94 protein-coding genes, 2 pseudogenes, 1 CRISPR repeat array and 2 riboswitches are annotated in these 115343 nt (G+C 41.3%); of the genes and pseudogenes, 44 read left to right on the top strand and 52 right to left on the bottom strand.

Annotated elements, in window-relative coordinates:
* Positions 1-604 precede the first annotated feature (604 nt).
* The 3 genes from UYK_RS0118750 to eno are packed head-to-tail and all read right to left on the bottom strand — an operon-like array spanning position 605 to position 2898.
* Positions 605-721, bottom strand: a complete 117-nt coding sequence (locus tag UYK_RS0118750; RefSeq protein ID WP_009453938.1) for a CrcB family protein — start codon at positions 719-721, stop codon at positions 605-607.
* The gene (locus tag UYK_RS0118745; RefSeq protein WP_009453936.1) at positions 718-1596 is read right to left on the bottom strand and encodes a prenyltransferase/squalene oxidase repeat-containing protein; all 879 of its coding nucleotides are present in this window, start codon (positions 1594-1596) and stop codon (positions 718-720) included. The genes UYK_RS0118750 and UYK_RS0118745 overlap by 4 nt, the downstream gene beginning before the upstream one ends.
* A 15-nt stretch (positions 1597-1611) precedes the next feature.
* Positions 1612-2898: a phosphopyruvate hydratase gene (eno, locus tag UYK_RS0118740; RefSeq protein WP_009453935.1), complete on the bottom strand. Its 1287-nt coding sequence runs from the start codon at positions 2896-2898 to the stop codon at positions 1612-1614.
* A 50-nt stretch (positions 2899-2948) separates the two neighbouring features.
* Positions 2949-3023: riboswitch (Fluoride riboswitch) on the top strand.
* 69 nt (positions 3024-3092) lie between these two features.
* Here eno and UYK_RS24370 point away from each other — a divergent pair.
* The gene (locus tag UYK_RS24370; protein WP_016871942.1) at positions 3093-3347 is read left to right on the top strand and encodes a universal stress protein; all 255 of its coding nucleotides are present in this window, start codon (positions 3093-3095) and stop codon (positions 3345-3347) included.
* A gap of 275 nt (positions 3348-3622) precedes the next feature.
* On the opposite strand, the gene UYK_RS0118725 is transcribed toward UYK_RS24370, so the two are convergent.
* The 4 genes from UYK_RS0118725 to UYK_RS0118710 all read right to left on the bottom strand — a co-directional run bounded on the left by UYK_RS0118725 (position 3623) and on the right by UYK_RS0118710 (position 6130).
* Complete coding sequence (locus tag UYK_RS0118725; protein ID WP_009453933.1) at positions 3623-4123, bottom strand: pentapeptide repeat-containing protein; 501 nt, start codon at positions 4121-4123, stop codon at positions 3623-3625.
* A gap of 162 nt (positions 4124-4285) precedes the next feature.
* Entirely contained in the window at positions 4286-4684 is a 399-nt protein-coding gene (locus UYK_RS0118720) for a HEAT repeat domain-containing protein (RefSeq protein WP_009453932.1), read from the bottom strand.
* 163 nt (positions 4685-4847) lie between these two features.
* A riboswitch (Fluoride riboswitch) is annotated at positions 4848-4922 on the bottom strand.
* A 24-nt stretch (positions 4923-4946) separates the two neighbouring features.
* Positions 4947-5915, bottom strand: coding sequence for a sodium:calcium antiporter (locus UYK_RS0118715; protein ID WP_016871940.1), 969 nt, complete (start codon positions 5913-5915; stop codon positions 4947-4949).
* A complete protein-coding gene (locus UYK_RS0118710; protein ID WP_157221839.1) occupies positions 5912-6130 on the bottom strand; it encodes a hypothetical protein in 219 nt (72 codons plus the stop codon). Before UYK_RS0118710 ends, UYK_RS0118715 begins: the two co-directional genes overlap by 4 nt.
* A gap of 191 nt (positions 6131-6321) precedes the next feature.
* On the opposite strand from UYK_RS0118710, the gene UYK_RS0118705 reads away from it, so the two are divergent.
* On the top strand, positions 6322-6885 hold the full coding sequence (locus UYK_RS0118705; RefSeq protein ID WP_040469443.1) for a Chromate resistance protein ChrB: 564 nt from the start codon (positions 6322-6324) through the stop codon (positions 6883-6885).
* A gap of 32 nt (positions 6886-6917) precedes the next feature.
* On the opposite strand, the pseudogene UYK_RS0118700 reads toward UYK_RS0118705, so the two are convergent.
* Positions 6918-7109 (bottom strand): annotated as a pseudogene (locus UYK_RS0118700) (undecaprenyl-diphosphatase); the annotation flags it as partial.
* Between the two features lie 438 nt (positions 7110-7547).
* On the opposite strand from UYK_RS0118700, the gene modA (UYK_RS0118695) reads away from it, so the two are divergent.
* The 5 genes from modA (UYK_RS0118695) to UYK_RS0118675 all read left to right on the top strand — a co-directional run bounded on the left by modA (UYK_RS0118695) (position 7548) and on the right by UYK_RS0118675 (position 12297).
* Positions 7548-8360 carry a molybdate ABC transporter substrate-binding protein gene (gene modA / locus UYK_RS0118695; protein WP_016871936.1) on the top strand — a complete coding sequence of 271 codons (813 nt, stop codon included), beginning with the start codon at positions 7548-7550 and terminating at the stop codon, positions 8358-8360.
* Entirely contained in the window at positions 8360-9016 is a 657-nt protein-coding gene (gene modB, locus UYK_RS0118690; RefSeq protein ID WP_016871935.1) for a molybdate ABC transporter permease subunit, read from the top strand. The genes modA (UYK_RS0118695) and modB overlap by 1 nt, the downstream gene beginning before the upstream one ends.
* 179 nt (positions 9017-9195) lie before the next feature.
* Positions 9196-10263, top strand: coding sequence for a sulfate/molybdate ABC transporter ATP-binding protein (locus UYK_RS0118685; RefSeq protein ID WP_016871934.1), 1068 nt, complete (start codon positions 9196-9198; stop codon positions 10261-10263).
* Between the two features lie 4 nt (positions 10264-10267).
* Complete coding sequence (gene modA / locus UYK_RS0118680) at positions 10268-11074, top strand: molybdate ABC transporter substrate-binding protein (RefSeq protein WP_016871933.1); 807 nt, start codon at positions 10268-10270, stop codon at positions 11072-11074.
* Positions 11075-11124: 50 nt separating this feature from the next.
* The gene (locus UYK_RS0118675) at positions 11125-12297 is read left to right on the top strand and encodes an MFS transporter (protein WP_016871932.1); all 1173 of its coding nucleotides are present in this window, start codon (positions 11125-11127) and stop codon (positions 12295-12297) included.
* Between the two features lie 175 nt (positions 12298-12472).
* Here UYK_RS0118675 and UYK_RS0118670 read toward each other — a convergent pair whose 3' ends face one another.
* Positions 12473-12682: a TOBE domain-containing protein gene (locus tag UYK_RS0118670; RefSeq protein WP_016871931.1), complete on the bottom strand. Its 210-nt coding sequence runs from the start codon at positions 12680-12682 to the stop codon at positions 12473-12475.
* A 188-nt stretch (positions 12683-12870) separates the two neighbouring features.
* Between UYK_RS0118670 and UYK_RS0118665 the strand changes: the two genes are divergently transcribed.
* Positions 12871-14022, top strand: coding sequence for a substrate-binding domain-containing protein (locus UYK_RS0118665; RefSeq protein WP_016871930.1), 1152 nt, complete (start codon positions 12871-12873; stop codon positions 14020-14022).
* A gap of 90 nt (positions 14023-14112) precedes the next feature.
* Here UYK_RS0118665 and UYK_RS0118660 read toward each other — a convergent pair whose 3' ends face one another.
* From UYK_RS0118660 to UYK_RS25815, 12 genes are all read right to left on the bottom strand, one after another.
* Positions 14113-16794: a cation-translocating P-type ATPase gene (locus UYK_RS0118660; protein WP_016871929.1), complete on the bottom strand. Its 2682-nt coding sequence runs from the start codon at positions 16792-16794 to the stop codon at positions 14113-14115.
* A gap of 90 nt (positions 16795-16884) precedes the next feature.
* Positions 16885-18093, bottom strand: coding sequence for an RNA-guided endonuclease InsQ/TnpB family protein (locus tag UYK_RS0118650; protein ID WP_009453922.1), 1209 nt, complete (start codon positions 18091-18093; stop codon positions 16885-16887).
* A gap of 270 nt (positions 18094-18363) precedes the next feature.
* Positions 18364-19527: an MFS transporter gene (locus tag UYK_RS0118645; protein WP_016871928.1), complete on the bottom strand. Its 1164-nt coding sequence runs from the start codon at positions 19525-19527 to the stop codon at positions 18364-18366.
* 742 nt (positions 19528-20269) lie between these two features.
* Positions 20270-21574 carry a CmpA/NrtA family ABC transporter substrate-binding protein gene (locus tag UYK_RS0118640; RefSeq protein WP_009453919.1) on the bottom strand — a complete coding sequence of 435 codons (1305 nt, stop codon included), beginning with the start codon at positions 21572-21574 and terminating at the stop codon, positions 20270-20272.
* A 270-nt stretch (positions 21575-21844) separates the two neighbouring features.
* Positions 21845-22648, bottom strand: coding sequence for an ABC transporter ATP-binding protein (locus tag UYK_RS0118635; RefSeq protein ID WP_009453918.1), 804 nt, complete (start codon positions 22646-22648; stop codon positions 21845-21847).
* Positions 22649-22786: 138 nt separating this feature from the next.
* The gene (gene ntrB / locus UYK_RS0118630; protein WP_009453917.1) at positions 22787-23584 is read right to left on the bottom strand and encodes a nitrate ABC transporter permease; all 798 of its coding nucleotides are present in this window, start codon (positions 23582-23584) and stop codon (positions 22787-22789) included.
* Between the two features lie 462 nt (positions 23585-24046).
* Complete coding sequence (gene purF, locus UYK_RS0118625) at positions 24047-25549, bottom strand: amidophosphoribosyltransferase (RefSeq protein ID WP_009453916.1); 1503 nt, start codon at positions 25547-25549, stop codon at positions 24047-24049.
* Positions 25550-25732: 183 nt separating this feature from the next.
* Positions 25733-28102, bottom strand: a complete 2370-nt coding sequence (purL, locus tag UYK_RS0118620; RefSeq protein ID WP_009453915.1) for a phosphoribosylformylglycinamidine synthase subunit PurL — start codon at positions 28100-28102, stop codon at positions 25733-25735.
* A gap of 951 nt (positions 28103-29053) precedes the next feature.
* Positions 29054-29557, bottom strand: coding sequence for a 2TM domain-containing protein (locus UYK_RS0118610; protein ID WP_009453914.1), 504 nt, complete (start codon positions 29555-29557; stop codon positions 29054-29056).
* Between the two features lie 159 nt (positions 29558-29716).
* A complete protein-coding gene (locus tag UYK_RS0118605; RefSeq protein ID WP_016871925.1) occupies positions 29717-30799 on the bottom strand; it encodes a WD40 repeat domain-containing protein in 1083 nt (360 codons plus the stop codon).
* 147 nt (positions 30800-30946) lie between these two features.
* Positions 30947-31243, bottom strand: coding sequence for a hypothetical protein (locus UYK_RS0118600; protein WP_009453907.1), 297 nt, complete (start codon positions 31241-31243; stop codon positions 30947-30949).
* Positions 31244-31708: 465 nt separating this feature from the next.
* The gene (locus UYK_RS25815; RefSeq protein ID WP_009453905.1) at positions 31709-31882 is read right to left on the bottom strand and encodes a CAB/ELIP/HLIP-related protein; all 174 of its coding nucleotides are present in this window, start codon (positions 31880-31882) and stop codon (positions 31709-31711) included.
* 343 nt (positions 31883-32225) lie between these two features.
* Between UYK_RS25815 and ald the strand changes: the two genes are divergently transcribed.
* The 7 genes and pseudogenes from ald (at position 32226) to UYK_RS0118555 (ending at position 37581) form a co-directional block, all read left to right on the top strand.
* A complete protein-coding gene (ald, locus tag UYK_RS0118585) occupies positions 32226-33314 on the top strand; it encodes an alanine dehydrogenase (protein ID WP_009453899.1) in 1089 nt (362 codons plus the stop codon).
* A 375-nt stretch (positions 33315-33689) separates the two neighbouring features.
* Positions 33690-33992, top strand: a pseudogene (locus UYK_RS27370) (class I tRNA ligase family protein); the annotation flags it as partial.
* A gap of 90 nt (positions 33993-34082) precedes the next feature.
* Entirely contained in the window at positions 34083-34433 is a 351-nt protein-coding gene (locus UYK_RS0118575; protein WP_016871920.1) for a class I tRNA ligase family protein, read from the top strand.
* 194 nt (positions 34434-34627) lie between these two features.
* Positions 34628-34822: a cytochrome b6f subunit PetP gene (petP, locus tag UYK_RS0118570; protein WP_009453891.1), complete on the top strand. Its 195-nt coding sequence runs from the start codon at positions 34628-34630 to the stop codon at positions 34820-34822.
* 110 nt (positions 34823-34932) lie between these two features.
* Complete coding sequence (locus UYK_RS0118565; protein ID WP_009453889.1) at positions 34933-36033, top strand: Get3/ArsA fold putative tail anchor-mediating ATPase NosAFP; 1101 nt, start codon at positions 34933-34935, stop codon at positions 36031-36033.
* Between the two features lie 99 nt (positions 36034-36132).
* On the top strand, positions 36133-37149 hold the full coding sequence (gene chlG / locus UYK_RS0118560; RefSeq protein WP_026086513.1) for a chlorophyll synthase ChlG: 1017 nt from the start codon (positions 36133-36135) through the stop codon (positions 37147-37149).
* Between the two features lie 156 nt (positions 37150-37305).
* Entirely contained in the window at positions 37306-37581 is a 276-nt protein-coding gene (locus UYK_RS0118555; RefSeq protein WP_009453882.1) for a hypothetical protein, read from the top strand.
* 86 nt (positions 37582-37667) lie between these two features.
* Here UYK_RS0118555 and UYK_RS0118550 read toward each other — a convergent pair whose 3' ends face one another.
* Complete coding sequence (locus tag UYK_RS0118550) at positions 37668-38627, bottom strand: MDR/zinc-dependent alcohol dehydrogenase-like family protein (RefSeq protein ID WP_009453881.1); 960 nt, start codon at positions 38625-38627, stop codon at positions 37668-37670.
* Between the two features lie 37 nt (positions 38628-38664).
* On the opposite strand from UYK_RS0118550, the gene UYK_RS0118545 reads away from it, so the two are divergent.
* Positions 38665-39690, top strand: coding sequence for a ChaN family lipoprotein (locus tag UYK_RS0118545; protein ID WP_009453880.1), 1026 nt, complete (start codon positions 38665-38667; stop codon positions 39688-39690).
* 76 nt (positions 39691-39766) lie between these two features.
* Positions 39767-43041: a CRISPR direct-repeat array (repeat unit 37 nt; unit sequence GTTTCAATCCCTGATAGGGATTTTAGTTGATTTCAAC).
* 287 nt (positions 43042-43328) lie between these two features.
* On the opposite strand, the gene UYK_RS0118540 is transcribed toward UYK_RS0118545, so the two are convergent.
* Positions 43329-44135 (bottom strand): inositol monophosphatase family protein, encoded by an 807-nt coding sequence (locus UYK_RS0118540; RefSeq protein WP_009453873.1) that lies wholly within the window; start codon positions 44133-44135, stop codon positions 43329-43331.
* A gap of 127 nt (positions 44136-44262) precedes the next feature.
* Positions 44263-45699, bottom strand: a complete 1437-nt coding sequence (locus tag UYK_RS0118535; protein ID WP_026086511.1) for a BCD family MFS transporter — start codon at positions 45697-45699, stop codon at positions 44263-44265.
* Positions 45700-45766: 67 nt separating this feature from the next.
* Between UYK_RS0118535 and UYK_RS0118530 the strand changes: the two genes are divergently transcribed.
* The 4 genes from UYK_RS0118530 to UYK_RS0118510 all read left to right on the top strand — a co-directional run bounded on the left by UYK_RS0118530 (position 45767) and on the right by UYK_RS0118510 (position 49522).
* The gene (locus tag UYK_RS0118530) at positions 45767-46510 is read left to right on the top strand and encodes a TonB-dependent receptor plug domain-containing protein (RefSeq protein ID WP_083893693.1); all 744 of its coding nucleotides are present in this window, start codon (positions 45767-45769) and stop codon (positions 46508-46510) included.
* Positions 46511-46674: 164 nt separating this feature from the next.
* On the top strand, positions 46675-47571 hold the full coding sequence (locus UYK_RS0118525; protein ID WP_016871916.1) for a hypothetical protein: 897 nt from the start codon (positions 46675-46677) through the stop codon (positions 47569-47571).
* 88 nt (positions 47572-47659) lie between these two features.
* A complete protein-coding gene (locus UYK_RS0118520) occupies positions 47660-48550 on the top strand; it encodes a 6TM ABC transporter family protein (RefSeq protein ID WP_235182353.1) in 891 nt (296 codons plus the stop codon).
* 681 nt (positions 48551-49231) lie between these two features.
* Positions 49232-49522: an ABC transporter related protein gene (locus tag UYK_RS0118510; RefSeq protein ID WP_009453864.1), complete on the top strand. Its 291-nt coding sequence runs from the start codon at positions 49232-49234 to the stop codon at positions 49520-49522.
* A gap of 139 nt (positions 49523-49661) precedes the next feature.
* On the opposite strand, the gene UYK_RS0118505 is transcribed toward UYK_RS0118510, so the two are convergent.
* The 3 genes from UYK_RS0118505 to UYK_RS26310 form a co-directional block, all read right to left on the bottom strand.
* The gene (locus UYK_RS0118505; RefSeq protein WP_009453863.1) at positions 49662-51212 is read right to left on the bottom strand and encodes a DEAD/DEAH box helicase; all 1551 of its coding nucleotides are present in this window, start codon (positions 51210-51212) and stop codon (positions 49662-49664) included.
* An 82-nt stretch (positions 51213-51294) separates the two neighbouring features.
* Entirely contained in the window at positions 51295-52614 is a 1320-nt protein-coding gene (gene rimO, locus UYK_RS0118500) for a 30S ribosomal protein S12 methylthiotransferase RimO (RefSeq protein WP_009453862.1), read from the bottom strand.
* 300 nt (positions 52615-52914) lie between these two features.
* On the bottom strand, positions 52915-53064 hold the full coding sequence (locus UYK_RS26310; RefSeq protein ID WP_009453861.1) for a hypothetical protein: 150 nt from the start codon (positions 53062-53064) through the stop codon (positions 52915-52917).
* Between the two features lie 516 nt (positions 53065-53580).
* Between UYK_RS26310 and btpA the strand changes: the two genes are divergently transcribed.
* From btpA to UYK_RS0118465, 5 genes are all read left to right on the top strand, one after another.
* Entirely contained in the window at positions 53581-54429 is an 849-nt protein-coding gene (gene btpA / locus UYK_RS0118490; RefSeq protein ID WP_026086509.1) for a photosystem I biogenesis protein BtpA, read from the top strand.
* Positions 54430-54561: 132 nt separating this feature from the next.
* Positions 54562-55551 carry a vitamin K epoxide reductase family protein gene (locus UYK_RS0118485; RefSeq protein ID WP_016871914.1) on the top strand — a complete coding sequence of 330 codons (990 nt, stop codon included), beginning with the start codon at positions 54562-54564 and terminating at the stop codon, positions 55549-55551.
* Positions 55552-55711: 160 nt separating this feature from the next.
* Positions 55712-57913 (top strand): CHASE2 domain-containing protein, encoded by a 2202-nt coding sequence (locus UYK_RS0118480; RefSeq protein WP_016871913.1) that lies wholly within the window; start codon positions 55712-55714, stop codon positions 57911-57913.
* Positions 57914-58571: 658 nt separating this feature from the next.
* On the top strand, positions 58572-58841 hold the full coding sequence (locus UYK_RS0118470; protein WP_009453857.1) for a hypothetical protein: 270 nt from the start codon (positions 58572-58574) through the stop codon (positions 58839-58841).
* A gap of 74 nt (positions 58842-58915) precedes the next feature.
* On the top strand, positions 58916-59368 hold the full coding sequence (locus UYK_RS0118465; RefSeq protein WP_009453856.1) for an SRPBCC family protein: 453 nt from the start codon (positions 58916-58918) through the stop codon (positions 59366-59368).
* A gap of 93 nt (positions 59369-59461) precedes the next feature.
* On the opposite strand, the gene UYK_RS0118460 is transcribed toward UYK_RS0118465, so the two are convergent.
* A complete protein-coding gene (locus UYK_RS0118460) occupies positions 59462-60283 on the bottom strand; it encodes a SirB1 family protein (RefSeq protein WP_009453855.1) in 822 nt (273 codons plus the stop codon).
* Positions 60284-60716: 433 nt separating this feature from the next.
* On the opposite strand from UYK_RS0118460, the gene UYK_RS0118455 reads away from it, so the two are divergent.
* The 10 genes from UYK_RS0118455 to atpC all read left to right on the top strand — a co-directional run bounded on the left by UYK_RS0118455 (position 60717) and on the right by atpC (position 74253).
* The gene (locus UYK_RS0118455) at positions 60717-62243 is read left to right on the top strand and encodes a sensor histidine kinase (RefSeq protein WP_083893692.1); all 1527 of its coding nucleotides are present in this window, start codon (positions 60717-60719) and stop codon (positions 62241-62243) included.
* 11 nt (positions 62244-62254) lie between these two features.
* Complete coding sequence (locus UYK_RS0118450) at positions 62255-62935, top strand: response regulator transcription factor (RefSeq protein ID WP_009453852.1); 681 nt, start codon at positions 62255-62257, stop codon at positions 62933-62935.
* 608 nt (positions 62936-63543) lie between these two features.
* A complete protein-coding gene (locus UYK_RS0118445; protein WP_009453851.1) occupies positions 63544-64947 on the top strand; it encodes a UDP-glucose dehydrogenase family protein in 1404 nt (467 codons plus the stop codon).
* Between the two features lie 35 nt (positions 64948-64982).
* Positions 64983-66230, top strand: a complete 1248-nt coding sequence (locus UYK_RS0118440; protein WP_009453850.1) for a glycosyltransferase family protein — start codon at positions 64983-64985, stop codon at positions 66228-66230.
* Positions 66231-66411: 181 nt separating this feature from the next.
* On the top strand, positions 66412-67596 hold the full coding sequence (locus UYK_RS0118435) for a glycosyltransferase family protein (protein WP_016871911.1): 1185 nt from the start codon (positions 66412-66414) through the stop codon (positions 67594-67596).
* Positions 67597-67682: 86 nt separating this feature from the next.
* Complete coding sequence (locus tag UYK_RS0118430) at positions 67683-68951, top strand: glycosyltransferase (RefSeq protein ID WP_235182356.1); 1269 nt, start codon at positions 67683-67685, stop codon at positions 68949-68951.
* Entirely contained in the window at positions 68948-69997 is a 1050-nt protein-coding gene (locus UYK_RS0118425) for a glycosyltransferase family 2 protein (protein WP_016871909.1), read from the top strand. Before UYK_RS0118430 ends, UYK_RS0118425 begins: the two co-directional genes overlap by 4 nt.
* Positions 69998-70176: 179 nt before the next feature.
* Positions 70177-72015 carry an ABC transporter ATP-binding protein gene (locus tag UYK_RS0118420; protein ID WP_009453846.1) on the top strand — a complete coding sequence of 613 codons (1839 nt, stop codon included), beginning with the start codon at positions 70177-70179 and terminating at the stop codon, positions 72013-72015.
* A 285-nt stretch (positions 72016-72300) separates the two neighbouring features.
* Positions 72301-73749: a F0F1 ATP synthase subunit beta gene (gene atpD, locus UYK_RS0118415; protein WP_009453845.1), complete on the top strand. Its 1449-nt coding sequence runs from the start codon at positions 72301-72303 to the stop codon at positions 73747-73749.
* A 90-nt stretch (positions 73750-73839) separates the two neighbouring features.
* Complete coding sequence (atpC, locus tag UYK_RS0118410; protein ID WP_016871908.1) at positions 73840-74253, top strand: ATP synthase F1 subunit epsilon; 414 nt, start codon at positions 73840-73842, stop codon at positions 74251-74253.
* A 250-nt stretch (positions 74254-74503) separates the two neighbouring features.
* Here the strand turns inward: atpC and UYK_RS0118405 are convergent, their stop codons facing one another.
* The 4 genes from UYK_RS0118405 to UYK_RS0118385 form a co-directional block, all read right to left on the bottom strand.
* Positions 74504-74809, bottom strand: a complete 306-nt coding sequence (locus UYK_RS0118405) for a 30S ribosomal protein PSRP-3 (RefSeq protein WP_308409903.1) — start codon at positions 74807-74809, stop codon at positions 74504-74506.
* 287 nt (positions 74810-75096) lie between these two features.
* Positions 75097-77715, bottom strand: a complete 2619-nt coding sequence (gene clpB, locus UYK_RS0118400) for an ATP-dependent chaperone ClpB (RefSeq protein ID WP_009453842.1) — start codon at positions 77713-77715, stop codon at positions 75097-75099.
* A gap of 191 nt (positions 77716-77906) precedes the next feature.
* Positions 77907-79724 carry an autotransporter domain-containing protein gene (locus tag UYK_RS0118390; protein ID WP_016871906.1) on the bottom strand — a complete coding sequence of 606 codons (1818 nt, stop codon included), beginning with the start codon at positions 79722-79724 and terminating at the stop codon, positions 77907-77909.
* 167 nt (positions 79725-79891) lie between these two features.
* On the bottom strand, positions 79892-80719 hold the full coding sequence (locus tag UYK_RS0118385) for an ABC transporter permease (protein ID WP_009453839.1): 828 nt from the start codon (positions 80717-80719) through the stop codon (positions 79892-79894).
* Between the two features lie 302 nt (positions 80720-81021).
* Between UYK_RS0118385 and UYK_RS0118380 the strand changes: the two genes are divergently transcribed.
* Positions 81022-81558 (top strand): DUF3172 domain-containing protein, encoded by a 537-nt coding sequence (locus UYK_RS0118380; RefSeq protein ID WP_009453838.1) that lies wholly within the window; start codon positions 81022-81024, stop codon positions 81556-81558.
* Between the two features lie 81 nt (positions 81559-81639).
* Here the strand turns inward: UYK_RS0118380 and UYK_RS0118375 are convergent, their stop codons facing one another.
* From UYK_RS0118375 to nfi, 10 genes are all read right to left on the bottom strand, one after another.
* A complete protein-coding gene (locus UYK_RS0118375; protein WP_009453837.1) occupies positions 81640-82428 on the bottom strand; it encodes an AMIN domain-containing protein in 789 nt (262 codons plus the stop codon).
* 98 nt (positions 82429-82526) lie between these two features.
* Positions 82527-83051: a hypothetical protein gene (locus tag UYK_RS0118370; protein WP_009453836.1), complete on the bottom strand. Its 525-nt coding sequence runs from the start codon at positions 83049-83051 to the stop codon at positions 82527-82529.
* A 92-nt stretch (positions 83052-83143) separates the two neighbouring features.
* Positions 83144-85321, bottom strand: a complete 2178-nt coding sequence (locus UYK_RS0118365; protein WP_009453835.1) for a cation:proton antiporter — start codon at positions 85319-85321, stop codon at positions 83144-83146.
* A gap of 191 nt (positions 85322-85512) precedes the next feature.
* Positions 85513-86073 carry an adenylyl-sulfate kinase gene (gene cysC / locus UYK_RS0118360; protein WP_051023759.1) on the bottom strand — a complete coding sequence of 187 codons (561 nt, stop codon included), beginning with the start codon at positions 86071-86073 and terminating at the stop codon, positions 85513-85515.
* Positions 86074-86383: 310 nt separating this feature from the next.
* The gene (locus UYK_RS0118355) at positions 86384-86818 is read right to left on the bottom strand and encodes a hypothetical protein (protein WP_009453832.1); all 435 of its coding nucleotides are present in this window, start codon (positions 86816-86818) and stop codon (positions 86384-86386) included.
* Between the two features lie 66 nt (positions 86819-86884).
* Positions 86885-87088 (bottom strand): hypothetical protein, encoded by a 204-nt coding sequence (locus UYK_RS0118350; RefSeq protein WP_009453831.1) that lies wholly within the window; start codon positions 87086-87088, stop codon positions 86885-86887.
* Positions 87089-87125: 37 nt separating this feature from the next.
* Entirely contained in the window at positions 87126-87860 is a 735-nt protein-coding gene (locus tag UYK_RS0118345; protein ID WP_009453830.1) for a GDSL-type esterase/lipase family protein, read from the bottom strand.
* Between the two features lie 305 nt (positions 87861-88165).
* Positions 88166-90181, bottom strand: coding sequence for an FHA domain-containing protein (locus UYK_RS0118340; protein WP_016871902.1), 2016 nt, complete (start codon positions 90179-90181; stop codon positions 88166-88168).
* A gap of 129 nt (positions 90182-90310) precedes the next feature.
* Complete coding sequence (locus UYK_RS0118335; RefSeq protein WP_009453827.1) at positions 90311-90961, bottom strand: FHA domain-containing protein; 651 nt, start codon at positions 90959-90961, stop codon at positions 90311-90313.
* 314 nt (positions 90962-91275) lie between these two features.
* Complete coding sequence (gene nfi, locus UYK_RS0118330; protein ID WP_009453826.1) at positions 91276-91941, bottom strand: deoxyribonuclease V; 666 nt, start codon at positions 91939-91941, stop codon at positions 91276-91278.
* Between the two features lie 330 nt (positions 91942-92271).
* Between nfi and UYK_RS0118325 the strand changes: the two genes are divergently transcribed.
* Both UYK_RS0118325 and UYK_RS0118320 read left to right on the top strand, forming a co-directional pair.
* Entirely contained in the window at positions 92272-93051 is a 780-nt protein-coding gene (locus UYK_RS0118325) for a prohibitin family protein (RefSeq protein WP_009453825.1), read from the top strand.
* A 12-nt stretch (positions 93052-93063) separates the two neighbouring features.
* Positions 93064-93666, top strand: coding sequence for a site-2 protease family protein (locus UYK_RS0118320; RefSeq protein WP_009453824.1), 603 nt, complete (start codon positions 93064-93066; stop codon positions 93664-93666).
* A gap of 208 nt (positions 93667-93874) precedes the next feature.
* Here UYK_RS0118320 and UYK_RS0118315 read toward each other — a convergent pair whose 3' ends face one another.
* From UYK_RS0118315 to UYK_RS0118300, 4 genes are all read right to left on the bottom strand, one after another.
* On the bottom strand, positions 93875-94804 hold the full coding sequence (locus UYK_RS0118315; protein WP_009453823.1) for a glycosyltransferase family 2 protein: 930 nt from the start codon (positions 94802-94804) through the stop codon (positions 93875-93877).
* Between the two features lie 85 nt (positions 94805-94889).
* Complete coding sequence (locus tag UYK_RS0118310) at positions 94890-96164, bottom strand: glycosyltransferase family 2 protein (RefSeq protein WP_009453822.1); 1275 nt, start codon at positions 96162-96164, stop codon at positions 94890-94892.
* Positions 96165-96172: 8 nt separating this feature from the next.
* Positions 96173-97249, bottom strand: coding sequence for a methyltransferase domain-containing protein (locus tag UYK_RS0118305; protein ID WP_016871900.1), 1077 nt, complete (start codon positions 97247-97249; stop codon positions 96173-96175).
* A gap of 13 nt (positions 97250-97262) precedes the next feature.
* A complete protein-coding gene (locus UYK_RS0118300; RefSeq protein ID WP_016871899.1) occupies positions 97263-98549 on the bottom strand; it encodes an ABC transporter ATP-binding protein in 1287 nt (428 codons plus the stop codon).
* An 880-nt stretch (positions 98550-99429) separates the two neighbouring features.
* Between UYK_RS0118300 and UYK_RS0118295 the strand changes: the two genes are divergently transcribed.
* A complete protein-coding gene (locus UYK_RS0118295; RefSeq protein WP_009453819.1) occupies positions 99430-99666 on the top strand; it encodes a hypothetical protein in 237 nt (78 codons plus the stop codon).
* Between the two features lie 718 nt (positions 99667-100384).
* The gene (locus tag UYK_RS0118290; protein ID WP_016871898.1) at positions 100385-101479 is read left to right on the top strand and encodes an AI-2E family transporter; all 1095 of its coding nucleotides are present in this window, start codon (positions 100385-100387) and stop codon (positions 101477-101479) included.
* Positions 101480-101575: 96 nt separating this feature from the next.
* Here the strand turns inward: UYK_RS0118290 and UYK_RS0118285 are convergent, their stop codons facing one another.
* The 3 genes from UYK_RS0118285 to UYK_RS0118275 form a co-directional block, all read right to left on the bottom strand.
* Positions 101576-101893 (bottom strand): Txe/YoeB family addiction module toxin, encoded by a 318-nt coding sequence (locus tag UYK_RS0118285; RefSeq protein WP_009453817.1) that lies wholly within the window; start codon positions 101891-101893, stop codon positions 101576-101578.
* Positions 101865-102170: a type II toxin-antitoxin system Phd/YefM family antitoxin gene (locus tag UYK_RS0118280; RefSeq protein WP_009453816.1), complete on the bottom strand. Its 306-nt coding sequence runs from the start codon at positions 102168-102170 to the stop codon at positions 101865-101867. Before UYK_RS0118280 ends, UYK_RS0118285 begins: the two co-directional genes overlap by 29 nt.
* A gap of 308 nt (positions 102171-102478) precedes the next feature.
* Positions 102479-104941: an ATP-dependent Clp protease ATP-binding subunit gene (locus UYK_RS0118275; RefSeq protein WP_009453815.1), complete on the bottom strand. Its 2463-nt coding sequence runs from the start codon at positions 104939-104941 to the stop codon at positions 102479-102481.
* A gap of 347 nt (positions 104942-105288) precedes the next feature.
* Between UYK_RS0118275 and UYK_RS0118270 the strand changes: the two genes are divergently transcribed.
* Positions 105289-105570, top strand: a complete 282-nt coding sequence (locus UYK_RS0118270) for a DUF3288 family protein (protein WP_009453814.1) — start codon at positions 105289-105291, stop codon at positions 105568-105570.
* A 48-nt stretch (positions 105571-105618) separates the two neighbouring features.
* Here UYK_RS0118270 and UYK_RS0118265 read toward each other — a convergent pair whose 3' ends face one another.
* A complete protein-coding gene (locus UYK_RS0118265) occupies positions 105619-107076 on the bottom strand; it encodes a GTP-binding protein (RefSeq protein ID WP_009453813.1) in 1458 nt (485 codons plus the stop codon).
* Positions 107077-107419: 343 nt separating this feature from the next.
* Positions 107420-109000, bottom strand: coding sequence for a M48 family metallopeptidase (locus tag UYK_RS0118260; protein WP_026086507.1), 1581 nt, complete (start codon positions 108998-109000; stop codon positions 107420-107422).
* Between the two features lie 212 nt (positions 109001-109212).
* Here UYK_RS0118260 and holB point away from each other — a divergent pair, with 212 nt between their 5' ends.
* Together holB and UYK_RS0118250 are read left to right on the top strand one after the other, a co-directional pair.
* Positions 109213-110148: a DNA polymerase III subunit delta' gene (holB, locus tag UYK_RS0118255; RefSeq protein ID WP_009453811.1), complete on the top strand. Its 936-nt coding sequence runs from the start codon at positions 109213-109215 to the stop codon at positions 110146-110148.
* A gap of 501 nt (positions 110149-110649) precedes the next feature.
* Positions 110650-111753, top strand: a complete 1104-nt coding sequence (locus UYK_RS0118250; RefSeq protein ID WP_016871896.1) for a glycosyltransferase — start codon at positions 110650-110652, stop codon at positions 111751-111753.
* Between the two features lie 242 nt (positions 111754-111995).
* Here UYK_RS0118250 and UYK_RS0118245 read toward each other — a convergent pair whose 3' ends face one another.
* On the bottom strand, positions 111996-112988 hold the full coding sequence (locus tag UYK_RS0118245; protein ID WP_009453809.1) for a glycosyltransferase family 2 protein: 993 nt from the start codon (positions 112986-112988) through the stop codon (positions 111996-111998).
* 507 nt (positions 112989-113495) lie between these two features.
* On the opposite strand from UYK_RS0118245, the gene UYK_RS0118235 reads away from it, so the two are divergent.
* Entirely contained in the window at positions 113496-115142 is a 1647-nt protein-coding gene (locus UYK_RS0118235; RefSeq protein ID WP_016871894.1) for a cyclic peptide export ABC transporter, read from the top strand.
* Positions 115143-115343: the final 201 nt, after the last annotated feature.

The raw sequence follows: 115343 nt of genomic DNA, 5'->3' as shown, positions 1-115343 counted from the left end.
TTCTACAAGTATCTGCTTATTTACTAGATGTATGATATTTTTTTGAATAAGTAAGCTCCAAAAAATTGAGCTTATTTTTTATTACTAGTACGTCAGGATAAAAACAAAGTTACAATTTAGAATAATTAGAAATCTGAATAGGTAAATATTTTTATTTTGATATTTTCCTGGATTGACTGCAAGATTTTTCAGCCTGATACCCCTATTGACTTGCACCAATTTGTACGGAAATAGCCTCAAATCATTGATAAATCAACGTTTTACCATTATTCAGGAGACCCTATATTATTTTTCCTAAAAAAATTCCTATTTCTATACTAATAAACCCCAACAATGGAGTACCTAACCAGTACAATAAGCTGATGTGCGGCTAAATTATATAAGCCAAAAATGCAAAATTATTGTAGTGCGGGATCTTGCCCGCGTCTTATATACAAATTAGATGCGTCGCAGCTTAATGCAGTTTTATATAGGAATCCGGTTTGATTAATGAACATACTTGTCTAGGGAGGGAACAGGGAACAGGGAACAGGGAACACATGAGTGTACTGAGATTTGTTCAGAAATCAAATATGAGTCCTATAGTCTCTAGTGTGTAAGAGATTCAAGGAAATGCTGTCCCGAACCAACGCCCAAACCATAAAGTTAGGTAATAGCGACTCAGCGCACCGGGAACTGCTCCCAAGCTAATCACGATGGGAATATAAATAGCAGAGTTCATGCTTTGGCTAATTCCTGTAATTGCAGAATCTTCAAAGCGCGGTAGGTTGTCTCAATGTCGGGTAAGGCGACAGGCGCACGAGCAAAGCCTCCCTTTGCCATCTGGCACATGAGTACGAATTGCATGGCCGATTCGAGATAAAAAATTTCCAAGTTTAATAACATACTGGCAAATATACCAGCGTAGACTACATCCATGTTTGTGGATAGACTATCAATTGTGTTACTAAAACCGGTTTCCTGCACCTGGAGTTGCTGAATGAAGTTGCGAGTCTCATGCAATTGTGCCAGGTCATAGTCTAGTTCTCGTAGAACAGCCAGACTCCAATAGGTTTCAATTAAATTGGGTGGGATACCAAAGCCACCGCTATCATGCTGAAGTCTGAAAACAAACTCTAGGATAGGTTGCTTTTGTGGTAAATCTTTGCAAATCTTCTTTGTGCGAATTTTACGCAATAACCATTGTTGAGTGATGTCCGTTGTGTTTGGGTTGGTTGCCTTTGGTAATGTCATCTTAAATTGGGCGATCGCCTGTTGCCACTCGTTCACTGAGTCGGTTACACCTAGTCGATACAGAGTATAAAGGGGAAAATACAAATAATTGAAGGCTGCTTGAGAAATGCTACCATGAGGCGAAATGTCAAAGTTTTTCTGGACTTGATTCAACACAGAGTGCAGGTAATCGCATATCTGGTGGCGATTAGGGGGTTCTAATCCTAAAGTTTGCAATGCGGCAACGGCAAAAAAAGTGTCGCTAGGATTAGGTTCTTCTAGGTATTCCATTTTGTAAGCACAGAAACCACCGTTAGCACACTGCTTACTATGTATATATGCTACGGCACTAGCAATCGCTGATTTGATTTGTTGTGTTTTCATCAGATGCGGGAAGTGTCAAGGCTTTTTAAAGTTCTGCCAACCTGCGTAGACTGCTTTGTTGCCCAGTTCTTCTTCAATCCGAAGCAACTGATTATATTTTGCTACCCGTTCACCCCGACAGGGCGCACCAGTTTTGAGTTGCCCAGCCATCGTTGCCACAGCCAGATCGGCAATGAAATCATCGGTGGTTTCACCAGAACGGTGGCTAATGTAGACTGTATAACCACCAGAACGAGCCGTGTTAATTGCTGCCAGTGTTTCAGTAATACTACCAATTTGATTGACTTTAATCAAAGAGGCATTACCTACACCTTTGTCAATCGCTTCTTGAATGATTTTCGGGTTGGTACAAAAAATATCATCTCCCACCAATTGAATGCGATCGCCCAATCGTTTGGTTAATTCTTGCCAGCCTTGCCAATCTTGTTCTCCCAAACCATCCTCTAGGGAAATAATCGGGTACTGGTTGACCCAACTTTCCCATAAATCAATCATCTGTGATGAATTTTTCTGGCTTTGATCTGACTTAAAGAATTCGTAATATCCTCCTTCTCGCCAAAGTTCACTGGTTGCCGGATCGAGGGCGATCGCTAATTCCTCGCCGGATTTGTATCCAGCTTTTTCAATGCCCTCTAGAATCAGTTCCACCGCTTCTACATTTGCCTTGAGATCGGGAGCAAAGCCGCCTTCATCGCCTATGCCAGTGCTGTACCCCTTCTGTTTGAGGATTGATTTCAGTGCATGATAGACTTCAGTTCCCATTTGCAATGCTTGGGCAAAGCTAGTAGCACCAACGGGAACTAGCTTATATTCTTGAAAATCAACGCTATTGTCAGCGTGCGCTCCACCATTGAGAATATTAAAGCAGGGAGTGGGCAGTAAGGTTGCTGCTTCACCACCGAGATAACGAAAGACAGATAAATTTTCAGAAGTAGCCGCAGCACGGGCAACGGCCATAGAAACGCCCAGAATCGCGTTTGCACCTAGCTGGGATTTGTTTTCCGTGCCGTCTAATTCCAGCATTGTTTGGTCGATGGCTGCTTGATTGGTGGCATCTGCACCTTTCAAGGCTGTGGCGATCGCACCTTTGACATTGGCAACTGCTTTTTTTACCCCTTTGCCACCGTAACGTTTGGGGTCTGCATCTCTCAACTCTACCGCCTCACGAATTCCCGTCGATGCCCCAGAAGGAACAGCCGCCCTACCTTTGCTACCATCTGTCAATACAACATCAACTTCCACAGTAGGATTACCGCGAGAGTCTAGAATTTCTCTGGCTGTGATGGATGCGATCGCTGTCATATCTAATCTCCCCAAATTTTTCGCTCTCCAAATAAATGCTATGTCATAATAAGAGTATCGGTGATGAAACTCACCATTTGGTTTTTCCAGAGAACCACCTCCGGGCTGATAGTTTCTAGCTCTCACTTCAATCAACAATCTGTGCAAAGCAGATTATTAAAGCTAGAAATTTCTGTGCCGTACCAGGAGGAAAAATGTTTCACAAAATTTTAGTTGCATTAGATCATTCCAGCCTGAGCAATCAAGTGTTTAAGCAAGCTTTAGCGAAGACCAATAATGCTTCTCTCATGCTACTACATCTACTGTCCCCAACAGCAGAAGGGTATCCAGTGCCAACCGCACCCGATAAATATACGGAGGAACTGGGCAACTTGATGAGTCTTTACCTGCATCAATGGGAAGTCTATCACAAAGAAGGACTAGATTTTTTGCGATCGCACGCTGTCTAAGCCACCTCTAGTGGCATCAGCACCGAGTATATTCAGGGTCAAGGAAGTTCTGGTAAGCGAATTTGTGAACTAGCCCGTACCTGTCAAATCTGATGCTTTTATATTGCTTTTCGCAGAAACAGAAAAACTTAAAAGTGATTTATCTACAGTCAAATACTGCCTGCTGATCGAGGAAAATTGTATTCAAATCCAAGCTACAAGTATTGGTAATAAAGATTATTTGGGAGCTTTTTATTAAACTTGTAACAGTCTCTCTTTTCACAATGAATCACATCTTACCGTCTCAAACCAATTACACCCTCTAAGTCAGCACCTTGGAAGTTTGCGCCTGTGACATCTGCATTAGTTAGGTTAGCATCTTCTAAATCAGCTCTTTGAAAATTTGCTCCCCTGAGATTTGCCCCTGTCAAGTTTGCTTCTTCTAAATCAGCGTTGGTTAAGTTAGCTCCACTCAAATTAGCATTGCTGAGGTTAGCTTTTTCCAAGTCAGCGTTCGTTAAATTAGCGTTGCTTAAATTCACACCGTTTAAGTCAGCCCTTTCCAATTTTACACCTTGAAGATCGCAACCTGAGCATTCGCGGGTGGAAAGCAAACGATTTACGGCATCATTGTTAGTTGTATTTTGAGCAAACGTTTGAGTTGCTGTTTGTTCAGAGTTAGTTGGAGGAAGAACTGTTGCTTGGGGTTGCTCTGCTCTAGCGCATCCGAATATTAAGCTGGAAGATAGTAGAGCGATCGCACTTGCAAATCTGCTTCCTTGTAGTTTCAAAATCATGAGTATACAAGCAATATTTTTTACTGTTTTTTTCTACGTAATGAACCATCTTAACAGACCTAAGCTTGTAAATCTTCTTCCTGAAGGATGATGGGCAGGATTGGTCTTTTGGATGAGTATTTATTAGTACAACTGATTCTGGCACAAATTTCTGAGAGAGAATCATGTCTGCATTATTCTGTCTATCTCAGCTTGAGCTTCCTCACGAATTACCACAGCAGGATGTTCTAACAATAGTTTGAGAGCCGTTTCTTTTTCAGAACTGTTTGAGATTTTTCTCAGGCTTCTAATAATTTCCATCGCTTGCCAAACATCGATGGAATGTGCAAAAGCACACTCGGCTAGAGGTATAGCAGCCTTGGGATTACGTTGATTTCCCAGTGTGAGAATACACCCCATCCGCGCCTCCGGATTAGGATGCTTGAGGGAATGGACTAGACGCTCAAAATAATCATGGTTTTTCTCCCATTCTTCAATATTGATGCCACAAGCTGGACAAACCTTTACCTCTTGCTCAATTTCAACGAAGCAAGCCGGACAATAATAAGCGTGGTCTACCATAATTTCACCCTACTTATTTTTTCTCAATTACTCTGGAGCAGAGAAACCTGAAATTGCTCCCGATAATCTCTTAGTTGTAGAAATGCTTTTATGCCACCTCCATCAGCTTTTCAATAATTTTTAGCTTTGAAGACTTTTGCGATCGCCAAAAGTCATCTGAAGAGTTGAGCTAGAAACTATTAGCCGAGTGGCGGTTCTCTGGAAATGCCAGAAGGTGAGTTTCATCACCTTTAACATCTTACTATATTTTGGTTGCCCAGGATTACAACCAGAACATGGCAAGCAGAAAGACTGGGTAAGCTCCCACCAAGAACCAGCCAGCCTTTTGAGTGATTTGCTTGGTTGGTGTTGCTAACACAATCACTAAAACCAGAGCCAGAAGCATAGCAATCGCTGGTTTATGCAACAGCGTGGCATCAGTAATATTGAGAGGACGAATCACGGCCGCCGCACCCAAAGTCATCGTGACGTTATAGGCAAATGAACCCACCACTCCCGCAATCACAACCTCTGTGGCTCCTTTACGTGCTGCCGACCAGCAGAGGATCACTAACTCAAATGCCGTAGCAAAGCCGACCACAGTTAGCGATAGAGTAGTTTGGGTGGCTTCCACATTGGTAATCTGGCGTACTGCCTCCACCAACATCAACGAGCCAATCGTCATGGCTGCTAAACCTGCCACCACCAGTAGCAATTCTTTGCCAACTCGACCTCTATTCTTGCTGATTTCTTCCTGTGCCAGTCCTGCGGCAGCTTCCTCAATCACTTCTGTTTCTCCCATTGCAGGAGGCTGTCGTTCTACTATCCAAATCATACCGAGATAGAGAATATAGAGTGCCAGTAGAATCGCGCCTTCAATCCTTGTCACCTGTCCATCCCAAATAAACCCAACGGCTGCAACCCCTATAGGGAAGCCAAACAGGGCATAGCGCATCACTTGTTTGCCAAACGGTAGGGGAGCAATGATCGCCCCAACACCCAATGCCACTAAACACACGGCAATATTCGCCCCAATCACATCTCCAAAAGCGATCGCCGGGGCATCTTTTAAGGTGGCTGCGATGGTAGTTGCCAGTTCTTCCGGTTCTGCTCCTGCCAGCAACAATGCCAGTGCAAAACTACTTATCTGCAACCGCACGGCGGCTTCTCCTAAATGCTTGGCAAAGGTTTCTGCACCCCAGACGATGGCAGCCACTCCCGCAATAATCGCCAATATCCACAAGGCAATCACAGACTCTCCTCCTCGCAATTATCCATCAATGAAATCAGCCGAGAGAACCAGTAGACAATTTCTGGGTCACAGTACGTTGTCAGTCGGGCAATTTCTCTAGCAAGCTGGAATGCCTTCTCACCTTTAGGATGATTCAATAATCCTGCATGGTTGAGCAGGGCAGTTTTCAAATCACCGCAGTAAGACGGTAGACGCTGACCTTCACTGCGGCACATGGAATTGAGAACAGGACTCCAATCAATCCCGCTCGCGGTAAAACTCGAATTCATAAAGTTCCTCGTAATTCTCTACTGTTAAGGTTGAATTACTAACGCAACACTTGTTACATTTAAACCATAGTAACATACTTTTATAAATGCAACATCTGTTGCATTTAATTCTGCAAATCAGAACTATGAGAATTCTTATGAACCAAAAATTTTGGAACTTGCTGATATATCGTGTACCAGCTCAACCTTCAACAAAACGAGTCTATATATGGCGTAAGCTCAAAGGATGGGGAGGACTTTACCTGCAACAGTCAGTCTGTGTTCTGCCTCAGAGGGAAGATTTACAGCATCAGATGGAAGAGTTAAAGGCAGACATTTTAGAAAGTGGAGGTGAAGCGGACTTACTAACTGTGGCAATTGACAATACTGAGCAAAACGCCATGCTGATTGAGCGATTTCAGCAGCAAGCAGCCCAAGAATACCAGGAGTTTTTAGGGCGTTGCCAAGATTTTCACAAGGAATTGAGCCATGAACGGGAAATAAAGAATCTTACCTTTGCAGAATTGGATGAAAATGAAGTGGAATTGGCAAAGCTCCGCTCCTGGCTGCCTAAGATTCGGGAACGCGATTTATTTGAGGCTCCGGGGAAATATACGCAAGCAATGGAGGCTCTAAGCGCCTGTGAGCAAGACTTCCAGGTTTTCAGCCAGCAGGTTTATGAGACTCAGCCAACAGACTTTGATAATTTTCTCGAAATCTGAAATTATATTATGTGAATCACCCTATTTTGCAATTTAATTTCCACCTCTGCAAACCCACGCTTGCGGGAGCCAAATTTCTCTGCCAAACCCAACAACGCCGCCATCACAATTGACATTCCTGCAATCATCAAGGGGCTTTCTAACTCTACATTAAAAGTCTTGAGTAATAAACCCGCTAGTAATGCGGGAAATACCCCAATCCCAATCCCCACAAATATTTTCCACCTTCTCAAGCAGGCTGGATTCACTCACAACAGCATTAGAGGCTGTTTGCATCACATAATTTACAAACAATAAAAAATCTCCACCTGTGACAAACATTATCCTCATTCACCAAACTCCAAAAACGATTGCGTCAGTTGATTAATTTTTAATTAGAGCAAGATCAAGGATCAAGTATAGATGTTCTGTCGATGTAGTAGGGGAGGCGATCGCCTCCGGCACTGGCGTAGCCAATCGCCTAATTAGGCAATCAACGTCTATTCTTGCTCCGACGACGAATCACCCATTTCTTAAGTTCAAGTCTCTAGAGTTGCTTCCTTTGTGCAAGCATTCTGTCATAATGTCAGTTATCCCTGCTACAGAATCTCAAACTACATTCGTGTATCAATATCAACTAACAACTTGTTGCACAAGTATTCACTGTTAGTTTCCAAAAACACATGAAAATCAAAAGACGATACTTTGTCTTGTCCAGCCTCATAGCAGTTCTAGTGGCATCGTGGGGATTGCTCCTCAATACAGCACCAGCAACTCAAACGCTAATAGCTCAAAGACCAGTCACACTAACTGTATCTGCTGCGGCTGACCTCAACTATGTGTTTAAAGAAATCGGTGCTTTATGGGAAAAAGAAACAGGAAACAAAGTTACCTTTAACTTTGGTTCTACAGGACAACTAGCGCAACAAATTGAACGAGGCGCACCAGTAGATTTATTTGCGGCTGCTAATAAGTCATTTGTGGAAGACCTTGACAAAAAAGGGTTAATAGTATCCAATACTAAAGCTTTGTATGGACGGGGACGGATTACTGTCTGGACAAGAGAAGACAGTAAACTTAACCCCAAAGATATTAGAGAGTTAACCAAACCGGAATATAAGAGAGTAGCGATCGCTAATCCGGATCATGCTCCCTACGGTATCGCTGCTAAAGAAGCATTTCAGTCAGTAGGTATCTGGGATGCAATCAAGCCAAAACTGGTACTGGGTGAGAATATCCGCCAAACTCAACAGTATGTAGAAACTGGTAACGTTGATGTCGGTATCGTGGCTTTATCTTTAAGCGTCAACAAGCCAGGAAAATGGGAGCTAATTCCGGAAAACCTACACAAACCCATTGACCAAATGTTGGCTGTAGTTGAGAAAAGTCGCCATCAACAACAAGCCAAACAGTTTGCCCAATTTATTAACGGTTTCAAAGGAAGACCGTTGATGAAGAAATATGGCTTCGTCTTACCAGGAGAAACAGCAAATTAATGGATTGGTTTCCTTATATATTGTCATTGCAAGTCACAGCACTAGCTACAGTGTTGCTGTTAATTCTTGGTCTGGGACTGGCAATTTTTTTAGCTCGTGTTCGTTTTCCAGGGGAATTAGTCATCTCTACAGTGCTGAACTTACCCTTGGTACTACCTCCTAGCGTCGTTGGTTTTTACCTATTGTTAGCATTAGGTCGTGGTAGTCCGATACGAGAATGGTTCGATATAGATATTTTATTCACATGGCAAGCAGCTGCGATCGCTAGTGCCATAGTTGCATTACCTCTAATTGTGGAAGCAGCTAGAGCCGCAATTTTAGATGTCAACCCCGAACTAGAAGCAGCAGCACGCACCCTGGGAGACTCAGAAATCAAGGTATTATGGCGAATTACCCTACCTTTAGCTCGTTCGGGAATTTTGGCAGGCTTTATTTTAGCAGTCGCCAGAGCTTTAGGTGAATTTGGTGCCACATTAATGGTTGCAGGGAACATCCCCGAACGCACCCAAACCTTACCTTTGGCTATTTATGATGCCGTGCAGAACCAAGAGTATGGCAAAGCCAACTTAATGGTGCTAGTAATGACCTTTTGGGCATTTTTGCTGCTGTTATGGGCGCGTCGTCTGGAAGAACGTAGGCGAAACAAAGCCTTCTAGTAGTTCACCACATCAACTTTGGTGAGTGAATAAGTTCGTAGTAAGGACTTTAGTCCTTGGCTTGAGGATTGTTAGCTCTGACTACGAACTCCGCATAGTTGTCTTAGCAGAATACTAGTGAACAAATAATCACAACGAACTTTCTTCAATTACGAATTACAAATTACGAATTAATTCTGATGCAGCTTTCAGTAGACATTCACAAACAACTAGCCAGTTATCCCCTAGAAGTGAAGTTTAACCTAGAGGGGCGAGTCCTGGGAATATTGGGAAGTTCTGGTTCTGGCAAAAGCATGACTTTACGTTGTATCGCTGGATTAGAAACTCCTAAGCGGGGTCGCATTGTCGTTAATGGAAGGGTTTTGTTTGACTCGAACAAACGAATTAACCTACCAATTCGCTTACGCCGTGTGGGGATTGTCTTTCAAAATTACGCTTTGTTTCCCCATTTGACAGTTGCCCAAAACATTACCTACGGGTTACAAGATTTATCTATTGCAGAACGTCAGCACCGTTTGAATGAACAAATTACCAAATTACAACTTTTTGGACTAGAGAATCGCTATCCACAGCAACTATCTGGCGGACAACAGCAGCGCGTAGCTTTAGCCAGGGCTTTAGCAGTAGAACCAGAAGTGTTGTTGTTAGATGAACCTTTTTCGGCTCTTGATACCTACCTGCGACACCAGTTGCAAGAACAAATGATTGAGACGTTGAGCAGTTATCAAGGGGTAACGTTATTTGTCACCCACAATTTAGAAGAAGCCTATGAGATTTGTGAACAACTGTTAGTTATGTCCCAAGGACAAGCGATCGCTTACGATCAAAAACAAGCTATTTTCGAGCGTCCAGCTACTTACACAGTCGCCCAACTAACTGGTTGTAAGAACTTTTCTAAGACAAGAGCAATTTCCCCCACACAAGTAGAAGCTATAGATTGGGGTTGTACTCTCAATGTGATTGAGCCAATTCCTGAATCTTTCGCTTATGTGGGAATCCGCGCCCATCATCTCACCTTTACCAGTGACTCCAATGCTGAAAACACCTTTCCCTGTTGGTTAGCTCACACACGGGAAACACCCCACAGGATGACGCTTTATCTCAAGCTAAATAGTCCGCCAACTCAATCAAACGATTACCATATCCAAGCGGAAGTATTCAAAGAAAAATGGTCAACTATCAAAGACCGTCCTTTCCCTTGGTATGTCAAATTAGATCCGCTTAATCTGTTTTTAATGGAAGCATAACACAATGGATATGACATCGAATCACAAACGCTTGTTTGCGGGGATGGCTTTATTTGCCGTCACTTTAGTCATCACAATTCTAACAGCAATTTATACATCCCCCACCCTAGCACAACAACAATTATCTCTGACTGTTTCATCAGCGATCGCACTTTCTGAACCATTACAGGAAATCAAACAAATCTACCAACGTCAACAACCCAATGTTAAACTTATCTACAATTTAGGTGCTTCTGGTGCTTTACAACAGCAAATTGAAAGTGGCGCGTCTGTAGATGTTTTTATCTCCGCAGCCCCAAAACAAATGGATGCTCTAGAAACCAAAGGACTTTTACTGGATAATACTCGTCGCAACTTGGTAACTAACCGCATTGTACTGATCGTACCAAAAGCCTCTAAAGGGATTTCTAGCCTCCAAGACTTGACAAAATCCCAAGTCAAAAGAATTGCCATTGGTAATCCGAAAAGTGTACCCATCGGCCAATATTCCGAAGAAATCTTTAAAAATGTCGGCATTACAGAGAAAATCAAATCTAGGCTTGTATTTGGTAACACTGTGCGTCAAGTCTTAGGTTATGTCTCATCGGGCAACGTCGATGCTGGCATAGTCTGGGTTACTGATGCCAGAACATCAAAACAAGTCAAAGTAGTGCAGACAATACCAGAAAACTTGCACTCACCAGCTATTTTTCCTGTAGCAGTTATAAAAAATAGTCAAAATACTAATGCGGCTATTACTTACGTGCAGTTTTTATTTAGCAATACAGCCAAAAACATATTTACAAAATATGGATTTCGTATAGCTTCTTGATCACCTACGGTAAGCAAAAATCAACACAATTAGCAAGATAGAATTGAATTATGGCACAGGGTAAATCCGATAAATCTGCTCTCAAATTTATAGTGATCTTGGGTATAGTTAGCCTCTGTGCCGATGCTACCTACGAAGGTGCAAGAAGCATTACAGGCGCGTATTTAGGAGTTTTAGGGGCTAGTGGTTTTGTAGTTGGGTTAGTAGCAGGTTTAGGAGAATTAATTGGCTATTGTTTTCGTCTTTTCATTGGCTATCTCAGCGACCAAACCCGTAAATATTGGCGAATTACTACCATTGGTTATGCACTCAATACCGCAGTTGTACCACTCTTAGCCTTAGCGGGAACTTGGCAAATTGCGGCTTTGTTGATGATTGGTGAACGCACAGGCAAAGCAATTCGTACTCCGCCTAGAGATGTGCTACTGTCCCATGCTGCTTTGAGACTGGGAGGGGGTTTCGGATTTGGGCTACACGAAGCACTTGACCAAATCGGTGCAGTGATGGGGCCACTGGCTGTAGCGGCGGTAGTTTATTATCAAGGCGGGTATCAAGGCGGTTTTGCAATTCTAATCGTACCTGCGATAGTTGGGATGATTGTGCTGTTGATAGGACAGAGAATTTATCCAAATCCTCGTGATTTTGAACACCAAACTTCTGAACTAACTGGAAAGGGACTACCGCGAAAATTCTGGATTTATTTAGGGGCTGTAGGACTTATGGCTGCGGGTTTTGCAGATTTCCCCTTGATTGCCTATCATTTTCAAACTAAAGCCGTTGCCACAGGCAATACAATTCCCTTATTATATGCTTTAGCAATGGGAGTTGATGGAATTGCCGCACTGGTGTTTGGGCGTTTATTTGACCACTTTGGTATATCTATCTTAATTGTGGCAGCTGTTGTATCTTCCCTTTTTGCACCGTTAGTATTTTTGAGCAACATCAATCTTGCCTTGTTGGGAATTGTGTTGTGGGGTATAGGGATGGGAGCGCAAGAATCAATTTTAAAAGCCGCAGTTGCCGCAATGGTTCCCATTGAAAAACGTGGCTTTGCTTTTGGCATATTTAACACTGGCTATGGCTTGTCCTGGTTTTTGGGTAGTGCTTTGATGGGAATTTTGTACGATAGGTCAATCAACGCCCTGGTTGTATTTTCAATTATCATTCAGCTTGTTGCTGTACCGATTCTGGTGCTTGTTAATCGCCATGTATCTAGACCTTGAAAGCATTCAAAGCATCTAAATCAGCTATCCTTTGAAAATCTAGTAGTATTTTATTGTGGTCTCAAAACTTTTTTCTCTACGAGACACTCTGTGTTTGCAAAGCCTCTCGTAGAGAATAATATTAATTTCTCCTTTTGTGAAAAGAGCTAGCTCATTCAGGAAAAATTGCTAATTATTAATCAACACCAATCAACACATCAGTTGCCTTGACAATCGCATAGACTTCTTTACCTACTTCTAAACCCAGATTTTCGCAAGAAGACTTGGTAATAATCGAGGTAACTTCAACTCCAGGGGCAATCTCAATTACAATTTCTGCATTGACAGATCCAGGTGTAATTTGCTTCACCTTGCCCTTGAGAGAATTACGCGCACTAACTTTCATGTCTTACTCCTAAGTAATGAGGAAAGTACTATGTGTACTGACAGACAATATTTTACCCAAATTGAGCAAGTATATTAGCACAATGTAATGTATACCTGATTGAATCGGCTCTGAGATTGATTGCGGCAAGAACTGTTAGGCTAAGTTAAGTAAGGACATCACAGTAGAAAAACAATAATTAAGATTTAGTGAAACAGGAAGTTCTTCGTAATAACTTAAAACAAATCAGAACCCGCTTGGGTATGAACCAACAGGATTTGGCTAACTTAGCTGGGGTGACTCGTCAGACTATTAGTGGCGTAGAGTCAGGACAGTATGCTCCCTCGACCACAATTTCCTTACGTTTGGCGAAAGCTCTTGGTTGCCAAGTAGAAGACTTGTTTTGGCTAGAGGAAGATTTACCAGAAATTGAGGCTTTACCTGCTCAAAATTTACCAGTGGGGCAGGAATTGCGAGTAATTTTGGCACGGGTAGGGGGACGATGGGTGGCACATCCTCTAATTGGTACAGATGCCTTTCGCACTGAGATGATTCCTGCTGATGGTGCGGCAAATCACTTGTCTTTAATGGATACTGTTCTGGTCAAACTTTTAGATGACCCCAAAAAATTGTACAACACCGTAGTTTTGGCTGGTTGTTCGCCCGCACTTTCTCTATGGGCAAGAGCCGCCGAACGCTGGCACCCAGAATTACGGGTACACCTAACTTTCGCTAACAGTATGGCGGCCTTAGAACGCTTATGTCGGGGTGAAGTTCACATCGCGGGGATGCACCTATACTGTCCAGAAACAAGGGAGCATAATACGCCCTTTGTGTATCGTGTACTAAAAGATCGAGCAGCAGTGCTGATTAACCTTGGTGTTTGGGAAGAAGGACTTTTAGTACAACCGGGAAATCCCAAGCAATTAAAAACCATTGCTGACTTAGCACAACCTGGGGTGAGGATAGTTAACCGCGAACAGGGTTCTGGTAGTCGGGAGTTACTAGACAGGAAACTTCAAGAGGAAAAAATATCTTTTACTGCCGTACAAGGATTTAATCAAGTTGTTAGCGGACATCAAGATGTAGCATTGGCTGTAGCTACTGGAAAAGCCGATGCAGGCGTGAGTTCAGCATCCATCGCTACTGCTTTTGGACTAGAATTTATTCCCTTACATCAGTCACGATATGACTTAGTAATTCTCAAGCAATATTTAGAAGAAGCACCTGTACAACAATTACTCGGTACTTTGGGACATCGACAGGTGATTTCACAACTGCAAGCACTTGGTGGTTATGATACCAACTTGACGGGGGAGGTAGTAGCGACAGTAGAGGCTGGTAGAAATCGCGATCGCTGACCGAAGAAAGGCAGAAGGCAGAAATACAATTTTCGCCCCTGGCGAACGTCGAATGCGTGAGACAAATTCATTTCTAAATCAGCAATGTCATTACCCAAGCCTACTCTTAGCACGACGACGAATCACCCATTTCTCAAGTTCAATTGCCCAAAAACCAACGGTACTAATCGCCAAAGAGAGAACCAAGTCTCTAGTAGACAATGGCTGAGTTTGGAAAAGCGATCGCAGCCAAGGAATATACACAACTGCAAGTTGCAAAATAAAAGTCAACGCCACTGCCCCTAAAATGGGTTTGTTACTCCCAAGGCCAATGTTAAATAGCGAGTCGAGATTAGATCGCATCCCCAAAGCCAAGCTCATCCGAGAAAAAGCCAAGGTTACAAATACCATTGTTTGCCAATTAGCTTGGGCAGTTGACCAATACTCGTAGCCCAGCAGCAAAAACACAACCCCCATCAGTAGTCCTACCCAGATGATATCTCTCCCTACACCCCGACCAAAGATATTCTCATTGGGACGGTAGGGCGGGCGTTGCATGGTGTTACGTTCCGCAGGCTCAACGCTGAGTGCTAGTGCTAAAAGTCCATCTGCCAACAAGTTAATCCAGAGAATTTGCAAAGGTAGCAGAGGTAAGGGCATTGCCAATAGGGGAGCTAATAACATGATCCAGACACCACTGGCATTACCTGTCATGCTGTATTTAAGAAACTTGCGGATATTGTCGTAGATTACCCGTCCTTCTTCCACTGCCGCGACAATGGTAGCAAAGTTATCATCCAGTAGCACCATATCAGCCGCTTCTTTAGCAACATCAGTACCCGTAATCCCCATTGCCACACCAATGTCCGCTTTCTTCAGGGCTGGAGCATCATTGACACCATCGCCCGTCATGGAAACGATGTGTCCCCGGTCTTGCAGTGCCTCAATAATCTTCAATTTTTGCTGGGGAGACACACGAGCATACACTGAAACCGATTCTACACGGCTTTCCAATTCTGAAAGCGTCAACTGGTTTAACTGTTGACCTGTGAGGACTTGACCGTTGGAAATTCCCAGTTCTTCAGCAATGTGCTTTGCCGTTAGCGGATGATCGCCTGTAATCATTACCGGGCGAATTCCTGCTTGCTGACAAGTCTGCACAGCCATTCTCGCTTCGGGACGGATGGGGTCAATCATCCCGACGATGCCAATGAAAATCAAATTCTGTTCTATCTCTGCGGCAGCAATAGTCTCTGGTAATATTTCTAACAAACGACAGGCAACAACTAATACCCGTGTGCCTGTTGCGGCTAACTGATGATGAGCTGTTTCAATTCGTTCGCGCCATGTTGCATCAAGTAATTGGGTCTGTCCATTCACCCAAACTTCGTGACAAAGTTCTATGAGAATTGTGAAAGCTCCTTTGGTAAAGGCGATATAAGGATAATCTGCTAACCCCCAAAGGTCTGGATTCCTAGACTCATGAATTGTGGTCATACATTTGCGGTCTGAGTCGAAGGGAAGTTCCGCAATTCGGGGAAATTCCTGCTCTCGTTGGGCTTTTTGCATCCCAAAATGGGTAGCAGCAACTAAAAGGGCAATTTCTGTGGGATCTCCAAAAGAGTTGGCAGTATCTACTGCATCACGGCTAGACAGCATGGCATTGTTGCACAAGGTAACGGCTGTGAGGAGTAGATCCAGTGCAGGCTGTAAAGGTATAGGTTGCTGTGGGTTGGCTGGCAAATCAATATGCTGATCTGCTACATCTAGGACAACAACAGTCATGCGGTTCTGGGTCAGTGTGCCTGTTTTATCTGAGCAAATCGTGGTGACTGAACCAAGGGTTTCCACCGCAGGCAGTTTGCGAATCAGGGCGTGTCGTTTCAACATTCGCCGCGAGCCAATGGCTAGGGCTATCGTGACCACAGCAGGCAGCCCCTCTGGAATCACTGCTACTGCTAAACTAACCGCAGTCAGAATTAATACATTAATTGTCTCACCTCGTAGCCAGCCCAAGACTAAAATGATAGCGACTAGTCCCAGAGATGCGATCGCCAATTTCCGACCTAATTGATCTAGCCGCCGTTGTAAGGGAGTGGATTCTTGCTCTACGGTTTGCATGGCGTGGGCAATCTTACCCAACTCCGTGTTCATCCCCGTTTCTGTGACCACTGCCCGTCCTCGCCCGGAGGTGATGACTGTACCCATGTAAACCATATTATGGCGATCGCCTAATGCCAAATCAGCACCTTCTACAGGCAGGCTGTTCTTCTCAACAGATTCTGATTCTCCAGTAAAAGCAGATTCCTGCACTCTCAAATTAATGCTCTCCAGCAAACGGCAGTCCGCAGGTACTAAATCTCCAGCTTCTAACAGTATTAAATCCCCAGGCACTAATTTCCGGGCGATGATTTGTTCCCAATGCCCTTGACGACACACTCTAACTGTAGGCACAGCTAACTTTTTCAATGCTGCAAAGGCCATGCCGGCGCGATATTCTTGATTGAATCCTAAAAGGGCATTGAATACTACAATTGCTAAGATGGCGATCGTGTCTTTGTAGTCGCCCAAAATTCCGGAAATCACTGCTGCCACTATCAAGACAAGAACGGTTGTGGCAGTAAATTGCTCCCAAAGAATCTGCCAGGAAGTTTTACCAGGGCGTTCTGCTAACTCATTTACCCCAAACTGTGCCAGACGACGGTTGACTTCTTCTTGACTCAAACCGTAGAAGTCAATCGTGCCTAAGTTTTGTGCAACTTGTATTGCATCGATTTGGTGCCAGTTACTCATAAGCCTGGAAGATTAGTTATGGGTGCATGATGAACTACATTCACTGTTTCTTGAATGACAATGCCACCTACAACCATTTCCTGAAGTGAACTACCTACACTGACCTTGCGGTACAGTGTAGGCTTCCTGCCCAACAGAAAGCGCAGTAGTGGATTTCTTTCGTCCTCCCTTACTTCGACTTACATCTGGGCGACAGGCTTTATCCCCCGTTCCAGAGGTCAAAATTCGTAGTCCCTCATCTCTGAGGTTAATGCTTGCGTTGATATCCCTGTCATGCCTAGTTTGGCAGTTTTCACAAGTCCAGAATCTTACATCTAGCGGCAAACTACCAACTTGGTTCAAGCACACATGGCAGGTTTTTGAACTGGGAAAAAATCTATCAACTTCAAGATAAATTTTCCCTTCCATTTCTGCCTTGTATTTAAGCATTGTACAGAACATACCCCAACCAACTTGATGTATAGACTTGGCTAGTTTATGGTTCTGCATCATGCCTTTAACGTTGAGATTTTCAAGCACAATTACTTGGTTTTCGTTAACTATCCTACGCGATAGCTTGTGCAGAAAATCCTCACGACAGTTAGTTATTTTTCTATGGACTCTAGCAACTTTTTTTCTAGTTTTGATACGGTTATTAGAACCTTTCTGTTTTCTAGATAATTGTTGCTGTTTAAGTTTTAAATTCTTCTCATGCTTGTTCAGTATTCTAGGATTATCAAACTTTGACCCATCACTGGTAACAGCGAAGTGAGTTAGCCCCAAATCAATACCTATTGCCTTGCCGTCTGTATTTGCAGAAGGTTTGTCTTTGCCATCATCAAACAAAATAGCCGCAAAGTATTGATTGGAACAGTTTTTAGATATGGTTACAGTTTTAACTTTTCCCTCAATGGGTTTATGAATTGTTGCTGATACGTCGCCTATTTTGGGCAGACTTAAATAATTATCAGCAACTTTAACATTTTGAGGGTATTGTATTGACTGCTTACCATGCTTTGATTTGAATCTAGGATATTTAGCTCTTTTTTCAAAGAAGTTATTGAAAGCCACGCCAAGATTCAAGCACACCTGCTGTAAACATTGCGAATAGGTTGCTGTCAGCCATTCATGTTCTTTCTTTAACTGAAGGATTATCTTTTTAACTTCATATCCAGATAACCCCTTACCAGTCTCCTTATATGTTTGGTTCATCAAGTTCAGACAATAATTCCAAAGCCAACGACAACTGCCAAAAGCTTGCGCTAGTGACTGCTGTTGTTGGACATCTGGATATAACCTGACTTTGACGACTCTTAACATATTAGAGTGAACTACGTTTGCTATAAAAGATAACATAAGATTTGTACCCTTCCCTCCGGGACGCTGCGCGAACGGGAAGCAAGCTACGTTTCCTCCATGTTCTGCTCCCTGTTCTTCCTGCGGAAGAATTTGGTCGCATAACTGTCGTCAACTCACGCGCAATTCATCTCAACACTTCCGCTATCGCGGTAAGTGTGAGGCTTCTTGCTGTTCAATCTAAGAAAGAACCTTGAGAATTTACAGAGCTTAACAGGTATCGGTTTTTGAATTTCAAACCCGATGAATCTGCCTTTGAACTAGCAGCAAGATAGGAATAGCAACGAGTTGAATGACGACTGAAAACAGAACCAATGTGTTAACCGATTGGTCGTATAAAATTCCCATCAAAGCACTGCCACCAAACCAAGCCAAGCCATAACCTGTGTTGAAGATACCAAACGCAGATCCGCGTTTGTCTGCTGGTACCATACCAGTTACCGCAGCCTTCATAATCGATTCTTGCGCCCCCATACCAATTCCCCATAACACCATACCCACCAATGCCATCACGGAATTTCCCAAAAAGACAAGGGGAGCAAACACAGAGGATAAAAGCACTGCTAAGGTCAAACTCGTAAACCCAATCCGGTCGAACCAACGTCCAAATGCTAAAGCAGCGATCGCATCTACGCCCATCGCCAAGGCGTAAAACAGAGGAATTTGGTCTTGGCTACCAATACTCGCCTGTTGAAAGTGAAAGGCGATCAAAGGAAAGTCTGCATAGCCAGCTGCCACCAAAGCGATCGCCGCCAGATAAATCCAGAAGATTTGCGGTAGCCCTTCTGTTTTCAAATCCAATGCTTTAGGTTCAAATTCACGCGGATTCTGATAAATCCTTTGTCCGACAAGCAGAATAACCAATCCCAAAACTGCTGGGATCACGAGAATAGCAAAGCCCCCTTGATATCCTTTCTGTAAATACAGCATTGCTGCAACCATCAGTGGCCCCAGCACTGCACCAATTTGATCCATTGCTTCATGCAAGCCGAAGCCTAAGCCTCTACCCACCCGCATAGCAGCATGAGACAGGAGCACATCTCGCGGTGGTGTGCGAATCGCTTTGCCTGTACGCTCCGTAATCATCAGCCCTGCTGCAACTTCCCAACGTCCCGCCAGAGCTAAAAGTGGCACTGCTGCGGTATTGATAAAGTATCCCAGCGTAGTCATTCCCCAGTATTTACGTGTCTGGTCGCTCAGATATCCCGTGACTAGGCGTAACCCATAACCAATTAATTCACCCAAGCCAGCAACTAGCCCCACAACTGTACCACTAGCTCCCAGTGTTCCTAAAAATGCTCCTGTAATACTACGCGCCCCTTCATAAGTGGCATCGGCACAAAGACTAACTACCCCTAGTAAAATTACAAACTTCAGCGCCGCATTTTTCTGTGCCATTGTTTTTGCCTAGTATGGATTTTAGTAATATCAATTCTTTACCATTCGGCAACAGATTCAAAGGGTAGAAATCCTTGGGAAATGAATTTATAATCATTATCAATCAATTTACTTTAATCCTTCGGCCAGGATTTACAATATTTTGGGCTATTTTTATCACAGATTTCTTAACATTCAACTCTGCAACTCAAGTAATAAGTGTATATCCAGAAGGCTAACATCAATATATTTGTGTTGTAATTACTTGGTTTTAAGCTACATTTATTCATCTATAAAATCAGGTAATGTTTTTATCGGTACAACAAACCAGTCACATAGCCATCTGTATTGAGTCAGCTTTTAACTAAAAGTAAATGCCAAAACAGTTTGTAGAGTATACAAACCACACATAGATTACAACCTGAATTAATGTATGTAAATTATTGGCATAAACTTTAGCAATATAGTGGTGGATTAAAGAGTGATTCAGGGGTTTTAAACCCTTGACACTATCTGATTGCATTTGTGAATTGTCATGCTTCTAATCCTCAACTAATCCACCGAGTGTAAGAGTTGGCTAATAGGCTGTATACCTAAATTTCACCACTAAATCACAGAGGACAACTTGAACACAACAGTTTTGAAGCGAGAATGGTTCTCCAATACTAAAGCAGATATCCTAGCTGGTACTGTAGTAGCCCTAGCACTGATTCCAGAAGCGATCGCATTTTCTATTATATACTAGATTGTACTCACGTTAGTCTTAAAATCTTTGTTGGATTGTTGGTGCATTCAGATATACTTGGGGATTCTCTGGATCGAACTCTAAACCATTAAAGAATTTTTCTATTCCTCGTGATGTACTTGCTGGAATCGCTGCTGCTTGACCGATAAATTTAGCTGTTTCCCGCCATAAATCCTCCCGGTTGACAGCATTGATCAGAGGTTTGGTTTCAAAGTCTGGTGAACGGTTTCCCCAACGCATATCCTCGATTAAAAACCATAAATCATGGCTTTTGTAGGGGTAAGATGCGTTTTCTTGCCAAAACTTGATCCTGTGGGGACTATTTTCAACAACACGTCCATTCCCATAATCAAATTTGCCTATCAACCGATCACGAATGACATCACTACTTACTCCTATCCATTCTCGTTTGGAGAGAATTTGAAACATCTCCTCCTTATTTTCAGGGCGATCGCACCACATTTGCGCCTCCATCACAGCAGCTAAGAGTGCTTTTGCAGCTTTAGGATGTTTATCTACCCAGTCAGCACGCATAGCAAAGGCTTTTTCTGGATGATTGTTCCACAACTCTCCACTGGTTAATGTGGAGTAGCCTATTCCTTGTTTTACTAGGCGCTGATGCCAAGGATCTACCACACAAAAAGCTTCCATTGTACCACCACGCATATTAGCAACCATTTGCGGAGGCGGTACAACAATAATCGAAACATCCTTATCAGGATCAATACCACCATACGCCAGCCACCAACGCATAAAAAAGTCCCCAGTCACCCGTCGAAAGGGAACTGCACAGCGCATCGTATCTCCTTTCAAACTCTTTTGAGCAAATACTGATTTGAGAGGAGAACTATCCAAACTCAGATTCAAGGCTTTGTAACTATTGGCAACAGAAATACCCTGTCCATTCACATTCAACCGAGCTAGGATGTACATGGGAATTTTGCGACCGTAGCTAATCTCACCAGTAGCCATAAGATAGACCATCGGGAACAGCAAATGAGCGCCGTCTACTCCTTCATCGGCTGAACCAAGCATGAGTTTATCCCGTATAACTGCCCAAGAAGGTTGTTTGATAACTTGCACATCTGGCATTCCGTACTTGGCAAAAAAGCCCTTTGCTTTAGCAATAACCAAAGGACAACAGCTAGTTACAGGGATAAACCCTAGTTTTACAGATGTCACTTCTGGGGTGTCGCTGTAACCGATATGAACACTGGGAGCAGAATGGGTAGCAATCGTAGTAGAAGAACGATTAATTAAAGTGTGAGTCAAAACAGCTGCGCCACCAGCTGCAATAAATCGGCGTCTAGAAAACTTTGCCATAGAAAATTACTTTAATATTTCAACTTTAGAGAACAAAACACCAACATATGACATCAACACAGCGATTTATCTATCCGTACCCATCGGTGTCCATCGGTGTACCCTGCGGGAAGCCTATGAGCGCATCTACGATTTCTAAAACATAACTTTTATCACCGTTTTATCTAATATCAAGTATAATTTAGTACTAAATAGGACTTACGCAAGCTCTATAAATCCTTGGCGTTCTTGGCATCTTGGCGGTTAAAAAATTAAGCTTTTTGGCAATTTTTACGTAAGTCCTGCTAAATACCTAGCTTGATGTTGTTGATGTAGAAATTGCAAGAGTTCGTGACGTAGTGCAGAATAATCAGGACTATCAATCATCTCTGCGGCAATACGGGGACGAGCAAAAGGTACGTGTAAAATTTGCCCTACCGAAACACTAGCAGCAGTATTTAACATCACTACCCGATCAGAGAGTAGCAATGCTTCATCAACATCATGAGTAACCATAATTGCCGTAATATGATTTTGCTCGCAAATTTGCATTAACTCTATTTGTAGAGAACTGCGAGTCAGTGCATCCAAGGCTCCAAATGGCTCATCTAATAGCAACAGCTTTGGTTTAATTGCTAAGGCCCGTGCTAGTGCTACTCGTTGTTTCATCCCACCAGAAAGTTGTCTGGGTTTCTTGCGCGCTGCATCCTTTAAACCGACCATTTCCAGGTAGGTTGCAACTATGCGATGGCGTTCGGCTTTGGATTTGTGGGACATTGCTTTATCTACTGCGATCGCCACATTTTCCCAAGCCGTTAACCAAGGAAGCAGAGAATAGTTTTGGAACATCATCATGCGATCGCGTCCCGGTCGTTTGACTAATTGACCGTCAACTAATACCTGACCCCGTGAAGCTTTTTCTAAACCAGCGACGATATTCAACAAGGTGGATTTGCCACAACCAGAATGACCAATCAGACAAACAAATTCTCCTTGCTTAATTTCCAAGTTGACATCTGTGAGTACAGCATGTCTGCCACCTTCCGGTGAGCGAAATTCTTTAGATAGATCCCGAATTTCTACAAAAATAGACATAGTAGCTTATATATAACGAAATTGATCTTTTAAGGCAAAAAATACACCAAATTGAAAAATGATTGCGACAGATGGAAATCTGAAACACTTATTCAATAAATGTTTAACAATCCAAAATCTAAAATCCAATTTAGGGTATTACTCTTGCGGAGTTACTCGAGAGGATATATATGCCATCATCCGATCAAGTATCAACCCAACTCCACCTAAATAAATAATTGCCAAGATGATTTCATCAATGTCAGAGTTGTTGTAAGCATTAACAATAAAAAAGCCAAGTCCATCATCAGATAACAACATCTCAGCAGCTACTACCGCTAACCAAGATAAACCAAGGGCAACCCTTAATCCAGTAAAAATGTAGGGCATGGTTGCAGGTAGAAGAATTTTGAAAAAGCTTTCAAATATAGAGAATTCTAATATCTTGGAAATATTCAGGTAGTCTTTGGGAATTAGCTGTACACCTAAAGCAGTGTTCAGGATAATCGGCCAAATTGCCGTAATAAAGATAACAAAGATAGCTGAGGGATTGGGCTTGAGAAAAATTGCTTGCGCTAAAGGCAACCATGCCAGAGGCGCTACAGGACGCAACCACTGAATAATCGGGTCGATCGCTTGTCTCATAAAACTATTCAAACTAATGAGAAATCCAATTGGAATTCCCACCAATGCCGCCAGTAAGTAACCAAAAACAACTCGCTTGAGACTGGCAAGGATGAGCCAAAACATACCTTTGTTATAACTACCATTGTTAAAAAATGGGTTACGAATCAATTCCCAAGTGTGATTTACAACCTCAAAGGGAGATGGAAGTGAAGTATCAGGTCTCAGACTGAGGAAATACCAAATTGTGAGAAATACAATTATTCCACAAATTGATGGAAAAATTTGTTGAATAGGTGTTTGTAAATGCAATATTTTTTTGGTATTTAGCATTAGTAAGCACCTTGGTGAATAGATAGAAAAAAGTAAAAATATAGTTCTGATATTGTGGTAATAATTGGCATTTTAGTCTTTGCTAGGCTGAACTTGGTCAATTACATACTTCACATTGATCACAACGATTTTCGGGTTGTATGGCAAAAATTTTTGCAGAAGATTAAAACAATAATCTAATCCAGATACAAAAAAACGGCAATTCTAGAATTTCATGTCGATTCATCTGATATCATGTCCGTTTGAAGACTTATCATATCTGTGAAGGCCGGTAATGGGTAATGGGAAAAATCTCTTGCCCAATGCCCAACTGCATCAGAATAATATCGTAAGTAATTAGCCGGACTTGATATGATAATGATTGTCGGCTTTTAGCACACTGCATCTTACTAACCTGCGGAATGTGGGTTAATCAAAAAGCACCTCAAGCTTTGAGGTGCTTTAAAGATTTTTTACCCTAATTTATGACATGACTGCTTTCTCTAAGATCAATTTAGAAGCTTTGACCTGCTCCGGTACAGTGACGGGGTAATCTCCTGTGAAACAGGCAGAACAAAAACTTTGTGGATCTTCTCCCGTCGCTAACAGCATTCCCTCCCAACTGAGATAGGCAAGGCTATCTACTTCTAGTTGCTTGGTGATTTCTGCTACTGATTTTGTGGCTGCGATTAGCTGATCTTGACTATCGGTATCGATACCGTAAAAGCAAGGGTGAGTGACTGGCGGCGAAGAAATTCGCATATGTACTTCTCTAGCCCCGGCTTCACGCAAGGTTTTGACAAGTTTGCGGCTAGTAGTTCCTCGGACAATTGAGTCATCGACAATTATGACTCGTTTACCATTCAACACATCTTTGAGGGGGTTGAGTTTCATGCGGATGCCTGATTCGCGCATGGTTTGAGTAGGCTGAATAAATGTGCGTCCGACGTAGCGATTTTTGATCAGTCCTTCGGCATAGGAGATACTGGAGGCTTGAGAAAAGCCAATGGCAGCAGGAATCCCAGAATCAGGAACACCAATGACAATATCTGCGTCTACAATTGACTCCGTTGCTAGCTGTCGCCCTAACCGCATCCGGTAAGTGTACAAGCTTTCGTTGTGCATGACACTATCGGGACGGGCGAAGTAAATCATTTCAAAGATACACAGCTTGCGTTGCTGCTGCTGACTCCAGTGGTAGGAAGCCAAACCCTCTTGTGTAATCCAGACTAATTCACCTGGTTCTACATCCCGCAGATACTCAGCACCAATAATATCTAAACCGCAAGTTTCAGAAGCAAGCACATAACGCACCGGATCGCTTCCCAAAGTACCAATTACCAGAGGACGAATACCGTTGGGATCACGAACGCCCATCAAACCAGCAGGTGTACCAATTACCAAACTAAAGGCTCCACTCAGACGACTAAAAGCTTTAATGCAGCCCTCTAGCCAATTTTGACCAGCGTCTATTTCTTGGGCGATCGCAAAAGCAATCATTTCAGAATCTGTTGTAGTCACCAAGTTACAGTTATTCTCTAGTAATTCTTGGCGTAACTGAATTGTATTGACTAAATTACCATTATGTGCTAGTGCCAGTGTTCCTAAGCGAGTATCAACCACGGCAGGTTGGGCGTTTACTTTTCGACTCGAACCTGTGGTGGAATAGCGAGTATGACCAACTGCCATCTGGCCAGGCAAGTTGCTTAAAATTCCTTCGTTGAAGACCTGGGATACTAAACCCATGTCTTTATGCAAATGTACTTGTTCACCTTCAAAAGTAGCAATGCCAGCGGATTCTTGCCCCCGGTGTTGGAGAGCATACAAACCAAAGTAAGTAAGTTTGGCAACATCTTCTTCTGGTGCATAGATGCCAAAAACACCACAAGCTTCTTCTGGCTTATCTGGTCGAGTATCCTGATGAGTCATTGGATTATTAGTTGGTAGAGGCTGCTCATCCGCAGTGATGGGATGGGTGGGAATCATGCTAGCTTGGCTCCTGATGAGGGTGTCAAATCACTAGGATTATGTAAATGGATGGATGCAAAAATATTAATAAATGGTTAACCATCTACTAAAACAGTAGCGTAATTATTATTTTCGTGGAAGCTAATCAAGCGCGAAATGTAAAGTGTCTAAAGTATGAAATTTGATTCATCTTTAGATTACTTAACGTTCTTGGGTATTGGTATAAACGGCTAAACGCCTTTCGATCGCCTTTAAGTAGCGATCGCCCATCTCTTCAATCCTAGCGTTGATTAAAGTTTGACCATCAGAGGATAAAACCCGCAAGCCAATTTCGGAATTCCCAACTTTACCGAGTTTTTGCCAGTTTTGACCAAGGTTTTCCTGTAAGTAAGATTCCCAAATTTCTTGTTGTTCTGGTGCTACGGCAACTAAAATCCGCCCACCACCTTCACCAAACAGTACTTCATCTAGACGTTGCGAATCATCTAGAGGTAACTTTAAGCTAATATCTGCGCCCCTTTTACCCGTAATACAACACTCAGCCAGAGCAATTACCAAACCACCCTCAGCACAATCATGGGCTGAACGTACCCAACCTTGACGAATTCCCTCACGACACACTTTTTGTACCCGTCTTTCCCAGTCAAAATCTACCCGTGGTGGTTTACCAGCTACAATGCCATGAATACTAGCTAAATATTCCGAAGCACCCAAGGTAATTTTGGATTCTGATAGTCCTAAAAGATAAATTACATCACCTGCTACTTGCCAAGCTTGACCACAAATTTTGCTTAAATCGGGGATTAACCCCACCATACCGACGACCGGAGTTGGATAAATCGGCTGAGGATTTCCTTGAGAATCAAGAGTCTCGTTGTACAGAGAAACATTACCCCCAGTTACCGGAGTTGCTAATTCCCGACAACCTTCTGCCAAACCACGACAAGCTTCTGCTAATTGCCAATAACCAATCGGTTTTTCCGGGCTGCCAAAATTGAGGTTATCAGTCACCGCCAGGGGTTCTGCACCGACGCAGCTAAGATTGCGTGCGGCTTCTGCGACTACGGCTTTCGCCCCTTCGTAAGGATCAAGATAAACGTAGCGGGGATTGCAATCGACTGTAGCAGCAACAGCTTTATTCCCCCCTGCGTTTACGGGGGGGGAAGGGGGGGGTTCCAATGGACGCAAACGTATCACCGCAGCATCACCACCACCGGGTAACATCACTGTATTGTTCTGCACCTGATGATCATACTGGCGATAAATCCAGCTTTTAGAAGCAATCGTAGGATTATCTAGCAAAATCAATAAAATATCATTCCAAGTACGCAACTTTCCTTGAATTTCTATGCCAGCAGTTGTACATGGGGGCAAAGAATTTGGTGTCCATTCCCAAGCTCGACGCACATATTCTGGTGATTCTGTTAATAATTCCCTCTTATACACAGGTGTATTTTCTGCCAAAGCTGTAGCAGGAATTTCTGCTGCTACTTTACCTCGAAACAGAATCCGGACAACTGGTTCGGCAATCACTGTACCAGCAACAACGGCATGAAGTCCCCAACGATGGAAAATATCGATTAACTCTTGTTCCCGTCCCTTTTGGGCGACAAATAGCATTCTCTCTTGAGATTCGGAAAGCAGATATTCATAGGGAACCATTCCCAGTTCGCGCACAGGTACTTTATCTAAATCAAATTCAATACCCACACCACCTTTGGCTGCCATTTCGGAGGTGGAACAGGTGATCCCAGCAGCACCCATATCCTGGGCTGCAACTACAGCACCTGTTTTAAAGGCTTCCAGACAAGCTTCTATCAAAGACTTTTCCAGGAAGGGATCACCGACTTGCACCGCCGGGCGATCGTCCATTGATGCATCGCTGAGTTCGGCACTTGCAAAACTTGCACCCCCCATACCATCGCGTCCAGTGGTGGAACCGACGTAAAGCACCGGATTGCCAATACCAGATGCCCCAGATTTCACAATTTCGGGTGTTTCCATCAATCCCAGGGCCATGACATTGACCAAAGGATTGCCAGAGTAGGCAGGATCAAAGTAGACTTCACCGCCAACGGTGGGCACTCCCACAGAATTACCATAGTGAGCGATCCCTGCTACCACACCGATAAACAGCCTTTGTGTCTTGGGATCTTCCAGAGAGCCGAAGCGGAGAGAATTTAAAACAGCAATGGGACGCGCGCCCATTGTAAATATATCACGCAGAATGCCTCCAACACCAGTGGCGGCTCCTTGGAAGGGTTCGACTGCACTGGGGTGGTTGTGAGATTCTATTTTAAACGCCAGTCGCAGTCCATCACCTAAGTCTACAACACCAGCATTTTCACCAGGCCCCACCAGGATGCGATCGCCTGTGGTCGGAAACTGTTTCAATAAAGGACGAGAATTTTTATAACAGCAATGCTCTGACCACATCACCCCAAACATACCTAGTTCAGCTTTGTTGGGATGACGCCCTAGTCGCCGGACTATTTCTTGGTATTCTTCAAGTTTAAGTCCTTCAGATGCTATTTCTTGAGGAGAAAAAGGAGGTTCGGAAGCGCTGGTCATGGAAGTTTGCACCAAGGGAACAAAGGATTATTGTATCGATTTTCTGTCCCGTTCCTGTCAACCGATTTTGGATTTTGGATTTTGGATTGACTCCACAGATTTTTCAGGGGGCGTGTACCATCAAGGAATAAAATCTGGAATTTGGGGTTCACAGTAATATTGTCCGTTCTTGTTGGTAATGGGTTATTGGTAATTAAGATAATGATGATTTTCTCATGCCTAATGCCCAATACCCGATGCCCAAGCTTTATGTCGTAAGCAATTAGTCGGACATGAGCGTCAGCGTAGGACTATTGAGGTCTAGTTTTGTTAGTCAACAGCAAAAATACGTAAATTTTTTCCTGATTTTCGTAAAAAATACTTCAATATTTTCACGAGTTCTAAAAATAAACAGCATTTCATAATATATATTTACTAGATTCACCAAGCACTCAAACCTGAACTCTAAGTTTGTTATGTAAACATCCCATAATTAAGCTTTTGAAAAGATACGATTCTGAACTGAACAGGGTGTTTTGCTATTGAGCCTTTTGCAAGTATCGACACCATAGACTATGACGGCGATCGCTTGTACTAAAGGATTTCTTTGAATACGCAGTCCAGCACATATCAAAATCCAGGATATCCAGCTTTAAAAGGGAAAAATCCTGCTAAATACAAGATTTACTCAAGTAAATTTGTGATGACAATCACAATTATGCATGATTAAGATCCTATGCCTGCAATTGCTAAACACAGAGAATAAATGACAACTGAACTCTAGCCGAGTCATTAATAGGGAACACACTAATTGCTGACAGTCTTCTCAAAGGCTGTCGGCTTTTTGTTTATAAATACTTAGTTGTTGGTTGTTGGTTGTTAGTGGTTAGTGGTTTATTACCCCTCATACTCCTCATACTCCACCCTTACCTTAAGCTGCTACGCGTCTACACACTCCCCACCTCCCTTCTCCTAACTCTGCCATGCGTTAAGGAATTTATTGACTACTCTGTTAATAGTTTGTTTGATCTGATTCTGGCGATACCATTTTTGGAAAGCCATTTCGTAATCTTCGCCTTTGGTTTGGAAAGTATTCCAAGCATCAAGGGCTACACCTAGTCCCCAAAATAGGAAAATATACAGTGACCAAGATAGACCTGCGCCACCAACTAGATCAACTAAGAGTAAAACACCGTTGACAATAGTAAATTTACCAAAGCGCTTTTTAAATCTTCCGATGCGATAATTGTTAAAAGCTTGTCTTTGCTGTATTTCTCCTTGGGTAATTTGCCAATCGTGTTCTGCTAGTTTCAGGGTTTCTGGGGGAATTTCTAATTCTGTAGCAATTTCTAAAAGTTGTTCATAGGAAAATTCTTTTTCTTGGTCTTTGGCTTGGCGGGCGATCGCCAAGTGTAGAATTTTCTGTATATCTTCTTGAGTGTAAAAACGGGTGGCTCGATCTTCTGGTGCTGTCATGGTCATGTCTCTATTATTACTTTAGTTATTAGTATTTTTACTTAGTAATGATTCCGGAATGGTGCGATCGCCAGCAATGGACTTGCCAACATCCTTAGACTAGCAAATCTACGGTTAGTTTTGGTTGTTGGTTATTGATAATCAGTTGTGGGGAATGCGTTAAATGCGCCAAACCAAAATTCTTTTGTCATATCCGCCACTAGCAAATAACTTTCCATCGGGACTAAAGGCGATCGTACTTACCCAGTCGGTATGTCCCTCAAGTGTATTCAGTAACTTTCCTGTGGTTAAATCCCATAATTGTACTACACCTTGTTTCCCACCACTAGCTAAGATACGTCCATTGGGATTAATAGCAATGGCATTTATCCAATTACTATGATTCAATGGATTGTTGTTTTCTGTAAGAGTACCAGCGAAATCTCCTGTTTTGGCATCCCACAGTTTAATAGTGCCATCATGGCTAGCAGTAACTAAAGTTTGTCCATCTGGGGTAAAAGCTAAACCACTGACTACTTGAGTGTGCGCGGAAAACCGACGGATGAGTTGACCAGAATTTAAGTTCCATAACTTGACTACACCCCGAGTCTCACCACTGGCGAGAATCTGACCATCTGGACTAATCGTAATTTTAGAAATGTTGTTGTAGTGTACTAAAGTAGCTAGGGGACGCTTTTTCACCAAATCCCAGAGGCGAATACCATCTAAACCACCACTAGCGAGAATTTTTCCATCAGGAGTTGCAGCTAAAGATAGAACGTTGCTAGTGTGACCGATGAAGGAACGAGTAAATTTGTTAGTTTTGAGATTCCAAAGATTAACAGTGTAATCGTTACTACAGCTAGCCAAAGTTTGACCATCTGGTGAAATCAGCACAGATTCGACAGCTGTTTTCTGAGCCTTGCGAATGGTTCCTATGATATCGCCATTTTTGATACTCCACAGGCGAATTACACCATCGTTGTGTGAACCTCCACTCACCAAAGTTTTGCTATCGGGACTGAAGGTCAGGGATTTAATGCTTCCTGAATGATTTTTAAAGGTATAAATTCGCTGGGGTTGAAAAAAGTTGTGGCTAGTTTCAGGATTTGGTCTGGCTTCAACAGTTGCAGGATTTACAAGTGGTATTTGTACCAAGGAAGCGATCGCCACAGCACCTGCTATACTAAGCTTAGTTGCAAAGGAAATTTTTAATCTGATATTTAGGATTTTGTCAAACACTTCACTATAACTATTACCCATATATTTTTGATTAGAACTACGAGCGATCGCCTCAGACTTACTTTCTTTTGTAAGTCAAGAAAAAAAACTCCACAAGAGTGAAAACCATAAATTTAGCGATGCTGCGCGAATCTTCTAATCTTGAATATAAAATTTTAAACTTAAACTCTACTGGGGTGGTTTCTTCTTAGCAATACTCAGCATTGGTAAAGTCGGACTCGAAGAGCGTGAAGGTAAATAATGTTGCACCACAGTCTCTTCAGCAGGTAGAGGGCGACGCCGTTGACGCAGCCAAAATTTTATTAAAAGCGTTATTCCTGCTGTTCCTAAACCAAAAGCGAACAAAGACCACTTATCGTCAAATCCACCGATAAGCGCTTCTACCACTCCCATCGTAATCACTACGCTGATTAGCGGTTCTTTCCGGTAGGATGACTTTAAAAAACGAGGCAATAGAGCATTCATCACAGTTTGGTTTATTTCAGTTAACCTTTTATGTAAATTTACTGAAAAATATTAATCTACATTTAGCGCTCAGAGCTAAGTTTTACATTTACATCATAATATTATATTTATTTCTTAAACGAGAGTATTACAGCAAACCACTTCTGGGGGGTTTTCCGAACAGCCATAGAACCCTGACTTTTATTAAAGAAGCCTTTTGTTGTTCAGATAAGAAAACCAGCTGGAATATCCAACTGGTTGAAATCTTCATTTATCACTCAACACAGTTCGTTAGTACTCTTTGTGTCTTAGTGTCTTGGTGGTTTCAAGATGATCTTTTTCACCACCAAGACACCAAGACACTAAAACACCAAGACAAATCAATTATTTTCAGACTCGCACCTCCAAAGGTTAGAGTAAAACCTTAACTGAACCGTATCGCTTTATCATTTAATTCAAAGTAGTACATTAGTACTTTTATGCAATTTACTTCAGACCTAGCCATGATAGGACACCCTTGTCGGTGAAGTATTCAATCAACACCATCAGAATAAAGCCAATCATTGCAGCTCGGCCATTCAAGCGCTCAGCATATTCATTAAATCCAAATTTTGGCTCTTCTAGCTTAGGGGTGACGCTGGGTTGTGATTGTGTCATCATTTGAAAAATCCTTTTGTTGGGAAATGTAAATTACTACACTTTTGTGGTAAAGCATATTGAGCTGTGTAGCTCAACTACTGTTTTACATTTTTTTATTATTCTTAATATATTTTAGAAATACTCAGAAAATCGTCAAGTCCATATACGAGATCAGGGAAGGGGGAATTAGTTGCTATATTATTCTCCCCACACTCCCCATAGTCCCCGATCCCAAAATGGAGTCAATGTTAAATTGGTGATATCAGGGCAAACTCAGGTAAATTCGTATTTTTGGATTCAACATACCAGGGATAAGACTGACAAACTAAAGCTAAACAAAAATTAAATTAATTAGGGGCAGTGAATGGATATAGGTGTTCCCAAAGAAACTAAAGACCAAGAGTTTCGAGTTGGTTTGAGTCCCTCTAGTGTTAGGGTACTCAAAGAAAGTGGTCACAATATCTTTGTAGAAACTCAAGCCGGTGAAGGTGCTGGATTTACAGATGATGACTACAGAAATTCCGGCGCAGAAATAGTCCCAACACCAGAAGCCGCTTGGAATCGCGAGTTAGTGGTAAAAGTCAAAGAGCCCCTAGCTACTGAGTATAAATTTTTGCAAAAAGAGCAGGTTCTATTTACTTATTTACACTTAGCGGCTCATCGGGATTTGACCGAGCATTTAATTAATAGTGGCGTCTGTGCGATCGCCTATGAAACAGTGGAACAACCTGGCACAAACAGGTTACCTCTACTGACACCCATGAGCGTCATTGCTGGGCGCTTAGCAGTACAGTTCGGAGCAAGATTTTTAGAACGGCAACAAGGGGGTAGAGGTGTCCTTTTGGGTGGAGTACCTGGCGTTAAACCAGGCAGAGTGGTAGTTTTAGGCGGTGGTGTAGTTGGCACAGAAGCCGCTAAAATTGCCGTCGGCATGGGAGCCAGCGTTCAAATTCTGGATGTGAATGTAGAACGCTTGAGCTACTTAGAAACCCTTTTCGGCTCACGAGTAGAACTACTTTACAGTAATTCTGCTCACATTGAAGCGGCAGTTCGCGAAGCAGATCTCCTGATCGGTGCAGTTCTTGTACCAGGACGAAAAGCACCAATTCTCGTATCTCGTGAATTAGTCAAACAAATGCAACCAGGGTCAGTCATTGCCGATGTGGCAGTTGACCAAGGCGGCTGCATAGAAACTGTGCATCCTACATCTCACACCAAACCTGTCTATGTTGAAGAAGGTGTATTGCACTACGGCGTTCCTAACATGCCAGGGGCAGTTCCTTGGACAGCAACTCAGGCACTTAATAACAGTACTTTACCATACGTGGTGCAATTAGCAAACCAGGGAATGGAGGCGCTAAAAAATAACCCTGCATTAGCCAAAGGTGTCAACGTGCAGAATCATCGCTTGGTGCATCCGGCTGTACAAGAAGTGTTTCCTGACTTAGTTTAGGAGCTAGCCCTCGTCTTGGTGTCTTTGTGCCTTGGTGGTAAAAAAGCATTTTTGAAACACCAAGACACTAAGACACAAAGAAGAAATGTAAAATATGACTACTACTCCTTGGACTCTCCCTGCTAACGTTGCTCTGGCTGTGAGGGCAGACGCTATGTATGGGCTGTTTGCAGCACCACCTCAAGCAGGCGATCGCTCACAAACAGACCTCTACATTCTTGCTAGTAGTCTTGCTGAGGAAGTCTTCGGAGAGGGGAATTATCGAAGGCTGAAAATTTTTACAGGGGAAGCACTGGTTGGACTTCGCTATCAGCCTCTTTTACAGGGGTATGTACCGGAGGGAGAAGACCTTTCCCAAGGGTTCCGTCGGGAGCTATGCCCTATGCTCAATGGCACTATCCCTTTGAAAATCAGGAGGTGGTGGCTGGGAATTTTCCTGCTGATTATATATGTGAGGCGATCGATCAGACACGGGGCTGGTTTTATAGCCTACATGCTCTTGCTACTTTGCTTACAGATACTGGCGGTTCTCTGGCTCATATCGCTCAGGATTCCCCTGCCTTCTAAAATGCGATCGTCCTGGGACACATTGTGGATGAAAAAGGCGAGAAGATGTCTAAGTCCAAGGGAAATACAGTCAACCCTTGGACTGTCTTGGATGCTCAAGGAGCCGATGCACTGCGGTGGTATCTTTACAGCACCAGTCCACCAGAGAATACTAAGCGCTTCTCCCAGGGACTTGTTGAAGATACTTTACGCGATTTTTTGATGACACTATGGAATACTTACAGTTTCCTAGTGCTTTATGCCAACCTCGACCAGCCAGATTTGCAACAGGATGTTCCTGTCTCGGAGCGTCCTGAGATCGATCGCTGGTTGGTGTCCAAGGTGAATGTACTGATCCGAGATGTAACTGAGCGATTAGAAGCTTACGATCCCACCAGTGCTAGCCGGGCTATTCGCGACTTCGTAGTCAACGATCTCTCTAACTGGTATGTGCGTCGCAATCGTCGCCGTTTCTGGAAGTCGGAAAATGATGGCGATAAACTCTCAGCTTACAAAACCCTTTACGAGACGATGGTGATTGTTGCTAAACTCATGGCTCCTATGGCTCCTTGAGATTCGGTTTGCGCAGATCAAGGAGGCGTGCTACAACACCTGTGTGAACATCAACGATATACAGTTGAGAGTCACTCTCCAGAAAATTTCTAGTAATGGGGAGGTGGACTGATGGGGAACTCACCGGTCCCCATCTCCCACAGGACACCGGATTCCGGTACACTGAGTTTTGGTTTATTGCATTGTGAGTTGGCATGGAAATCGGACAAAAAGTAAAGGTTCTTCGTTTGCGCGATCGCGTACCTGCTCCTATTGTTAAAAGACTAGGACAAATCGGTACTATCGAAGGTTACAAAATGACCGATGGTAGCAGTGTTGGCATCGTGGTCAAATTTGATGATAATTTTTCCACTTGGTTTTTTGAAGATGAACTCAAACTAGTACAGTAAGTGATCAAAAGCCTGTCCTCTAAGTGCTGAACTAGAGAAGGAAGCTACTCAAATCAGCCGAGTGCTAAGTTGGAGTTGAAAAATCGGCGGTAAAAAATAGGAATCAAGTAATGGCCCTGATATTGACATTTTTGGGCAAAAGCGGCAGTGCTAGAACAAAAGTAGCGATTGCCGCTGCCAAACAATTGGCAAGCCAAGGAAAGCGCGTACTTTTAGCTGGGAGTGCAGAGCCAGCATTGCAAATCTTGTTGGGTATTCCTATTGGTTCTGACCCCCAAGAAATTGCTGCTAATTTGCACGTTGTTCAGTTTCAGACTTCTGTACTACTAGAACGTAGTTGGGAGGATGTGAAAAAACTGGAAGCACAATATCTTAAAACGCCCATCCTCAAAGAGGTTTATGGTCAAGAACTATCAGTATTACCGGGGATGGACAGCGCCCTTGTCCTCAACGCCATCCGCGAGTACTACGAAAGCGGCAAATATGACGCGATCGTCTACGATGGCAATGGCGACACCTCGACTTTGCGAATGTTCGGGATGCCAGAATTTCTCAGTTGGTACGTGCGGCGATTCCGGCAATTGTTTGTCAATTCCGATCTCGGTAAAGCAATCTCCGAATCGCCCTTGATTCAACCGCTAATTAGCACTTTTTTCAATATCAACTGGACATCGGATAACTTCGCCCAACCTACTAACCAAGTTCACAACTTTTTAGACAAGGGTAGAGCCGCTCTCGCGGATCCTAAAAAAGTTGCTGCTTTTTTGGTGACAAGCAATGATCCTGTTGAAATTGCTTCTGTGCGCTATCTCTGGGGTAGCGCCCAACTAGTTGGTTTAACCGTGGGTGGCATTATCCTTGTATCTAATGACAGAACTGTCCAAGTTTCCGAGCAATTTACTCCCCTTCATGTGAGTGTGGTTCCAGATGTCAAAACAGAAGATTGGCAAGCCCTGATTGATGCTCTACCAAATTTTGTAGAACAAGCGGTACAGGCTCCCAAACCGATTGAAATTAACATCCAAGAACACAAGGTAAGCTTATTTTTGCCTGGATTTGATAAAAAACAGGTCAAACTCACTCAATACGGGCCAGAAGTGACTATTGAAGCTGGAGACCAAAGGCGGAATATTTTCCTACCTCCCGCCTTGAGTGGTAGACCTGTTACTGGTGCTAAGTTCCAAAATAATTATTTGATAATCTCGTTTTAGGCAAGAGGTGATGGGTAATCGGTAATGGGTAATGGGAAAACCACCAAATTACCAATTACCAATTACCAATTACCAATTACCAATTTACAAGTACAGCCTATGTCTGATTCAACTCCCATTACCCCTGATTCCAATACATCCACAGACCAAGCAAATGGTACTGTTGACCGCAGTGCTAAGACCAGGCAACTTTTGGGTATGAAAGGTGCAGCGCCTGGAGAAAGTTCGATTTGGAAAATCCGCCTGCAACTGATGAAGCCAATTACCTGGATTCCTTTAATGTGGGGTGTAATCTGCGGTGCGGCTTCTTCTGGTGAATTCACTTGGACGCTAGAAAATGTCCTGAAGGCAGCAGTTTGTATGGTGCTATCAGGGCCATTGATGGCTGGTTACGTGCAAATCCTGAACGATTACTATGATCGCGAAATTGATGCCATCAACGAACCCTACCGCCCAATTCCCTCTGGAGCAATTTCCATACCCCAGGTAATTACGCAAATATGGGTATTACTCATTGCTGGTATAGCAGTTGCCTTTGCCCTTGATAAATGGGCTGGTAATGAATTTCCCACAATTACAACGATCGCGATCATCGGTTCATTTGTCGGCTACATCTATTCTGCCCCGCCCTTGAAGTTGAAGCAAAACGGTTGGTTGGGTAGCTATGCTTTGGGTGCCAGTTATATTACTTTCCCCTGGTGTACTGGTCACGCTTTATTCGGGGAACTCAACTGGAAAATAGTTGTCCTCACCCTGATTTATAGTTTGGCTGGCTTGGGCATTGGTATCATCAATGACTTCAAGAGTGTCGAAGGCGATCGCAAACTCGGATTAAAATCACTGCCTGTAATGTTTGGTGTTACAACAGCTGCTTGGATTTGTGTGATTATGATCGATGTCTTTCAAGCTGCGATCGCTGCTTATTTAGTTTACATCCATGAAAATTTGTATGCCGCTATTCTGGCATTACTCATCATCCCGCAAATTACATTCCAAGATATGTATTTTCTGCGTGACCCTTTAACTAATGATGTCAAATATCAAGCCAGCGCTCAACCTTTCCTAGTTTTGGGAATGCTTGTGGCTGGTTTAGCAATTGGTCATGCTGGCATCTAGTGAACAGTGATCAGTTATCATTTAAAAAAACTAAATCACTGATATCTCTTTAGTCAGAAGTCATGAGTGAGGAATGAGGAGTTAATATAACTATAACTTCTCCTTTCTCACTCACATTTTTTGTAGATTTTCGCAATCATCGCCGTGTCGCAAATAATGCATTTTCTTTTTTTTACAATTCAAAAGCTTCTTGTGCCGATTTGTTTTATCAGCGCCTGGGTATTGGTTACTATGGTGGTTTGGAGTTTGTGGGCTGCAACCCGCGATGGTGTCAAAACAGCCCAAAAAATGCACCAAATTCCCTGCGCTGGTTGTCAGTATTTCACCGATGATCATCGTCTCAAATGCACAGTCCACCCTTCCATTGCTAACACCGAAGAAGCGATCCAATGCATAGATTACCAACCAAAAACGAATTCTATGTTTTATTAGTTGGTGGTTGGTGGTTGGTGGTTGGTTGTTGGTGGTTATTTACTACTCCTCATACTCCTCATACTTCCCCATCTCCCCATCTCCCACTACCAATTCTCCATTTCCAATAGCACCTTTAACACACCTTTTGTTTGAGCATATCTAAAAGCTGCTATTGCTTCTGAAAGTGGGTAAAAAGCTTGAATGAGGGGTTGTACGTCCACTTTCTCTTGTGCAAGTAGTTCGAGTGCGGGTGCAAACGGACCGCAACGCGAACCAATCAGAGTAATTTCATCGACTACCAAAGTAGAAGCGTCTAGACTGAGATTACCAGCATAGGTACTTTTGAGTACCAGTGTACCACGGGGACATAAAGCACGGCGAGCGATCGCAAATCCTTCAGCATTGCCTGTACACTCTACGGAAATATCAAAAGTCCTGTCTGTCACCGCATCCGCGAAGCCTGTTTTGATGCCTCGTGCTTCTAAATTGACTAGCTTATCACGATGGCGTCCCACCACCAAGAGATCACAACCAGTCAAAGCCAAAGTTTGGGCTACTAATTGCCCTAGCTTACCATCCCCAACGACTAACACTTTGTCATTGGGGTGCAATGCTATCTGCTGCTGAATCTGCAATGCCGCAGCTACAGGTTCAGTGAATGTTGCGATTGCTGTAGGAACACTCTCTGGTACAAGATGTAGATTTTCTACAGGTAAACACAGATAGTCAGCAAAAGCACCATTGCGGTTAACAATACCCAGCACAGTCCGGTTTTCGCAATGAGTTGAATTCCCGCTACGACAAAAGCGACATTTACCGCATACAGCGTTAATTTCACCGACAACACGGCGATTGACTAAGTTTTCTGGGCCTTGTTCTACAACACCGACAAATTCATGACCTAAAATGCCAGTGTAGGGGTAATAGCCTCTGGTTAGTTCCAAATCAGTGTTACAAATACCGGCACATAAAACCCGTACTAATGCTTCCCCTGGTGGCGGTTCGGGGATGGGAATATCGGTACGCAATTGCAGTTGCTTGTTTTCCAGCCACAGTCCTTTCATATTAATAGCTGAACCTATCGGGCATTGTGTAAAGAAAATGACACTATTTACTCAAAGTAAGTTACTGGCATACGCAAGAATCCTAGCAAATGAACAGCAAAGCTTCCCAAGCAAAAAACTATTCTTTTACCTTTTAACTTTGACTTTTTACTTTTTACTCTCGACTTTACCTGCTTGCGCTGCAACAGTCAAAAGTTCCTGTCCTCCCAAGTTAGTCATGGCTGCACCGCCTAGCAATGTAGATACAATCTTTCCAGATTGGGATAAAAGTTGTGGCAAACCAGAGAATTTTATTTACAGTCGTCAACAGATGTTGACAGAACTAGCAGAAGCAAATGTGGTGTATCTGGGGGAAACTCACGATAGTTCTGTGGATCATCAAAATCAACTGCAAATTATTCAGGAACTTCAGCAGCATCATCCTAAAATTGCTGTTGCGATGGAGATGTTTCAGCGTCCCTATCAAGGTGTTGTTGATCAATATCTAGCAGGTAAACTGACTGAACAAGAACTATTAGAGAAAAGCGAGTACGAAAAACGCTGGGGTTTCCCCTGGAAAGATTATGCCCCAATTCTCCAGTTTGCCAAAGAGAAACAACTACCCGTTTTAGCTTTAAACACTCCGACAGAAATTACACGCAAAGTTGCACGTCAAGGTCTAGAAAGTCTCACTGCATCCGAAAGGAAATTTATTCCGCCTTTTTCAGAAATTCGTACTGATAACCAAAAGTATCAACAGTTATCACTACAAGCTTTTCAACAGCATCAAAATGCTGGACACGGTAATAGTTCTGGTGCTGAACGCTTTTTTTTGGCGCAAGTGTTATGGGATGAAACAATGGCAGAAGGAATTGCAAAGTTTGTCAAAGCTAATCCAGATTATCAAGTCGCAGTATTGGCTGGACAAGGACATATTGTTTACGGTTACGGAATTCCTAGCCGGGTTGAACGTCGTCTTGAAAGTCAGAAATTAATGCAGCGATCTGTTTTACTGAGTCCTCCCCAAGAAGCTATAACAGGTAAAGATGAGGTGGCGATCGCTGATTTTATTTTTAAATTATAGATTTAAGTAAGGTTTTGCGTATAAGTTTGGTTTTTTTAGTCTCCTAATTTTAAAGTGCTATACGTAAATCTCACCACTTTCAATCCCTGATAGGGATTTTAGTTGATTTCAACTCCACCGATTAAAGCACCTGTCAAAGCACTTGCGCCAAGCGTTTCAATCCCTGATAGGGATTTTAGTTGATTTCAACGGCGACTGATAAAAGCCATGCGATCGCCCCCATGTTTCAATCCCTGATAGGGATTTTAGTTGATTTCAACATGATTAATAGCGCGATCGCACCTTTGCAACAGCGTTTCAATCCCTGATAGGGATTTTAGTTGATTTCAACCCTGGAGTAGCTTTTGAAATCAGGCAGCGTCAAAGGTTTCAATCCCTGATAGGGATTTTAGTTGATTTCAACTACCCCAAGCAGTTAAGACGCTCCACAATGCTCGTGTTTCAATCCCTGATAGGGATTTTAGTTGATTTCAACTCACACCTATCGATACACAGCGGCTTTACGAGTCGTTTCAATCCCTGATAGGGATTTTAGTTGATTTCAACTCCATGCCATTTGAACGTTGCCGATACTGAAATACTGTTTCAATCCCTGATAGGGATTTTAGTTGATTTCAACCGCGATCAGGAGCGCTCATTGTCGCTGGGAAAATATGCGTTTCAATCCCTGATAGGGATTTTAGTTGATTTCAACTTCTCAATCTCTTCTTTGCGTGCGTCGTTTGTCTCGTTTCAATCCCTGATAGGGATTTTAGTTGATTTCAACATGAGAAGAGAAGCTATGGCAGCGTCGTTAATTGGGTTTCAATCCCTGATAGGGATTTTAGTTGATTTCAACTGTGGGCGTCGTTAGAAGCCCATCATTTCGTTGATGTTTCAATCCCTGATAGGGATTTTAGTTGATTTCAACCTAAGGTTGTGTATCAAATTTATGGGGTTACTGGCGTTTCAATCCCTGATAGGGATTTTAGTTGATTTCAACTTTTTTCTCTTTTAAAGAAATCGATATTTGGTACGTTTCAATCCCTGATAGGGATTTTAGTTGATTTCAACCTTAATCCCTACAGCAAGCCATTTGAATATCTGCGTTTCAATCCCTGATAGGGATTTTAGTTGATTTCAACGATATATTGAAAGCTAAAAGAATTCAGAGAGTGGTTTCAATCCCTGATAGGGATTTTAGTTGATTTCAACACAAACATCTTACCCAGAACAGCTAACTGTTCAGTTTCAATCCCTGATAGGGATTTTAGTTGATTTCAACCTCGATGACGAAGATACATTCTCCGCACTCCCGGAGGTTTCAATCCCTGATAGGGATTTTAGTTGATTTCAACATTTCCAGGATGCCTTCCCAAGATGGAGGGTAAATGTTTCAATCCCTGATAGGGATTTTAGTTGATTTCAACCAGAGTTTAGCACTCAAGTGCTGAGCGTATTCCAGGTTTCAATCCCTGATAGGGATTTTAGTTGATTTCAACACGAGACTATCTTTGCCACCGGAGATTGAACAGGTTTCAATCCCTGATAGGGATTTTAGTTGATTTCAACTGCTGCAAAGCAGTTGCAGCATCACCAGTCACCAGGTTTCAATCCCTGATAGGGATTTTAGTTGATTTCAACTTATATTAAAAATGACACTTATTTTGGGTTACAGGAGTTTCAATCCCTGATAGGGATTTTAGTTGATTTCAACAGAGATGATGGCATTGCTTTTGGGTTTCCCCAAGGTTTCAATCCCTGATAGGGATTTTAGTTGATTTCAACCCTCACTTCGTGAGTGTAAGTGTATTTGTTAGCAAATGTGTTTCAATCCCTGATAGGGATTTTAGTTGATTTCAACGGAAGCGTGGTTGCGGAGCAAAGGAATAATTCAAGATTCCCGTTTCAATCCCTGATAGGGATTTTAGTTGATTTCAACTAAGTGTAAATCCAAAAGAAGATTGAAACTTGCCGCGTTTCAATCCCTGATAGGGATTTTAGTTGATTTCAACTGAGCAATATGTATCCACCAATTCCTCTCCCTCAAGTTTCAATCCCTGATAGGGATTTTAGTTGATTTCAACGGACAGTGTGGGCTTTCTACTACTACGATCAAAGTTTCAATCCCTGATAGGGATTTTAGTTGATTTCAACTGATTCGCAATTGCAGGCGGGAATATTGTTTGGGGTTTCAATCCCTGATAGGGATTTTAGTTGATTTCAACTTGTGGATGAGTGGAAGGCTGATAAAGTAGCCTTCCCCCAGTTTCAATCCCTGATAGGGATTTTAGTTGATTTCAACGTTCGCCATCAGGTGAGAAAGGCAGAGGAAAGGTTTCAATCCCTGATAGGGATTTTAGTTGATTTCAACTCAAGGCGATCCAAAGCATCTCCCGGGATAGAGAGCCGTTTCAATCCCTGATAGGGATTTTAGTTGATTTCAACAGGGTTTACAGCGGATAAAGATTACATAGGGAATAGTTTCAATCCCTGATAGGGATTTTAGTTGATTTCAACAAGAAAAAAGGAGACATGTTATGAACTTAGCAGCTGTTTCAATCCCTGATAGGGATTTTAGTTGATTTCAACTCGGCTCAGCTTTTCTACTCTTTTTTGATTCATTGTTTCAATCCCTGATAGGGATTTTAGTTGATTTCAACAAAGCACCTCGGAGAAGCATTGTAATTAGTCGCGTTTCAATCCCTGATAGGGATTTTAGTTGATTTCAACGAAAATCCTATGATGGGGTACTGAGAAAAAAGGATGGTTTCAATCCCTGATAGGGATTTTAGTTGATTTCAACAGTTTGCTTTTGTTTTTCCTTCGTCATTTATCCCCGTTTCAATCCCTGATAGGGATTTTAGTTGATTTCAACTCTACAGAAAGGATTTCGGTAGTCAAAAAGTCGTTTCAATCCCTGATAGGGATTTTAGTTGATTTCAACCTTCATGAGATGGCGAGACTTCCCACTTTGTCACAGTTTCAATCCCTGATAGGGATTTTAGTTGATTTCAACTCGCTACGGATGTGGCGGAGAATTTGTCGCTTTTTGTTTCAATCCCTGATAGGGATTTTAGTTGATTTCAACGCGTCAAGCACTCAATCTCTCTTCCGGTTTGTTGTTTCAATCCCTGATAGGGATTTTAGTTGATTTCAACCCATCTTTTCTGGGCGCGCACTCATACACAAAGGTTTCAATCCCTGATAGGGATTTTAGTTGATTTCAACGCGAAAAGGTTCAGGAGTAGAAGGGAGAAAAGAGTTTCAATCCCTGATAGGGATTTTAGTTGATTTCAACGCTGCCCTGTAAAGGTTGCTGACAATTACTAGCTGTTTCAATCCCTGATAGGGATTTTAGTTGATTTCAACCGCTACAAACTTAAACCCTTACAGTATTTAGTTTTCAAGGTACAGTGGTGCAAACCTGTCATCATAATATCATTTCAGCCATTAGGTGACAAGAGAGCCTCTCAAAATTTCAGCCTGAAAGCTTTGTATAGTAAGCGTTTTGCTATTGGTGCAGACCTATTTTCGCTACTTAATCGATGAAACTATTGCTGTTACAGGGATTAAGGTACTTTTTATGGGCTAACTGATTTCTACACCTACCCATCTGCACCATAAAGTCAACCAAGCAACTTGGAGAACGCCAAAGTTCAAATCTTTAAATTTTCCAAATATGGCTTAAATGTAGACACCAATTCTGGACGACTGACAACCAAAGTGGGGAAAGAGCGATCGCTATAATCAACACCAGCAGATAAAGCAAAAGGTTCTGAGTTGAGTGAGATCCAACTTCCTCCCGCAGCCTTAACTATTACCCAAGCAGCGGCTAGATCCCAGACTTTTGGCGTTGCTTCCACACCACCTAATACTGCTCCTGTGGCGACTGTCAGGAAGTTATAGCTGGCAACCCCCAACATCCTAATTTTACAAGGAAAATCTTGTTTGATTACCGAGGTACTACGGGAACAGAGGTTAAAAAAGTGATGCTGACTCGGCTCTTCTTCACTAGTATGAATCGGGTGATAATTGCGAAAAGCCCCCGTGGAAGCTCCTAGACCCGATGAACCTTCCCAGAAGCCGTGGAATGATTCTTTCAGTGGAGGCACGTAAACATATCCGAAAATAGGTGTGCCCTTATACAGCAACCCTAGTGAAATTGACCAAATGGGAATACCACGCGTAAAGTTAGTAGTGCCATCCAACGGATCAACAACCCAACACCATTCTGTACCAGGAAAAACCTTGTCACCCTCTTCAGTCAAAATTCCATAATCAGGAAATGTAGAGGCGATCGCATTTCGCAATTCTTGGTCAGCCCATTTATCAGCACGGGTGACTAGAGAACCATCAGCTTTATGGGAAGCTTGTACTTGCCCAAAATCATCCATTAATTGCTTACCTACCCTGGCGGTAGTAATTTGGGCAAATTCTAAAACTGTAGTCCAAAATTCAGTCATTTGATAAATAAATTTGTTGTTAGTTGTTTGTTGTTGGTTGTTTGTTGTTTGGGTGTTGTAACAATCAACTATCAACTACCAACTATCAACTACCAGCAATCAACCAGCAACAACCAACAAATTAAGATTAATCTAACTCGCTTTCCAATATTGATGCGATCGCCTGTTTAGCATTGCGTTGAAATTCTGTGACATTCACCTTAGCTAATAATCCCAGCGCCAGCAATATAACTACGGCTTGTATGGTAAACACCAACCCATAGGCAAACAATGGCGTTGTCAAGAAAGATTTACCTAAGTTTAGCACTGCGCCACCAGAAACCGTAGCTAAGGCTCTTGCCATTGCTTGCGCTAATCCCCAAGCACCAATGAATGTACCAGCAGTTTCGGCAGCAGTTAAATCCAGCATTAAACTTAAGGCTCCAGTAGTAGTGACACCAGATGCAAAACCAAACAAGGTCAAACTCCATTGCAGGAATTTGGCATTAGCTGTAGTCCCTGCTAGGACAATGATGATTAAGCAAACTGCCACAGCCACACATCCGAGCTTGGTTGTATTTTTCTTACCCAAACGTGGAGCAATCAAAAAGCCTGTCAAACTCAAGCCAATGAGCGTCCCTGTACCGAAAAAGGCATTGAGTTTTGTGGTTTCGGCAATAGTCATTTTAAAGACTTCGCCGCCGTAGGGTTCCAACACCGCATCCTGCATAAACAAACTGAGTGTCATCAACAGCAAAAAAGTGAAAAATATTGCTGTTTGGCGGCTAGCAGTTAACACCTGCATTGCCATACCAAGAGTAATCTTATCTTCACGGTTAATCGCTGTGGAACGCATGGTATAGCGAGAATACTTCTTTTCCACACCGACTGTTGATAGCAAACAAAGTGCGAAAGCAATACCCGGAACGATCAAAAACAGGCGGTTAACTTGAGTTTGGATGACCTCTAGGGGTGCATTTAAGGCAATTTGTCTGAGCAAACCACTGCTAATGATTGCCCCAATGATAATACCCACCATCAGCATCGACCACACAACCCCCACCAATTTTGAGCGGTTGTCTTCATCAGAAACATCAACTAACAACGCTGCAAAAGGTGTGGAACTAGCACTAATGGCAACTCCATAAAGAGCAAAAATCAAAGCTAAAAGTGCCGCCCAACCGGAAGATTGACTTGTCCAACCAGACTGCAAACTGAAGCCCAATTGCCAAACTACCTGCACAGCGAAAAATGAGACGATCGCAAATAAAGCTGCGCCAACCCAAACATAGCCACTGCGGTGATAGCCAAGCAAAGGCTTAGTATCTGACATTTGCCCAAACCACACTCTAATCGGAGCCACAAACTGATGCATTGCGATCGCCCCAGCGACAATTAGTGCTGGTACTTGCAATTCCTCAATCATGACTCGATTTAGCACTCCCAGAGTCAAAATCGACATGATACCCAATGCCATCTGAAACAGGCCTAGTCGAAACATTGTCCATAGTTTCACTTTGGGAATGGATGCGGATTTTCCTGACTCCTTTGATTCAGAATTGGGTGACACATTACTAGTTGCCATAACCACTCCCAATCAAAACAGCAAAATTACTTCACACTAACTAAGATAAACCCATTTCTTCCCCAAAATAAGTTTTACGGTAGGTACGGAAGGGAGCTTACGCGATCGCGAGAAAAAGAAAATTACTACAGAACAACAAATAGCTCCTCAGATATTGGCTGCTGTTGAGAAAACAGCCCCCAAAGATGTTTATAGGATCGAGGAAAATCAATTCAATATCTTTGTTCAAGATGAAATTCGTCTTAGTGATCAACATACCCTCACAGCTGGATTGCGAATAGAAACAGTAGATCACAAAGCTACTGCAGGTGATAGCAGTACTGTTGAGCAATCGGGTACAACGTTGAATCCATCCCTACACTACAAATATCAAATGTTCCCAACAACTGTTTTTCGCCTAAGTGCTGCACGAACAGTTCGTCGTCCCAAATTTGATGACCTTGTCCCTTTCCGTGAAACGAAAAATGGTACTTTAACACAACCTGATGTGATTGGTAATCCAAAATTAAAGCCAGAGACTTCTATTGGCGTTGAAGCAGGAATTGAACAGTCCTGGGGAAATCATACCGGGGCTTTCGGTCTTAATGCTTTCTATCGCTGGATAGATGACAAAATTGAAAATGAAATAAACCTTAACCCTGAAAATAATCGCTATGAACAATCACCCAGAAATGTTGGAAATGGCAAAGTTTATGGTTTGCGGCTTGACCTGCAAACACGCACGCCTTTTCTAGGGTTACCAAACTTAACCCTATTTGGTAATATCTCTTTCCTTGGTTCCGAAGTAAAAGATAAAATTAGTGGGGAATAATATTAATTAGGACTTACCAATGGCATATAACTTTCAGCTCCTAATGAAGACTTAAGTCATCAGTACAAAAAACAACATCTTTGTTTCATTTTCCTGCTTTTTTGATATCGGGAAAAATTATACAGAATTGCTAATCTGCGTCAAGCATTTTTCAGGGTTGAAATATGAATGAACCACAACATCGCATCAGTAGAGAAATAGCTCCAGAAGTTTTTCAGCTAGCTGCTGAATTATACGCTCAAAAACAACAAGAGTATTCTCTACAAGAACTAATCATGATTGGAGAAGAAGCACAAATTCCGGCCGAGTTTATTCAGCAAGCTGTTGAGCTAATTAAAGCCAAGCAAAAAAATCAAGAGATTCAAATTAACAAGAAAACCAATAGATTTAAACTGGCTGTGCTGGGAGTAGCAGCAACATTTATAACTTTAATAGTAGGTGGATGGGCATATAAACAATTATCTGCTAGTAATAGTAGTCTGAAATCTCCTGTAGCAATTTTACCAAATGAAAATGATAGTAAAGTTAGTGGAAATGTGGAACGTTACTTAATGAATAAAGAAGGTTTAGTAGATGGACTTTTGCTCAGTAATGGGAAACAAATCAAAGTACCGCCTCACATGAGTCAGCAAGTAGTAAATGCTATAAAACCAGGAGATGCTGTAGATGTAGTTGGGAAGTTAGGTAATTCCAGTGTTTATGGACAACAAATAGAAGCACGCACAATTATGAACAATGCAACTAAAGCTTTTGTTGCAAAGCAGCCTAAACAAAAAAAAGCAAAAATACCAAAACCTAATGATTTTATCAATTTTAGAATTAATGAACCTGTCCGACATTGGTTAGTCAATGATAAAGGGGAAATTCGCAGCGCTATTTTAACATCTGGAACTCAAGTCCACTTTGCTAAACCTTTAGCAAAAAGCTTAAATAAAGTAGCTAAAACAGGTAGTCAAATTAAGGCGGAAGGAGTAGGTAGAAAAACTGCTCATGGTTATGTTTTAGAAGTTATTACTCTACAAATTGATGGAAATTTATTGCCTGATGCTAATTCAATTTAGCATTCAAATTTAAGCACTACAAATCTATATATTCTCGGACATGAAAAAGTTAATAACAAAAAATCCGGTACCATCCTTGGTGCTTGATATGCTGCGGATTTTGCTTACCTATCCCCATTGGTTAGCAGCCGCAGTTGTATCTACTATTATTGTTGCAGCTTTAGAACCGAGTTTGTCATGGATGGGTAAAAAAGTTGTAGACGATCTCAAGCAAGGTGGTACTGACATCAATGCATCATTAGTCAATTATATTTTAGTATTTGGAGGTTTATTGTTTGGGCTGGGCTTAATTAAATTCGGAGACAAACTAATAGATAAAATTTATGAAGCTCGGTTGATTATTTGTTTACAAAGAACATATTTGCAAAGGCGAAATCAAGAGCGAGATGCGGAAGATATTTCCCATATTCTCTATCACTGCAATCGTGCGAAACCAGGATTAGATATTATCCATAAAGATTCTTGGAAAATCATCTCTCAGACTATTTCAGTTGTCATTTGGCAACTAACCTTAGCACCAAAATGGTTACCAGCTTTATTAATTGCAGTAATTCCACCAATTTTAATTGGATTGATTTTTGGTCAATTCATTCAAAAAGCTAGTTTAAAAATGTTGACTGCTCAAGAAAATATTGCTGCTTCAACTACAGAAGCTAAAAAATTGGAATTAATTGAGCATCAAGAGTTATTTTTCCGCCATACGATTCAATTGGAGGTGTTTAAATCGGGAACAGAAATTTTAATAGATTTGATCACTTGGTTTGGTTTATTGGTACTAGTTTTACTTTCCTCTGTTTTTCATATAGGAGTAGTACCAAAAGAGGTTCAAGCTGGAGATTTAGTGTTATTCTGGGGGAATTTAAATTTACTTTCTAAACCTTTGGGAGATATTGTCAAAGTATACAACAAAGTTAGAGAAGCTTATCCTGCTTTAATCCGGGTGTTACGTCCATCTGTTTATGTTGAAGAGGAAACATAAAAATTATACAATGCCAGATTGCGATCGCTCATCAGTTTTTTGGTACTATTTTCGGAATTTTTATCATTGACAGGATTTGTGATTTAGTGGAAAAACAACTATGATAATAAACCCAAACGAAAAGCTCAATGTTAATTAGAAACAAGATTTATCGAGTTTTGACAAAATAGGAGCGCAAAGATCTGTGCAAGCGAACTTTATTTGCCGGCGTTGCATAAAATGGGGATGAATAATGAACCGCCAAGATGCCAAGAATGCCAAGAATTGACTTTTTCAATTAAAAGAGAAAATAAAATCATCCCGCTTTCTCTGCAACGCCTATTTGCCAAATTGCTCAAAGTAACTCCTATGATTTTCAGATTAATGCTTCTGCTATCCAACTTTATCAGCGTTTTTTGCATTATCTATGGCGGCATAAAATACCACTTTTAGCAGGTTTTAGCACAATCTTTTTTCTTGCTTTTTTACAGGTAATTATTCCCCAAATTACTCGCTATGTTATTGATGTTGTTATTCCTACAAAAAGATTTGATTTACTACCCTGGCTGGGACTATGTCAGGAACATTGCCAACGCTCATGAATTTATTATTAACCTCCCCCAGGGTTATAGCACCATGATCGGTGAACGCGGGGTGAAGCTTTCAGGAGGACAGAGATAAAGACTAGCGATCGCTAGAGTTTTGATCAAAAATCCCCGATTTCTTATACTCGATGAAGCAACTTCTGCTCTAGATACAGAATCAGAACACCTCATTCAAAAGGCACTCAAGGAACTACTGAAAAATCTCACTTGCTTGGTAGTTGAGAGTCGATTCTCAACTATCGAGAACGCTGATCTCATTGTAGTTTTGGAAAAAGGTTCTATTCAAGAAGTAGGTACTCATAGCGAGTTACTTGCTAAAGGCGGTAGATACGCTTATCTACATACAATGCAGTTTCCCCAAAAATCCCACCTAGATGTGCAACCATAAGAAGTACACCAACAAAGAGTTTTCACAGACTGCAATACTGTAACTTTAGAAGCTATCCTACTCCGTTTGATAGTCAAGAGCCCATTGCCAAGTGTCAATTGTCAAGAGCTCTTTACTAATGACCGATGAGCAATGATGACTAGGAAGCGGACTCTCTAGCTGGATGAGAACTTACTTTTTTTGGCACCGGAGTATCCCGTCGTCCTGTGCGCAGTTTGGGCTTGGAGGAGCTGCGTTTGTCTCCTTCTGCACCTGCTTCTGATGGCACCCAAGAGGAACGGCGACGGTTTTCACCACTAGACTCGCGATGGGAGTCACGGCGACCGCCACCCCGTAATTTGGGTTTGGGAGTGGGTCGGAGGTCTTCTTCAGGATAGTCGGCTTCTGAGAGCAACCAAGCAGGACGGGTTTGGTCGTAGGCTATTTGTAATGCAGCTGCGGCGATCGCATGAGCATCATATTGTTCACTCAGCTGACTAACGATGGACAAAAATGAAGCCATGCGTTCACCCACCAAAGCTTCTTGCACCTGGGTTTGTAATTTTTGCAGCTGCTTAGCTTCAATTTGTGCCCTTGTGGGAATCGAGAGTAATTGCCAACTTTGACGTACATGGCGCTCAAACAACTGCTGCTTGCGTCGTTCAAAGGGCTGCACTAAGGTGATGGCTGTACCTTCTTTACCAGCGCGACCAGTACGACCGATGCGGTGGACATAGGTTTCCACACTGTCTGGTAAATCAAAGTTGATCACGTGGGATAGTTGGTCAACATCCAAGCCCCGGGCTGCAATATCCGTAGCTACTACCCAGCGCACTTGACGATTACGGAATCGGGTCAACAAACGTTCCCGTGCTTGTTGGGATAAATCACCGTGGTATTCATCAACACTGTGACCCGCAGCTTGCAATTGATTGGTGAGTTCAGCAGCGGTGCGTCTGGTGCGAACAAAGATCAAAGCCGATTCTGGATCTTCCATTTCCAAGATGGGCTGCAAGGCTTTGACTTTTGACCAATGGCGTGGTACGAGATAAGCTACCTGATTAATTTTGTTGGGAGCAGCTTTTGGTTGTTCAACGGCGACTGTGACTGGATCGTTGAGGAACTTATTCACCAGCTGGCGGATAGATGGCGGCATTGTGGCGGAGAATAAAGCTGTCTGCCGTTCTTGGGGTGCTTGGGAAAGAATTTTTTCCACGTCATCGATAAAGCCCATGCTCAGCATTTCGTCAGCTTCATCTAAAACAAACCATTTCACATGATCCAGCTTCAGGCTACCCCGTTCTAGCAAGTCTATGACTCGCCCTGGTGTACCCACGACCATGTGAACACCGCGCTTGAGTTGTAAAATTTGGCGATCTATAGATTGACCGCCATAAATCGCCATGACGCGCAAGCCTTCGTTACCCAGAAACTCACTGATAGCATCTTGAACTTGAATTGCTAACTCTCGAGTTGGGGTCAATACCAGTGCTTGTACTACTTTTTGACTTACATCCAGCCGCTCTAGAATTGGCAGAGAGAAAGCAGCTGTTTTACCTGTACCTGTTTGAGATTGACCAACAACATCGCGACCCGCTAAAAGTTGGGGAATCGCTTGGGCTTGAATGTTGGTTGGTGTGGTAAAACCAATTTTTTCAATTTGCTCAATCCGTTCTGGTGAGATACCTAGTTCTTGAAAAGAAAGTGTCATTAACTCTCCTAATTTGTATTTAGTTATTTGTTGGTTGTTGTTTGTTGGTTGTTGTTTGTTGGTTGTTTCGATCAACGATCAACTACCAACCACCGACTACTCCGTACAAGTCGTACGTATCAGCTTCTTTGATGGCTACTGGTACGATAGTTCCCAATCTTGCTTGCCCACGAACGTAAACTTGACCATCTACTTCCGGAGCAAATCTCGCCGAACGACCGATTAATTCTCCTGTTGAGGGATTTTCTTGTTCAATCAAAACATCAACGACTCTGCCAATTTCTTGCTGATTTTTACGTAGAGAAATTGGCTGTTGCAGTTCCATCAATATGTCCCGCCGTTCATCTTTGATTGCTTGCGGTAATTGATTGGGTAGGTTGTAGGCTGGTGTTCCTTCCTCTGGAGAGAAGGTGAAAACACCTACATGGTCAAATTCATGGCGTTGGATGAATTGAAATAAATGCTGAAAATGTTCATCATCTTCGCCAGGAAATCCGACAATAAATGTTGTCCGCAGTATCGCCTGTGGTAGTGCTTCCTTGATGCGTTCGATAATTCCATCGTTGACTTGTCCTTGCCAAGGACGGTTCATGGCGCGGAGAATTTCGGGATGGGAATGTTGCAGGGGCAAATCCAGATAAGGTAAGACATTGGGTGTTTCACGAATTGCCGTAATCACATCTGGAGTCAGTCCCGTCGGATAAGCATAGTGCATCCGAATCCACGGCACGTCTACTTTCCCCAAAGCACGAAGCAATTCGGCTAATTTAGGCTTCCCGTAGATATCTATACCGTAATTTGTGGTGATTTGGGAAATCAAAATGATTTCCTGTACCCCTTGACTTACTAATTGTTCAGCTTCCGCGACTATTGATTCTATAGTACGCGATCGCTGGTTTCCTCGCAGCTGCGGAATGATACAAAACGCACAGCGATAATCACATCCTTCTGCAATTCTTACATATGCCACACCTTCGGTTGTAGTGCGATAGCGGGGTGTGGTTTCATCGGCGATGTAAGTTGGTTCGGGGCTAATTTCTTTGACGCGATCGCCCTGTTCTACTCGTGCAATCACATCAACGATTTTGTGATAATCGCCTGTACCTACTACCGCTACTGCTTCGGGCAACTCTTCCAATAACTGCTCTTGGAAATGCTGCGCCATACAACCTGTAATGACGATTTTTTTATTCGCCTCTGCCAGTTCTACTAGAGTCCTGACAGATTCTTCCCGAGCTGCTTCGATAAAACTACAAGTATTAACGATAACGTAATCTGCTAACTCTTCATTAGAATCTACGCCATAGCCTGCTTCTACTAGCAGCCCTAACATATGTTCTGTATCAATTCGATTTTTTTCACAACCCAGATGAGATATTGCAATGGTTGGTTTTTCACCCATACTATAAAAATAAAGTTTTCAGTTTTTTTGCATTCCAAAAGTTAAATCTTAACTAATGTTTTTCAGACACTTGCTCAAGAGCTAAACCCGTTCGCATCATGCCTGCATGACAAAATTCAAACGCACCCACACCGAATCTCCTGATCCCAATGAATTGCACAGAGATCATGCTATGATTTTCTTAACTATTCTGTGTTTCCAAGGGAAAAACAAATAGTCGTTGGGTAAAATAGACACTTTTAATTTTTTGTGCAAATTGCTTTTGGTATTTTACATTACCGCAGCGCGTGCGTTGTGAATCTACTCTACCCTAAAAGGAGCCACTTTCCCCTGTGGGATGTGTGGTGAGAAGTCGCTACCATCTAGGAAAACACGCACTAAATTACGCCTTGACAGCGGTAATGATACCAATTCAGCACGGGTTTTACCCGCAACTGCAACAGAATACATAGCTGTTCTGCCTCAAACAGCTACCTTACGGAAAGCCGCTTGGCGTCTTGTGCGTCTTGTGAGTTGCAAACTCCTCTTGTAAACAGTTTTTATCTTAACATATCTTATGGAAGGTTTTACGTTAATTTCCATCTTAAGGGGGAGGCGGAAAACCGATCAACTTAAAAAAAGTTGGAAAAGTTAGTCAAAAGTCAACAGTCTAAAGTCCTAAGTCAACAGTCCAGAATTCTCAGTCTACAGGATATTGACTGGCAATTTTGGATTATGGATCGTAAATTTTGGATTAAATTTTTTTAGTATACGTTCCAACTGCAAGCCAAATGGGACGAAACAAAAATTAACAATCCAGAATCTGTAAGCTCTTGAGTGGGATAAATCCACAATAGCCAGATGATTTCGGTTTATGCCTAGCCTTTATGGTCAGGACAAATCCAAAATCCAAAATCTAAAATCAATTGACTATTGACTAGTGACTATTGACTATTGACTCTGGACTGTGTGTTACGGATTAAAGACGTGGACTTATATCAGCTATTTAAAACCCGCACACCGATTATTGGTGTAGTTCATTTACTACCATTACCTACCTCGCCCCGTTGGGGAGGTAGCCTAAAAGCAGTAATTGACCGTGCTGAACAAGAAGCAACAGCTCTAGCCAGTGGCGGAGTTAACGGTATCATTGTAGAAAATTTTTTTGATGCACCGTTTACTAAAAACCAGGTTGACCCCGCAGTTGTCAGCGCCATGACTGTAGTAGTGCAGCGGATACAGAATATGGTGACGCTACCGATTGGCATCAACGTTTTACGAAATGATGCCAAAAGTGCAATGGCGATCGCTAGCTGTGTGAAGGCGCAATTTATCCGTGTGAACGTCCTCACCGGCGTCATGGCAACGGATCAAGGTTTAATTGAGGGAGAAGCCCATCAATTACTGCGCTATCGCCGGGAATTGGGTAGTGATGTCAAAATCTTCGCTGATGTCTTAGTTAAGCACGCTCGTCCATTGAGTTCGCCAAATCTAACTGTAGCGGTGCAAGATACCATCGAGCGGGGTTTGGCAGACGCCGTGATTTTATCTGGTTGGGCTACAGGCAGTCCACCTAACCAAGAAGATTTAGAATTAGCTACACAAGCAGCAGCAGGTACACCAGTATTTGTTGGTAGTGGGGCATCTTGGGAAAATGTTGCGACATTGTTACAAGCAGCAGATGGAGTGATTGTCTCTAGTTCCTTAAAACGTCACGGTCGTCGCGAACAAACAATTGACCCTATTCGTGTTAGTCAATTTGTAGAAGCCGCACACCGCAGCTGGAACAACAGGGGCGATCGCAAATCTATTTCTTCTGTGAGCCTAAAATCTTAAATTGGGGATTGGGAAGAGGGGATCAGGGATCGGGAATAGAGAATTGGGCAATTGGTATTTATTCTCCCCTTGTCTCCCAAGTCGTCCCTGTTGTCTCCCCAGTCCCCTATCACCAATTACTCATACCTGCTTATGAAACGCCGCCTTTCTTCTACTCCTTGGATTCATCGTCGATCGCGTTTGCTAATTGGTGCGATCGCTATTTTAGGTGCATTAACTACTGCTTACCTGACCATAGTTAAATTTAGCCAAAGCTCCGCTGCTTGTCCTACCCAAAGTTGTGATATCGTACTACAGAGTGATTATGCCACAGTTTTCGGACAGCCTCTGGCTTTGTTCGGTTTCTTAGCTTATGTGAGCATGGCAGTTTTTGCCCTAGCCCCGTTGGCTGTCGACCCAGTTAACAAGAAGGATTCTCGAAAAAAGCTGGAAAATCTCACTTGGCTACTGCTGTTGATCGGAGCGATCGCCATGTCGGTGTTCAGTGGTTACTTGATGTACCTGCTGGTATTCAAGATTAAAGCACTCTGTATCTACTGTGTAGCCTCAGCAATTTTTTCCTTAAGTATGTTAGTCCTAACTATTGTGGGTCGTGCTTGGGAAGAAATCGGGCAAGTCTTTTTTACTGCCATTGTTGTCGGTATGGTGACATTAGTAGGTACTCTAGCTATTTATGCTTCTCCATCAAATAATAATAGTGGAGTCACCATCGTTGAAAATCCTGGTCAACCAGCAATCATCAGTTTCAGACCATTACAAGAGCCCAAACCAGGTGTTGGCTGGGAAGTTACCACTACCTCCGGCGAGGCAGAAATTGCCCTCGCACGTCACTTAAAGCAAATAGGTGCTAAAGAATACATTGCCTGGTGGTGTCCTCACTGTCATGAACAAAAATTACTTTTTGGTAAAGAAGCTTACAAAGAACTTGATCACATAGATTGCGCTCCTGTTGATAACCCCAATGGTTTAAAAGATGAGTGTAGAGCAGCTAAAATTCAAAGCTATCCGAGTTGGATTATCAATAGTAAAATCTATGCAGGAGTGCAGAATTTAGAGCAGCTAGCAAACATTAGTAATTACGCAGGCCCACGTAATTTTAAGTATGTTTTAAAACAATCGTAAAAAGTGCTTTTGTCAGTAGCAATTCTATTTGAGTTGTAAAAAATCACATTGTCCAGTTCCCCAACTTTTCCAAAAAGTTGGGGTTCTTGTTTTTCAGAAATGATTTAGGATTGCTATAGTTAATTGTCTACAAGACTTAGGCAAAAATTGACACAAACCCATGAATAAGCAGAAAGGTAAACGCTTCGTGAGGTTAATTTACCTGTTAAAAAAATTTTTGTGTCGAGGAAAAAGAGAATTTTTCACAGCCTCTAGCGTTGCCATCTGCATTTTACTATTACGTTTTTTTGGATTATTGCAATCTTTAGAATGGGCAGCTTTGGATCAATTTTTTCAACTACGCCCCATCGAAGCACCAGAAGAATCAATCACTATTGTCGCAATTGATGAAGCTTCTTTGCGTAAGATTGGTTCTTGGCCAGTTCCCGATGGTGTGATTGCCGAAGTTTTACAAAAATTACATCTCCAACAGCCACGTGCTATCGGCTTAGATATTTATCGAGATTTAAAGGTAGAGCCTGGTCATACAAATTTATTAAATACTTACAAATCAATACCAAACTTGATTGGAATTGAATTACTTTCCAATAATCAAAATAATAGTGTTGCACCACCACCAGAATTAAGTAAACTGAAACGAGTGGGTTTTAATAATCTACTGCTAGATGCTGATGGCAAAGTACGTCGTAGCTTATTGTATTGGCATCTTGAAGACCAAGCACACGAAAGTTTTGCTTTAAAGTTAGCAAAGCTTTATCTTCAGGCAGAAGGTATTAGAGCCAAAAAAGCCGCACAAAATCCCAAGAATTTACAGTTGGGTAAGGCAGTATTCCATCGTTTTCAACCCCATGATGGTGGCTATGTCGGGGTTGATAATAAAGGCTATCAAATATTGTCTAATTTTCCGAAATTAGCTTGTAGAAATTCATTACGCGACATTTGTGCATTTCGTAGGGTTTCCATGCAAGATGTGCTAACTGATCAAGTACCTCGCCAGTGGATTCATGATCGCATTGTCTTGATTGGTTCGACTGCACTTAGTCTTCAAGATTTAGTTTTAATTCCCTACTCTAGTCGGTTGATGGGTGCAGCAAAGCCTGTAGCAGGTGTGGAACTGCAAGCCTATTTTATCAGTGAATTCATCCGCGCTGCCCAAGAAGGAAGACCTTTACTTAAAGTTTGGCCTGATGTAGTAGAAGGTTTGTGGATTTGTGTTTGGGCTTATGTGGGTGCAGCCACGAGGTGGCGAATACGGCGCTTGAACAGAAGTATCTTGAGTATCCTGTTGTTTTGCTTGGTATTGCTTGGTAGTTGTTATGTTGCTTTTTTGTTTGGTTGGTGGATACCAATAATGCCTGCTTTACTTAGCTTTAGTATCTCAGCAATTGTTATAACGTCACAAATCGCCCACATGCAAGAAGAGTTAAAACGATCTAAGGAGTTCTTGCATCAAGTTATTAATACTATTCCCGATCCAATTTTTGTCAAAAATGAAAAACACCAATGGATTGTTTTAAATGAAGCTTATTGTCAATTAGTTGGTTATCCTAAGAGTTTATTGCTAGAAAAGTCAGAGTATGATTTTTTCTCTAAAAAAGAAGCTGAGTTGTTTCGTCAGCAAGATGAATTAGTGTTTCGATCGCAGCAACCCCAAGAACACGAAGAAGAATTTACTGATGCTAGCGGTAAAACTCACTTTATTTCCACTAAGCGATCGCTCCACAAAGATGGCGCAGGTAATTTATTTTTGGTTGGGGTAATTCGTGATCTAACTGAACGTAAACTTCTAGAAGATGAACTCAAACGCACTGCTGCTGAGTTATTTCGTTCTAACAGTGAGTTGAAACTTCAAGAAGATCATTTACGTTATCTGGCGTATCATGATCCTCTGACTGGTTTACCTAATCGGAAATTATTTGCTGAACAACTACAGGAATCTGTGGAATGGGCGCGCAATAATAAATTGTTACTAGGACTGCTGTTTATTGATTTGGATGGCTTCAAGCAAGTTAATGATAGCCTGGGACATGAAATAGGCGATCGCTTGCTGATGACTGTTGCTCAGCGCCTCAGCAATTGTTTACGGGGTAGTGATACCGTTTCTCGCTTGGGTGGTGATGAGTTTACCGCAATTCTACGAGCCATCCCCAAACTAGAAGTAGCTGCGATCGTGGCTGAAAAAATTTTAGCAACTATCACTGAGCCAATTGTCTTGGATGGACACACGATAAAAATATCGGCCAGTATCGGCATTAGTGTTTATCCTCTCAATAGTAACGACTGTGAAACTTTGATTAAACAAGCAGATGCTGCAATGTACCATGCTAAGCGTTTGGGGAAAAATCGTTATGAATTTAGTTAGTAGTGGTTTGCATTAATTTGTAGTGTTTTTAAACGCAAAGGGACACAGAGTTTGGTTCAGGAATTTCGCTATGAATTTGGTGTTGCTTCACAATGCACTAACCACCTCTGTAGCAAAAGAATATTATTGTCAACCCTAGCTTTATTGCAGCGGTATAAGTATTTTTACAGTGAGTCCATTTTTTGGTGTTAGCATATTACTTTGCTTAAAATTTCAGTGTATATACTGAAATTTTAACAAGTAAATAAATTTTTTAAATTTTTCCGGATGAAAAACAATCATATTAACAATATTGCTCATACGTTGAAGTCTTTTTCTATAGCTATTTGAGTATCAATTGAATTTGCTCGAATATAGTATTTACTCGGAAAAATATTAATAAATTATTAAAATTAAGTAAAGTAGCTGATGTAATTGTGGTATTTATGGAGAAAGTACTACTTTGGATAGATGTAAATGCTATGGGAGTAATAGAAAGTAAACAAAAAGCAGGTAAGTATCTACACGGTTAAAAGTTTACATCCGAACTTTAATTAATAGAATATTTGTGCTTTTTATTCAGTGATTATGCGGATGAAAATTTAAACTTTCTCCGAAGTTTTAATAAAACTCAGATTTTCAAAGCAAAAGATTGTTAATTAAATAAAAACCAAGGGTTATGAAGACTAGCTTGAGAACTACTAGCGTTGTCTTGTTTTTTATCGGAGTTGCTCTGATAATTCTCAAAATGGCTGATACCGCTTGGATGTTTACTGATGCGATTGTTAATCATCAGAGTAGTGACCAGACCACAAATAATTTGATCAGCCTGAGGGTTGATTCTCAAAGTTCAAAGCGTAAAACTACAAATTTTCAATCGAGTAGCGACTATGAACCTCCAAATTATGGTGGTCCCGATAGTCCTTCTTATGGTAGTGGAACTCGGTGATCGGGGGCGATGAGTTCCCCAATCCCCTCAATTTGCGTTACTCTGAGTGCAGATATGATAAGAACTTAAGCTAAATGTCTGCAATGGAAGTTTTTGAACAATCAATAGATATTAATGCCTCAGCCGCAGTGGTTGAACGTTGTATTAGCGATCGCATTTTAATGCACCGTTGGCTTAATCCTGTATTGCGTTGCGAACCTGTAGGTGAATGGAGTACCGATGTTGGTAGTCACAGTCGGTTTGTGATTCAAATACCTTTAATTAAACCGACATTGAATAGTACTGTTGTAGAAAGAAAACCAGGTTTGATTGTTTGGGGGTTCGAGGGTTTTTTTCAAGGACGCGATCGTTGGGAATGTCAACCACAAGCAAAAGGAACACGCCTACTCAATCGCTTTGAATTTGAGATACCCAACCCTTTGGTAAGTTGGGGTTTTAAAACCTTTGCTGAAAACTGGACAAAACAAGACATGCAAGCCCAACTGCGCCGACTTAAGCTTTTAGCAGAGGAGATGCAGCAGGAGTGAGAGGTAGGGAGGTGGGGAGATGGGGAGTGGGAAATAAATACTAACCACTAACCACTAACCACTAACTAATAACCAACGATAAATGACAATTGACTACCCTCTACCAAGTTGAGTCAGCAATCGCCTAATCATGTAGGCGTCTTGGGCTTCTGGAGTTTTGACTAGGTAAGTTTCTAGATCATTGGCTGCTTGGGAGAAGCGACCGAGTTGATAACATAAAAGACCGCGATCGCGCACTTCTAAAGCAAAACCAGGAAATAATAATAAAATTCTCTCTACCGCAGCTAAGGCTTTTTCTAATTCCTGTTTATTCAAGTAGATATATTTGAGATTTGTTAATATTCTCGCCAAAATTTGTTTGTTTGTTACTGCTGCTAAAAATTCTGGTTGCAAAGTCACGGGATGCTGATAGATTTGAGTTAATTTCTCTTGACAATCTTGCGGAAATAATATCTCACCTTTATTGAAGGTATCCACAAAAATTTCAATATCAGAAATGTCAGGACGAATGAGGAAATGTCCTGGCATTCCTATGCCTACCATCGCAAAATCAATCCGTCGGGCAATTTCTAGATATATTACTGCTAAAGTAATTGGAATTCCTAGACGGCGATCAATCACATCATTCAAATAGCTATTGCGAGGATCATAATATTCTTGTTTATTTCCTGCAAATCCCAAATCACTATAGAGATATTGATTAATAGCTTGGATAATTCGCAAAGGATAACGTTCTGCTGGCAACCGTTCTTCTAATTCTGTTGCCATTGTGTCTAGACTATTGATATATTCTTCTGGATCAAGGTCAGGATATTCTTCTTGGGCAATATATAAGGCTGCTCTTGCTAAATCTATACACTCATCAGGCTGCTGAATTTCCTGGTAAAAATATTGCCGCGCTGATGAGATATTCATAAGTTTATGCCGAGTATAGGTTTACAGTTCAGATTGAAAATTATGAAGTGGTGGTGATACCTATATTTAATATTAAAGATATTGGCTAGATTTGCAAATAATTTGATGCAAAAAAATAAATAATAAGCATCTATCTAAGGTATGAAAATCATGAATCAAACAGAAGAATAAGTATAGACAATCTTTATGTATTCTCTTCCTCGTTAGAGGAGAAGGTGATTAAAAAATAAATACGCAGGTGGAGGATTAGGGGCAGTGGGGGGAGTGTGTAGACGCGCAAGCGGCTTCCCGTAAGGGTGGAGTGGGGGGAGTAGAGAAATTATTATTAACCACTAACCACTAACTACTAACCACTAACTATTGACAAATGACAAATGCCTAATAATCAATAACTAGTAACTATTTAAATTTGCTTATTATTTATTTTTAAATCATGCACATAACTCCAAGCAGAAGTAGAGAACAAGACACAGCAAAGAACAAATTTTTTCATCCCACTAGGGGAATTTTTTGGGCAGTCCAGACTCGGATTCTCTTTTGGTACATTTTATCTACGACTTTCATCTTTATTATCTTTATTCCAACATTTCGTGAGGTTCTGTATGCAAGGGTGGACACGCGAGTTCGTAGGGAACTGACAGAAAAGATGGAAACATTTAAAAAACTAATCTATGAAAAAGATACGGAAGTACGAGAGGAGATAGGGGAGTCTAGAAATATAAAGGTAGACGAACAACTAAAGCCTCCATCTTCTCATGAAGAATTAGAAGACTTTTTTGATGCTTTTCTTTCTCGTCAACTACCAGAAGATGATACACATTTAATTGCTTTTGTCAATGAAAAGTTTTACAAATCGAGTCCTAGTGCTAGACCAGATCCCTTGGCAAAAGATTCAAAGTTAATGAGGCGTTGGGCTAAGCTAACCCAACCTGAACAAGGAGAAAGATCAGTTTCAGACAAAACTATAGAAAATATAATCTATATTACTGAACCAGTCAAAATCAATGGAAAAACTCTCGGAGTATTTGTAGTTGCTCATACTACAGCAGGGGAGCGTGGAGAGGTTTTAGATGCTGTCTCGGTGATCGTACAGTTGAGCAGTGTAGTGTTGATAGTGGCTTTAATATTTGCCTGGCTAGTTTCCGGCAGAATTTTGGCTCCTTTGCGTTTACTGATGGTGACAACTCGCTCAATTAGTGAATCTGATTTAACTCAACGCTTACCAGTCAAAGGTAAGGGTGAGATCGCAGAGTTAGCAATTACCTTTAATGAAATGATGGATCGCCTGGAAGCTGCTTTTACCAGTCAACGCAACTTTATTAACGACGCCGGACACGAACTCCGCACACCAATTACTATTATCCGGGGACACCTAGAATTAATGGGTGATAACCCTGAAGAAGTGCAGGAAACTGTTCCCCTGGTACTGGATGAATTAGACCGTATGAGTCGATTTGTGGAAGATTTGATTTTGCTGGCAAAAGCAGAACGTCCAGATTTTTTACAGTTGGAAACAGTTGATTTAGATTCCTTTACACGGGAATTATTTCTGAAAGCACAAGCACTAGCAGACCGCAATTGGCAGTTGGAAGGCATTGGTAAAGGCAAAATCATCGTAGATCGGCATCGACTGACTCAGGCAGTTATGAATCTGGCACAAAATGCCACTCAACATACATTATCAACTGATACAATTTCTCTAGGATCGGCAATTAATCGAGGCAAAGTCCATTTTTGGGTTAAAGATACCGGGGAAGGCATTGCCAAAGCTGACCAACAAAGAATTTTTGGGCGCTTTGCCCGTGCCACTAACAGCCGTCGGAGATCGGAGGGTGCAGGGCTAGGTTTGTCAATTGTGCAGGCGATCGCACAAGCCCATGATGGCTCAGTAAAGCTTCGTAGCCGACTAGGTTTCGGTTCTACTTTCACTATAGTCTTACCAGTGGAACCACCACAATAAGGAAGTACCCGATGCATCGCATTCTCATCGCTGAAGATGAACCCCGTATAGCCTCCTTTTTAGAAAAAGGCTTGTGTTCTCATGGCTTTACTACTGCCGTTGTTGAAGATGGCAATGAGGTTGTACTCATGGTTCAAGAGGGCGAATTTGACCTACTGCTCTTAGATTTAGGATTACCTGGAAAAGACGGTATAGAAGTCATAGAAGATTTACGTGGACAAGGCGAAAGCTTGCCGATTATTATTTTGACTGCCCGTGATGACATCAAAGATAAAATAACAGGATTAGAAAGCGGTGCTGATGACTATGTTACTAAGCCCTTTCGCTTTGAAGAACTATTAGCAAGAGTCCGGGTAAGATTACGCAGTAGTACTGTTTCCTCGGTGAACAATGACACGCTCCTCAGGGTTGGTAATATAATCCTGGATCTACGTACTCGCAGAATCAAAGTAGATGGTCGCACCGTTGATTTACCAGCACGGGAATTTACCTTAGCAGAAACTTTTTTCCGTCATCCAGGACAAGTATTAAGTCGAGAACAACTATTAGACAGAGTTTGGGGTTTTGATTATAACCCAGGTTCTAATATTGTGGATGTGTATGTAGGTTATCTACGTAAAAAGTTAGGTAGTGACCTGATTGAAACTGTCAGAGGTATGGGCTATCGATTACGGTTAAGTAATGAACTCTAGTAGCGATCGCGTAGGTTGATAATTTGAAAATCGGCTCTAGTTTTGCTCATAAAGCTATATATTGGTCATGGCTTGCTGAATTTGGTTATGAATGGTGTTTGTCTACATTTTGTAGAGACGTAGCAATGCTACGTCTGATCACTACGTCTGGTCACTACGTCTGGTCACTACGTCTGGTCACTGCGTCTGGTCACTACGTCTGGTCACTACGTCTGGTCACTACGTCTGGTCACTACGTCTGGTCACTACGTCTGGTCACTGCGTCTGGTCACTGCGTCTGGTCACTACGTCTGGTCACTACGTCTGGTCACTACGTCTGGTCACTACGTCTGGTCACTGCGTCTGGTCACTGCGTCTGGTCACTACGTCTGGTCACTACCTCTGGTCACTACCTCTGGTCACACCCGTAAATTGTAAATTCATATTTTGATTCAGCAACGCCTTTTTTCAAATCGGGATAACATATCAACTTCTTTTGATGAAAAACTTCTCATAAAAAATTCATACAGAATTCATCACTAATTGAGAGCCTATGTATATGTGAGGAATTAATTATCTGTTTTTCTCACAGCTTCAGTAGTTTTTGAGCATTTTCGAGGATTAATGCCATGCGTGTTTGTGTCATTGGTACTGGATACGTTGGCTTAGTAACTGGAGCTTGTCTGGCAGAGATTGGCCACAGTGTCATCTGTGTGGATAAAAATACCGCCAAAGTTTCATTAATGCAGTCTGGAAAGTCGCCTATTTTTGAACCGGGACTGGAAGAAATTATGCAGTCCAATATGCAGGCGGGAAGGCTGCAATTTACTACAGATTTGGCTGTCGGTATAGAACATGGCGAGATTGTATTCATTGCTGTTGGTACTCCAGCGTTACCTAGTGGCGAGAGTGACACTCGCTACGTAGAAGCCGTGGCTCGTGGTATTGGTAGCAATCTTAACGGTGGTTACAAAGTCATTGTCAACAAGTCTACCGTTCCCATCGGTTCTGGTAATTGGGTGCAGCGCATGATCATAGATGCTATTGCCGAACGTCAGCAAGATATTACAGGCTTTGATGTGGTTAGTAACCCTGAATTTCTCCGGGAAGGTTCGGCAGTTTACGACACATTTAATCCCGATCGCATTGTATTAGGTAGCAATAGCCCCAGAGCGATCGCCATGATGCAAAAACTGTATGCGCCAATCATTGAGCGCAAGTTTACAGTTGATAATTATTTATTACCTCCCGTGCCTATGGTAATAACAGACTTAGCATCTGCAGAGATGATTAAATATGCTGCTAATGCCTTTCTGGCAACCAAGATTAGCTTTATTAACGAAATAGCCAATATCTGCGATCGCGTTGGTGCTGACGTTACTCACGTTGCCAAAGGTATTGGTTTAGACTCCCGTATTGGAAGCAAGTTTCTCCAAGCAGGGATTGGCTGGGGCGGCTCGTGTTTTCCGAAGGATGTTTCGGCATTAATTCATACTGCTAAAGATTATGGTTATGATGCTCAACTACTAAAAACCACAGTTAGCGTCAACAAACGTCAACGGTTGCTGATTGTGGAAAAACTTCAGCAAGTCCTGAAAATCCTGAAAGGCAAAACCATTGGTTTTTTGGGTTTAACCTTCAAACCCAACACAGACGACTTGCGCGATGCACCCGCAGGGGATTTACTGCAAGCATTAAATCGCTTAGGGGCGAAAGTCAAAGCTTATGATCCGGTAATTTCCCAGGTAGAAGCGGACGTAACTTTAGTGACTGATCCAGAACAATTGGCGCAAGGTTGTGATGCATTGGTATTGATCACAGACTGGCAACATTTTCACAACCTAGACTATGCCAAACTCGCTAAATTGATGACTAATCCTGTAATGATTGATGGTCGCAATTTCTTTAATCCGGAGGATATGGCAAAGGCTGGTTTTTACTACGTTGGTATTGGTCGTCCAACAACAGCTAATGGTTTGCGATCAACTTCTGCACTACCAACCGTTACTAATGAACTCTTGGCAGTTTCTTAGTATCTCTTGCACCTGCACTAAAGAGGATCTGAACAATGAGACTGCTGGTTTATTCCCATGACACATTCGGTTTGGGCAATATTCGCAGAATGCTAGCGATTTGCGAACATCTATTGAGGGAAATAGAGGGACTGTCTATTTTACTAATATCTGGTTCACCGATACTACACGGGTTTCGCCTACCCAAAGGACTTGACTACATCAAGCTTCCTTGTATCAATCGAGGAGAAACAGATAATTTAGTTGCTAAGTACTTGGGTACAGACATCGATGAAACAGTGAAAATGCGATCGGATTTGATTCTATCAGCAGCCGTTAATTATAAGCCGGATTTGGTGCTGGTAGATAAGAAACCCTACGGGATTAAAAATGAACTTGCCCCTACTCTAGATTACTTGCAAGCTAAGTTACCACAAACTCGCTTTGTACTTCTGTTAAGAGATATTCTCGACACGCCAGCAAAAACGATCGCAGAATGGCACAAACATGGTTATTATGAAGCGGTTAAAAAGTTTTATGACTTGTTGCTGATTGTTGGGATACCAGAAATTTTTCATCTACCACAGGAATATGAGTTTCCAACTGAGGTTATCCAGAAAGCACACTTTTGTGGATATATCCGGAAACCGCAGGGATGCAAGCAACCTGAGCAAGTGCGAGATGAGTTACAGCTAAGTTCTAATCAAAAGCTTGTATTAGTTACTCCTGGTGGGGGAGAAGACGGTTATCAGCTAATTCATACCTATCTCACAGGCTTGAAATTACTGACAGATACACACAACATCAAAAGTCTGATTATTTGCGGTTCAGAGATGCCGATAGAGCATAGACAGGCATTGTATCAGATGGCAACAACCTATCCACAGGTGCAGATGTATGAATTTACCGATGACTTGATGAGTTATGTGGGGGTAGCGGATGTAGTGGTATCGATGGCTGGTTACAACACTGTGTGCGAAATTCTTTCCGCAAGCAAACCTGCTGTGGTGATACCGCGAATCAAGCCTTCCCAAGAACAATTTGTGCGATCGCAGAGAATGTATGAATTTGGTTGCTTCCAGACAATTCATCCTCATGATCTGACACCATCAGTCTTAATGCAACAGGTACAGCAACAATTAGTAAATACGCAAGTGAATAATACTGTTGATTTAGGTGGGTTAGATAGGATTGCTAGTTTAATTAAAAGTATTTTTACAAATAAAAATTTAATTTATGAACGAGAAGTTTTGTATTCGGAAAGATTTTCACAGGGTATTTTGGCTGGAAAAATAATTATTTGATAAACGAACACAGATGGACACAGATGTAGACGCGCCCAAGCGCGGCTTCCCGCAGGGTACACAGATGGATTGTTCGTTTGTGACTGGTTGTGGTTGATAAGTTATGGGTTTTGTTTCTACATGTTTTTGTGGATTTAGATGAGATTTATCTTCAAAAATTTATCAGTGTTGGAAAAAGATTATGAAAAAGTTAATGTTCTACTGCCAACATATTTTGGGCATGGGTCATCTAGTGCGTAGTATGGAGATTGTACGCGGTTTAACTAAAGATTTTCACATTTGTTTTATTAATGGTGGTGAGGTAATTCCAGAGTTTCAGGTTCCCTCAGGAGTTGAAGTTGTTAATTTACCAGCAATTAAAACAGACCCGGAATTTAAAGAATTGCAAGTGGTAGATCATGCTTTTACGCTAACAGAAGTTCAAGAAATTAGAAAAAATTTGCTGCTGTCAATATTAGACAAATTCCAGCCAGATATTTTAATGATAGAATTATTTCCTTTTGGTAGAAGGCGCTTCTCGTTTGAATTAATTCCTATGTTAGAAAAAGTGCAAGCAAGTCAATCTTCTACTAAAGTAGTTTGCAGTCTCAGAGATATTGTAGTTACAAAACAAAATCAAGCTCGACATGAAGAAAAAGTCTGTAAACTCATAAATCAATATTTTGATTTACTGTTGGTTCATAGCGATCCAAAATTTGTGTCATTAGAAGAAACTTTCTCTCGAATTCAAGACTTTAATTGTCAAGTTTACTATACTGGATATGTGGTACAAAAAACATCAGAAAATCCTGTTTTCAGTGATGAAGATAAGGAAATTATTGAATCTGAACAACCTTTGATTTTAGTCAGTGTCGGTGGTGGTAGATTTGGTCATGAATTATTGGATTGTGTGGTGAAGACAGCGCCATTATTAGAGAAAATAATTCCCCATAATATTCAAGTTTTTACGGGGCCATTTATACCAGACGAAAAATTTCAGGAATTACAAACGCTAAAGGAAAATAGCAATAATCTTCGCATTCGTCGCTATACACCTTACTTTTTAAATTACATGCAAAAAGCAGACTTGTCTATTAGTATGTCTGGCTACAATACCACACTCAATATTTTAACAACGGGTGTACGAGCTATGATTCTTCCTTTCACTGGTAACAATGATCAAGAACAAACTATTAGATCCCAAAAGTTAAATGCACTAGGAATTACGAAGACAATTTATCCTCAAGATTTGCAACCTGACATCTTTGCTTGGAGGATAATCAGTTACTTGGAAAAGCAAATAAATAAAATTAAGTTCGATTTTAATGGTGTGGAAAATACAGCAAAATCTTTAAAAGATTTTGTCTATAAAGAAAAAATTGCTTAAGTATGTTGCCACAAATGTAGAGACTTGCCATGGCTCGTCAGTCACAAGCGCAAAGGAAGCAGAGAAAAGAGATTTTGGTAAAAACCATGAATAAAACAAAGATTTGTATTACTACACTGGAATACCCTCCAGATATAGGTGGTGTTGGTGAGTCAGTGCATCGTATTGCCCAGATGTTAGTTAGTAGTGGTTATGAAGTTCATGTTGCAGTTTTTCGCTCTAAGCAACGGCTAGTAGATGATGGAAGTGTAAGACGAGCAAGCTGTAAAACAACCGTTCAGGATGGAGTATTTGTACATCGAATTAAATCAGCTGTACGTGATGATACACAAGAAATTCATGATTTTTTTAGTGATGTCTACTTACACTTGAAATATTTACATCAACAGTACGGTTTTGATTTGTTTCATGCCTTTTTTATGAATGAAACAGGTTACGTTACGACACTGTTAGCCAAAGAAAATGATTTGCCAGTTATTAATAGCGTCCGGGGTGCTGACTTACACAAACATATTTTTAATCCTAAGAACCATGCTCAGATAGCTTGGGTTTTAGAAAACTCTAATTGGGTAACATTTGTAAGTCAAGACTTGCAGAAAAGAGCGAATGCGATCGCTCCTAGTGTAAAGTTAAAGTCTTCTGTTTTTTGGAACTCAATTGCACCAATTAATTTCACCAAACTCCGCACCCCTCCTCTCATATCAGAGTTGTCGGGTATTATCATCGGTTCTAGTGGCAGATTTCGTGACAAGAAAGGTATAGAATTTCTCCTTGATGCTTGCAGTGAGTTAAGCAAGAAAATCGACTTGACGTTGTTGCTGATTGGTAACTTTGTAGAGAAAGAACGAAAATATTGGCAACAAGAATTAAAACAATGCTCTTTGGGTTCTCGCCTTCGCATTACAGGTATTACAACTCGCCAAGAAGCTTTAGCTTATTTACCACATTTAGATATTTTCGCCATTCCCTCAGTAACTGACGGGTGTCCAAATGCGCTTCTAGAAGCCATGGTAGCTGGTTGTGCCATTGTTGGCACTAGAGTAGATGCTATTGGTGAAATTTTGGAAGATGGCGTCGATGGTTTACTGGTCAATCCTGGTAGTAGCGCTGAACTCAAAACAGCACTGCTATCTTTAGCTACCCAACCACAGCTACGCAAGCAACTGGGTGCAGCAGCCAAAACAAAAGCACAACAGCAACTTCATCCATCCATAGAACATCAGAACTGGCTAAATGTTTACCAAGAAGTTTTGCAGAGTTGGGAATACGAGAAAACAATCATACAGCACCTTTTTGGCAGTGAGAATTTTTCTACTCACCAACAACCAACTATCGACTACCAACAAATATTATGAACAAGCCAAAAGTTACCATAATTGTTTCTCAACGTGAACGTTTTAGCTACACTCGCGAATCACTGGAAAGTATTTACGAAAATACTCATGTACCTTTTTCTCTAGTTTACATAGATGGTAATTCCCCGCCTAAGATTGCTGGCTATCTTGAGGAACAGGCGCGCCAGAAAGAATTTGATTTGATTCGTACTGAGTATTACCTTTCACCAAACCAAGCCCGTAATTTGGGTTTACATCAAGTTAAGACCGAGTATGTTGTATTCATTGATAACGATGTGATTGTGGCTCCAGGTTGGCTAGACCATTTACTCCAATGCGCGGAAGAAACAAAAGCAACTGTTGTTTGTCCCCTTACCTGTATTGGTGAACCTTTGGGAGAGACCATCCACTTAGCAGGTGGTGAAGCACACATTGTTGTTGAAACCCAAGAACATAACGAAGCCAAGCGAAGAGTACATGAAAAACATTACTTCGTTAATCGCAAAGTTGCTGAGGTGCGTAACCAGCTGCACCGTCAACAGTGCGAGTTTGCGGAATTTCATTGTATGTTAGTCCGCACTGAAATTTTTGAGCAGATTGGACTTTTAGATGAAGGACTGCTAAGTACACGGGAACATATTGATTTTTGTCTGACTGTAACTAACGCTGGAGGTACGGTTTATTGTGAACCTGCTTCGATAGTTACCTACGTACCAGGATTGAAGTTACAAATACCCGAACTTACCTTCTTTATGCTGCGCTGGAGTGATGCTTGGGAAACTGCTAGTTTAGAACACTTTGCCCAAAAATGGCAACTGACAACCAAGGACAAATACTTCAAAAAACGCTACAAGCGGATGGGACATCGCCGCCACCAAGCATTCTTGAAACCGCTGCTGCATCGCCTTACCTTCGGGACAAAGCCTTTATGGTTAGAAAAATGGGCGATTTCGCTGGAAAAGAAGTTAAACCAATATATAAGCGATCGCTACACCCCAAATCATACAAGTTATACCCAATCAGTAGCACAGAGTGACAAAGCTGAACACGAATTAGTATCCCTTTAGAAGCAGATCTGATGTAAGTTGTGAAGCTACGACAAAATTTTTGTTTGGAAATCGACCACCGATGCACACGGATGCACACAGATAAACACGAATAAAATCTGTGTTCATCTGTGTTCATCTGTGTTCGTAATTAAAAATTATCCTGATTTTTTGATAAATGAGGAGGGAAATAAATCAAAATGGCGCGTCCTGACCGCAAAAGTTTGAGGGCAGCCTTACCAGGAATAGTGAGGATTTTGCGGCGATTTTCACCCCAAATCCGCCAACAGAAAAACCTGCTGGTAGTATCCTTCGTGGCGCTGATCGCAGAAATTTTCTTACACCTACTAGAACCCTGGCCACTAAAATTTATTTTTGACTATATTCTGTTACCTGGTTTTAAAACCCAGCCCTTGGGTATTCCTTTTCTGGATGAACTCAGTCCTTTTGCCCTACTTACTACCTTAACTTTAGGGCTAGTTGCGATCGCTGCTCTGCGTGCTACTGCTGCTTACTTCAGTGTTGTGGGTATGTCCTTGGCAGCAACCAACATCCTCACAGAAATTCGCGCTGATCTCTACAGTCACTTGCAACGGCTTTCTCTATCTTTTCACCACAAAGCCAAAAGTGGTGACCTCATTACTCGCGTTACCTCTGATATTGACCGACTACGGGAAGTGACTGTCATGGCTGTCATGCCCCTACTTGCTCATTCTTTAACTCTAGTCGGTATGATCGCAGTCATGTTCTGGCTGCATTGGGAACTAGCACTCATTGCTATTGCTGTGTTTCCCCTATTTATATTTTCCACGATGCGTCTGACAAAACGTATCCGCCAGGTGGTACGCCAACAACGCCAACGCGAAGGAGCAATGGCTGCAACCGCAGCCGAATCTATCGGTGCCATCAAAATTGTGCAGGCGCTTTCTCTGCAAGATATGTTGGAGAATACTTTTTTCAGCCACAACCGCCAAAGTTTAAAAGACAGTGCCAAAGCCCAAAGACTAGCAGCAGGTTTAGAACGGATGGTGGAATTGTTGGTGGGGGTTTCCATTGCTTTGGTGTTATGGCGAGGAGTGCAGTTAGTATTAAGACAATCCCTTACTCCTGGGGATTTGTTAGTATTTGTCAACTATCTCCGCATTGCCTTTAAACCGATGCGCCAGCTTGCCAAATACACTGGGCAAATTGCCAAAGCCACCGCTTCCGGTGAACGTGTTTTGGATGTGTTAGACATCGTACCTGATATCCGCGATGCCCGTGGAGCAATTGAGGCGCCACCTTTGAAGGGAACTGTGCAGTTTAAAAATGTTTCCTTTGCCTACGAACAAAATAAAAGTATATTAAAAGACTTAAGTTTTGTAGTATATTCTGGTCAACACGTAGCCTTAGTAGGGCCTTCTGGCGGAGGTAAATCTACCTTAGTTAGTCTCTTGTTGCGCCTCTACGATCCTTTAGAAGGTAAGATTTTGATTGATGCTCATGACATTAGAGAATACAAACTGCATTCTTTGCGGCAACAAATCAGTGTCGTGTTACAAGATAGTATTCTCTTTGCAGCTAGTGTCAAAGATAACATTGCCTACGGTTGTTTACAAGCCTCCGACCAGGAGATAGAACAAGCTGCCCGTTTGGCAAATGCCCACAATTTTATTATGGCCTTGCCCCAAGGTTACGATACTATCTTGGGTGAACGGGGGGCAACTCTTTCTGGTGGACAAAGACAAAGAATTGCGATCGCCCGTGCAGCAGTACGTCAAGCTCCCATTGTCATTTTAGATGAGCCAACCACAGGCTTAGACCAAGAAAACGAACACGCTGTGAATGAAGCGCTCGAGCGTTTGACCAAAGGACGCACCACTTTTTTAATTTCCCACAATCTGAAACCAGTTGTACAAGCTGATTTGATTCTTTACATCGAAGGCGGAAAAATTTTAGAAAAGGGTACTCATATAGAATTGATACGTCTAGGTGGACGCTATGCGGCTATGTATGCTCTCCAGTCTACGGAGGGTAATGGCTTGATGGCTATGCGATGAAAATTAGTCTTTGTCAGCACAGTTAGGACTAATTTCCACTTTTGCTCTGATTTTTTACCTGAGTTTACGAAATAGGATTAAAACCATGTGTATTTCATCAATAGTGAAATGGCATGGCTTCGCTCTCTCTGCTGATCTGTGGGGAGGGCTGTTTTTTTGAAGAAATAGCTAATGAATTTATGCCAAATTCTGGCGTCGTTCAGTGCTACTCTTGAAGATGACATAGCTTAATTTTAAGTCTCTTACGACCCTATCTGAAATATAGCTTCAATCAATAGACTCAGCATGGTCACCACAGCAGAAAAAACAAACATTGGTTACATTACCCAAATCATTGGGCCGGTTGTAGATGTAAAATTCCCTAGTGGAAAAATGCCACCAATCTACAACGCTTTGCGCGTCTCAGGCACTAACGAAGCTGGACAGAAAATCGCAATTACCTGCGAAGTACAGCAACTGCTTGGTGACAATCAGGTGCGGGCTGTGGCAATGACTTCCACCGACGGCTTAGTGCGTGGTATGGAAGCTGTCGATACTGGCGCTCCCATTAGCGTACCTGTTGGTAAAGCCACCCTGGGTCGGATCTTCAACGTCCTGGGCGAACCTGTGGACAATAGAGGACCTGTCAACACTGAAGAGAAACTGCCTATCCACCGTCCTGCTCCCAAACTCACTGAACTGGAAACCAAACCTTCCGTGTTTGAGACTGGGATTAAAGTTGTTGACCTGCTGACTCCCTACCGTCGTGGCGGTAAGATTGGTCTGTTCGGTGGTGCAGGCGTCGGCAAAACCGTGATCATGATGGAGTTGATTAACAACATCGCGACTCAGCACGGTGGTGTGTCCGTGTTCGCCGGCGTGGGAGAGCGCACTCGCGAGGGCAATGACCTCTACAACGAAATGATCGAATCTGGGGTTATCAACAAAGATAACCTCAACGAATCTAAAATTGCTCTCGTTTACGGTCAGATGAACGAGCCACCCGGAGCTAGAATGCGTGTTGGTCTGTCTGGTTTGACTATGGCAGAATACTTCCGGGATGTGAACAAGCAGGATGTACTGTTGTTTATCGATAACATCTTCCGTTTCGTGCAAGCTGGTTCTGAAGTATCAGCGCTGTTAGGACGGATGCCTTCTGCGGTGGGATATCAGCCAACATTGGGTACAGATGTGGGTGAACTACAAGAGCGCATCACCTCTACCAACGAAGGTTCTATTACCTCTATCCAAGCTGTGTACGTACCTGCGGACGACTTGACTGACCCCGCACCCGCTACTACCTTTGCTCACTTGGATGGAACCACTGTATTGTCTCGTGGTTTGGCAGCGAAGGGCATTTATCCGGCGGTAGATCCTCTGGGCTCTACTTCCACCATGTTACAGCCCAACATAGTTGGTGAGGAACACTACAATACCGCTCGTGCTGTCCAAGCAACTCTACAGCGTTACAAAGAATTACAAGACATCATCGCCATTCTGGGTTTGGATGAATTGTCTGAAGATGACCGTCTAGTTGTAGCACGGGCGCGCAAAATCGAGCGCTTCCTGTCTCAGCCGTTCTTCGTAGCAGAAGTATTCACCGGTTCTCCTGGTAAATACGTGAAGTTGGAAGACACAATCAAAGGCTTTAACATGATTCTGGCTGGCGAGTTGGACGACTTGCCAGAGCAAGCATTCTACATGGTCGGTAGCATTGACGAAGCCATTGCTAAAGCTGAAAAACTCAAAGGGTAATTAGTTAGTGGTTGTTAGTTGGTAGTTAGTGGTAACAACTACTAACTACTAGCTACTAACCACTAACCACTAACTACTAACAAAAGACATATGCCATTAACCGTTCGTGTAATTTCTCCGGATAAAACAATCTGGGACGCTGCTGCTGAAGAAGTGATTTTACCTAGCACCACTGGTCAGTTGGGTATCCTCACGGGACACGCACCACTATTAACTGCCTTGGATACTGGTGTGATGCGAGTACGTCCTAGTAAAAATCAAGGCTGGACACCCATTGCGCTTATGGGTGGATTTGCTGAAGTTGAAGAAGATGAAGTAACCATTCTAGTTAATGGTGCTGAACGTGGTGACAGCATTGATCTTGAAGAAGCTCGTGCTGCTTTTAACGAAGCCCAAGCTCGTTTAGGTCAAGTTAAAGAAGGCGATCGCCACGGTCAAATCCAAGCCAATCAAGCTTTTAAACGCGCCCGCGCTCGTTTTCAAGCTGCTGGTGGCATGGTATAATTAAAAACCCGGTTCCATCGAGAAACCGGGTTTTTGCTAAGTGTTAGATTTTATAAAAATTAATTTGACGTCAAAGTTAACGTCTTCATAAAGTTTTGGATAACGCATAGTCAAATTCGGTCGATTCAAGCTCATCCCCAGACTACAATTTGGGGATAAGCTTAACCATACATAGATTTGCTAAGGATGAATTACGAAGTGTGAAGTATTAATAATTTTAATCCTTCTGCCTTCTGTCTTCTGCCTTCTTCTAGGCGCTACCTGTGAAGGTAACATCAGGGAATCTCCCTTGTGCTTCTGACATCGGGCGATTTCTACCTTCCTCTTGCCAGTAGTTGATAACTTCGGTAGCTTTATTGAGTAACTCTACCCGATCTACTTCAGTAATCCAGTGTTTTGACTCTAGCTCTTTTTTGAGTTCTTCCCAGGCATCATTTCTGGGCCAGAAAAAGTACTTTGTCAAAGGACTAGTACCTTTACCTACCACCTGATCAACCGCCAAGGCGACGTTCTCATCTAACCACAATATCTTCAAAATGAACTTGGACAATCGCACCTCCGCGAAATTTCCGGGCAATACTTAACTAATGACAGTGATCGCTTATTCTATCGCAATCCTTGCCGAGTGGACAAATTGAGTGGGGTCGCTGGAGTTCTTTTGCTTCTACTCCTGTTGATGATTTCTACTGTTTTAACTCCTCCTAAGTGTAAAAAACCTACGCCTGTCAAACCCTGACCCTCCCCTTTACAAGGGGAGGGAACTGGATTTGTTGTTTCCCAGCTTGACAAGGGGGACTAAGGGGGGTATTTAAGTGTTCGTGCAATAGGTCTACTGAATGACTGTTAAGTCGTCAATATTTCAGCAGGTAAGCGCTTGAAGGAAAGGCGCTCATTCTCAATATCTACAAAGATGGTATCGCCATCGTTGAATTCGCCGCGCAAAATCGCTTTTGCAATTGGTGTTTCTAACTCCCGTTGAATAGCACGTTTGAGTGGACGCGCACCAAATACGGGATCATAACCTACTTCAGCTAAAAAGTCAAGAGCAGCATCCGAAAGCTTCAATGATATCTTGCGATCGCCCAATCTTTGCCGTAGTCTTTCGATTTGTAACTGTACAATCTCGCGCAATTCCTCTTTTTGCAAACCGTGGAAGATGATAATCTCGTCAATGCGGTTGAGGAATTCTGGACGGAAGGAATTTCGCATTGCTTCCATGACTCTGTGACGCATTTCGTCATACCGGGATTCATCGCCGGCGACATCGAGGATAAACTGCGAACCGATGTTGCTGGTCATGATAATAATGGTGTTCTTGAAGTCTACCGTATGACCTTGAGCATCGGTGACACGTCCATCATCGAGAATTTGCAGCAGGATGTTGAACACATCCGGATGGGCTTTTTCGATTTCGTCGAAGAGAATCACCGCATAGGGACGACGGCGAATTGATTCGGTTAGCTGTCCGCCTTCTTCGTAACCAACATACCCAGGAGGCGCACCAATTAAACGTGAAACGGCGTGTTTTTCCATGTACTCAGACATGTCAATTCTGACTAGCGCCTCTTCGGTGTCAAATAGGTACGCCGCAAGGGCTTTCGCTAGTTCTGTTTTACCTACACCAGTGGGACCGAGGAAAATAAAGCTAGCAATGGGACGATTGGGATCTGCTAAACCAGCGCGAGAACGCTGAATTGCATCCGCAACAGCTGTGACTGCTTCTTGTTGTCCAACCACACGGCGATGTAGTTCATCTTCTAAGTGCAGTAGTTTTTCTTTTTCCGATTCCACCAACTTGCTGATGGGGATACCAGTCCACTTAGAAATAACTTCGGCGATGTCCGATTCGGTGACTTCCTCCCGCAGCAGAGATTTACCAGTGTGTTGAGTTTGGGCTAACTCAGATTCTGCGGCTTCAAGTTTGCGGTGTAAATCGGTTAATTTGCCGTATTTTAACTCAGCAGCGCGGTTGAGGTCGTAATCGCGTTCGGCTTGTTGAATCTCTAAGTTAACGCGGTCGATCTCTTCTTTGACAGACTGAATTTTAGTAATAATATCCTTTTCAGACTGCCATTGAGCATTTAACGCCCGTTGTTCTTCTTTGAGATCTGCTAATTCTTTTTCTAGTCTTTCCAGACGTTCACGAGAAGCTGTGTTACTTTCTTTTTGCAGCGACAACTTCTCCATTTCCAATTGCAAGATTTTGCGATCGATTTCGTCGAGTTCTTCTGGCTTGGAGGTAATCTCCATTTTCAACCTAGCGGCTGCTTCGTCTACCAAATCAATGGCTTTGTCTGGTAAAAAGCGATCGCTAATATATCGACTCGACAGTGTCGCCGCCGCTACTAAAGCATTATCGGAGATTTTCACCCCGTGATGCAGTTCGTAGCGTTCCTTCAACCCACGCAGAATCGAGATCGTATCTTCTACACTTGGTTGATCGACATATACTTGCTGGAAGCGTCGCTCCAAAGCGGCGTCTTTTTCAATATACTTACGGTATTCATCTAAAGTTGTCGCACCGATACAGCGCAATTCACCCCGCGCCAACATTGGTTTGAGCAAGTTGCTAGCATCCATTGCGCCTTGGGTAGCACCTGCACCGACAACGGTATGAATTTCATCAATAAATAGGATAATATTACCACCGGATTCGGTGACTTCTTTTAAGACTGCTTTGAGACGTTCTTCAAACTCACCCCGGAATTTTGCACCCGCAATCAAAGCACCCATATCCAAAGCAATGAGTTTGCGGTCTTTGAGAGACTGGGGTACATCACCAGCTACAATGCGCTGGGCTAAGCCTTCAACAATTGCAGTTTTACCAACACCTGGTTCCCCAATTAATACAGGGTTATTCTTGGTGCGGCGAGAGAGAATTTGAATCGTGCGGCGAATTTCGTCATCTCTTCCAATCACTGGGTCAAGTTTACCTTGACGGGCGGCTTCAGTGAGGTCACGCCCATATTTCTCCAGTGCTTGGTATTTACCTTCTGGATTTTGGTCGGTCACTTTCTGGCTTCCCCGAATTTGTTTAATAGTATCTTTTAATTTTCTTTCGTCTAATCCGAATTCTTGGAATAGACTTTTACCAAAGCGATCGTCTTTGGCGTAAGCAAGTAATAAGTGTTCTATCGATATATATTCGTCACCAAACTCCTTACGATAGCCTTCAGCCCGGTCTAAGAGAGAATCCAAGCTGCGTCCCAGGTAAACAGAATTGATGCTTCCCGAGACTCTTGGCTGACGTTGGATGAATTGGTCTGTGCGATCGCGTAGTTTTTGCAGATTCACACCCAATTTTGTAAACACAGGAGCTGCTAGTCCTTCCTGTTCCAGCAACGCCTTCATCAGATGTTCGCTTTCGATTTGCTGATGGTGATTTTGTTTAGCAATCTCAGGAGTATGCGCGATCGCTTCCCACGCTTTTTCTGTAAATTGGTTTGGGTTAGTTGGTTGCATAGGCTTTTTGAGGAACGAACAACAACACGCGCAAATATAATTTTTGTTCTTATATGGTCATTTTAAAAAGAAGCGGGTCAATAGCTAGATCGGTCTTCACGTCTTTTTCAAGTAGTAATACCGTCCGTGTGTGGGGAGGTGGTATAATCGATACTTCTTTAATGGTACAAGCTTCTAGATTTATCTGTGGATTAAAATTGATAGCGAATTTCTCCCTTAATTGCATTGCTACTAAAATCTTCTCTGCCGATCATAATTTCGTAGTTGATCGCACTTGCAAAATTTTTAGAAAATAGAATCTGTGTCCCTGCACTCAATTTAAAATAATCACGGTCAGATTCATTTGTCTGAGTACGCATGGGTATACCTGGTTGAGTCACAAGTTCTGTGGTGATGGTGCGGTGTGTTGGTGCAAATTGATATTCGTAACTTGCGTGGATATTTGGTATGACTGAACCAAAACTGGTCTTCAATTCCACAGCAGCTTGTGTACCTACACTCACAATAAATGATTCTGTTTGTTGATCATCTACTTTTATATTTAGACTACCTGCACCTGTTTCCGTGTAGCCGTCGATGTTGATGCGATCGTATTTCAAACTAAAGGTAGGACCATAGGAAATATTACCCGATCTGGCAATGTAACCACTTTTTAGGTTCACGGAAAACTGTGTTCCATCAGTTTTAGCTGTAGCTGTGCGCTGATCGAAATCAATTTGACGTTGAATATCAAAGTCGTTATTACCGTAGCTAATTACAGCATTGCTGTAGAAGTTTTTCTCGACATAGTTGCTATAGACTGAAACAGCATAGCCATCAATTTCGATGTCACCTTGATTTTGATGCAACTCAGTCTCATTATTCACAACACCTAATGCTACTCCTACAGCTAGTTTATCTGTGACGCCATAATCAAAGCCTACAGTAGCACCACCTGTTCTATAGTTGTAATCTGGATGATGTTCATTAGCATCTTGACTACCAAGATTTACATCACCGTTAACAAATACACTCCAGCGATCTGTTGATTGTGTTTGTGAAGTGTTGTGTAGCGCTGACAAACGATCATCGATCAGCTGCGCCTGTCTTTGGGCTATATGCAGAGCGATTTCAGCTTGTGGGACGATCGCAACTGGAGCATTCAAAACTGCATCGGTGTATTCTGCAATAAACTGGTGTCCGCGATCTGTAGGATGAATGTTATCCCAAAATAAATACTCGTCAGGATTAGGACAAATTGTAGCTGCTTGTTGATCAAAGCAAGGGTCATTTATATTTGTTAAACCGTATCGATCAGGCTGGTCAATAACTTCGTTAAATAAAGCATTAATATCGAGAGGAATAATGTTAACGTTACGATTTTTGGCAATTTCTTGCAGGGCAGAATTTAAGTTATAATTGTGACTTTTAATTGCAGCGGTGGTGCTGTCAGCAGTCCCTTGCGATCGCTCTTGCGGAGTTTTGCCCAAATCTGGTAGGTTAGGCACAATAATATTACGAGCGCCTTTATTGATCAGTGTTGTTATTGCATTAGATAGATTATTTACTACTATTTGTGTATTGGTTGCTCTTTTTTCTATTGGCTGAATTAGGTAATCATTAGCACCAGCCCATAAAATAAATAGGGCATTAGAACTAGGGGTTACTGATGCAGAAGCAAAATCGTTGATTTGAGATGACAAAGATGGTAGTGGTATTATTAGTGATTCACTCAGGACGTTAGTATTTCCAGAGGTGGAGCCACCAGCAGCATAGTTACTAGTATCATTTGCATCAATATTTAAGTAGGAACCCAGTACTTCCACCCAAACCGGCCCATTAGAAAATCGTCCTTGAAAGTAAGGTGGACTCAGAGGAATTGTACCCCCTGTGATTCGATATAAGTTGCCATTGTCAGATAAACTGTCACCAAAAATAAAAAGTTGATCGTAATCCCCTGCTAAAGCTTTGAAAGGCAATAAATTAGATACAACAGAAAAGGCGATCGCCACTGGAATTTCTTTGCTCACACCATTTTTTATCAAAATATATTTGGCAAATTCTACTAAATTTCCCAGCAGTAGCGCTCAAGCAAATGCTTAAATTTTATTTGAAGTAATGCAAAGATTATTGGTTAGTGGTTAGTGGTTAGTTGTTAATAGTTCCAACCAACCATCAACAATCAACCATCAGTAATTTAATCCTGTTGACGGGAGAATAAATTAGCACCCCACAGAGAAAGAGCGATCGCGATTACTAGTAAAATTGGCACACTATACCAAGGAAACTGTGATAGGGGTAAATAAGCAGCTGCACGTAGTCCGATACTGGCATAGGTAAGGGGCAAGAGGTAAACTACTACTTTGAGAATTCCTGGTAATGTACCTGGATCAAAAAATGTCGCTCCTAAGAAAGACATAGGAATGATAATAAAATTATTGTAGAGTCCCACTGCTTCGAGCGATCGCACTGTCAACCCTACTATTACGCCTAACCCTGCAAAAACGGCACAATTAAGTAATAGCAACAACAAAAATAGAGGATGGAGAAATCTCCAATTTCCGGTAAACAGCAAAGCAACCAAAATTACAGAACCGGAAGTCATCAATCCCCGCACAACTCCTGCTAGCATTTTCCCTATGTGCAGCGCTAGGGGATGCACGGGGACTAGTAACAATTCCTCAAAGTTTTTGGTAAACAGTCTGTCTCCACAAATAGAAAATGTCGTTCCACCAAAACTAATTGTCATTGATGATAAAGCCACCATACCCGGCAAAATAAATTCTAGGTAGTTACCATAGCTACCGCTAATTCCTGCTCCTGGTCGGATAGAACTTCCTAAACCCAAACCAAATGCCAAAATATATATCAGTGGAGATATTAACCCTGATGCGGCTATTTGGGTAATTCTGACACGTAACTCTAACCAGTCTCCCCAAAAGACAGTGAGAATATCTGCCAAAAGAGTTTGAAATTGCGAAGTTTTAAAGTCCTTATGTGAAAATAGCGATCGCTGATAAATCACTTTCTTGCTGTCATGTATAAAGATATTCTTAATTAATTATTTAACATTTGTTGATATTCTTCCACCAGAAGTAGCAAATGTGGCGTGGTGGGGAGGTGGGGAGTATGAGGAGTGTGGGGAGTGGGAAATAAATACTAACTACTAACCACTAACAAATGACAAATGACCAATGACAACCAACAACCAACCAATAACTAAAGTTAAAGACAACTATAGGCAAGAATCGGCATACTGATATATATATAAGGAGAGGAACTCAAACCGCTCCCGACTGTCCAAAATGTAAAGAGAATTAAGCAAAAATGAGACGTAAACCTGTTGGTAGAACCACTACACCTCCTAAACCCTCTCTTTTCCAATCCCCATTGTTTAATTTCACCACCATAGCGATATTGGGAGGGGTGTTCGTTTTAGGTATAGGAATTGGTATCGCTTTTAGTTCTACAGCGACATTTACACCAAGTAACGTGGCTTCCCGGGAATTTATTGATACTAAAGCACCTAATCCTGAGTTATGTGTGCAGTATGGAGCCAGTGCTATGGTCATGGATACTAGGCTATTTGTGACACTCAACCCCTTTAATGTTTATGTTTCTCAACCGAGTATGCGTCCTGGGTGCGTTCTACGTACTAATAACTGGGCAATTTTAGAGCAACGTAAACTGGTAACAAATGAACAGGTTCGAGATTGTAAGAACCGTCTTAATACCTTTGGCTATACAGGTGACTTGGGTGAAAAACCTGATATTAGTTGTGTTTACCAAAATGAAGCAGCGAAAAACTTCTTTGTTACCGAACCAGGAGCAGTTGCACCACCTATAGAAACAGATAGGTTTTAATCATCTATGCATTTGTCATTATTAATGTCTTGAGTGATTGGTTGTTAAGTAGTAAGTTCATTAAAAGACAAATAACAAACTTTATCGAGTGTTATTGGGTAGAGGTTTTCCAAACTCAATTGCTCCTGGATTGGGATTGGTGATTTGATTATTAGAGGAGTTTGGGAGTGGGTAATTTGGTAAGTCTGGTGTAGGGAAAAAAGGAATACTGTTGAGATTACCAGATTGGTTAGGAAAAATAGCTGGAGGAAGAGTAGAATTTGGCGGTTGAGAATGGTTATCAGGAAGCAGGGGGGGTACAGTTACCAAAGGTTGTTGATTGTAGTAAGTTGTGGTTGGGAAAGGTTGATTTTGGGAAGGTGGAGGTGGGTTGTATAAACCTGAATTTGGTGTCTGTTGATATGAAGGAAAAATGTTTGTGGGTATTGAATATGCATTATTACTAACCGTAACAGGACTTAGAACCCAACGTGTAGGATTTTCTGGAGAAACAGGTTGTAGTTGTACCTGGTTAGGGTTTATAAAAGTACCTGGCATCAAGTCCATAACAATACGAGTTACATCTGCATTTAATTGCGAGACACGAATGCTTTTTATCGCTCCAGAAAAATTTTGTTGAGTGGAAACATAACCCAATTTAGTACTTGGTAAATCTACAACAATACGAGAAGGTTGAGAGAGAAAGAAGTAGCGTGGTTGTGAGGGTGCAGAGAGAATAATTTCTAGCTGTAATGCTTCTGGATCAAAACGCCAATCTTCTAATTTTGATACTGTTTCAGCATTACTCATACCAGCTTCAAGAGTAAATGCTGTATATAGGCTAAATAAGCTAATCTTAAAAAAGAGCTTGTTAGTTAATTTTTCTTTCATTGTTTTATACCAAACATTGTAAGGAATACTAGGTTGATCACGATTAAGATTGAAAATATTTTCTCCCTTTTGCCTCCTGTCTTCTTATCAGTAAAATTTCAATAATTATTTAACTTTACTGAAGCATCTAGTTTTTGGTTGGGTGTTGCACTAATTTTAATTGCTTTGTTCATACCACTTACTGTTATTTGACCGCTGAGATTATCTTGCTTTTCTACTTGCATTTGTATGTTGACTGTTTTATAATCTTTTTTGTTTTTTGAATTAGCATTCTTGCAAAGAACAGAGTTAAGAACTTGACCCGACAAACTTATATTTTTATTTTTGTATCTACCACTGAGAGTGGGGTGTATTTCTGTATTAGATGTTTGTTGGGTATTATTATTTGTTGCTAATAAAGATCCATTTAAGTAAACTCCTGATTGATGAATATTCAAGATGGCTATGTCTGGTTGATTACAATCAGGTAATTTTTCTCCAAATATCAAACGATAGCTTTGTTTGAGAGGAAGAGGGGCTTTTAATTTATTTTCTCCATAATTTGTTACGATTTTAAACAATAGTAAGACTGAACATATAGCTATACCATAAAAAGATATAGATTTGAAATTAAAATGATTCATAAAAATAATAATCTTAGGTAACAATGAATTATAAGTTATGAATGATGAACTTTTTCATCATCCATCATTCATAATTTATAATTTCATAAATTCTAAGTCGTAACTTCTGACTTAAACTCAGTCAGGACAGAGGTGAGATGAGAAATAACTTTACTGTAACGACGGGTAATAAGTAGCGAGGAACGACACTCGATCGCTAGTTCATCTGTATATCTTCCCAATGTTTGGCGTTCTATACCCCAGGTACGGCTTGCGCCTACAATTGTGAGATCAACGCCTCGGGAAGCTGCAACTACGGCTTGGATAGGCTCTGTGTCTAAGATTGTGTTGATGGTAACGCGATCGCTCACGCTACGAGGCAATTGCTCCATTAAAGTTTGCAGTTCATAACTTAATTCGTCTTTGACCTGATGAGCTGATAGCACCTGTAATACTTGCAAATAGGAAGTGTCACGATTTACCAGTAGTCTCAAAGCCAGGATGAGTGCCAAATCATCATGGATATTGCCAGAATAGGGTACTAACAAACTTTCTAAGCGTTCTTCACCCCGATCAATAAATACTGCGACATCAACTGGGGTAGTTGTGAGAATTTGACCAACTCGCCCACCCAAGCGATTATTACTAAAAGCTGGACGATGCCATCCAACAATCACTAAATCAGCTTGTTCAAGTGCAGCTATCTGTGTAGTTTCCCGTGCAACGTTATTAGAAACACGAACTATGGGATGAACATAAGAACGTGCTGCTGGTGGTTCTAAGCGTTGAATCAATTCATCTAAAAGTTGACGTCGTTCTTGAATTAACCTGGTTGCCTCAACTGGTGTACTCTCATAGGCATAGTCTTCTTGTAATTCAATCAGGCTGAGGGGATTAACAATAGCAGGTTGTTGGAAATTAACTGCGATCGCTACTGCTAATTGCACTAAACCTTTTTGGGTATCTGGGTTGGCTACTGGTACTAAAACTCTGTAAGGACGACCAGGAATCTCACCACCAATAACTGTTTCACTTTCTGTTTCTGGTTCTGATTCTACTAGGTTTAACTTGATGAGTTTTTTCGGGTAAGTCCATTCTAATAGTGGTGAGGTCATGAATGTAGTCACTAAGGCCATGATCACCAACATGGTAAAGAGTAAAGATGAAATTACTCCCAACTCCAAACCAATATTGAGTACTATTAGCTCGGTTAAACCACGAGTATTCATTAACCAACCGAGTGCGGAGGCTTCTCGCTTGTTAATACCGCTAACTCTAGCTGCTATATAGGTGCCTAGATATTTACCTGCGATCGCTACTATTAACACCAGTCCACATAATAACCATAATTCCGGACTGTTAAGCAGACCTATTTGCGTCCTCAGACCACTGTAGGCAAAAAACACTGGCAAGAGAAAAATCAAGACAAAATCTTCTGTTTTCAGTGCTAATTCTCTGACCAAACCAGCATTCTTAGGCATGACAGCCCCTAGTAAAAATGCCCCAAAAATCAAGTGAATACCAATGAATTCTGTAATCAGTGCGGAAGCAACTACTCCAGCATAAATTAACGCTAAAACTAGTTGGTTGAGGCGTCCAGTACGGCGATAGTAGGTAGCAAGGCGAGAGAGAAAATTTTGCCCTAATGTCACCATTACGCCGATATAAATCAAGCTTTCAACGATGGTAGGAAAAGCACCAGCAATGCTACCTGTGCGTGCTACTGCGATCGCTACTGCCAAAACGCACCAAGCGGTGACATCATCTACAGCAGCACAAGTCAATGCCAATGTTCCCAAGCGTGTTCCTTGGAGGTTATTTTCTGTAATAATTCGCGCCAGTACCGGAAAAGCAGTAATTGACATTGCTGCTCCCAAAAATAAGGCAAAGGCGGTAAAAGAAACACTAGCGTTAGAAATCAATGGATAAAGAAGTAACGCTAGCAGAGTTCCTAAGGAAAATGGTACTAAAATACTGACATGTGAGGTCAAAACCGCTATTTCCAAATTCCCACTGAGGTATTTGGGATTTAACTCCAGCCCGATGAGAAACATGAAAAATATTAAGCCGACCTGAGACAGAACATGCAAAAAAGGAACTGTTTCAGGAGGGAATAAGGTAGCTGATAGCCCTGGAGCAACCAAACCAAATAGAGAGGGACCGAGCATAATTCCCGCTACAATTTCTCCGATCACTAATGGTTGGTTAATCCACCGGAATGCCAATCCTACTAGCCGAGACAGTCCAATTACAATCAGCACCTCAATTAAAACGAGAACAACCGTGTGCATAGTTTCCTCACAAGCGACTATCCGGTGTCCCTTAGATGATTCTGTAAATCGCTTGATGATGTCAACCTTTATAGATCACACAACTGCAATTATCATTCAGATTTGATGTTAATTGTTATTACAAAAAAAGACAGAAATTAAAAATAGGGATTTAGCTTTAGTCCCTAATTCTTATGTTTCTAATTTTTTGATTAGTATAAATTATTTGTTTTCTTACTCAAAGCATTGATGTAACCGAGTTCTGCCATTTTTAGCAAAACTTTATTGGCACTCTCTTCTATAGTTTCTAAATCGGTACGACACTCGAGTGTAGGATTTAAAGGTGGTTCGTATGGATCATCAATTCCAGTAAAGTTTTTAATCTGCCCAGCCCTAGCTTTTTGATAAAGTCCTTTGATATCTCGCTTTTCACAAATATCTAGAGATGCATTGACATAAACCTCAATAAAATTGCCTATTGAGTTACGTACCTCTTCCCGGATGTGGCGGTAAGGGGAGATGGCACAAACCAATACAATTACATCGTTGCGAGTCAATAGTGTAGCGACAAAACCAATGCGACGGATGTTTTCATGCCTATCTGCTTTGCTGAAACCTAAATCATTGCTGAGATTTTCACGTAATAAATCATCGTCTAAAATTTCAATTTGATAACCAAGCGATCGCAACTCGCTAGCAACTACTCGACTGAGTGTGGTTTTGCCAGCACTGCTTAGCCCTGTAAACCATACGGTCACACCACGTTGTAGCATTTGCTCATACATCCTGTTTTTTATACACCGCTAAATTATTGCTGACAGGGAGACAAGGGAAGAAGGAAAAGGAAGACATCGGTCCGTTGTTTGTGACTGTGTATGTGTTCTACCTAAATACTGTATTCCAACAGGGGCTTAGCAGGAATATAATTTCGCTGTTCCAGATAAGCTGTTACCTTAGCAATGCTATCTTCTATCGTTATATAATTCAAATTGAAATTTCTAGAATAAATAAAAATAAAATCCCCATAATTACAAATCATAAGGATTTCAGAAAAACTGATAACTGATAACTGTTAACTGAAGATTAAAGCCATCGTCCTCCATGAAAACGCCACCGAGGAAATAAAATTCGCATAATTGATTGGGAAGCAATAAAAACGGCTAACCAAACCATACCGTAATGTAAAATTATTAGGAAAAATGGTAATTCTTCTTTTGGAACAGGTGTTGGTAAAAAACCAATAATCTTAACACCACAAACTACAAAAACAAATTCCCAAACACCAGCTAGTAGTTGATATAATGCGGGCCAGTCTCTATCCCAACGTCTTTTTTGAATTTGGTCATATACTATATCCCAAAAAATTCCAAAAATGGCGACGTAGGCAATTATCCAAAAATAAATAATGCCAGGTTGGAAACCAATTAAACCTATTGCAAAGGGTATGGATATGAATGTGCCTACAGTTGCTAATAATAATAATCGAGTTTGCCAGCGGCCTAATAAAGTAGGAGTCATGGGATTTTGGATTTTGGATTTTGGATTTTGGATTGATTCCACAAATAAATCTGCTTTGTTGTAAGGTCAAGCAATGATTGGTGATATTTGCAGAATACAAAATTTAAAATTTAAAATTCCAAAGTTAAGAATTTTTGGCGTTGCATAAAATGGGGATAAAATGGGGATGAATAATGAACCGCCATAGACGCGCTCAAGCGGCTTCCCGTAGGGTAGATGCCAAGAACGCCAAGAATTGAGTTTTTCAATTAAAAGAGAAAATAAAATCATCCTGCTTTCTCTGCAACGCCGAATTTTTCATCTTATTTCAGATAGTATCTTTGTTTGAGGCTGGAGAATAGGATTTATGTTGAAAAGTGGCGATCGCTTCCCAATTAATGACATCTGCCAATAAAGCTTGATAACCTGATGTATTAGGGTGAAGACCGTCATGACTGAGACGTTTTAACCACCACTGTTCACCACGTTCCATCCATTTCTGGAAAATGTCAAGATAGGGAATTCCTCTTTGTAGACAAGCAATTCGAGTTGCTTCTTTGTAGCGATACTGATCGGTATGATTGTAATACAAGCAGTCCAGGAATGGCATTTTGGACTCATCAACTGGTGTCATACCTACAAATAATACAGGACATAATTGCTGGGCCATTTCTAGTAGGAAAGTTATTTGTAACTGAAAAGCTGCAAAATCTGTATAGTTGCGTCCATTTAGACGACCTAACCGGGCTGAATCATTGACACCAACTGAGAGAATGATTAAATCTGGAACTTGATTACGTAGTTCGCCACGATGGCGAAACTCTACTTCTAGTCTTTGAGCAACTTGTTGGACGCGATCGCCCCGTACGCCCAAATTATAGATGATGTGACCAGCACTGTCAGGTGACATCCACTGTCGCCGGAGTCGTTCAACCCAGCCACCTCCCTCTGGATCACCAAATCCATATACTAAACTGTCTCCCAGTGCGACAATCTTTAAGGGTTGACTTTTGGTTGGTCGAGTAGACAGCTGCATGGAAGAAGGTGTTAAAAATAACTGCATTTGAAAAAACTATATTTTATATCTTTACAGAATTCTATACATTTCTACACCATTTCAGAGTATCTAATTTTCTGCAAATGACTTCTTTTCACATAGTTTTTACACAAGACAATAGCAATTGTCTTGCCGTTCTGGATTGGATTAATTAAACTTTGAAATTGAGCTACCAAGCATTCTACTACTGACTGTCTTTACAATAAATTCATAAACCATAGAAGTAAATACGGAAATTGGTAATGGTCATTGTTAGTGGTTAATGGTTAGTTGTTAGTTGTTATTCCTCTACTCCCCATCACCCCATCTCCCTAAGGCGATTGATTAAACACCCACTTTAACCATTGCCCAAGGGAGCTAATGGGGTTGAGACTATGCACACCAGGGGCGCGGGCAGTGGCTAGACCATCTACAGCACGTAAGCAGGCATATTGCAAGCCAAGGAAACTGTCAACTGCTGCGTAGGGTCCGCCGAAAGTAATTGCTCCTGCGGCATAAACTTTACCTTGAGCGTTACGCATTTCTACTAACTCAAAGTCGTTAGCCACAGCCAAACGCCCTACAGGATTGAGTGGTAAGTGATAATGTTCGACTAAATCTTTGAGTAATGGGCTTTCTTTAACTTTGGCATCAAGACCAGTAGCATCAATAATAAAATCAACGGCAGGGAGTTGAATTTCGCCAAAGTCTTTGTCTTGAATGTAGGCAATGAGATGTTTTTGTGCGTCCTGTTCAACTCTGGTGACGACAGCAAATTGAATTTTATACCAGCCTTCTCTCAGTCCAACCTCTGTGATAAACTGCCAGTCTAAGCGGTCAGCAGTTGTAGTTCCACCCCATACTTTGTTAGATATTAATTCTTTACGCTGCTCTGGGCTGGCTTTTTCTAGGACTTCTCGTAATTCCCCACCCCAACAAGCTTTGGGCCAGTTAAATGGTTGCAATTCGATATGATGTTTGACGATGCGCTGGGAAGTACCGTATTTATTACCTTGGGGTTTTGGCGATCGCATTAAATGCAAAATAGAAATATTCGGGTTTCTCTTGCGTGCCTCATAGATGCGTTGCACAATTCGAGAAGCAACAATTCCTCGTCCTTGAATTAAGACTCTACCACCCTGGCGTTCCAATAGTTCGTAGACATGGTTGTGGTCTTCGTAAGCATTCACAACCGACCTAAAATCTTTGTATCTCTCCCGATAAGCTTGTAAATGGGGAAGAAATTGCAGTGCTGGATAACCAGTCGCCAAGTGCAAATAACGGCTGACAAAAAAGGCATGATTCCCGCGTCCACGAGAATAGGCTACACAATACCTGCCATCATCTGTTTTCCTAATTGCCAAGACTCGTCCAAAGCGATAAATCTTGTCCCAACCGATGCGTCTTGCTTCTCGGTCGATGGAATCAAATACATTACCTGAACGGGGTGTATAGGTTTCAGCAAAAGTAGGTTCAGCAAAAACTTTCCATAGATGTTTGATAGACTGATCAATTCTGCCTTTGCCAAAGTCATGCCAAGCTTCTCGCAAAGCATAGCTAGGCCAACCCCAAATATTATCAGGACAAGAGTCAGAATTGGAACGCAATCTTTCGTGTAAAGGAATTTGGGAATTCATACATAGAAGTTTGTAACGGGCATAGGGTTCTTTATCTATACCCAGCGCTACTATTTTGTCAGTCTTTACACCACATAATCTTAGTAAATCTACCCAGATAAAACTACCTAATCCTGCTCCCACAGTTAAATAATAAGTTTCATCTACAGGCATACCGGTTGCATGAAGTGCCTGGACAGGGACAAGTTCTTGCTGAAAGACTGGTGGCGGGAAATTACTACCTAGTGGTGTTACCACTTGTGGAGCTAAAGTAGGGTCTGGGAGGTTAGTGTTGGGGTTGAAGATAATGACAGAATTTCCACTGGGGGCTGGTGGGGAAGAAATAGGAGGACTAGGTGGTATGGGTGGTATGGGTGGAGTAGCTGGAACAGAGGCGGCAAAGGTTACAGAAATGACGTAAGGTCCTATTTGTAAAATATCACCACTATTGAGTGCAGCCCGTGTTTGGCGTTGAGCGTTAACATAGATACCATTGACACTACCTTGGTCTTTCACCACCAGTTGGTTTTGTTCCCATTCAATCAAGGCATGGAAGCGAGAAACTTGGTCATGATTTAATAGCATCCGGGCTACTGGTTGTCCCCTAAGTTCGGCAGGCATTCGGGCAAATTCTCTACCGAAGGCAATAGGTACTCTCAACCTTGGTTCTCGTCGTTCTCCTGTAACTGGATCTTGCCAGAGTAATTGAATTTCAAAAGAACCGTTATTCATAAGTATTTCTATTGATAAGTTAAGTAAATATAGATTATGTAATGGTTGTTATTAGTTAGTAGTTATTGGACTCTCCCTTGTCTTCCTTGTCTTCCTTGTCCCCCGTGTCTCCTTGTTATTTGCAAACCCCTAATGACTCGGTGGTACTAAGACGCTGAGGGCATCTTGTAAAGAATGACCACAGTGCTGACAACCTAGTAGCAAGTTTTGATAGGAAGAAAGTTTTTTACATCTAGGACATTGCAAACCATAAACGCCTTGTGGTTGTGGTTGCTGTTGCACGGCGGGAGTGACGGGATGATGTGCTGCTTGTGGTTGTGGTTGCCGGGGTGGTGTAGGTTGGTGATAATTGGGATGTACCTGTGGTTGTGCTACTGGTACTGGCGGAGGATTGGTAGCTTGTGGTTGTGGCGGTGTCAAAATGGTTGGTGGTACAGTGCTACCTCCTGGTACAGAAATTTCTGTGACTTTGAGTAGTTGCTGTCCTAAATAAATAATGCTGCCTTCACGCAGAGGTATCTCACCTTGAACGAGTTTCTGTCCATCTACAAGGGGAGGATTTTGTTCACGCAAATTTTTCATCAAAAAACGCTGCTGCTGGGCGTTAAAAAATATTTCTACATGTAAGCCTGACACTGTAGGATGACTCAAAACAATATCACACCGGACTGGATCGCGACCAATACGGATAGTGCCAGGATTTTTACTTGGTTGTTTTTCGTGGATTTTCTGAATTTTTATTTGACCGGCGTCTTGCCACTGTAAAGTTAGTACGTTCATTCTTCTCCCCGCAAAACTCATATCTTATATACAATTCCTCCCTGTGCGATTCCTAACACGATAAGGCAGGTGTAAGCAACTAATCACAACATAATTTAGATGAAACTTTAGAAAGTAATTTATTTTGATAGTTGTAGAGACGTGCCATGGCACGTCTCTACAGGATTTAATGTACCGTGATTAACATGAAATGGTATTAGTGTTACTTTGCGTAAAATTATGGTGTTTGTAAACGCAAAGGGACGCAAAGGTAGCGCGGGGGTTCACGGAGTATTTACAAATTTAATTCGTTATGAGTTTGTGGAATTTTGTCCTTAGCGATCGCTTGCCAGTTTGTCAGCAATTCGTGTAGTCTCTGGTAAGCGATATTTTGGTGTACAGCGTAATACATAGTCAATTGCTGTAGGTAGACTAATGCGATGTCCACTAGAAACATATACAGGCTTGACTCCAACACGGGTTCGCAACACAGCCCCGACTATTTCACCTTTATGTATTAAGGGTTGCCAACTACCTCGTGTGTCTGGTAATTCTTCATGTTTCCCAACCAGTAATGATTTAGCTACACCAATACTAGGTATATTTACGATGACTCCTAGATGGCAAGCTATACCAAATCGTCGAGGATGGGCTATTCCTTGACCATCACATAAAATTAAATCTGGTGTAATTTTTATCTTTTCTAAGGCATCTAAGACAGCAGGTATTTCCCGAAATGAAAGGAAGCCAGGAATGTAGGGAAAAGATGTCGGACGACGTGCTAAGCTCGTTTCTTGTAATTCCAATTCCGGAAAACTCAGTACCGCTACTGCTGCTCTGCTAATAGTACCATCAGCTTCAAAACCCATATCGACACCAGCAACGTATTGTACAGGTTGCTGGAGTTGATCTGAGGTAATTACTTCAGCCTGCATTTGTTCTTGAATAGCGATCGCTTCCTCTACACTCAAAGTCCAAGCATGACGTTGACTAATTTTCATATCTAATTTTCCGGGTGGTGAATGACTACTACCCGCTAGAAAATGATTTTTCCGAAATCACTAAAGGAAATTGTGTATCTAACAATATCATTCATTAATGTTAGAAATATTGTAACTTTTTGTTAAAGAGCAGATAGCGAATTTATTTTTACCAGATTAGTAATTAGCCACATAAATTTAGCAATGTGTGTTGTGAGTACTGCACTACTCATTGACTAAATATTTCCCATTATTTCAATATACTTTACTGGGAATAACACAAGTATGCATAGCAACAGAAGAAACATAGAAAGAAACTTTCCACTTGGTTTTTATTTGGGTGGAGGAGTGATGGTATTCATATTGGCATTTATTTTCCGCCCCTTTACGATTGTAAACGCCGGAGAAAGGGGTGTTGTCATGCAATTTGGCAAAGTTCAAGACAGGGTATTAGATGAAGGTATCCACCCAATTATGCCAGTAATCACATCTGTAAGAAAATTGAATGTTAGAGTTGCTAAAAATAGTTTTAAAGCTGATGCTGCTTCTCGTGATTTGCAAAAAGTTACAACCGAACTTGCTGTCAATTGGCATATAGATCCAACACGGATAAATAAAGTTTTCCAAAAAGTTGGAGATAATGAACAAATTGTTTTGGGAATTATGACTCCCGCAGTTTCTGAAGTTTTGAAAGCAGCTACTGCTAAAAAAACAGCAGAAGAAATCATCACCAAGAGAACAGAATTAAAACAAGAAATTGATAATGATTTAAAAACTCGTCTTGCTGCTTATGGTGTAATTGTTGATGATGTATCTTTAGTCGATTTTGCTTTTTCTCCAGAATTTAGTCGGGCGATTGAAGCTAAACAAATAGCTGAACAAGAAGCTAAGCAAGCAGAATTTATCGCGAAAAGAGCAACCCAAGAAGCACAAGCAGACATTAACCGTGCTAAAGGTCAAGCAGAAGCACAAAAATTATTAAGACTAACTTTAACTCCAGAGTTGCTGCAAAAGCAAGCAATAGAAAAATGGGATGGACATTTTCCCACAGTCATGGGTGGTAATGGCAGCTTGCCATTAATTAATATTAACCCTGCTAATTTAAACTCTCAAAAACCAGCTAATCAGTAGCTGCTTGAAACTATGTTTATCGAAACACTAATTGTTAGTCCAATAGTTTTTTTGAGAGTGGTGATCATTGTCATCATCTCAATTAGTTTACATGAAATTGCTCATGGCTTAGTTGCTTTGAGTCAAGGAGACGACACTCCCTGTAAACAAGGACATATTACTCTTAATCCTCTAGTGCACATGGGTTGGGAATCACTGATATTTCTGTGTGTAGCTGGTATTGCTTGGGGAAAAATGCCAATTAATGCCTCTAATTTTCGTTCACAAAGATTAGGTAATATTTTAGTATCCACAGCAGGGCCATTGTGCAATTTAGTTTTAGCTTTTTTATGTATGGGACTGCTTAAATTACTTGCTGATTCTACATACGCAGAATTTTTTAGTTTCCAATTCTTTTACATGTCAGCACACATAAACTTGATGCTGTTCTTGTTTAATCTCTTACCTATTCCACCCTTAGACGGTTTCTATATCTTCAGCGAAATATTCCCAATCTTAAAACCACTGCAATATACCTACTTTGGATTGTTTGCTTTAATGATGCTATTTTTGATTCCTGAGTTTGGTGATGGATTAAGTGCGATCGCTGTATTTATTTTACAGACAGTTTTATAAATTGAGTTTATAGACTGCACTTATATATAATGTGAATTAATCATTGTTGTTAGAGAAACGATACGAACAAAAAACTCAATCCACACGAATAATCCATCTGTGTGTATCGCCTTGCACGGTGGTCGATTAATAAAAGATATGGTAGGTTGACAATGGAGTTGGGTAGAGAAAAACGAACACTCATGGAACACAGATACACACAGATTGTTTACCAAGTTTTACCCAATTTGCCACGAAAACCATCAAAAGTTCCCACGATACAAGCCCATAGTTTCAATAATACTAAATCTGCTTCGTAACGAATAATTCTCTGCATCATCATGATTAAAAATTTTATCCTGTACGCTATAGAGCGATACAACTTAATTTTTGCTACAAGCCTTGTTTCCAAAAACGTATGATTTCTACAAGCATAGTAATAGCGAGAGGGAGAACAAATAAAAGTGCTGAATGTATTTATATGTTTTTTAAATCTATCTTTGACTAGAGAGTAATTTCCTATACGATGTTTCATCATCGCACTTTTGACAACAATTATTTCATATCCATGATTGCGGAAGTTCATACAGTAAGCATAATCTACCGCATCTAAAAATAAATCTGCTCTTGGTAGTTCAATACATTTAGCTGCATTAATATTTATGAGAGAACCAGAAGTAATGACAGCATCACATTGATAGAAACTCTGGATGGTAGCAGCTCCAGGAAAAGGCACAAGCTTATAATCTTGAAATACACAGCCTGGAAATTCTTGCTTTGTATTAATATCAAATATTGCTGGAGCAATAATTCCTATATTTTTATCTTTAGATAACCATTGGTAATAAGCTAACAGTTTTTCTAAAACATCAGAATTAGGTTCACTATCTTGATCAAACAACCAAAGAAAATCATAACCTTGTTGGATCGCCCAGTCAACGGCAATTTTTAATCCTCCAGCAACACCAATATTTTCAGGATGAAAATCTACAATAATCTTCTCATAGCTATTATCAGTGATGATTTGATTTTGAGAATTATCAATTATCAAAATTTTTTCAATTGGATATGACTGTTTTGTGATGGCTGCGATAGTTTTATTCAGTGCTGCTATTTCTTGATAAGCTGTTATGTAAGCTGCTACTTTATAGTGTGACATTGAAATTACAAAATATGCTAGCCTTAACTGAATTGTCTTTAATTACAGGTTAATTTCTAAACTTATAGAAGTATTGAAGCAACATCTAAAAGATTTCAGCATCTTTCGCTAAACCTAAAAGCTTTTTCAATTTTAACCACTGATTTCTTAATTTCCAAAACTTACTTGATTCCATAGCTGCAATTTGAGCATAAGCAGATTGCAGTTCTTGGAGGATGAAATTATTTTGAGTTTGCTGAGAACAGAGATTTAGTTCAAGATAAATTTCACTTTTAGGAAAACCAAACAACATATCTGATGCATGATATTTATTAGCTAATTTGGCAAATTTATGACAAAAATATTTAGCTATATTAAGTGCATACTTGTTAGTGGTATTAATCATTGACCCAGCATGTACTCTATAACAACTGAGTACTTTAGGAATAAGTTTACATGAGTAGTTTGATTGTGCTATTTTGAGCCAGAGATCATAGTCATCCCATCCAAACCAGCCGTATTCAATTAACTCTGTAGAATATCCACCGAGTTTTAGTAATATATTTTTATCAAACATAGCCATAGCATCTATATATGGCTGTTTCACTAACTTATGTATATCCCACTCATAGCAGGAAATCCGATTCATTTCTTGTTTTGTTTGATTATCAAATTTTTGGATTTCACCATAAACCGCAGCATATCGAGAAGATTGAATATTTTCAAAAAGCACAGATAAGCAATTTGGATAAATCCAGTTATCAGCATCTAATATAAAAACATAGGGAGAACGAGCTAATTTCAATCCTACGTTTCTAGCATCTGCTAAGCCAGTATTAAACCATTTGCTAACTAAACAGATTGGTAATTGAGATTTTTGCAAATATTTTAAGACTAAATTAGCTGAGTTATCTGTCGAACAATCATCAATAACCAATACTTCAATACCTCCTGGTATATTACTGATATCTGTCTGAGAAACACTTTCTAAGCATTCACAAATATATTCTGAGTAGTTATACAGTGTAATTATCACTGATACAGATGGATTATCGCACAGTTCATATGCAGAATTTGATTTTAAATTCCAGGGTGGATAACCCATTTTTTCACACAACTGTGCTGATTTTAAACGAGATATATACAATAATCTTTTTTCATCTATAGTTAAATTCGTATCTTTTATTTTGATTGGTTTTGGTTCTAATCGCGTTGATATATAAAAGTTTTTTTCCGACTTAATTTTATGATGCTCTAATACCAGATTTTGTTGTAAATACTTAGTATTTAATTCTGTTTGATTTGCCAATAATTCTGAGTGTCGTGAGTTGAGTTTAGCTTGTTGTAATAGCAATTGAGATTGTTGTTCTGTCTTAATCATAGCTGAGTTTATCTTGATGAAATAAAAGCTTTTTTGAGTTGAAACCAAACTTGACGAATTTTCCAAAATTTACTACTTTCCATACCTTTTATAATGTTTTGGCAATCTTCCCAGGCTGTATGAGCTTGCTGTAACTGAGTTTGTATAATTTGCCATTGTTGCTGAATTTCTTGTAAGTTAGATTGTGCTTGTTGCAGTTGGTTTTGTACTTCTTCTAATTGTGTTTGAGTTTTTTCTAGCTGAACTTCTTTTTCTTCTAAAGCAAGGTGCGATCGCTTCAACTCGGCATACATTTCTTTGATCTGATTTTGGCAATTCTGATATTCTTCAGATAATTGAGAATATTGTTGATACAAGGCTGAATATTTACCCTGTAAACTTAAAGGAAATGCCCGCAAAACAAACTGTAATGTATCTGCATCTTCGTCTTGTTCAATTGCATTAATGATGTTAATATCAACCTGATTTTTATCTATATGAGGTATCCAATCTGAACCAGAAAAAATTGGTAACTTGATTTGTTCACAAGTATCAACAAAATATCCAGAACGCTCGAATAATTCTGTAACAGTTTGACGCGTAAAAAATCTTAAATGTGTATTGTCTAAAATACCAAGTTCTGTATATTCAAACTTTCCTTGTAATAAAGCTAAACGGATCGCTCCATGAGCAATGTTAGGAATAGAGGCTATTACGTATCCTCCTGGCTGTAATAGTTCCCTAGTCTCTTCTAGTACTCTCCAAGGGTTTCGCAAATGTTCTAAAACATCTCCAAATACAGCTATATCAAATTTTGTTTCTGCTAAAACATCTTTTAAATTAACAAAATCTAAATCCGCAACAATAACTTTTTCACAATATTTCTCGGCTATTTTGGCAGCTTTTGCATTAATTTCAATACCTGTGATTCGGCAACCTTTACTACTAGCCAACCGAGCAAAATAACCTGTAGCACAGCCAAAATCAATGACATGCTTATTTTCTCCTACCCAACGGAGCATTTTTTTTAAACTACTATTTTCATCTAAATCTTCTACAGTAATATTTGGTAATAAAGGATAATCTTTCTCCAATTTAGTAACCATAAAAATATACTTTTTATTTTTTGATTGCTGTTAGTTTTGGTGATGATACTTGGACACTTATAGGTACATCTACCAAAGCATGTATACGTTTACCTGTGTCAGGAGGAAGCACTTGAAAAACCTTTGCATTATCGATCCAATCAAATGATATTGCTGTATAATTTTCTGCACCTGCTACAGTTAAACTATAAGAGCCTGGACGTAATGGCAGGTGAAATTTAAATTCTATTTTTAACTGCTCTCCTGGCTCTAATTTACCAATAGAATGATTTTCTTCAAAAGTGTTACTACCAATTAATTCATTACCATTTTTATCACAAATAAAAAAACCAACTATACATGCTTGTAATTCCTCATAAACATGGAGTTCAAGAATTAAGGTAACTTGTTCATTAAACCCGAGAGTTGGTGTTTCTGCTAATTCTTCTCCTTGCTGATTCAGTAACCGGATGTTTTTGATTAATGCTTTACTATTACCTCTACGAGTAGGCTGATCTGTTACTAAATTTTGACGATGAATTTGTTTTTCAGGTAAATTTTCTTTTATAGTTACTGTTTCTAACTCTGTTTCTGTAACCAGCTTCATATATTTGATGATTACAGCATTAGGTACTCCTGAAAAGTAAATTTTACCTTCATGAATCATCACTGCTGAATTACACAATGTTTTTACTGCTCCAGAGTCATGAGATACAAACAATGTTGTAACTCCAGAATCCATCAAACTTCGCATCCGGCGCATACAGCGATGTTGAAATACTATATCTCCTACTGCTAGCGCTTCATCAACAATTAAAATTTCTGGATCAACATTTACTGCAACCGCAAAAGCTAAGCGGACAAACATTCCACTCGAATAAGTTTTAACTGGTTGGTCAATAAAATCTCCAATATCAGCAAAACTCGCTATTGCTTCAAATCTATCTTCGATTTCTTTCTGGCTTAATCCTAGCAATCTGCCATTAAAAAATACATTTTGTCTACCAGTAAATTCTGGATTAAATCCACTTCCTAACTCTAATAATGCTGACACACGACCATTTACTGTCACATCACCAGTAGTTGGTGTTAAAGTCCCAGCGATAATTTGTAGTAAGGTACTTTTTCCAGAGCCATTTTTACCAACGATTCCTACTGTTTCGCCCTTTGGAATCTCTAAATTGATGTCTCTTAATGCCCAAAATTCATTAGCTCTACTTCTAGCAGGTAAAAAAATTTCTTTGAGCCTATCGACAGGATGAGTATAGCATTTAAAGCACTTGGAGATATTTTTTAGAGAAATTGCTATTTCTTCTCCCATATTGATTTTTGCTTGCAATTCTCAAAAATTCCGCTGTATTATTTAATCATGCTTGTGGAAGCTTGTTTGAGCCTGCGTTTCCATTTCACTAGAACGTTTCGTTATATGATAAGTGGCATGAAAGTTATTGAGTTGCCATTTTGCCAAAACTGTGAATATGAGCCTTATCTTTATGGATTAAAGACACATTTGTAGGAATTGCTGTGGTTATTTTAAAACTTGATGATATCGAGCAATTGCCTTTTTCGCCTATTTACATAGGAGGTGTAATGATAATTTTGAAAGGCTGGCCATATATCTACGCGAAAAAGGGCAGTTTACAAAGTGGCATATTCATAGCATATTTTTAGTTGATAATGACTCATTTACTACTTGCACTAGTTCAAATTCTGTGCTTTGATACAAATCACGTAAGCGGAAATACGAATTAAATCTTCTGCTTGGGTGTTCCTGAATCTTCTTCCCAAATAGGAATATAAAAGTGGACGCCCACAAATTAAGCTCACAAAATATAGGTGGAATTTTTTCTTCCTTATTTTTCCATTTGTCTCATAATTCTTTGCTATGTATTAAAGACGAATAACTATGTGATACATCACACAAACATTGTATAAAAGTCTCTTTTGCTTATTCTGTAAGCCCTGCACACTCAAACCCTATTTTCAATAGCAGGTGTACTTAGTCTAAGTGCTACTTTAAGACTTAGTTGCTCCTGTGGTTTTCCCTTGCTGTATGTATAGCCTTAATCAATGGTATTCAATTGACAATTGACAAATATTGTGATATGGAGTTAAATCTTTCAATGAGGTAAGGCGTCAGTGTATCCCCGCCAAGAGAGTCACTAACGCCCTTTGTCAAACACATTATCGATAACTTAATCATGACACAAAATACACAATGCAACGAACATAAGACCAGTACCCAGACTGTTACCTACAAAAATCGTCTAAATTCGTGGGTAATAGCTCGTTTACTCCCTGACACGCAGCGTCAGATTATTGCTCGCTTCCGCAGTCGTTCTGACGCCGATGGACACATGCAGCGTTTGCGCCAGATATCACCTGAAGATAACTTTGTGGTTATGTTTGATTGTCAAGCTGATGAAAGTTTGAATTAAAGTTATGGAAAAGCGATCGCACCTCTCAAAATAGAGGTGCGATTCACTATTCTTTTTAGTTTTTGATTACCTTTAGCGATCGCCCTCACTGAGTTATTTTCTCAAAAATTACGCCAGATTTGTTCAAAATTTTTTGGTATCAAACATCCCCAACTATCACCAAATAATTCATATTTCCAGCAAATAAAATAATTGCTTGTGTTTATCAAACAGCGATCGCACTTGTGAATGTAAAAGTGCGATCGCTCTCTAATGCTAGGTTCGTGGTTGTCTTTGATTGCTATGGAAAAGAGGTGTTGATGTGACCTCTCCCTCAACCCCTCCCCTGGGAGGAGAATTCTCCCCTTTTGCTACCAGGGAAGGGAAATTTGCTCGCTATTTTAGAGCAAGCCTTACATTGTATGTCGATAAACGAGCCAATCTGAAGTTGGAACTTGATTAATGAGTCAGTTTCAGCAGAAGGAGAGTTGAGTATTTATTGAGCAATTGGGAGTGCGATCGCACGATTTACCGCAGTTCGTTAAACTCATTCTTGTTCTGCGTATTCTTCTTGAATCATTTCAAAAACTCAAAAAACGCGTTTATAATTTGATTCAACCATTTTCCTTCACAGAATGAAACAGCCCTGGGAGGGAAGAGTATGATATCTGTATCAAACACAATGTTCATCATATCTCTACTCAATTCATACCAAGCGTAACTTTGTTCATTGCAAATGATGCTTTCTCTGAATAAACTGCTACAGTGGTTAATTTTGACTCTACTCTTTCCATTAGTTTTTCTCAATGGTTGGTTAGCGTTTAAATTGTTTCAATATTTTCAACCAATAGTCACTATTTTCGTTTTGGCTACTTTGTCAGCGTTTATTCTAGACTACCCTGTTGCACTTCTTGAAAAACGAGGAATACAACGTAAATATGCAGTGTTATTAGTTTTGATTTCAACGTTAGTAATTATAATCAGCTTGGGTATTACTTTGTTACCTATTGCTCTGCAACAATTAAATGAAATGACTAAATCAGTTCCACAATGGATTGATAATACTGAACACAAACTTCAATTTCTCAACGATTGGGCAGTAAGTCACAAATTAAATATTAATTTTAGTGAGATATTTATTCAGTCTATCAATAGTTTACCTAATGAATTAGAAGAAGCGGCAGATAAGCTGTTTAGTGTTATTGTAGATGCTATTGATAGTGTTTCCGAAGCTTTAATCACGATTGTATTAACAGTATATATGTTAATAGATGGTGAAAGGATTTGGAAAGGAATATTTAAAAAGATACCTTTTGGATTATCTCAGCAGATACAGCAATCTCTTCAAAAGAACTTTCAGAACTTTCTGATTGGTCAGGTGATTTTAGCTTTGATGCTGGGCGTGACAGAAACAGTTTTATTTTTAATCCTGAAACTACGATTTGGTTTAATATTTGGTTTGGGTGTGGGAATTTTGAGCTTAGTTCCTTTTGGTGATATTGTTAGCTATTTTATTATTGCTTTTATACTCGCAACTCACGACATTTGGTTAGCTGTTAAAGTTTTAGTTCTATCCCTGATTTTAGATCAGTTAGTTGACCAAGCGATCGCACCCCGAATTTTAGGTAGTTTTACTGGTCTAAGACCCATATGGGTAATCATCTCTTTACTAATCGGGACTTATATCGGCGGATTATTAGGGTTACTGCTTGCTGTTCCTTTAGCTGGTTTTATCAAAGATGCGATCGATGGTTTTGCTGAGTTCCCTGAAAGTAGGAGTTCTATTGAGGATGAGAAGTTACCAGAGGTGTTAATAAATGAGTCAACTTTGTAGTAATTGGTAATGGGTAGTAATTGGGATATTACTATGCTCCATATCCAACGCCCAACTGCGTTAGATAATATCGTAAGCAATTGGCCTGACTTGATATTATTCGTAGTGATACCGACAAGTAAGAAAATCAATCTGAGTGTTTCCCACTCGATAGACAAGCCGATGTTCTAAATCGATTCGCCGTGACCAAATGTCTGCATCCAAATACTTCAATGGTTCTGGTTTTCCAATACCCTCAAAAGGATCTTGCATGACAGCCGTTACCAAATCCAATATTTTGGACGCTTTCTGAAAATCTTGCTTGAACCACCAAGCTAAATCTTCTTTGAATTTAGAACTAAAACCAGGACTGCGATTAACTACAACTAGGTTAATTTCCTCAGCTTCAGCTTTCTTTTTCTTCTTCTTGTTCAATCCCCAACTCCTGCTGAAGTTCTGCGATAGTTTGAGGTTGAATCTTTCCAGATTTCGACTCCTCTATTGCATCCAGTAAACGATGAGCATTAGCAGGAGAACGCAAAAGATAAACAGTTTCAACTAAACTTACCAAGTCTGACTCAGCAATCAAGGCGACATTTTCACCACCACGACGGTTGATAATATACACCTGATGATTTTCTACTACTAAGTCTAACAACTTAAAAAAGTCATTTCTGGCATCGGTTGGGGATGTGATTTTGTAGGACAACATCAGTTTATGTACATGTTTATGTACATATATTATAAAACAATCTTAATTATCTTGCAAAATATAAGCCTTCGGCTAGAGGCGATCGCATCACTTCAGTTAAGGATGAGGCGTAATTGCAAGAATAGTTATAACTCCTTGTTCAGGCTCATAATAAATAATATAAAAAACCCCCGGTATCATGACCAGGGGTTTTAAAAATCACCATTTCACCCAATGTTGCCAGAGGCTTAGCTAAGTCGCTCCTTTAGGCTACATAGGAGCGATCGCTTTTTCAACAATGTTAGCGCAACAACGTGAATGTATAAATATTAGCCCACATTCGCCAACATTAACTCTCTGGTTTCTAATTTTTTGACTCTCACTTGACCATCATCGTCAACATCGACAATGGCTGTATCGCCATCAGTAATTTGACCAGACAACAATGCTTCTGCGAGAGAATCTTCTAAGAGGCGCATAATGGCGCGACGTAACGGTCTAGCACCGTAGCTGGGGTTGTAGCCTTCTTGCAGCACACGCTCTTTGAAGCGATCGCTCACCTCTAATGTGATACCTTTTTCAGTTAGGCGGTCAGCAACTTCCTTGAGCATAATCTCAGCGATTTGCTTGACTTCCTCTTTCTTGAGTTGGGTGAAGACGATAATTTCATCAAGACGGTTGAGGAATTCTGGACGGAAGTAGTTCTTCATTTCCTCGTTTACCAAGTTACGAATGCGGTTGTAACTTGCTTCGGCTTCGTCTTCGCTAAACTGGAAGCCTAAACCGCCACCACCTTTTTCGATGACTCGTGAACCGATGTTAGAAGTCAAGATAATCAGAGTATTCTTGAAGTCTACTTTCCGACCTTTGGCATCGGTGAGATGACCGTCATCCAAGATTTGCAGCAGCATGTTGAAGACATCGGGGTGTGCTTTCTCGATTTCGTCGAATAGCAACACTGTGTATGGTCTGCGTCGGACTGCTTCGGTCAATTGTCCACCTTCGTCGTAGCCTACGTAACCAGGAGGCGAACCAATCAACTTGGAAACGGTGTGACGTTCCATGAACTCTGACATATCCAGGCGAATCATCGCTTCTTCGGAACCAAAGAAGTAAGCTGCTAACGACTTGGCTAATTCAGTCTTACCAACTCCGGTAGGACCAGAGAAGACAAAGCTAGCGATCGGTCGATTGGGATTTTTCAAGCCAACACGAGCGCGGCGGATCGCACGGGATACAGCCGTGACTGCTTGCTCTTGACCGATGAGGCGCTGATGCAAGGTGTCTTCCAAGTGCAGCAACATCTCAGATTCAGATTCGGTCAACTTGTTGACTGGTACACCAGTCCACGCAGCGACGATTTGAGCAATGTCTTCTTCGTTAACTACTAGGCGATTGACAGATTTGTCGCTTTGTGTTGTATCTGCTAGTTGAGCTTCCAGTTCCAACTCGCGATCGCGCAATTCAGCAGCTTTGTCAAAGTCTTGCGCTCTGACGGCTTCGTCTTTATTTTTAGTTACAGTAGCCAATTCTCGCTTAATTTCGCGATTGGCAGCAACCATCGAACTCCGCAGACGCACACGGCTACCAGCTTCATCAATCAAGTCGATTGCTTTATCTGGCAAGAAGCGATCGCTAATATAGCGGTCAGATAAATTTGCGGCTGCAACCAATGCTTGATCAGTAATTTCCACTCGGTGGTGTTGCTCGTAAACTGAACGCAAGCCTTGGAGAATCACAATTGTATCTTCTACTGAAGGTTCACCAACCATAATCGGTTGGAAACGACGCTCTAGTGCAGCATCACGTTCTATATGCTGACGATACTCATCGAGGGTAGTTGCGCCAATACACTGGAGTTCACCCTTGGCTAATGCGGGCTTGAGGATATTGGCAGCATCCATACCACCTTCTACACCACCAGCACCAACGAGGGTGTGAATTTCATCAATTACCAGGATGATATTCCGCTCAGAGCGGATTTCATCCATGATTTTCTTAAGGCGTTCTTCAAAATCGCCACGAAAACGAGTACCAGCTACCAGTAACCCCATATCAAGACTAATGACTTGCTTGTCTTGCAAAATATCGGGGACATCTTGGTTGTGAATGCGTTGTGCTAAACCTTCAGCGATCGCAGTTTTACCAACACCTGGTTCACCGATTAATACTGGGTTGTTTTTTGTGCGACGACCAAGAATCTGGATAGCACGTTCAATTTCTTTCTCACGACCAACTACAGGGTCAAGTTTGCCTTCTTGTGCCAGTTTAGTGAGATTTCTACCAAACTCTTCTAAAGTCAAAGTTTGGGTTCGTCTGGGACTGCTACTACCACTTCCACCTACAGTCATGGGTGTGACTTCACCCAACAACCGAATAACTGTACTGCGGATGTTTTTTAGGTCAACCCCCAAATTTTGTAGGACTTTGGCTGCGACTCCTTCCCCAGCCTCAGTCAATCCTAACAGTAAGTGTTCAGTACCAATATAATTGTGCCCTAAACTACGAGCTTCTTTGAACGCTTGCTCGAATAAGGTTTTTACCTTCGGGGTAAAAGGAATTTCTGGTGGTAAGTAGCCAGAACCCCGACCAATAATTCTTTCGACTTCGCGACGTGCTTCTTTGAGAGTAACGCCCAATTCGGTCAGCACTTTGGCAGCAACCCCATTTCCTTCTCCCAGCAAACCCAGGAGAATTTGTTCAGTTCCAACGAAGTTGTGACCAAGTCTTCTGGCCTCCTCCTGAGCGAGCATAACTACTTTAATAGCTTCGGAAGTGAAATGTTCAAACATAACGGGTTTTGCTCCCTTGCTGCTTGGGCTTTGGGTGAAATTACTTTCACCCTCGCCTGAACTTTGTGTCTACATTTTCTTAAAGACAATGTATCTTTATTTAAAGTTTAACGGCAGTGGGGAGAGCCGTAAGATTTTAGGTAGGGTAGCCGTCTTTTTGGGGGTGGGGAGGTGGGGGAGTGTGAGGAGTGTGTAGACGCGCAAGCGGCTTCCCGTAGGGTGGAGTGTGAGGAGTGTGTAGACGCGCAAGCGGCTTCCCGTAGGGTGGAGTGTGGGGGAGTGTGAGGAGTAAAACTACTAACTACTAACTACTAACTACTAACTACTAACCACCAACAACTATAATTATGAACAAAGACCAACAACATCCTCTATATAATCGCGATCGCTCGATTGTGGATAGTCTACTAGCTGGTGAGGCGACAGAATATAACTTGGCTGAGTTAGCTAGGTTGCGAATTCGTTATCACGGCTTTCCCGGTGCTAGAGACATTCAAAGCGACTTAGATAAAATACTACAACAGTGGGATCTAACTGAGGCAGAGCTATTTGAGAAAACTCGTGCCATTCATGCCGTTGGTGGCATTTACAAAAGTCGCTCTAAGAAAGAAGAACAAGATTGGAAATGAACTACCACAGAACTGGGGCACTTCCCGCTAGGATGGTTAAAAATCAACCTAAAATCGCTTGATTTTAGCCCGCAATTCTTCTTTTATCCGATTGAGGATCGATTCTTCGTCTAAGGTTGCTAAAATTTTACTAATTACCACTTTCGGTCCGTCTGGGCCCCAAGTAGCCCCATTAGCTAAATATGCTTTGGTAACTTGTCCAATTCCGTAGGAAGACACACCAGCTACAGCTGCTTGTGTTAACGCTACCGATACATAGGGTGCGAGGGATGCGCCACCTGTGACGGGTGCAGCAATACCAAGTAAAGTTTTGAGTGAACTTAAACCAAGATTAGCCAATAATTCACTTGCACCGATACCACCCATACTTAAGGCAATTCTCTGGAGTAATTTTACAGCTCCTGGTTCGGTCATAGGAATACCGTAGAGTTTAGATAAACCCAAGATTAAGGCAACATCAACTACCGCACCACTGAGAATATCTACTACTGTTAGGGGATTAAGTGCGATCGCTGCTGCTTTTGTGATCACAGCTTTCCAAATCAATTGATTGGCAGCATTCTCTCGAATCATGAGTTTACGCTTGACCAATTGTTCATTCACATTATCTGCATAAAGCATGGAATTGAGGGCAACCAAAGCTTTACCTTCTCGCTGTAAAATTTCCAAAATTTTCAGCTTTAATTCTTCCACTTGGGCGTTACCTTGGCGCATTTGCACACCCCTGCTACCATCAGGACGACGAATCACTGTCCGTACCAGCGGGGATGCTGCGGCCATAACAATTTCGTCTGGTGAGAGTAATTCCCGTACCCGTTCATCACGAATTTTGTGGTAAATTGCCATCCGGTCTGCTTCCGGATACTGGTCTACTTTGTTGAACACCAGCAACATCGGTTTACCTGCTTCCCGCAATTGAGAAAGAGCTTCGTGTTCAACTTTGGTCATATCACCAGAAATCACAAACAAAATTAAATCTGCTTGTTTAGCTATCTGTTCTGCTAAAACAGCGCGGGTATCACCGTCCACTTCGTCCAGCCCTGGTGTATCAATTAATTCCACTTGCGATTGACCAGTTCCAGAGAGGGTGACTCGTAAGGCCCGTTCTGTGTCCCCAACAGTTTCTTCGGTGATACTCCAGTTTACTCGTTGGGCATTACGAGTCACACCGTGTAAAGGCCCAGTTTCAAATACAGCTTGTCCTACCAAAGCATTTAATAAAGAAGATTTACCCCGCCCTACCATCCCGAAGGCAGCTATATGTACTACCATGCTGTCTAATTTATTAAGCATGGTTTCCAAATCATTAATTTCTGCTTCTAATCCTGCTTGTTCCTCAGGAGAAAGGTCTAGATTAGCTACTAAATTCCGCAGTGCTGTTTGTGCTTGTTTGTAGTTTAGTTCTGCCTGAATATCTTCAAAGCTAAAAATAGCGTTATCTAGTTCTTTTTCCCAATTAGATGCATTTGTTTGATGAGGATCTGGTAAGGGCAATATGGAAGTCATGTTTGATTAACGAACCACAAAGGACACAAAGACTTTTATTTTTGCAGTTATAAGAGAACAAATAACAGTCTTTTTTAACTTTAGCTATTTATTTTCAATCATGACTTGTGTGTAACAGAAAGTGAGTTCGATAGGATAGACAAAACCGACATTGCCAGTGATTCAGTTATTGATCACTGATTACCTATTTGCAAAAAGAGGCTTACATCTGGTTCGTAGTGAGTACTTAAGTACTCACTACCAACTATGTATAGTACTCGATCAAATTGATTTTGATAGGTTGTTCTTGGTGTCTTGGTGTTTTTAGTGGTAAAAAAGACCGGGACTGAAACCACTAAACTTACTATTCCCGATTCCCGATTTTCCGTTCCCTTTTGCGTTCTTTTTCTTCTTTGAGTATCTGCTTGGCTTTGGCTTGCATTTCCAGATGTTGGGCTACACCTTCGTAGGCATAACGATTGTAGTTGTTGGTTGTAATCAATTCTTGTAGATATTCCACTCGTTCTTTGCTGCCTGGATGAGATGATAACCAACTAGGAGGAGAATATTTTTGTTGTTCTTTGAGGGTGTTCATCAAGTTATAGACACCATCAGCAGCGTAACCACTGCTCACAATCAGACGTGTACCCAAGGTATCTGCTTGACGTTCCATCTCACGGCTATAAGTCAGTGAAAATAGTTGTCCGATAGTACCGCCAAAAGGGAGATACTGAGTGAGGTTACCAATCAGATTCCCTTGGGTAACTAATTGGAAGCCGTGAGAAAGCAAGACATGGGATAATTCATGACCGAGTAAACCAGCTAATTCTGCCTCGGAATTAGTTTTGGCGATCGCACCAGCGTGAACAAAAATTTTACCACCGGGTAAGGCAAAAGCATTGAGAGATTCTTCCGGAATCACAAAGAACTCGTATTTAAACTCATCACGTCCGCCGACTTTTGCCAGTTTTTGCCCGATAGAATTAACGTATGCTACAAGCTGCGGATCTTTAACTAAAGGTAGTTGTTTTTTTGCTTGTTTTGCTACCGAATCACCCACAGCTTTTTCGCCCTGGAGTAATAATATCGTAGAATCTAAGGCAGAAAATGGCCCGACCAGGCTACCCGTCAGAGCATATCCTAAAGCACCAGTGATAATATTAGCGATCGTATTACCTCTGACTTCTGCTCGAATATGAGATTTATAACGTTTGAGATTTTCTTCTGCTAGTTTATTAAATTCCGCCACTTGGGGATGATTAGAATTGAGAATTGCAAATTGCCGTGCTGCAATAGACGCCTCCATCCATTTTTTATTACTTGCTAGGGTTGTAACTTTTGCTTTAATTAAATCTGCTTGGTTTGGATAAAGCGTAGCAGCCCGTTCTAAAACCTCTAATGCTTTTTTCTTATCACCGTATTCTTGCAGTAGTTCAGCGTATTTAATTTGACCAGGAATAAACTCTGGATACTGCTGAACTAAAAGTTCCAGGGGAACAAAAATTCTAGTTTGCAACTTACTGACAATACCAGCTTGCACCTCTCGCCAGTATACCTTGCCTGCTGGAGATAATTGATTCACATCAAGGATCGCTGGTTTAATTTGTGGTGTGTGAGATGTTTGTGCAAATGGTTTTTTCACCTCGCGATATATTTTCTGGGCTGCTGCATACTCTCCCGCCAAATATAGCTTGTCTGCTTCGATCAATTTTTGCCGACGGGCAATTTCTTCGGGAGTGGGTGCTGGTTCTGCTACTGCTGAGTCCGGTTTTTTGTCATCACTTGCTTCTGGTGTTGGCGTCGGTTTAGGAGTGTCAACTACAACAGTAGGCTCTTGGGCAGGAGTGGGTCGTAGCGGTTGTATCAGGATAATTAAAATAGATGTCCCAATAGCTAGCATTACCCAACTAACGGCCAGGAATAATGACTTCCAACGTCGTTTCATGATAGGTCTACCTATGCAAACAGGCTCTTCTTCTTAATGTATGAGGAATTACAACAACCGCCCAGAGCGATCGCACCACTTTGTTATATCACCATGTAATCTTTATATATCGAGAGGGGGGTGGGGAGTGTGGGGAGTAAACAACTACATAATGTACAGACGCGATTGATCGCATCTCTACCCACTAACCACCAACTACTAACTACTAAAAAATGACATTTTCTTCACTCATCGGACAACCACAAGCAGTAGAATTACTGACGCGAGCTGTAAAAACTAATCGAGTAGCACCAGCTTATTTATTCATTGGGGCAGATGGTGTAGGGCGCGGTTTAGCAGCACAGTGCTTTGTAGAGTTATTGTTTACCGATGCTCATCAAAATACAGATGTTGTCCGTACTAAACTGCAAAAAGATAACCATCCAGATGTGCTATGGGTACAGCCAACCTACCAGTATCAAGGACAGCGCCTCACCGCCGCAGAAGCAGCCGCCAAAGGACTCAAGCGCAAAGCACCACCAGTAATTCGCTTAGAACAAATTCGTGAGATTACCGAATTTCTCTCCCATCCACCATTAGAAGCACCAAGACATGTGGTAGTGGTGGAACAGGCAGAAACAATGGCAGAAGCAGCTGCAAACGCCTTACTGAAAACTTTAGAAGAACCAGGACAGGCAACACTAATACTAATAGCTCCCTCACCAGAGTCAATTTTACCCACCTTAGTGTCACGCTGCCAACGCATTCCCTTTTATCGCTTAGATACAGCTACAATGGCTGAGATATTAACACGTACAGGTCATCAAGAAATTCTCCAACATCCTGCCCTCTTAAGCATTGCTGGTGGTAGTCCTGGGGAAGCGATCGCTGCTTATCAACAACTACAAGCCATTCCTCCAGAACTACTCCAAGCCGTCACCAAAGTACCACAAAACCATCGCCAAGCCTTAGAGTTAGCCAGAGATATTGATAAAGCTCTCGATACAGAAGCACAACTATGGCTAGTCGATTATCTCCAGCAGTCTTATTGGCTCCAGTGGCATCAACCCGAAATGATCAAACTATTAGAACAAGCACGTAAATCCTTACTTTATTATGCTCAGCCCCGCCTCGTATGGGAATGCACATTTATCCAATTGTGTCAATAGTTTTAATATTCACACACTAACGTGGGCAAAAATTCCAGCAACAATATTTGCCTAATAAAATTTTCACCTTCGTGCCTTGGTGTCTTGGTGGTTCAAAAGTCGTATTTTTTACCACGAAGCCACTAAGACACTAAGATAATTTGCTGGAAGCTTTTCACCTTCGTGCCTTGGTGTCTTGGTGGTTCAAAAGTCGTATTTTTTACCACGAAGCCACTAAGACACTAAGATAATTTGCTGGAAGCTTTTCACTTTTAATAAGGTTTACCAGGTATATTACTTTTACCAGTTACTTTAAGGGAGTTTAACGGTTTCTACAAGCCGAGCAATGATATGTGCGATCGCTCGCCCTTGTAGAATTTGCCATTGTTGAGGATGTTCTTGGGTTTTAGGGAGTTAATCTGAAATTAGAGGCTAGATCAACAAAAGCTCACTTTGTTTGGGCTATGTATTTAAAAGCAACTCCAAATGATTATTATCCTAGAAATTATATTCCTAACGCTGATGCTTGGCTCAGTGGTATTTTACATTGCATGTGCTATTTTTACCCATCAGTTTTTTGCGTCTACCCAACAGCAAATTCCCGGTAACCAAGATGTACCAGTCTCAATCATGGTATCGGTAAGTGGATTAGATGAGGGAGCATGGGAAAATTGGTCGTCGCTGTGTAAGCAAAACTATCCGAATTATGAAGTGCTGTTTGGAGTGACAGATCCCAAAGACTCTGCTGTTCCCTTGCTAAAAAGGCTGGTTGCAACTTTTCCGGAGCAAGTAAGACTGTTTATTGGTTTGGAACCACGGGGAGTCAACTATAAAGATAGCAACCTGAGCTATTTATTGGAACAGTCTCAACATGAAGTGATCATCTTTGCTGATGGTGATATCCGAGTAAATCCTGACTACATCCGCACACTTGTAAGTCCTTTGCTTAATGGGACAGCAGATGTTGTAACCAGTGCTTATATCGGGTACAACCCCCAATATCTAGCTGCTGCTGTTGCTTCCTTCGGTCGCTGTGTTGACTTTATTCCTAGTTTGTTAATAGCTCGTAGACTTGACGATGGTCTACGCCTAACTATAGGAGTAACTATAGCTACTCGCAAAACTACGTTAGCTGATTTTGGTGGTTTGCACCTCAACCGCATTGGTTCAGACTACAATTTTGGCAAAAGAGCAGCCCAAGCAGGTTATAAGGTAGAACTATCACCCCATATTTTGGAGTGGGATACTGGTCGAGAAAACTTAAAGCAGGTATTTACCCGAGAATTACGCTGGGCGCGGACTATCCGTTACAATCGCGGCGCACAGTACTATACCATGGTGTTCTGTTACGGCACTGTCTACTGTATTCCGCTGTTGTTACTGTCGGGGTTTGCTGGTTGGGCAGTAGCTATGTGCTTAACCACAATTATTATTCGTTATATGCAAGTACTAGTCAGTATTTTTAGTATGAACTGTCCCAAACTTTTACGTTGGCTTTGGATAATCCCGTTGCGAGACTCACTCAGCTTTATTGTTTGGGTTATGGGTGCGTTTGGACAACGTATTTATTGGCGTGGAAGATATCTACGGGTTGAGGGTGATGGTGTTATCTGTCCGTGGAAGTAATGAAAGGTTGGTTTTTGGTACAGCGTTTCATTAATTCCTATTTCTACGCAGTTGCTATTCTGCCTTGAAGTTTTCCTCTAGCGTCTGGAGTTTACGTTTATGTCTTGTCTGATTTAAGATGGTAGCTAAAGTTATGTTTTAGAAATCGACCACCGATAAACACAGATGTGCACAGATGGATACAGATTGATTATCCATTTGTGACTAATTTTTGATGATTGATAACTATTAATGATTTGTCATTATGCTACTTCAAATTCACCCAAAATTTGATTGTAGACTTTGAGCAAGTAATGAGGGTGAAATAAGGTGATTACATAACCTATAAGAACCAAAACTACTGAAGTAATGACAATGGGAATTGCTAAAGGCAAGTAAATTATGTGAATTGGTTGATTAGTAAACATCTTACTTAGCCTTTTAGATAAAATCTGTAACTTACTTTGTAACCCGGCTGTAGGGTCACGATACTTCTGTTGAAATTTTGCTAGCAAACGGTTTTGCCAGTAATAATCGTGACCAATTAATAAGAAACGCCAGAAAAAGTGAGATAGCCCTGATGGTGGAGCGTGGGTTGCTCTGGCTTGCGGTTGTCTCCAAATTGTATAGCCCAAGGAACGTAATGTTTGAGCATGAATTACACAGTTACCTCGGTAGAGAACTAGTTCGGTGGGAATGGGGTACTGTAGGAGAAATTCGCGGCGGAAAGCAACGTTATTGAGAAAGTATTGGGAAGTGGGTTGGAGAGTTTTCTGCTGGGAATATTGAGGAAATATATAAGTTAAAGCCATTGCTGTCCCGTAGATCCCCCTAGCTTGTGTTGTTGTTTCTCCCGCAACAATTTGGATTTCATCGCTTTGTGTGAAAGGGATGAGGAGATTTCTTAACCAGTTGGTTTCATAGATGCAGTCGGAGTCACAATAGACTACTATTTCTCCTGTGACTAGATTAGCTCCCAGCATTTTTGCTTGATAATATCCAGTTCCTGATGGTGCTTGATAAACTTTAATCCAGGGATATTTTTGACGTAGCTGTTCTAGCTTCTGGGGGGGAACATCACCGCTATCTATCAATAAAACTTCATTAGCTTGAGTAGGTGAGAGGTCTTGATTTACTAATGAATTTAGAGACTCAGATAGTTTGTTGATGTCAGCATTAGCCAAGTTTTCTGTTTCTAGGACAATCGAAAAACTTGGTAATCTTTCTTTAGGTTGAAATGTTTTTGTCTGTCCCATAGTTTAATTTTTTATTTAATTGTGTTTATTTACCTACATGCTTGTACCTAGATGAATTGGTTAGGATGATTGGGCATTCCCAATCAAAATTTTGCACAGACGATGGAATTAGTACCTGTTTTTTTATTGTAAATAAACGGCGTTGTAGCCTTCAAGGGATGAAAATCATCAACCGCTTGCCAAATTGATTTTGATATGTTGGTCAGATCTGCTACTTTTTTAAAAAGTCGGGGATCTGATCCCTCGCAAAGAGTCAAAACTTATGTGGTCGAGTAGTTATGTCTAGGTATGAACTACTTTACGTATTTTTTGGGAATAAAATGAAGCTGATTCTTCGTTTTTAGCACATTCTTGGGCAAATTTAATGAGATGATGACCCACAAGCCCGACATGAATCAAGTTCTCAATACTCGATCATGCGATCGCTTCCATCCCCCATAAGTTTTTACTGTAAAAGATAAAATTTCCCCAAGGAGCGCAAACTAAACTGGTTTGTAAACAAATATCATGCATTTGATTTCTTTTCTGCTGCGTTCTTCTTGGAAAATGATCGCGATCGCGATCGCCACTGGATTTCTTAGTGGTGGTAGCAGTGCTGCTTTAATTGCCTTAATCAGCAATGTTGTTACTAGTAACCCCGGTTCTTCCTTAAAAATTATAATTTGGGGTTTTGTAGGATTGGCATTAGTTGCGCTCATCACCAGCATTATTTCCCAAGTAATGCTGATTCGCTTATCTCAGAATGCAGTCTTGCAACTACGGATGCGTTTGAGTCGCCAGATTCTCTCTTGCGAGTTGAGTCATTTAGAACAACTAGGAAATCCCCGCCTTTTAGCAACTCTTACCGAAGATGTTCAAGCGGTTGCTGATGGGGTTTATCAAATGCCTTTTTTATTTATTAACCTAGCGATCGTCTTGGGCTGTGTTGTTTACATCACTTGGTTATCTTGGTTAGTCTTGCTCATAGTTGCAGGATTATCTGTAGTAGCAATTGCTAGCTGTCAGTGGTTTTTGAACAGAGGTAAAAAATTACTCACCCTAGCTCGTGAAGATCAAGATGTACTGTTTGACCATTTCCGTACTATTACTGAAGGTGTCAAAGAACTGAAACTCCACTACAACCGACGTCAAGTCTTTTTAGACAAAAAACTGCAATCAACTGCTACTAAATACCGTCGTCACAACGTTGATGGTTTCACCTTTTTTGCCATAACCACCAGTTGGGGTCAACTCATCTTCTTTTTCGCGATGGGTTTTGTCATTTTTGCACTGCCTAATTTGCTAGCCATCAATGCGCAAACTCTTTCTGGATATATCTTAACCTTCATTTACTTGATGATGCCAATGAATAATATCATCAGTAAACTTCCGCTTTTGAGTAAAGCCAGCATTGCCTTACAAAAGATAGAATCACTAGGTTTATCTCTCAGTAATCGAGCTGAAGTATTAACAGTTCCACCTGCTGCTAAGACTGTTTGGCATCGTTTACAACTCAAGGATGTAATTCACAGTTATCATACAGCAGAAGAAGAAAAAAGTTTTATTTTAGGCCCTATCAACCTGACACTTTATCCCCAAGAGATTGTATTTATAGTCGGGGGAAATGGTAGCGGTAAATCTACCTTAGCTAAATTAATTACTGGACTTTATATTCCGGAGGCGGGAGAAATTAGACTAAATCAAAATTTAATTACAGAACAAAATCGAGAATGGTATCGTCAGCATTTTTCTGTAGTATTTTCTGACTTTTATTTATTTGATGAACTTTTAGGATTAGAAAATCCTAGTCTAGATTGTAAAGTTCAAGAGTACCTCAAACTTTTACAGTTAGAGCATAAAGTAAAAGTTAAAAACGGTAGACTTTCTACCACCGCCCTTTCCCAAGGACAACGTAAAAGACTAGCATTGCTCACCGTATACCTAGAAGATAGACCCATTTATTTATTTGATGAATGGGCAGCAGATCAAGACCCAGCATTCAAGGAAATATTCTACAAAGAACTACTGCCAAAACTCAGGGATACAGGTAAAACAATATTGGTAATCACCCACGATGATCGCTATTTTCATCTAGCAGATAGAATTATAAAACTTGAATATGGTAAAGTCGAGTTCGACAAGAATAACTTACCTTCACAACTGAGAGATGTCTAATTTGAACCACAGGCATACCAATAAATTATGCCAAATCATCCGTGTTCATCGGTGTTCGTTTTTATATATCACCCATCTCCAGCGAACAGCACTAAACTTTATGATATAACGACCACAGATAAACACAGATACACACCGATAAATCATCAAATTCATCCGTGTTCATCAGTGTGCATCGGTGTTCGTTTTTATATATCACCT

The sequence above is a fragment of the Fischerella thermalis PCC 7521 genome, from assembly GCF_000317225.1.
Lineage (GTDB): Bacteria > Cyanobacteriota > Cyanobacteriia > Cyanobacteriales > Nostocaceae > Fischerella > Fischerella thermalis.
This window is presented reverse-complemented; position numbering and strand designations above follow the sequence as displayed.

What these genes read in the sequence shown, in the direction of transcription:
- UYK_RS0118555 (WP_009453882.1), top strand. Translation starts at nt 37,306, where the DNA reads ATGCATTTTCTTTTTTTTACAATTCAAAAGCTTCTTGTGCCGATTTGT.
- modA (WP_016871936.1), top strand. Translation starts at nt 7,548, where the DNA reads ATGAAAATCAAAAGACGATACTTTGTCTTGTCCAGCCTCATAGCAGTT.
- purF (WP_009453916.1), bottom strand. Translation starts at nt 25,549, where the DNA reads ATGATTCCCACCCATCCCATCACTGCGGATGAGCAGCCTCTACCAACT.
- UYK_RS0118710 (WP_157221839.1), bottom strand. Translation starts at nt 6,130, where the DNA reads ATGTGCCGCAGTGAAGGTCAGCGTCTACCGTCTTACTGCGGTGATTTG.
- UYK_RS0118505 (WP_009453863.1), bottom strand. Translation starts at nt 51,212, where the DNA reads ATGACACTTTCTTTTCAAGAACTAGGTATCTCACCAGAACGGATTGAG.
- UYK_RS0118480 (WP_016871913.1), top strand. Translation starts at nt 55,712, where the DNA reads ATGAATAAGCAGAAAGGTAAACGCTTCGTGAGGTTAATTTACCTGTTA.
- petP (WP_009453891.1), top strand. Translation starts at nt 34,628, where the DNA reads ATGGAAATCGGACAAAAAGTAAAGGTTCTTCGTTTGCGCGATCGCGTA.
- UYK_RS0118725 (WP_009453933.1), bottom strand. Translation starts at nt 4,123, where the DNA reads ATGATTTTGAAACTACAAGGAAGCAGATTTGCAAGTGCGATCGCTCTA.
- UYK_RS0118610 (WP_009453914.1), bottom strand. Translation starts at nt 29,557, where the DNA reads ATGACAGCACCAGAAGATCGAGCCACCCGTTTTTACACTCAAGAAGAT.
- UYK_RS0118645 (WP_016871928.1), bottom strand. Translation starts at nt 19,527, where the DNA reads ATGGCACAGAAAAATGCGGCGCTGAAGTTTGTAATTTTACTAGGGGTA.
- UYK_RS0118465 (WP_009453856.1), top strand. Translation starts at nt 58,916, where the DNA reads ATGTCTGCAATGGAAGTTTTTGAACAATCAATAGATATTAATGCCTCA.
- UYK_RS0118720 (WP_009453932.1), bottom strand. Translation starts at nt 4,684, where the DNA reads ATGGTAGACCACGCTTATTATTGTCCGGCTTGCTTCGTTGAAATTGAG.
- UYK_RS0118290 (WP_016871898.1), top strand. Translation starts at nt 100,385, where the DNA reads ATGCTTTCTCTGAATAAACTGCTACAGTGGTTAATTTTGACTCTACTC.
- UYK_RS0118295 (WP_009453819.1), top strand. Translation starts at nt 99,430, where the DNA reads ATGACACAAAATACACAATGCAACGAACATAAGACCAGTACCCAGACT.
- UYK_RS0118380 (WP_009453838.1), top strand. Translation starts at nt 81,022, where the DNA reads ATGAGACGTAAACCTGTTGGTAGAACCACTACACCTCCTAAACCCTCT.
- UYK_RS0118250 (WP_016871896.1), top strand. Translation starts at nt 110,650, where the DNA reads ATGCTTGGCTCAGTGGTATTTTACATTGCATGTGCTATTTTTACCCAT.
- UYK_RS0118745 (WP_009453936.1), bottom strand. Translation starts at nt 1,596, where the DNA reads ATGAAAACACAACAAATCAAATCAGCGATTGCTAGTGCCGTAGCATAT.
- UYK_RS0118545 (WP_009453880.1), top strand. Translation starts at nt 38,665, where the DNA reads ATGACACTATTTACTCAAAGTAAGTTACTGGCATACGCAAGAATCCTA.
- cysC (WP_051023759.1), bottom strand. Translation starts at nt 86,073, where the DNA reads ATGCTACAACGTGGTGTGACCGTATGGTTTACAGGGCTAAGCAGTGCT.
- ntrB (WP_009453917.1), bottom strand. Translation starts at nt 23,584, where the DNA reads ATGCTAAATACCAAAAAAATATTGCATTTACAAACACCTATTCAACAA.
- UYK_RS0118425 (WP_016871909.1), top strand. Translation starts at nt 68,948, where the DNA reads ATGAACAAGCCAAAAGTTACCATAATTGTTTCTCAACGTGAACGTTTT.
- UYK_RS0118575 (WP_016871920.1), top strand. Translation starts at nt 34,083, where the DNA reads ATGACACTATGGAATACTTACAGTTTCCTAGTGCTTTATGCCAACCTC.
- UYK_RS0118335 (WP_009453827.1), bottom strand. Translation starts at nt 90,961, where the DNA reads ATGAACGTACTAACTTTACAGTGGCAAGACGCCGGTCAAATAAAAATT.
- UYK_RS0118525 (WP_016871916.1), top strand. Translation starts at nt 46,675, where the DNA reads ATGAATGAACCACAACATCGCATCAGTAGAGAAATAGCTCCAGAAGTT.
- UYK_RS0118350 (WP_009453831.1), bottom strand. Translation starts at nt 87,088, where the DNA reads ATGATTTTATTTTCTCTTTTAATTGAAAAACTCAATTCTTGGCGTTCT.
- UYK_RS0118355 (WP_009453832.1), bottom strand. Translation starts at nt 86,818, where the DNA reads ATGACTCCTACTTTATTAGGCCGCTGGCAAACTCGATTATTATTATTA.
- UYK_RS0118460 (WP_009453855.1), bottom strand. Translation starts at nt 60,283, where the DNA reads ATGAATATCTCATCAGCGCGGCAATATTTTTACCAGGAAATTCAGCAG.
- UYK_RS0118315 (WP_009453823.1), bottom strand. Translation starts at nt 94,804, where the DNA reads ATGTCACACTATAAAGTAGCAGCTTACATAACAGCTTATCAAGAAATA.
- UYK_RS0118565 (WP_009453889.1), top strand. Translation starts at nt 34,933, where the DNA reads ATGGCCCTGATATTGACATTTTTGGGCAAAAGCGGCAGTGCTAGAACA.
- UYK_RS0118260 (WP_026086507.1), bottom strand. Translation starts at nt 109,000, where the DNA reads ATGAAACGACGTTGGAAGTCATTATTCCTGGCCGTTAGTTGGGTAATG.
- UYK_RS0118375 (WP_009453837.1), bottom strand. Translation starts at nt 82,428, where the DNA reads ATGAAAGAAAAATTAACTAACAAGCTCTTTTTTAAGATTAGCTTATTT.
- UYK_RS0118440 (WP_009453850.1), top strand. Translation starts at nt 64,983, where the DNA reads ATGAGACTGCTGGTTTATTCCCATGACACATTCGGTTTGGGCAATATT.
- UYK_RS0118280 (WP_009453816.1), bottom strand. Translation starts at nt 102,170, where the DNA reads ATGTTGTCCTACAAAATCACATCCCCAACCGATGCCAGAAATGACTTT.
- UYK_RS0118435 (WP_016871911.1), top strand. Translation starts at nt 66,412, where the DNA reads ATGAAAAAGTTAATGTTCTACTGCCAACATATTTTGGGCATGGGTCAT.
- UYK_RS0118600 (WP_009453907.1), bottom strand. Translation starts at nt 31,243, where the DNA reads ATGAATGCTCTATTGCCTCGTTTTTTAAAGTCATCCTACCGGAAAGAA.
- UYK_RS0118470 (WP_009453857.1), top strand. Translation starts at nt 58,572, where the DNA reads ATGAAGACTAGCTTGAGAACTACTAGCGTTGTCTTGTTTTTTATCGGA.
- UYK_RS0118550 (WP_009453881.1), bottom strand. Translation starts at nt 38,627, where the DNA reads ATGAAAGGACTGTGGCTGGAAAACAAGCAACTGCAATTGCGTACCGAT.
- clpB (WP_009453842.1), bottom strand. Translation starts at nt 77,715, where the DNA reads ATGCAACCAACTAACCCAAACCAATTTACAGAAAAAGCGTGGGAAGCG.
- UYK_RS0118345 (WP_009453830.1), bottom strand. Translation starts at nt 87,860, where the DNA reads ATGCAGTTATTTTTAACACCTTCTTCCATGCAGCTGTCTACTCGACCA.
- UYK_RS0118370 (WP_009453836.1), bottom strand. Translation starts at nt 83,051, where the DNA reads ATGAATCATTTTAATTTCAAATCTATATCTTTTTATGGTATAGCTATA.
- ald (WP_009453899.1), top strand. Translation starts at nt 32,226, where the DNA reads ATGGATATAGGTGTTCCCAAAGAAACTAAAGACCAAGAGTTTCGAGTT.
- UYK_RS0118685 (WP_016871934.1), top strand. Translation starts at nt 9,196, where the DNA reads ATGCAGCTTTCAGTAGACATTCACAAACAACTAGCCAGTTATCCCCTA.
- UYK_RS0118660 (WP_016871929.1), bottom strand. Translation starts at nt 16,794, where the DNA reads ATGAGTAACTGGCACCAAATCGATGCAATACAAGTTGCACAAAACTTA.
- UYK_RS0118675 (WP_016871932.1), top strand. Translation starts at nt 11,125, where the DNA reads ATGGCACAGGGTAAATCCGATAAATCTGCTCTCAAATTTATAGTGATC.
- rimO (WP_009453862.1), bottom strand. Translation starts at nt 52,614, where the DNA reads ATGGGTGAAAAACCAACCATTGCAATATCTCATCTGGGTTGTGAAAAA.
- UYK_RS0118420 (WP_009453846.1), top strand. Translation starts at nt 70,177, where the DNA reads ATGGCGCGTCCTGACCGCAAAAGTTTGAGGGCAGCCTTACCAGGAATA.
- UYK_RS0118455 (WP_083893692.1), top strand. Translation starts at nt 60,717, where the DNA reads ATGCACATAACTCCAAGCAGAAGTAGAGAACAAGACACAGCAAAGAAC.
- UYK_RS0118520 (WP_235182353.1), top strand. Translation starts at nt 47,660, where the DNA reads ATGCTGCGGATTTTGCTTACCTATCCCCATTGGTTAGCAGCCGCAGTT.
- UYK_RS0118430 (WP_235182356.1), top strand. Translation starts at nt 67,683, where the DNA reads ATGAATAAAACAAAGATTTGTATTACTACACTGGAATACCCTCCAGAT.
- purL (WP_009453915.1), bottom strand. Translation starts at nt 28,102, where the DNA reads ATGACCAGCGCTTCCGAACCTCCTTTTTCTCCTCAAGAAATAGCATCT.
- UYK_RS0118275 (WP_009453815.1), bottom strand. Translation starts at nt 104,941, where the DNA reads ATGTTTGAACATTTCACTTCCGAAGCTATTAAAGTAGTTATGCTCGCT.
- UYK_RS0118605 (WP_016871925.1), bottom strand. Translation starts at nt 30,799, where the DNA reads ATGGGTAATAGTTATAGTGAAGTGTTTGACAAAATCCTAAATATCAGA.
- UYK_RS0118265 (WP_009453813.1), bottom strand. Translation starts at nt 107,076, where the DNA reads ATGACTTCCATATTGCCCTTACCAGATCCTCATCAAACAAATGCATCT.
- UYK_RS0118320 (WP_009453824.1), top strand. Translation starts at nt 93,064, where the DNA reads ATGTTTATCGAAACACTAATTGTTAGTCCAATAGTTTTTTTGAGAGTG.
- chlG (WP_026086513.1), top strand. Translation starts at nt 36,133, where the DNA reads ATGTCTGATTCAACTCCCATTACCCCTGATTCCAATACATCCACAGAC.
- UYK_RS0118670 (WP_016871931.1), bottom strand. Translation starts at nt 12,682, where the DNA reads ATGAAAGTTAGTGCGCGTAATTCTCTCAAGGGCAAGGTGAAGCAAATT.
- UYK_RS0118300 (WP_016871899.1), bottom strand. Translation starts at nt 98,549, where the DNA reads ATGGGAGAAGAAATAGCAATTTCTCTAAAAAATATCTCCAAGTGCTTT.
- nfi (WP_009453826.1), bottom strand. Translation starts at nt 91,941, where the DNA reads ATGAAAATTAGTCAACGTCATGCTTGGACTTTGAGTGTAGAGGAAGCG.
- UYK_RS0118535 (WP_026086511.1), bottom strand. Translation starts at nt 45,699, where the DNA reads ATGGCAACTAGTAATGTGTCACCCAATTCTGAATCAAAGGAGTCAGGA.
- UYK_RS0118310 (WP_009453822.1), bottom strand. Translation starts at nt 96,164, where the DNA reads ATGATTAAGACAGAACAACAATCTCAATTGCTATTACAACAAGCTAAA.
- UYK_RS0118235 (WP_016871894.1), top strand. Translation starts at nt 113,496, where the DNA reads ATGCATTTGATTTCTTTTCTGCTGCGTTCTTCTTGGAAAATGATCGCG.
- UYK_RS0118270 (WP_009453814.1), top strand. Translation starts at nt 105,289, where the DNA reads ATGAACAAAGACCAACAACATCCTCTATATAATCGCGATCGCTCGATT.
- atpD (WP_009453845.1), top strand. Translation starts at nt 72,301, where the DNA reads ATGGTCACCACAGCAGAAAAAACAAACATTGGTTACATTACCCAAATC.
- UYK_RS0118305 (WP_016871900.1), bottom strand. Translation starts at nt 97,249, where the DNA reads ATGGTTACTAAATTGGAGAAAGATTATCCTTTATTACCAAATATTACT.
- UYK_RS0118485 (WP_016871914.1), top strand. Translation starts at nt 54,562, where the DNA reads ATGAAACGCCGCCTTTCTTCTACTCCTTGGATTCATCGTCGATCGCGT.
- holB (WP_009453811.1), top strand. Translation starts at nt 109,213, where the DNA reads ATGACATTTTCTTCACTCATCGGACAACCACAAGCAGTAGAATTACTG.
- UYK_RS0118340 (WP_016871902.1), bottom strand. Translation starts at nt 90,181, where the DNA reads ATGAATAACGGTTCTTTTGAAATTCAATTACTCTGGCAAGATCCAGTT.
- UYK_RS0118325 (WP_009453825.1), top strand. Translation starts at nt 92,272, where the DNA reads ATGGTATTCATATTGGCATTTATTTTCCGCCCCTTTACGATTGTAAAC.
- UYK_RS0118365 (WP_009453835.1), bottom strand. Translation starts at nt 85,321, where the DNA reads ATGCACACGGTTGTTCTCGTTTTAATTGAGGTGCTGATTGTAATTGGA.
- UYK_RS0118635 (WP_009453918.1), bottom strand. Translation starts at nt 22,648, where the DNA reads ATGTCTATTTTTGTAGAAATTCGGGATCTATCTAAAGAATTTCGCTCA.
- UYK_RS0118705 (WP_040469443.1), top strand. Translation starts at nt 6,322, where the DNA reads ATGAACCAAAAATTTTGGAACTTGCTGATATATCGTGTACCAGCTCAA.
- UYK_RS0118640 (WP_009453919.1), bottom strand. Translation starts at nt 21,574, where the DNA reads ATGGCAAAGTTTTCTAGACGCCGATTTATTGCAGCTGGTGGCGCAGCT.
- UYK_RS0118450 (WP_009453852.1), top strand. Translation starts at nt 62,255, where the DNA reads ATGCATCGCATTCTCATCGCTGAAGATGAACCCCGTATAGCCTCCTTT.
- UYK_RS0118750 (WP_009453938.1), bottom strand. Translation starts at nt 721, where the DNA reads ATGAACTCTGCTATTTATATTCCCATCGTGATTAGCTTGGGAGCAGTT.
- modB (WP_016871935.1), top strand. Translation starts at nt 8,360, where the DNA reads ATGGATTGGTTTCCTTATATATTGTCATTGCAAGTCACAGCACTAGCT.
- eno (WP_009453935.1), bottom strand. Translation starts at nt 2,898, where the DNA reads ATGACAGCGATCGCATCCATCACAGCCAGAGAAATTCTAGACTCTCGC.
- UYK_RS0118650 (WP_009453922.1), bottom strand. Translation starts at nt 18,093, where the DNA reads ATGTTAAGAGTCGTCAAAGTCAGGTTATATCCAGATGTCCAACAACAG.
- UYK_RS0118445 (WP_009453851.1), top strand. Translation starts at nt 63,544, where the DNA reads ATGCGTGTTTGTGTCATTGGTACTGGATACGTTGGCTTAGTAACTGGA.
- atpC (WP_016871908.1), top strand. Translation starts at nt 73,840, where the DNA reads ATGCCATTAACCGTTCGTGTAATTTCTCCGGATAAAACAATCTGGGAC.
- UYK_RS0118245 (WP_009453809.1), bottom strand. Translation starts at nt 112,988, where the DNA reads ATGGGACAGACAAAAACATTTCAACCTAAAGAAAGATTACCAAGTTTT.
- UYK_RS24370 (WP_016871942.1), top strand. Translation starts at nt 3,093, where the DNA reads ATGTTTCACAAAATTTTAGTTGCATTAGATCATTCCAGCCTGAGCAAT.
- UYK_RS26310 (WP_009453861.1), bottom strand. Translation starts at nt 53,064, where the DNA reads ATGTATTCTGTTGCAGTTGCGGGTAAAACCCGTGCTGAATTGGTATCA.
- UYK_RS25815 (WP_009453905.1), bottom strand. Translation starts at nt 31,882, where the DNA reads ATGATGACACAATCACAACCCAGCGTCACCCCTAAGCTAGAAGAGCCA.
- UYK_RS0118540 (WP_009453873.1), bottom strand. Translation starts at nt 44,135, where the DNA reads ATGACTGAATTTTGGACTACAGTTTTAGAATTTGCCCAAATTACTACC.
- modA (WP_016871933.1), top strand. Translation starts at nt 10,268, where the DNA reads ATGGATATGACATCGAATCACAAACGCTTGTTTGCGGGGATGGCTTTA.